Origin of the sequence: Nonomuraea wenchangensis (assembly GCF_900111685.1) — a bacterium.
GTDB lineage: Bacteria > Actinomycetota > Actinomycetes > Streptosporangiales > Streptosporangiaceae > Nonomuraea > Nonomuraea wenchangensis.
This window is the reverse complement of sequence record NZ_FOHX01000021.1, coordinates 1-112,305: the sequence shown is the minus strand read 5'-3', so window position 1 is coordinate 112,305 and position 112,305 is coordinate 1. Positions and strand designations below refer to the sequence as shown.

Below are 112,305 nucleotides of genomic sequence, written 5' to 3'. Positions count from 1 at the left end.
CAGCGTCGCCGCGCTCGCCACCACCGGCAGCAGCACGTCCAGCAGGTTGAGCGGCCGTGACGGGCCGAGCATGGCGGTGACCACCGTGCCCACCGCCACGACGCCCACCGCCGCGAGTGACGCCATCGTGCTGGTGGAGGGCTTTCGCATGTCTTCCATTCTGTACGGGTACCGTCCGTGAATGAGCATCAAGGAAGAGTTGCGCCGGCTCGACGAGGAGCTGGCCCGGCTGCGCGCGGAGAACCAGGACATCCGCGCGCAGATCCGGGACATGGGCGCGACCGACCAGATCGAGAAGGCCGCGGTGATCAGCCAGGCGGACGAGCAGGTCGAGCTGATCGCGGAGCTGGAACGCCGCCGCGACACCCTGGTCGCCCGCCTGGAGGAGGAGGGGTCAGCGTAGCGAGGCGCCCACCTCGTGCAGATGGCCCAGCGCCTGCCGGTAGGAGGCGAACAGGCCGGTCTGCAGATAGCTGACGCCTATCTCCGCGCAGTAGTCCTCCACGATGGGCTGGGCGCGGCGCAGGTTCGGCGCGGGCATGTTCGGGAACAGGTGGTGCTCGATCTGGTAGTTGAGCTGGCCGAGCAGGACGTCACGGACCGGGCCGCCCCGCACGTTGCGCGAGGTGAGCACCTGCTTGCGCAGGAAGTCGAGCTTGTCCTCCTTGGTGAGCACGGGCATGCCCTTGTGGTTCGGCGCGAACGTGCACCCCAGGTAGAGCCCGAACAGCCCCTGGTGCACGGCCAGGAACGCCAGCGCCTTGCCCGGCGGCAGCACCGCGAAGACCGCGCCGAAGTAGGCCGCGAAGTGCGCCGCGAGCAGCCCCAGCTCCTGCCACCGCCGCCGCGCCCCCGGCTTGAGCAGCGCCTTCACGCTGGCCACGTGCAGGTGCCAGGCCTCCAGCGTGAGCAGCGGCAGGAACCAGAACGCCTGGTGGCGGGCGACGAGCCTGGGCAGGCCCCGGCTCCTCGCGACCTGGTCCGCCGAGAAGACGATGACCGCGGGCGAGACGTCCGGATCGTGGTCCTCGTGATTGGGGTTGGCGTGGTGACGGTTGTGCTTGCTGTTCCACCAGCCCCAGCCGAGCCCGACCGCGAGGTTGCCGAACAGCAGGCCCGCGAGGTCGCTGGGCGGGCGGGTACGGAAGACCTGGCGGTGGCCGAGATCGTGGGCGAGGAAGCCGAACTGGCTGAACACCACCGCCAGCAGCGCCGCCACCAGCAGCTGCAGCCACGAGTCGCCCACCAGGGCGAACAGCACCCAGGAGGCCACGTAGACGGCGACGCAGACGCCCATCCGGACCGCGTAGTAGACGGGACGCCGGTCCAGCAGCCCGGCGTCCGCGATGCGATGGGCCAGCCGGGAGAAATCGCTTCCCCTAGCGTCCAGCGTGCCAGGACTGGCCACAGCTCTCCTTCCTCACGGATTCATTGTTGCCACCCTGACGTATCGGACACCAGGAGGGAAGCTTCGCAGGTCGTGGCCTTTCAACGGTACGCCAGCGACCCCAGCGCGTGCCGCTCCGGGTCCGGCCGCGCCGCGCCCCTCTCCATGGCCGCCTCGAAACCGGCCGCGCCCAGCGCTTCCCGGCAGCGCGCGGCGAGGGCGGTCACGTACGGGTCGGCCGACTCGGCGATCCCGCGCAGCGCCCGCGCCGCGCCCAGCAGCTCGGCCGCCGGCGCCGGCTCCAGGTGCCCGGCCACGCCCTCCAGCACCGTCGCCCGTACCGTCCGGTCCGAGCAGCCGGCCATCAGCTCCAGCGCCGCGCGCAGCGGACGGCCAGGCTCGGCCACCCGGGCCAGCTCGACCTGGAGCAGCGCCCTGAACTGCGGGCTCGCCTCGACGTCCAGGGCGAGCGCGGCCTCGAGCAGCCGCCGCGCTTCCGCCGGGTCGCCGCCGCGCCTGGCCAGCTCGGCGCGGGCGTGCAGCACCCGGGCCAGCGGCTCGGGGTCCCGCGAACGTTCCGCGGCCTCCTGCGCCCGCGCCAGCGCGCCGGCCGCGCCCGCGAGGTCGCCCGCCCGGCACTTGAGCTGCCCCAGCCGCAGCAGGTACGACATCGGCCCGAGCGCCACCTCCTCCAGCCCCGGCAGCCCCGGCGACCCCGCCACCCCCGGCGTCTCGGTGAGCGCGACGGCGGCGGCGAAGTCGCCGCGGTTCTCGGCCGCCAGCGACAGCCAGTAGGAGGCCGCCCACTGGCCCCACCGGTCACCGGTCCCGCGGAAGCCCTCCAGCGCGGGCTCCAGCAGGTCCTCCGCGCCTGCCACCGCGCCGTACTCGAACCGCACCAGGCCCGCGACCAGCAGCGCCGCCGACCTGACCCACGGGTCGGGATGGTCGCGCAGCCGCTCGGCGCCCCGCTCCGTGAGCGCCACGACGTCGTCCGGGGTGCCCAGCACGGCCCCCATCGCCCAGAAGTTCAGCGCCGCCGGATGGTCGGAGCCGCGCACCGCCTCCGACGCCCGCTCACCCGCCAGCATCCGGCAGAGCCCGTGCGCCAGCTCCCTGCCCGGCGGCGGCACGTCCCCGACCCGGGCGAGCACCGCGGCTGCCTGCTCGCGGATCTCCCGCAGCCGGGCCCGCATGATCCACGGCCACAACAGCGGCAGGATCAGCCGCAGCGGGTCCTCGGCGTGGCGCAGCGCCGCCTCCAGGTTGCCGTGCTCGGCGTCCAGCACCGCCAGCCAGGCGAACTGCGCGCCGGTACGCAGGTGCGGCTCGGCGCGCTCGGCCAGCTCCGTGTAGTGGAGTGCGTGGGCGCGGCGCAGCTCGGGCAGGTCGGCGGCGGCGTACTGGCGGATCGTCTCCAGCATCGTGTAGCGGTCGCCGGACACCGCGACGAGCGACTTGTCCACCAGCGAGGACAGCAGGTCCAGGCCACCTCCGCAGACCCGGGCGATCGCCTCGTACGTCGCGCCGCCCGAGAAGACGGTCAGCCCGCGCAGCAGCTCGCGCTCGGCGTCGGAGAGCAGGTTCCAGCTCCAGTCGATGACCGCGCGCAGCGTACGGTGGCGCGGCTCGGCGGTGCGCCCGCCGCGCAGGGCCAGCCGGTCGCCGAGCTGCTCGACCAGCAGCGGCACCGGCATCGTGCGCAGGCGGGCGGCGGCCAGCTCGATGGCGAGCGGGATGCCGTCCAGCTCCCGGCAGATCCACGCCGCCCGCTCCGGCTCCACCCGCAGGCCGGGCCTGGCCGCCGCGGCCCGCGCCGCGAACAGCGCGACGGCCTGCGCCTCCGGCAGCGGCGGGACGGGATGGACGCTCTCGCCGGGGATGTCGAGCGGCTCCCGGCTGGTGGCCAGGATCCGCAGGTCCGCGACCTCCGCCAGCAGCCGCCCCGCCACCCTGGCGGCCTCCTCGACCACGTGCTCGCAGTTGTCGAGCACGATCAGCGCCCCGGCCCCGCGCAGCGCCGCCGCCGGATCGCTGGTCCGCAGCACGCTCTCCACCGCGGCACGGACCCCGTCGGCGGACGCCAGCTCCACCAGCCACACCCCGCCGGGCGCGACCACCCCGCCGGCCACCTCCAGCGCCAGCCTCGTCTTGCCCGCGCCGCCCGCGCCGGTCAGGGTGACCAGCCGGGCCCCGCCGCCGAGCAGGGCGCGCAGGCGGGCCACGTCGCCGTCCCGGCCCACGAAGCTCGTCACCTGGGCGGGCAGGTTGCCGCGCGGCGCGGCCGGCGGCTCCCGCAGCGCCTCCAGGTGGGCCTCGCGCAGCTCCGGCCCGGGGTCCGCGCCCAGCTCGTCGTCCAGTGCGGCCCTGATCCGCTCGAAGACGGCCAGCGCCTCACCCCGCCGCCCGACCGCCGACAGCGCCCGCATCAGCAGCGCGTGGAACGGCTCCCGCAGCGGGCAGGCCGCCGCCAGCCCCTCCAGCTCCGCCACCAGCCCCTCCATTGCCGGACCGGCGGTGGACAGGTCGTGGGCGATCCTGGCGGCGAGCGCGGTCAGCCGCAGCTCCTCCAGCCGCACCGCCGGCCCCGCCGCGAACGGCAGGTCCGCCGCGTCCGCCAGCGCCGGGCCCCGCCAGAGCGCCAGCGCCCGGTGCGCCTCGCCGTCGCGTACGAGCTGCTCGAACGCCCACGCGTCCACCTCGCCCGGCGGCACGTCGAGCAGGTAGCCGGCGGGATGGGAGCCGATGACGCCAGGGGCCTCGCGCCGGGCCCGCGACACCAGGGACTGCAGCGCCGCCGCCGGATGCGCGGGCGGCTCGTCCGGCCAGAGGTCGTCGATCAGCCGGTCGGCGGGGACGACCCGGCCGGGGTCGAGCGCGAGGCGTACGAGCAGGGCCCGCACCCTGGCCCCGCCCACCCGCGCGCCCGCCACCTGCAGCGGCCCCAGAATCCCGACCCGCATCGGCCCGGGAGCCCTAGGAGTCGGCGGAGAGCCGGTCGAAGAGCTGGAGCGCGGCCTCGCGCACCTCCTGGGGGGAGAGCCCGTCGAGGGTCGCCCTGGCCTGGTCGATGTCGCGGGTGGTGGCGAGCGTGATGGCCACGGACGAGGCGGCGGCGCGGTCGATCGATCCCGTCGGGGCGGCGTCGGCCAGCTCTTGGGCGCTCGCGGCGAGGTCGAGGTTGTCTCTCAACGGATCTCCTCGGATGGACGAAGACCCATTCTTGCAGTGCGCGCCCCCGGTAGGGGGTCAGCCTCGCAGCGGGTCGTGGCCGACGGACATCAGCTCGCGCCGCGACTCGTCGTCCGTCCGGCCGTTCAGGGTCTCGACGAGCTCGACGACCTGCCGCATCACGTCGAGGTCGGTTCTGGTGAGATCGCCCTTGCGCTTGCTCAGGACGTGCAGCACGCCCCGCCCGAGCTCGTCGATGCCGAGGTCGGGGTCGGGCGGGAAGCCCTCCTCGTCCGAGGCTTCCGTCAGCAGATAGGAACGCAGCTCCTCCGAGTTCATGTTGACCGCGCGGTGGAACTCTTCCCAGAGCAGATCGGTGTCAAGGCTCTCAGTCATGGGGGCCGCCTACCCCGCAGACCTGGCGTTACGCGCCCGTCCAGATTCGTGGCGACATAGAGGTATTCGACCGTCAGTGCGCGTGCTCAGTGAGGTCGGACCCGCCGCGAAGGAGGGGGCGGCACGTGTCGCGCGCGGGGCCAAGCGGTCTGCCAGCCGCCGGCCCCGCCCGCGCGACACGTGCCGAGACGCCCGGAATGCGACAGTCGGGCCGGGCGCCCCGGAACGTCACAGTGGGGCCGGGCCGGTGCTGCCGCGCGGCGTGAGCGCCGCCGCCTGGTCCTCGTACGGAGGGACGCTCTCCCCGGCGATCAACGCGAGCAGCCGCTGCGCCGCGTGCGCCCCGTAGGCCGCGATGTCGCGGGTGAGCGCCGTCAGCGGCGGCCGGACGACCCGCGACAGCGGCGAATCGTCCCAGGCCACCACGGACAGGTCGCGCGGCACCTCGACCCGCATCTCCTGGGCCACCGAGAGCCCGGCCACGGCCATGATGTCGTTGTCGTAGATGATCGCCGTCGGCCGGTCGGGCGAGCTGAGCAGGCGGCGGGTGGCGCGCGCGCCCTCCTCGCCGGTGTAGTCGGTGTGGACCGTGACCGGCTCGGCCACCCCCTGGCACGCCTCGGCGAAGGCCCGGTCGCGCAGCGCGGTGTGCACCAGCTCGGGCAGCCCCGCCACCCGGGCGATGCGCCGGTGGCCGAGCGCCACGAGGTAGCCGACGGTCTCGCGGACGGCCTGCCCGTCGTCGGACCAGATCGCCGACAGCGAGCCCGACTCCGACGGGTGCCCGATGACCACGGCCGGCATGCCGAGCCGCTCCAGCTCGCCGACCCGGGTGTCGGAGGTGTGCAGGTCGACGACGAAGACGCCGTCGATGCGGCTCTCGCCCCACCAGCGCCGGTAGACCTCGCTCTCCTGCTGGTGGCTGGTGACGACCTGGAGCAGCAGCGCGTACGACCGGTCGGCCAGCACCCCCTCGATGCCGCTGATCAGCTCCATGAAGAACGGCTCGACGCCGAGGACGCGGGCGGGGCGGCAGAGCGCCAGCCCCACGCAGTCGGCGCGGGCCCCGTTGAGCGCCCGCGCGGCGCTGTTGGGCCGCCAGCCGATCTCCTCGGCGATGGCGACGATCCTGGCCCGTGTCGCCTCCGACACGCCGGGCTGCCCGTTGAGCGCGTAGGACACCGCCACTTTGGAGACGCCCGCCCTGCTGGCGATGTCGGCGATCGTCGGTCGCTTCACGGACTCCCTCTCTTGACCTGGCTCCCGCTCTGAACCGGGTAACCGCCTCTACTGTAGGCCACCCCGAACAGACGCCCGTTAACCGGTCAAGCCATGTGCCAGGGCCGCGCGTCCTGCGTCTCGTGCGCCTCCTCCGCCACCCGCAACGCGAACGTCGGCCGCTCGGCCCCCTCGACCGGCCCCAGATAGGTGTGCCCGGTCAGATGACACCAGGCCGGCAGATCGACGGGCGCGGCCGGGTCGGTGGCGATCAGATGGATCACGGCCCCGGGGCCGGCGCGGCGTACGTGACCGCGCAACTCGATGAGGAGCTGCACGCACAACTTGTCGCCGCCGTCGACAACGAGATCAGCCATGCCTCCAGGAAATCACCCCTCGAGCCCTGCACGCGCCGGCCCCTCCACGAACTGCTTCTGTCGCCGCGACCAGGACAGGGCGGCGCGGCGTCCCTCGCCGTTAGATGTACCTGGTGCGGTCGCGTACGTCCTCGAAGTCGAGCTCGGACAGGAAATGGCAATAGGGCAGATATCGCTTCATCTTGAGTTCATCGGGGAACCAAAGAGGGTTCTTACCGGTCCAAGCCGCGATCTCGATCTTCGGTTTTGTCTCGCGGAACGCCATCTCGATCGCCGGCAACAGGTCCGTATCACTGGTGAAGACCACCGCAACGTCGTACTCGGCACGTAGCGCGGTCTCCACGAGCGAGATCGCCAAAGCGACATCCACGCCCTTCTCGCGAGGCCGTTCCTTGGGCCAGCCTCGATAGTTCAGGGGGCGCCGAATCATGGTCACACGTGGATCCCGGCTCCAAGCCGCGCTCTGCGCGTCGTTCGCGGCGGCCGGCGTCGGCTCGTGCTCGGGATTGGGCCGTCCGCGGAACACCCTCACTCCCTGGAGAAGGCCGCCATGCTTCCTTTTCTCCACAATCCGCTCAGCCACCGCCAGCGGATGTACCAAGGTCTGGTGCACCGGAACCCCGAACCTGGGTGCGAAGCACTCATGTGCTGCCAAATGGACGTTCTGATAGTCGAGAAAGACCTCAACGCGGTCTGTCATTCACGCCTCCCGGCATGAAAAAGCCCCGCCAATCCCAGAGGACGGCGGGGAGCAATGAAGTCAGCATACCTTGCCGTCCAGGGACCCGCCAACCTGAATGGCGAGGTGGGGGCATGGTCGAGCCCTTATTCTACCGCGAAGGAATACGAAGGGTAAGGGAAAGTTATACGGACCGTATGCGCCGTTCCGGGCGAGCCCGCGCCAAGGAGTCAGGAGATGCCGGGTGGGGAGGTGGAGTCGCGGATGACGAGTTGGCAGGGCATCTTGTGGACGCCGGGCGTCGCCTTGCCGTCGATGGCGGCGAACAGGTGCTGGGCCGCGGTCCGGCCCAGTGACTCCAGGTTCATGTCCACGGTCGTCAGTGCCGGGCGGGTCTCCGTGGACAGGACCTCCCAGTTGTCGTAGCCGACGACCGCGATGTCGTCGGGCACCCGGCGGCCGCGTTCGCGGGCCGCCTCGACGAAGCCGGCGGCGATCTGGTCGCTGCCGCAGAAGACGGCGTCGATCTCGGGCTCGGACATCAGCAGCATCTCGGCGGCGTGCCGGCCCCAGCGTTGCGACCACGGGCCGGAGAGGGTCTGGCCGGCCTGGGGGAGGCCGGCCGCCTCCAGGGCGAGGCGGACGCCCTCCTCGCGGTCGCGGGCGGCCTTGTAGTGGGTGGGGCCGGTGACGTGCGCGATGCGGCGGCGGCCGAGGGCGAGCAGGTGGTTGACGGCCATGGCGGCGGCGCCCACGTCGTCGGGCACGAACGAGACGTCCTCCGGGTCCTCGGAGGGGCCGTAGGCGTAGACGACCGGGACCGGCAGGTCCTTGCTCACGGACGGCCGCGGGTCGGTGCTCTCGCCCACGACGATGAGCCCGTCGACGCGGCGTGACAGCAGCGCCCGCAGGTGGTGCTGCTCCCTGATGGCGTCGCCGCGGGCGTCGCAGAGCAGCACGGCCATCTCGCCGGCGCCGAAGGCGTTCTCGGCGCCGAGCAGCACCGGGATGCCGAACCGGCCGACGCTGTCGGAGGTCAGCAGCCCGACCGTGCGTGTCTGGCCGGACAGCAGCCCTCTGGCGAGGGCGTTCGGCTGGAAGGAGAGCTGGGCCGCGGCGGCGAGCACCCGCTCGCGCGTGGCGGCCCGTACGTCCTGCCGCCCGTTCAGCGCCTTGGACGCCGTGGCGATCGACACCCCCGCCAGCGAGGCCACATCGTTGATGGTCGCCCGCTTAGTCGCCATGCTTCGAAACCCTTTTCGGTCGCTGTGAACTGCTTAGCACCCTAGCACCCATTGACAGAGGTCCGTGTTTCTTCTACGTTTCCGAAAACCTTTAAGTCCAGGAGCACAACATGAGACGAAGGCTGGCCGGGATCTCCCTTCTCGGTGTGTTAGCGCTCACAGCGGCGGCCTGCGGAAACAGCGGGAACGGCGGTGACAGCGGGGGCGGCGGCACCCAGGAGGCGGGCCCCGTCACGATCACGATGTGGACCCGCGCCGCCACGCAGACCCAGAGCGAGCGGCTGGTCCAGCAGTACAACAAGACCCACAAGAACCAGGTCAAGCTCACCGTCATCCCGACGGACAACTATCAGCCGCGCATCGCCGCCGCGGCCGGCGCCAAGCAGCTCCCCGACGTGTTCGCGGCCGATGTCATCTTCGTCCCGAACTACACCTCCCAGGGCCTGTTCCTCGACATCACCGACAGGGTGACGGCTTTGCCGTACAAGGACAAGCTCGCCCCCTCGCACATCAAGCTGGGCACGCTCGACGGCCGCATGTACACGCTGCCGCACACCCTCGACCTGTCGGTCTGGTTCTGGAACAAGGACCTGTACGAGAAGGCCGGCCTCGACCCCGAGCAGGGCCCGAAGTCGCTGAAGGAGTTCGCCCAGCAGGCCACCGCCGTCCAGGAGAAGCTGGGCGCCGACGGCAAGGTCCACGGCACGTTCTTCGGCGGCAACTGCGGCGGCTGCTACGTCTTCACCTTCTGGCCCTCCGTCTGGGCCGCCGGCGGCCAGGTCATGAACGCCGAGGGCACCCAGTCGCTCAACGACCAGCCCGCCATGACCGAGGTCTTCAAGATCTGGCGCGAGCTTTACGAGAAGAAGGTCACCGGCCCGACCGCCAAGGAGGAGCAGGGCCCGACCTGGACGGGCTTCTTCCCGAAGGGCGAGATCGGCGTCATGCCGATGCCCTCGACCACGCTCGGCCTGATGCCGAAGGAGATGAAGATCGGCGTCGCCCCGATCGCCGGCCCGGACGGCGGCGAGTCGACGTTCGTCGGCGGCGACTCGATCGGCATCAGCTCCACCACCAAGAACGCGGACGCCGCATGGGAGTTCCTGTCCTGGACGGTCGGCGACGAGGCCCAGGTCGAGGTCATGGCCAAGAACAAGGACGTGCTCGCCCGCACCGACCTGGCCGGCAACAAGTACTCGTCCGAGGACCCGCGCGTGGTGCTGATCAACTCGCTGGTGGCGAAGGGCCAGACCCCGTACGCCCTGCGCTTCGGCCAGACCTTCAACGACCCGCAGGGCCCGTGGCTGCGCTACGCCCGTGAGGCCGTCTTCGGCGACGCCTCCAAGCTCGGGCAGCTCAACGCCGAGATCACGAAGTCGCTGCAGCAATGACCTTGACGATGACCCGTTCCGGGCGGCGGGCGGCCCATGGCGCGCCCTCCGCCCGGTGGCGGAGCAGGAGGATCCAGGGCTGGCTGTACGCGGCCCCGACGGCCGTCATCGTGGGCGTGCTCTTCCTCGCGCCCCTGGTGCTGGTGGTCTGGATGTCGCTCAACCGCTGGCCCCTGCTCGGCGCCCCGGCGTTCAACGCGCCGGACAACTACACCAAGATCGCCGACAACCCGCTCTTCGTCGACGCGGTGCTCTTCACGCTGAAGTACACCGCCCTCACCACCGTCCTGCTGTCGGCGGTGGCGCTCGGGCTGGCCCTGCTGGTGCAGGACCGCAGGCCCGGCATCGGGTTCTTCCGCACCGCGTTCTTCCTGCCGGGCGCGGTCGGCTTCGCCGCGGCGGGCCTGCTGTTCTACGGCATGCTGAACAACGACTTCGGCCCCATCGACCCGATGCTCCAGGCCATCGGCCTCACCAGCGAGCCGGTCAAGTGGATCGGCACCCCGAACATGGCGCTGTTCTCCACGATCACGCTGGTCATCTGGCGCTTCGCCGGGTTCAACATGCTCATCCTGCTCACCGGCCTGCAGGCCATCCCGACCGAGGTGTACGAGGCCGCCCGCAGCGACGGCGCCAACCGCCTGCAGATCTTCACCAGGATCACCCTGCCGCTGCTGCGCCCGACGCTGGCCCTGATGCTCATCCTCAGCGTGACGGGCTCGCTGCTCGCCTTCGACCAGTTCTTCGTCTTCACCAACGGCGGCCCGGACAACAGCACGGTGTCGATGGTCATGGTCGTCTACCGGGACGCCTTCTTCCGCTTCGACCTCGGCGGCGCGGCGGCGCTGTCGGTCGTGCTGCTCGTGGCCCTCGTCGGCCTCAACACCTTCATGATGCGGAGGCTGCGATGAGTCGCTATCTCACGCTGTCGGCGCTGGCGGTGCTGTTCCTGTACCCGCTGGTGTGGAGCGGTTGGGCGTCGCTGGAGGACCCGTCCAACTACCTGGAGATGGCCGCCTTCGGCGAGGGCGTCGGCACGTACGCGACCAACAGCATCCTCGTCTCCACCATGACCGTCGCCGGCACGCTGGTCGTCTCGGCGCTCGGCGGCTACGGCTTCGCCCGCTTCGACTTCCCCGGCAAGAACGTGCTGTTCCTGGCCACGCTGGCGATCCTCATGGTGCCGTACGCGACCATCCTCATCCCGCTCTACGTGCTGCTCGGCTACCTCGGCCTGCAGAACTCGCTCGTCGGGCTGTCGCTGGTGTTCGTGATGTTCCAGCTCCCGTTCGCGCTGTTCATGATGCGCAACGCGTTCGAGGCGCTGCCGCGCGAGCTGGAGGAGGCGGCGCTGGTGGACGGCTGCGGCACGTTCCGCGCCTTCTCCAGCATCCTGCTCAAGGCGGTGCGGCCGGCGCTGATCACGGTCGGGCTGTTCGCCTTCCTCGCCTCGTGGAACGACTTCTTCGCGCCGCTCATCCTGCTCAACGACGGCGCGTCGTTCACGCTGCCGGTGGCCGTGGTCAGCATGACGCAGCGCACGTTCGGCGCCGTCGACTACGGCATGCTCCAGGCCGGCGTCATGGTCATGGCCATCCCCTGTCTCGTCCTGTTCATCGTGCTGCAGCGCCACTACGTGCGCGGATTCATGTCAGGAGCTCTGCGTGGCTAACCCTGTCCTGCCCTCCTCGGGCGTCCTGTCCCCGCTCGGCCTCGACGCGGTACGCCTCTCGCCCGGTTTCTGGGGCGACCGGGTGGCGCTCAACCGCGAGGTCACGATCGCCCACTGCCAGGAATGGGAAGAGCGCGAAGGTTGGATCGGCAACTTCCGCGGCGAACGCCCGAGGCGGGGCCGCGAGTTCAGCGACTCGGAGATCTACAAGCTGCTGGAGGCCATGGCCTGGGCGGACCATCCGGGGCTGCCCGCGCTGGCCGAGACCGTGGCGGGCGCCCAGGAGGGCGACGGCTACCTGAACACCCGCTGGTCCGGCAGCCGCTACACCGACCTGGAGTGGGGCCACGAGCTCTACTGCTACGGCCACCTAATCCAGGCCGGGGTCGCCCGGCTGCGCACGCATGGCGAGGACACGCTGACCCGGGTCGCGGTGCGGGCCGCCGACCACGTGTGCCGCCGCTTCATGGAGGGCACGCAGACCTGCGGGCACCCGGTGATCGAGATGGCGCTGGTCGAGCTGTACCGGGTGACGGGGACCGAGCGCTACCTGGAGATGGCCCGCCGCTTCGTCGAGCGCCGCGGCCTGCCCGCGCTCGCCGACATCCCCTTCGGCCGCGCCTACTACCAGGACGACCTGCCGGTACGGCAGGCCCAGGTCTTCCGCGGCCACGTCGTACGGGCGCTCTACCTGGCCTCCGGCGTCGTGGACGTGGCCGTCGAGACCGGCGACGAGGAGCTGCTGAAGGCGGTCGAGGCGCAGTGGGAGCGCACGGTGGCCCGGCGTACGCACCTGACCGGCGGCATGGGCTCGCGTCACGCGGACGAGTCGTTCGGCGAGGACTACGAGCTGCCGCCCGACCGGGCCTACAACGAGACCTGCGCGAGCATCGCCTCCGTCATGTTGTCCCACCGGCTGCTGCTGGCGACCGGCGACGTGCGCTACGCCGACCTGGCCGAGCGGACGCTCTACAACATGCTGGCCACCGGCGTCGCGCTGGACGGCCGCTCGTTCTTCTACGCCAACCCGCTGCAGGTGCGGGTGCCCGCCGTGCCGCTCGACGGGGTGAACCACGCCCCCGAGGGCGGGCTGCGCTCGCCCTGGTTCGACGTCTCCTGCTGCCCGAACAACATCGCCCGCACGCTGGCCTCGCTGCCCGCGTACGTCGCCACGGCCACGGCCGACGGCATCCAGATCCACCACCCGACGCCGGCCGAGATCCGGCACGGGGAGCTCGCGGTCAAGGTGGAGACCGGCTACCCGTGGGACGGCGTGGTGACCGTACGGGCGCTCACCGGCGGCAGGGGCAGGATCGCGCTGCGCGTCCCCGCCTGGGCGGCCGGCGCGCGGCTCACGCACCGCGGCGAGGTGCGCGAGGTCGTCCCCGGGTACGCGGTCGCCGACGGCCCCTGGCGGACCGGCGACGAGCTGCGGCTGGAGCTGCCGATGGGGCCGCGCTGGACGTTCCCCGACCGGCGCGTGGACGCGCTGCGGGGCAGCGCCGCCGTGGAGCGCGGGCCGCTGGTCTACTGCGCGGAGTCGGTGGCCGACGAGCCGCCGCTCGGCGACCTCGCCGCCCGCGTGGCCCCGCCGGTGGAGCACCACGTGAACGGGGTGGTCGAGCTGGAGGTCGCCGCGTCGCTCGGCGGCAGCAGCGAGCCGTCGGGCTGGCCGTACGGCCACGAGCCGGACGGGCGTCCTTCGGGTGCGGACGCCGGTCTGCGGCTGGTGCCGTACCACCGGTGGGGCAATCGCGGCCCCGCGACCATGCGCGTCTGGCTGCCGGTCGGGGCCGAGGAGTGACCGCGCGGAAGACGGCGCTGCTCGCGGTGCTGGCACTCACGGTCTCGCTCACCGTCGCGCCCGCTGCTCACCCGACGACCCTGTCGGCGAAGGCGACGATCACCGTCCGGTAGCGCCTATATTGTCCTGGCCCTATGGGTTCATGGGGCCAGGGCATAATGCGTTCTGCCGGACCCCCTTTGCCGGATCCGGAGGACGGAGGGCGTATGAGCGGCCAACTCGCCGACGACATCGGGAAGGCCACGCCCGCACGGCTGGTAGCGATGATCATGGCTGCCGTCTCGCCGGTGCTCGGCGTCGCGTCCTGGCTGGTGTGGGCCGGGCTGCCGGCCGAGTGGACGCCGGAGCTCACCGCCTCCCCGCAGTCGGCGGTCGCCCTGACCTTCCCCGCCGTGGGCGCGTTCCTCATCGTGCACCGGCCGCGGCTCAACATGGCCTGGCTCATGTGCGTCGGCGGGCTCGCGGCGGCGGTCAGCGACCTGTCGGACGCGCTGATGTTCCGCGCCGCCGCCGCGGGCGACCTGGCCCTCGCCGGCTGGATGCGCTTACCGTCGGGCCTCGGGTGGGCGGTGTGCGGGCTGACGCTCACCATGCTGCTGCCGTTGTATTCGCCGGACGGGCGGCTGCCGTCGCCGCGCTGGCGGCCGGCGCTGCTGCTCGGCTGCGCGGCGATCACGCTCACGTTCGTACGCAGCACCTTCAGGGAGCCGCCGCCGGCGGCGGGCTACCCGTTCCCCGAGGTCATCCCCAACCCGCTGGCCGTGCCGGCGCTCACGCCGCACCTCGACACGCTGTGGGCGATCGGCTGGACCGGCATCTACGTCGCGATGGCGCTGGCCGCGCTCTCGCTGGCGGTGCGGATGCGGGGGGCCGACCCGGTGCTGCGGCGGCAGATCGGCTGGCCGTTGCTGGCCTTCGTCGGCTACATCGTCTTCCTGGTCGTCGCGGCCGTCACCGAGGAGCTGCTGTGGGCGGCGATCGTGTGGGCGGCGGCCATCCCGTTCGCGGTGGCGTTCTCGGTGATGCGCTACCGGCTCTACGGCATCGACACGGTGATCAGCCGCGCCTTCGTGGCGGCCGGCGTGGTGGCCGTGGTCAGCGCGGTCTACTTCGGCGCGGGCGCGCTGTCCAGCCTGGTGGTCTCCGGCTACGGCCAGGTCGCCGGGGTGGCCGCCGCGCTGTTCGCCGGGGCGTTCTTCCAGCCGCTGCGCCGCCTGCTCCAGCGGGCCGTGGACCGGCTGCTGTACGGCTCCGTCGGCGACCCGGCGCTGCTCGCCGAGCGCCTCACCCAGGCCGTGCGCCGCGGCGACCCGGCCAACGCGCTCACCGCCGTGGTCGGCGTGCTGCGCGACGGGCTCGCGGTCGAGGGCGTGGCCGTCGAGGTGGCCGACGGCGAGCCCCGCTACGTCGAGAGCGGCCGCGTCGGCGACGCCCCGCGCGAGGTGCCGCTCACCTGGCACGGGGAGCGGGTGGGGCGGCTGCTCGTCGGGCCGCCGGGGCCGCGCAGGTTCCCCGCCGCGCACAACGAGCGGGTGCTGGCCACGCTCACCCCGTACGCGGCCGACGTGGCCCACGCCGTGCGCATGGCCGCCGACCTGCAGCGTTCCCGCGAGCGCATCCTCACCACCCGCGAGGAGGAGCGCCGCCGCCTGCGCCGCGACCTGCACGACGGCCTCGGCCAGACCCTGTCGGCCATGGCGATGACCATCAACATGGCCAGGCTCAGCCTCGCCGACTCCCCGGAGACCGCCGACGAGCTGCTGCGCGAGCTGCACACCGGCATGGCCGCCGTCACCGGCGACATCCGCGAGCTGGTCTACGGTCTGCGCCCGCCCGCGCTCGACGACCTCGGCCTGGCCCGCGCCGTACGCGACCTGGCCGAGCGCTCCTCGCCGGGCATCACGGTCGAGACGGAGGTCGAGGGCGACCTGAGCCGGCTGCCCGCCGCCGTCGAGGTGGCCGTCTACCGGATCGTCCAGGAGGCCCTGACCAACGTCCGCAAGCACGCGGCGGCCTCGACCGCCCGGGTCGTGCTCCAGCGGGAGCGGTCGGTGCTGCGGGTGCTCGTCTCCGACGACGGCAAGGGGCTGCCCGAGTCCGTACGGTCGGGCGTCGGGCTCGGGTCGATGCGGGAGCGGGCGGCCGAGCTGGGCGGCATCTGCGTGGTGAGCGGCGAGCCGGGCGTGGGCACCCGGGTCGAGGTGATGTTCCCGCTCCTCACCGCGCCCTCGGAAGCCTTGGCGTGAAGCCCGGTCCTCGCCTGTGTCGGCGAGGACCGGGGCCGCGTTCAGGAGGCGGCGCAGGTGTAGGAGGAGACCGTCGCGGTGTTGCCGCTCGGACGGGCCACCTGGAAGCCGAAGCTGGTCGAGCCGTTCGGGGCCAGGTTGCCGTTGTAGCCCGCGTTCTTGGCCGTGACCGTCTGGCCGCTGACGCTCACCGTGGCGTTCCACGAGCCGGAGAGGGTGTGGCCGGCGGGCAGGGTGAAGGTGACCGTCCAGCCGGTGGTGGCCGAGGTGCCGGTGTTGGTGACCGTGACCGGCTGCACCACGTAGCCGCCGCTCCACTGGCTCTGCACCGTGCCGGCCGCCGTGCAGCCGCCGCTCGGGCCGCCGCCGCCCGACAGGGTGGTGAACGTGGTCAGCGCGGAGGCCGCGGAGGTGTTGCCGGCGACGTCGCGGGCGCGTACGTACACCTGGTACTGCGTGGCGGCCGACAGCCCGGTCAGCGTGATCGAGTTGGTCGCCGAGGTCCCGAGCAGCGGGTCGGTCGCGCCCTGCTCACGGTAGACGTCGTAGCCCGCCACGCCCGAGCCGCCGGTGTCGGTGGAGGCCGTCCAGGACAGGGTGGCGCCGGAGGAGGTGATGTTCGCGGCCGACGGCGTGCCCGGCGTGGTCGGCGGGGTCGTGTCGCTGCTGCCGCCGCTGAAGAACGTGGCCTCGCGCGAGGTGGACACGATGCCGTTCGCGCCGTTGAAGATGCGCTGGCCCCAGGAGGTGAGCTGGGCGGGGTTGAAGTTGGTGACCATGTCGAGGTATTCGACGCCGCCGCCGTTGCCGCTCCACGACCAGCCGATGTAGCCGAGGGCCCGCTGCTGGGCCTGGGCCATGATGGTGTCCTCGTCGGGGTCGCCGTCGGAGTGGTTGAACCCGAACTCGCCGATGATCAGCGGCAGGCCCGCACTCTGGAAGGCGTTGAGGTAGGCGGTGATCTCGGCGGCGGTGTCGAAGACGCCGTACATGTGGATGGAGAAGACGGTGTTGTGCTGCGGGTCGGCGGCGGCCACGGTGGCGGCGTTGTCCCGCATGGTGAACTGCCAGTCCTGGCCCCAGTTGGGCGCGTCCACGATGAGCAGGTGCTGGAAGCCGAGCGTGCGCATGCGGGCGATGGCCGAGGAGGTGGCGCTGGTCCAGCCGGAGACGTTGTTGTTGCCGTACGGCTCGTTGCCGATGTTGATGATGATGAAGTCCTCGGTGCCGGTGAGCGCGCTCTTCACGCTGTTCCAGTAGGTGACTGCCTGGTCCAGCGTGTACGCGCCGCTCTGCTCGCCGTAGCCCGTGGTGTCGTGGTTTTCGAGCACGCAGATTAACCGGTTCTGCCTGCACAGCGAGACGACGTTGGCCACGTCGGAGGCGGCGTTCGGCGTCCACCGGCCGCCGCTCAGCACCACGCGGACGGTGTTGGCCTTCAGCGCCTTGATGTCGGCGAAGGAGCTCGTCTGGCTCGTGTACCACGTGTGCGCGTGGCTGACGCCGCGCATCACGAACGCATTCCCGTTGGCTTCCACGATCTTGGTGCCGCTGACCCGCAGCCCGACCGCGGCGTGCGCGGGGGCAGGGGCGGCGAGCATCGAGACGAGGAGCGACAGGAACGCCGCCGCCACGAGCCCGATGGGTTTCCTCATGGGGGTCCCTTCTCCAGTGTTAACCGGTTAGGCACACCGTGCTGGGAAATCGCCGCCGTGTACAGCAATCGGCCGCCGCGACGGCGAATGCGCTGGCCGCCGCTGAAACTTTCAGCTCTCCCGCAACGTGGGCAGCCCGGCCGCCATGGCGCGCAGCCCGCGCACGAGCGTGGGCACGAACGGCGGGCACGAGGCGGCCAGCTCGGCGTCCTGGGCGTAGACCTGGACCAGGACTGGGGAGGGATTGGCGGCGGGGTAGAGCACCCCGGCCAGGCCCGCGGCGGCGGCGGCGAGTTCGAGCCCTTCGGCCGGGGTGAGGCCGGCCGCGGGCGCGATCCTGGCGCCGAGCTCGGCCACGGTGCCGACCACCGTGCGCTTGAAGGCGTGCGCGGCCGGGACGGAGACGTTGTGCTCCAGGCTGGTGGAGGTGTTGCCGAGCAGGTCGCAGAAGAGCGGGCGGGCGGCGAGCGTCTCGGCCAGCGCCGTCACGACCGCCTCCGGGTCCGTCGCCTCCGGCAGGCGTTCGGCGACCGCTGCTGACCAGGCGAGCCACTCCTCGGCGGCGAGCTGGAGGTAGATTTCCTCACGGGTGCCGAAATAACGCACGATGTTGGACTTCGCCAGGCCGACCGCCTCCGCGACCGCCCCCAGGCTGACCGTACGCACGCCGGAGGCGGCGGCGAGCTCGCGGGCGGCGTCGAGGATCGCCTGCCGCCGCTGCTCCTTGTGCTCAGGCCGCCTGGCCCGGAGAAATGCCGATCGCGTCATGTCGCTGCCAGCATACTGGCGGCACTTAAAAGAACAACGTTCTCTTGTTAGGCGGACACCGTTCTGTTAGCGTCCCCGTCGTGACCGAGATACGGATGCGGGTGAACGGCGCCGAGGAGAAACTCGACGTCGAACCCTGGGTGAGCCTCGCCGACCTGCTGCGCGACCGCCTGGGCCTGACCGGGGTGAAGAAGGGCTGCGACCAGGGCGCGTGCGGCGCGTGCACGGTCCTCGCCGACGGCACGCGGATCAACTCCTGCCTGGCCCTCGCCGTCCAGTACGACGGCAAGGAGATCACCACGATCGAGGGGGTGGCCCCGCACCCCCTCCAGGAGGCGTTCGTCCGCCACGACGGGCTCCAGTGCGGCTACTGCACCCCGGGCCAGATCTGCTCGGCCATCGGCATGCTGGCCGAGCACGCCGCCTCCGGCGCGGACCCGGCCGCCCTCGACGAGGCCGAGATCAGGGAGCGCATGAGCGGCAACCTGTGCCGCTGCGGCGCCTACAACGGCATCGTGGACGCCATCAAGGACGTGACCCGATGAAACCCTTCGCCTACCTCAAACCCGCCGACGTGGACGAGGCCGTGCTGGCGGTGGCCGCCGACCCCGGCGCCCGCTTCCTCGGCGGCGGCACCAACCTGGTTGACCTCATGCGCGAGGGCATCGAACGCCCCGCCACCGTCGTGGACCTCACCGCGCTGCCCCTCGACGAGGTGCACGACCTGCCCGGCGGCGGCCTGCGCGTCGGCGCCCTCGTCCGCAACAGCGCCCTCGCCGCCGACCGCCGCGTGGCCGCCCGCTACCCGATGCTCGCCCAGGCCATCCTGGCGGGCGCGTCCGCGCAGCTCCGCAACATGGCGACCGTGGGCGGCAACCTGCTGCAACGCACCCGGTGCCCGTACTTCTACGACCGCGAGTCCGCCTGCAACAAACGCGAGCCCGGAGCCGGGTGCGACGCGATCGGCGGCTTCAACCGCTCCCACGCCGTGCTCGGCGGCAGCGGGAGCTGCATCGCCACCCACCCGTCGGACATGTGCGTGGCACTCGCCGCGCTCGACGCCGTCGTGGAGGTCCGCAGCGTGCGCGGGGTCCGGCGGATCCCGATCGCCGAGTTCCACCTGCCGCCCGGCGACACCCCGCACGTCGAGACCGCGCTGGCCGCCGACGAGCTGATCACGGCGGTCGAGCTGCCGCCCGTCCCCGTCGCCGTCCGCTCCCGCTACCGCAAGGTGCGCGACCGGGCGTCGTACGCGTTCGCGCTGGTCTCCGTGGCCGCCGCGCTGGAGGTGCGGGACGGCGTCGTCACCGACGTACGCCTGGCGCTGGGCGGCGTGGCCACCACGCCGTGGCGGGCCAGGGAGGCCGAGCGGCTGCTGCTCGGCGGGCCGGCGAACGAGGAGGCGTACCGGCGGGCCGCCGAGGCCGAGCTGGCGCCCGCCGCCGTACGGCCCGGCAACGCGTTCAAGACCGGCCTGGTCCGCGCCACCGTCGCGGCCACGCTGCGCGACCTGGACCTGGGGGAGGAAATCGGATGACCACGACCGAGACCGAGCGCGCGACCGCCCCGGCCACCTACGTCGGCAAGCCCGTCGACCGCGTCGACGGCCGGGCCAAGGTCACCGGCGAGGCCCGCTTCGCCGCCGAGCACCACTACCCCGACCTGGCCCACGCCGCCCTCGTCCACGCCGCCGTCGCGCGCGCCCGGATCACCGCGATCGACACGGCGGCGGCCAGGGCCGTGCCCGGCGTGATCGACGTGCTCACCCACGAGAACGCCCCGGCCATGAAGCCGCCGCCGAAGTTCAGCCCGCTCGACCTCAGCACGTTCGTCTCGGCCACGTCCGTCAACTACCTCGCGACGGACGAGGTGCACTGGAACGGCCAGCCGGTCGCCGTCGTCGTCGCCGAGACCCCGGAGGCCGCCCGGCACGCCGCCACCCTCGTCCGGCCGGTCTACCAGGAGCTGCCCGCCGTCCTCGACTTCGCCGCCGAGGAGCCGAACGCCGTGCCGCAGAAGGGCAACCTGCTGCAGGAGAGCGAGGCCGACAAGGGCGACGCCGAGGCGGCGCTGAAGACCGCGCCGGTCACGGTGGACCTGCGCTTCACCACGCCCCCCTACCACCACAACGCCCTGGAGCCGCACGCCACGACCGCCGTCTGGGACGGCGACCGGCTCACCGTGCACGAGGGCACCCAGAACATCGCCTGGCTGCGCAAACACCTGGCGACGCGGTTCGGCGTGCCGGAGCGGGGCGTCCGGGTGCTGGCGCCGTACGTGGGCGGCGGGTTCGGCGGCAAGGCCATGGTGTGGGCGGGAACGCTGCTCGCCGTGCTGGCCGCGCGGGCCGTCGGCCGCCCCGTACGCCTCGCGCTCAGCCGCGCGGCCGTCTACCACACGGTCGGCGGGCGCACCCCGAGCACGCAGCGGGTCGCGCTCGGCGCGGACGCCGATGGGCGGCTGACCGCGATCGTGCACACCAGCGTCTCCAGGACCGGCCGGATCGGCGGCATGCCCGAGCCGGTCACCGCCGCCACCCGCCACCTCTACGCCGCGCCCAACATCCACCTGCGCCAGCACGTCGTCGAGCTCGACCTGCTGGCCAACACCGCCATGCGCGCCCCCGGCGAGGCCATCGGCACCTTCGCCATCGAGTCCGCCATGGACGAGCTGGCCTGGGAGCTCGGCCTCGACCCCGTCGAGCTGCGGCTGCGCAACGAGCCCGAACGTAATCCGGTGGACGGCAAACGGTTCTCCCGGCGGTTGCTGCGGGAGGCGTACGCGCTCGGAGCCGAACGCTTCGGCTGGCGCGACCGCGACCCGCGCGCCGGAGCGACGCGGGACGGGCGCTGGCTGGTCGGCATGGGCGTCGCGACGGCTTACCACCCGACGCTCATGCTGCCCGCGAACGTGAGCGTCCGCCTCGGCGCGGACGGGCGGGTCGTGGTGCGCTGCGGGCTGCAGGAGATGGGCATGGGCGCCGCCACCGTCCAGGCCCAGATCGCCGCCGACGAGCTGGGGGTGCCCCTGGAGTCGGTGCGCGTCGAGTACGGGGACTCCTCGCTCCCGGACGCGCCCGGCGCGGGCGGCTCGGTCCAGACCGCCAGCATCGCCGGCGGCGTCGTGGCCGCCTGCGACAAGCTGAAGCGGATGGTGCGGCGGCTGGGCCGGGGCGCTCCTGGAACGTACGCGGAGATCCTGGCCCGTGCCGGCCGCGACCATGTCACCGCCGAGGTGAAGGCCAACATGCCCGTGTTCATGATCCGGACGCTGCTGGAGCGGCGGCGCCTGGTGAAGGCGGCCTGCGGGGTGCACTTCTGCGAGGTGCGGGTGGACCGGGACACCGGCGAGATCCGGGTGTCGCGGTGGCTCGGGGTGTTCGACGTGGGCCGGATCGTCAACGCCAAGACCGCGGCCAGCCAGCTCCGGGGCGGGATCGTCATGGGGCTCGGGATGGCGCTGTCGGAGGAGACGCTGGTCGATCCGCGTACCGGCCGGATCATGAACCCGAGCCTCGCCGACTATCACGTGCCCGTGCACGCCGACGTTCCGCACATCGACGTGCATTATCTGGACGAGCCGGACCCGACCATGCCGTTGGGGCTGGTGGGGATCGGGGAGGTCAGCATCGCGGGGGTGGCGGCGGCGGTCGCGAACGCGGTCCGCCACGCGACCGGCGTGCGCGTTCTCGACCTGCCGATCACGCTGGACAAGGTGTTGCCGGGTTAGGCCGGGCGTAGGACGGCGTGTGTCAGGCCGGGCGTAGGACGGCGAACAGGCCGCGTTCCCGTACGCCCTCCGGCAGGGTCCAGGCGCCGGCGACGTGCCCGATCGCCCCCTCGGGGGCGTCGGCCGGCCCCAGCACCCGCTGCAGCCGCAGGACCACGCCCTCTGCCGCCTTCAGCTCGGTGCCCTCGTGGTCGTCCACGGCGGTCGAGAAGCTCGGGAGGACGTCGCCGCTGAAGGCACGGCTGACCTCCTGATCGACGGTGTCGCTGACGCTCTGGTCCTGGGCCTGCACCCGGCCCTCGATCAGGGCCGCGAACTCGGCGAGCAGGACCGGGTCGTGGCAGCCGTCGTACGCCCAGCGCCGCCCCAGCACGCCGTGCTCCATGGTGCCGACCAGGGCGTCCTCCGCCCCGTCCAGCGGCGCGCCGCGGTAGGTGAGCGGCACGAAGTAGGCGACCGGACGCGCGCCCGAGGTGTCGGCGACGACCATGAACTCCATCCCGACCTCGCCCTGCGGGTCGTCCAGCCGGAAGCCGCCGGCCTTGACCAGGCTCGGCCCACCGTCGCCGCCCTGGTACCAGGGGCGGGTGGGCAGCCAGGCGGTGAGCAGTTCGAGTTTGGTGGGTTTGACGCTGGTTTGGTGGATGACGGCCATGAACGGGGATTGTCGCATGATCCCCCCGAGTCCTGTCGCCTCAGGGGGATTCATCCGGTGCCGTGATCGCGGCGGCGGCCAGGCCCGCCGCGCGGGCCGCCGTCGCCGCCGCTTCGCGCGGGCTCACCATGGCGACCGCGGTGGCCCCGTCGATCAGCACGAGAAGCTGCTCGGCCACCAGCCCGGGATCCGTCACCGCCCCGGCAACCAGCCCGTGCAGGTAAGCGCGCAGCCGCTCCTTGTGCCGCCGCACCACCTCCCGTACGGCGTCGGAGTCCGCGCCGAGCTCACCATAGGCGTTGACGAACCCGCACCCACGAAAGCCGTCCTCCCCGAACCACCGCTCCAGCCACTCGAACACCGCCGCGATCGGGTCGGTCCGCCCGTCCACGTAACCGGTGAGCGAGGACATCCAGCGCTCGTCCCGCCGCTCCAGGTACGCCACCACCAGTGCCTCCTTCGACGGATAGCACTGGTAGAGCCGCTTCAGCGACACGCCGGAGGCGGCCCGGACCTCGTCCATGCCGACGGCCCGTACGCCACGCCGGTAGAACAGGTCCGCAGCCGCGGTGAGAACGCGCTCCGCGTGCTCCACAACCCCTCCTTGCCTCGGAGAACGAGCGTTCTCTAGGATACGGGAGAACGCTCGTTCTCCGCTCACCGCCGCCAAGGAGGCCCCATGACCCGCCCGCCCGTCCCGCCGTTCACCGAGGAGACCGCCCGGATCAAGGTCCAGGCCGCCGAGGACGCCTGGAACACCCGCGACCCCGACCGCGTCGCGCTCGCGTACACGGAGGACTCCGTCTGGCGCAACCGCGACGAGTTCCTGCGGGGCCGCGACGAGATCAGGGCGTTCCTGCGCCACAAATGGGACCGCGAGCTGGACTACGCGCTGCGCAAGGAGCTGTGGGCGGTGTCCGGCGACCGCATCGCCGTACGCTTCCAGTACGAGAGCCGCGACCCCTCCGGCCAGTGGTGGCGCAGCTACGGCAACGAGCAGTGGGAGTTCGACGAGGACGGGCTGATGCGGCGGCGCGAGGCCAGCATCAACGACGTACGCATCGAGGAGTCCGAACGCCGCATCCTCGGCCCGCGCCAGGACTCCGAGCCGCCGCTGCCGCTCAGCTGACCGACAGGAGGGACTTGCCGATCGTCGTTCGCGCCGCCAGCGCCCGATGCGCGTCGGCGGCCCGTTCCAGGGGGTGGACGGCCCCGATCGCGGGCCGCCACCGCCCCTCGGCGGCCCGGCGCAGCGCCAGCTCCAGGGGCTCACGCACCTCCGCCGGCGCGGGCGGCCCCTCCATCAGCGGAAAGTGCAGCCGTACGCCCCGCCGTGTCGCCGCCTCCTGGTCGGGCGCGCTGAAACCCTCGCCCGTCCCGTACGTGACCCACCGCCCACCATCGGCCACGGCCGTTGCGGTCGCCGCACCGAGGGATCCGCCGGCTCCGTCGTACACCAGCGAGGCCCCGCCCCCGGTGATCTCCCGTACCCGCTCGACCCACCCCGGCCGCGTGTAATCGACGCCCGCCTCAGCGCCCAGCTCCTTCGCCAGCGCCAGCTTGTCGTCACTGGACGCCGCCGCCACCACCCGCGCCCCCGCCTCCACGGCGAGCTGCACCAGCAGCGACCCCGCCCCGCCGGCCGCCGCCGACACCAGCACCCATTCCCCCTCCTCCGGCATTCCCAGCCGGGCCATGCCGAGCGCGGTCACGCCGTCGTGCACGAGGGCCGCCGCCGGCTCGTACGCCAGCCCATCCGGAATGGCGACAATCTCCTCGACCCCGGCGACGACCCGCTCGGCATACCCCGTGGACGTCCGCGCGACGACCCGCCGCCCGACCCACCCCGGATCCACGCCGTCACCGACCTCCAGCACCTCACCGGAGCCACCGCCGCCGGGCACGTACGGCAGCTCCCGCGGAAAGAACTCCTGCCCCCACCCGGCACGCAGCAGCGTGTCCAGGAAGATCACATCCGCCACCGCCATCCCGACCACCACCTGCCCAGGACCGGGCGCCGGATCGGGCACCTCCACCGGGACCAGCACCTCCGGCCCACCGAACGAGGCCACCTGAACAGCACGCATGAGGACGCCGCCTTTCATCGCGGAAGAAACGTCCTCGCCAGTCTTCAACCTCAACCAAAGTCGAGGTCAACTCTGGCTTCGCGTCAGGGCTTCACGTGCGGCGATCGCCGCCCCCCTCGCCCCCGCCATGTCCAGATCCGGCACCAGCGCGAACACCGCCGCCTCCCGCTGCTCGACCCGGAGCGCGGTGTGCGCCCGCACCCGCCCCAGCAACCATTCCCGGAACCGCGCCCCGGCCGCCACGACACCCCCGCCCAGGAAGTACGCGTGCGGATCGGTGAAGTTCGCCGCGATCGTGAACAACATCCCCAGAGCCTTCGCCTGCTGCTCGAACACGCTCAACGCCAGCGGATCCTCACGCTCGGCGTACCCGCGCAGCGCCCTGGCCGCCACGGGTAACGGCTCAGCCGCGAGCGGATGACCCGGATGCCGCCCGAGCCAGTAGGGCAGCAAATTCTTCTCGATCCCGGTCAGCGAGGCCAAGCTCTCGACATCGCACACATTGCCGCAATTGCACTCCGGCAACCCCTGCCCGTCCTCCAACACCCCACCAGGCGGAAGCGGAATGTGCCCAAGCTCCCCGGCCATGCCCGCCGCCCCCCGCACGACCTGCCCCGACTCGACCACCCCGCCACCGAGCCCCGTACCGACGATCGCCGCCACCGACGACCGCCGCCCCGCCTCCTCCGCCCCGAAATAGGTGTGATGCGCATACAACGCCGCCGCATTGGCGTCATTGCTGTAGATGACCGGCACCTGCAGCAAATCCTCCAGCGCCGTACGAATGTCGAACCCAGCCCACTCCGGATGCAGAAAATTCGTCGACCCACGCGACGAGATGACCCCGTACGCGCTCGCCGGCCCCGGCGTGTCCAGCCCAACCCCCGCCACGGCCGCCCGCCGTACGTTCGCGACCTCCAGCACCTGCTCCATCGCCTCCGCCAGCGCCCGCAGCGCCGCCTTCGGCCCTTCCCTGACCCGGCTCGGCGACTCGACCATCCCAGGAACGAGGAACCGGCCCGCATCATCGAGAACGGTGGCGTTGTTGGCATTCCCGCCGTTGTCGAGCCCAACGACACACCACGACCCGGAGCCCATACCCACCCCTCCCCCCAGCCGACCCTCCCCCAAGCATCGCCGCCCCCCGTCCCACCAACAAGAGCCGTTACCGGGCTCTCATCGCGCCTGGCCCAACAGGATCCGATGAAAGGTGTCCAGGGCGAGCGTGGTGCTCGTCCAGCCCGTCTCGCGCACCTCCCCCTGTATCCGGTCAGTCCGTCGTACGAAGCCCTGCCCGGCGACGTGGCAGAGCTCGTACACGATGCCCCGGCACTCACACGTATGCGCGACCACGCGAACGCGCGACGTACGGTTGCCGGGCACATGCCAGGTCAGAACGATATGACCAGGTTTCGGCCGCTCATCGTGCGGACCGTGGTAGTCGGCGAACTCATCCCACCGAATCACCAGGTCCTCCCCTCGAAGATCGCCGCGAGGTTCTGGAGCGCGCCCTCAACCCGTGCCAGCACCAAAGCCTGTACGTGATCTCCACCCGCTGGCAGCCGGTAGCCGTGCTTTTCGAGCACGGCTTGAACCTCGGCAGCCAGCAGGGGCGTGAACCGTAGGTCTGTGGTTGAGTTGCCCATGGATCGGACCTCCCGTGTCCGATTGACGGGCCCGTCTCGGCGCTGCATCGCCGGACGGGCCCTTGCTTTACTCCAACCCTTCAACAATACGTCCAGCCCGTACAGCCCGTCTAGCACGTACAGCTCGTACCGTATGTAAGACCCTGCAAGTACGTACTTAACGTGCTGGGTATGACAGTTGACCAGCTCGACCCGACCCCGATCTATGAGCAGTTGGCCCGGATCATCAGGGAGCGAATCAAGGCGGGCGACTTGGAGGAACGGCAGACGGTGCCCTCCGAGACTTCGTTGCAGCAGGAGCACGGGATCGCTCGCGGCTCAGTACGCCGTGCGATGGAACTCCTGCGCGAGGAGGGTTGGGTAGTCACCATCCAGGGCCGGGGGACTTTCGTGGCACCGCGGGAGCGCTGGCCCAAGGAGGAGTAGTAGCCGCCCGCTCGTGCACCGTCCGTTCTATCGGCAATAAATCTGGAAGAGAGACGATGGCGCACTGGGACGCGGTCGCTTCACGAGACCTCGCCAGGCGCCAGAGTGCCCACGAGTGACCTCTTAAGGTAGCGAAGCCACTCCGACGGGCGTTATCTCGCTGTTATCAAGTCGGCATGCGGGTCATTGGTCATCCTGGGGCGGAGGTGTCGTGCGGCGACTGTCAGCCGAGCAGCCGAGCCCTTGGGTATCGACACCACCTCTGATGGGTATATTTATGCCTCATTAGAACGCTTTGTCCGGTTGTCGTGTGGAATGAGGCTCTGAGGTCGAGTCATGCGTACGTCACGAAGCCAAGAGGTATTCCAAAGGCAGGCGAAGCTGTGACCTGGGAAAATGCCGGACTACCAATGCTTGTTGGGCACTTGTGATGCTAGTTCCTATAGGTTCTGGTTGTGCCGATTGAGGATCTCAATTACGCTCTCGTCAGGCCTGAGTGGGGTGTCGTGCATGTGACCAGGACGGCCCACCTCGTTGAGAGTCCGTCCTGAGAGGTTCTCGGATATGAGCCGCAAATCCTGGGCGCTTTGGGGCGCTGTGATGTCGGCTGGCTTGGGCATTGCCGTCAACCTTGCTACCGAGATGAAGTACAACGCGTGGGCCTGGGCTGCGGTGGTTGTGTTCGTAGCTCTCACCGCATTGGGTGGCTTAATCGCTGATCAGAGTGGACAGCGCCGAGCTGTGGCTCGTCGAGCTCAACAGGCTCCGCCCGTCCTGCATTGGGACAAGCGAAGCGGAAGTGAGCGCTGGACGGTGTCAACGACGGATGTGAAGGTGGCTACCGAATTCCTCAAGAGCGTCGGTACCCACCAGGGGCCGCCGCAAGAGCCTTAGAAAGCCGAAGCCCAGCTAGCATCCAGAACGGAGTTCATCGAGTGGCCAAGTCTCGCTTCCAGTACGTACTGCCGGATCACCGTGTCGACTACGGTGTCGAAGTTGAGATCGACACGCTGAAAATTGACGAGGATGCACAGCGTAAGCTCAATCCGAAGCGCGCGAAGAGCATCGCGGATGGGCTTATCGTGGATGCTCTCGGCTCGATCGTGGTTTCTGAGCGCGCCGACGGCATTCGGTATGTGGTTGACGGCATGCATCGAACCGAGGCCTGCAAGCTGAGGGGGCTTCGCACTCTGAAAGCGGAGATCCATTATGGCCTTGACCAGCAGCAAGAGGCGACTCTCTTCCTCATCAAGAATCGAGAGTCAGCAAAAGTCAGCACTCTGGATGAGTACAGGGTCGGGCTGACCGCAGGGGATGAGCTCTGTGTGAGTATCGACAGAGTGCTGAAGGATCACCGGCTCGGCTTGGGATCAAGCTCGACGAACAGCGTCGGCGCAGTGTCGGCCGTGCTGAGGATTACGAAGCAGTATGGACCCGATGTTCTGGATCGAACGTTGCGGGTTGTTGAGCTGGCTTGGGGGAGGGACAAGGAGTCCTGGGACGGCGTGATCCTGGGAGGTGTGGCCATGTTCCTGGGGCGTCACGGCGCAAATGTTGACGACGATGACCTGGCCAAGAAGATGCTCAAGCGAGGGTTGGCCGCGCGCTGGAGGTCCGAAGCGTTGACCCGCGCATCGAACGGCGGCTACAACAACAGCGGCACCGGATCACGAGAGAGCCAGTGCTACCAGATGGTCATCGAGAGTTGGAACAAGGGCCGAACCGCCGCCAACCGTATTGGATGACTGTATCCGCTACTGCGCCGGCGGAAGATCGTGATTGAGCTCCCTCTCAAATAGGCTGAATAAGAGGTGCGCTTGCCGTATACCTCTACGAGATAGTGCAGTCATTCATCTGCGAGGAGGATGCTTTGGCGGTCGTGCGTTCGTTCTCTAGGACGACTCAAAACACTGGGCTTCACCCGACCGAGGTCGAGTGTGGTTATCAAATGGTGCATGCGGCTGAAGGGCGCCTACTCCAGCTGAGCACCTATGGGTCTGATGGCAGGCAGTCCCCGAAGAAAGTTAGTCAGACCCTACAGTTCGATCAGGCTGGAGCAGCCATGCTTCTTAGCATCATCCGGGAAGCTTTTCCGGATCTAGAGTGACTCTCAGGGCTTGAATGAAGCCCAACCGTGATGGTGGTAGGCCAGGCAGAGCCGGTTGCCCTAGAGCGGCAAGCACACGCTGCGTCACTTAGTAGAAGGCGCTAGCAGGATGGGCCTAAGTTGGCGGACGAACTCGATGGCGTCCGCTCGGTGGTCTCGGCCTGGGGCGCCCGGGGTGATCCAGATGGAGAGTCGGCGGCGAGTGTCAGGCGTCCAGGCGTAGGCATACGTGCGGAGTCCATCTTTGCCTTCGAACTGGGCGGTGAAGCCGGGGCCGAGATCGGCGGGCAGGTCCACTCCACGATCGTGCTGCTTCGTGCCCTCCAACTCGTCCAACGACAAGCTCGACGGATTGTCGAAGGTGATCGAGAGCTCTGCTCCGATCTCGTCGCTCTGCAGCTTCCGTACGATGCACCGGTCGAAGCGCTCTCCAGGCCGGCTTCCTGTGGCGAGGAAATCATCCAGGCCGATGGCTCGAGCGATGGCGTCCCTGGAGATCAGGCCGCACTCCTGCGGCTTCGCCGTCACGTCTCCCAGCGGTCGGTTGTCAGGCGGTGGCGAGGAGGAGCAGGCCGACGTCGCGAGCAGCACCGCCGTCAGCAGTACGGGGAGGAGGGGCGTTCTCATCCGCCTTGTCCTTCGATGCGGGTCGCTTGATCGAAGCCTTCTCCTACGGCGTTCGAGGGGTCTCGGAACACGGCTCCTGTGTCTGGGTTGTTGAGCCATTCCGTATACGCTTCACGCTGATCCGCGGTCATCTGGCTCCACGGAATGATCTTCTTGCCGTTCATGAAATCACCGGCCGAGCCGCGAGGGAAGTTCAGGGAAGCGTACGGGTGTGTCCTCGTGGGCACTTCTCCATCGCCGAAGAGGCCGTGCTGCATCATCGCGTCCGCCGTGATGTCAGTGAACATGTCGATGGTCTGGCCGATCGTTGTATTGGCCTGGCTGCGTGCCGCAGCTCCCTGCTCGCCAGTGAACTTGCCGTACACCTCCGACTTGGCCTTGTCGAACAACAATCCGGCGATCTTCCCCTGAGGGCCGGGGACCAGGTCGGCGACGCTGGTGATGGCCTCCTTGAAAGCAGCGAACACCTTGTCGTGCTGGTCGGCTTTCGTGATGTTGGCGATGTTCCCTGCGTCAGTGATAACATAAAGGGTGCGACTGAGTCTTTCGATGGCCTGACCAAAAGTTGCTCCATCTGAGCTGGTCATTCGACCTTCCAAAATTTTCTGGCGCTGAGCGTTGATCTCGGCGGTCGTCGCCTGCGGATGAGCCCTGTGCCACTTCTCAAAGTCGGCCCGATTCAACTTCGCAATCTCGGCGGCCCGCTCGTTCAGTACGTCGATGCTGTATTTCCCTTGTGCCGTCACCACTGTCTTGAGCACTGCCGGATCCGCGAAGGTCCAACGCATCACGCCTTTGATGCCGTCGCGGTCGAGTATGGCGCCGTAGGGTTGCGTGCCTTTGAGGTTCGTGTCGGGGTCGCGAGAGATAACGCCGGGGTTGTGGGCTACTCGATCTTCGGCTGCGCGGTTCAGGTCACTCATGTACGAGCTCAGTATGTTGCCCACGCTCTGACGGGTGTTGGGGAGGTTGGACTGGGCGGATGGGTTGGTCCAGAAGTGCAACGCCCAGGAGGCGATCAGGGCTGATTTGTAGCCGCGGGAGCCGCCTGGTGGGAGGTCGTGGTCGCGGAAGGTGGTGGTGGCGGCTTCGAGGGCGTGGCCGAGGTCGCTGTCGGTGGCCTCGTACCAGGTGCGCTCGCGCATCAGGTAGTCGAGGGGCTTGCGCTGGGGGTCGGTGAGGAAGTCCTGGGCGGCTCGGGGGTTGTGGGCGAGGGCGGCGGCTACGGCGGCCAGCGGGTCCTTGTAGGCGGCCGGGAGGTCGTTGGCGGGCTGCGTGGTGGGGGTCATGTTGCGCCAGTACAGGGAGCCCGGAGGTTGTTTGCGTTCGTAGTCGTAGACCTTGGTGGCCAGCTCGCGGAGGAAGGTGTCGTCGAAGTGGCCGGTGCGCAGGAGTTTGTTGAGTGCGAAGGCGGTCTCGGGGGTGTCTAGGTGTTCCAGGAGCTGGTCGACGTAGCCCTTCGGGAGCTTGAGGGGGCCGGCGCCGCGTGAGGCGGTGCCGAGGGTGGTGCTCAGGGCGGCGGACAGTTTGTCGAGCTCGGCGATCGCTTCCGGGTCGGCGCCCAGCACGGTGGTGTTGCGGCGGTAGAGGGATGTGAGCAGTTGCTTGAGCTCCCTGGGGGATAGCTGGGTGGCGAAGGCGATGGCGAAGTACGGGTCGTTCTGGTGTTTCTGCAGGTCGGCGAGGGTTTTGGCGTCGATGGTTCCCTTCTTCATGGCGGTGCGGAGGGCGGCGGCCAGGCGGGCGGCCGTCGCGGCGCCCGCCGCGGGCGTGTCGGACACCCACTGGGACTCGTCGGCCCACAGGGCCTGGGATCTGCTGAGCGCGACCTTCTGGGCGGCGAGCATCAGGTCGAGTCGCCGTTGTAGTTCGGGGACCTTTGTGCCGATCTGGTGGGCGATGTCGCGGGCGGTGCCGGGGCCGGACATGCTGAGTTGGACCGTGCTCAGGGCCTTGTCCACCTGGGCGCCGGTCTCGGGGACGGTTTGGCTGAGGCGCTTCATCAGCGAGATGAGCTGGGTCATCAGCGTCGGGTCGATGGCGAGGGGTGTCGTCGGGCCGGGGGTCATGAGGGCGCGCCGTCGGGGTGGAGGGTGTCCAGCAGGTTGAGTGCGCGGTCGAACAGGCCGCGGTACGCCTGGTCCCAGCCGTTGATGTCGCGTACCAGTCTGTCGGCGGCAGGGCCTTTGATCGCGCCGGCGTCAATGAGGTGGATCAGGCCGCGGATATCGCCGCTGTGCTGATCGCGCAACTGCTCGATCTGCCGCCGGGCGGCATGGATCTGCTCCTGTGTCGCCATGCTGGGTCCCCTGTGGCCGGTCGACGGGCGAATGACCATGCGCAGCGTATCCGGGTTATGTGAGGTACAGAGCGCAATTTCCGGCTGCACAGTCAATCGGTATAAGACGGGGCGGGAATATGCATAATGGGGCCGGGTGAAAGAGTGATTTTGTGCGCGCCTAAAAGGGGTCTCGTTCTGGCTTTTCTCGGGTGGTTGCGGGTTGTGCGCTCGGTGGCACGGATAGGGCGTAGCGGGGTGATTCTCGCGATTCTGCGGACTGTTGTCTACTGGGCGCGACGCGGAGGTCGTTCCACATCTGGCCGTGGTGGGCGTCGGGTGGGCCGACGATCAGGTGGGGGACGGGGCGAGCAAAACCGCTGGGAAACTGTCGGAGGCCGGTGGTAGAAAGCGAGTTCGAGTCTGTCAGCTATCCGTGGTCGGGGGCGGCGCCTGTGATGAGCAGCAGTTCTGAGTTCTCCGTGGCCGGCCCACGTCACGACCGGCGGGGGCCCGTGCGTTGGCTCTGGTCGCACCTGCGGCGGCACCCGTTCCACCTGGTCGGGTTCCTCGGCGGGTCCGTGGTCATGACCACGCTCAACGCCATGGTGCCGCAGTACATCGGCGACGCCTTTGACTCCGTGCTCGGCCACCGGGGCGGGCCGCTGGACGCGCTCGGGCTCATCGCGCTCGCGATGCTGGCGGTGGTGCTCGCGCGCGGGGTGTTCGACATGGTCGCGCGGCTGTCGAGCGAGGTGCTGGCCAAGCGGCTGGAGCGCGACGCGCGTGACGAGCTGTACGTCAGCCTGCTCGGCAAGAGCCAGACCTTCCACAACCGCCAGCGCGTGGGCGACCTGATGGCCCGGGCCGCCAACGACATCCGGCAGCTCTCCATCATGATCACGCCGGGCGCCGACCTCATCGTCGACTCCGGGCTCACCGGCATCGTCCCGCTGTTCTTCATGGCGGCCATCGATCCGCGGCTGCTGCTGGTGCCGGGGGTGTTCGCGGTGGTGTTCGTGATCGCGCTCCGGCACTACATGCGCAGGCTCAACCCGGTGGCGACGCGGATGCGGGAGGAGTTCGGCGAGCTCAACGCCGGGCTCAGCCAGGCCGTGCGCGGCATCGAGGTGATCAAGGTGACCGCGCAGGAGGGGCAGGAGCGGCTGCGGTTCCGGGCCAGCGCGCGGCGCTACCGCGACTCGTTCGTACGTAATGGGCTGGTGCAGGCGCGCTATCTGCCGACGCTGCTGTTCTCGTTCGCGATGGCGGGGGCACTTTGGCACGGGCTTTATCTGCAGGGCATCGGGGCGATCAGTGTCGGTGAGCTGGTCGCGTTCATGGGGCTCATGGGCATGCTCGGGTTCCCCACGCAGATGTCGATCTTCACGTTCTCGCTCATCCAGATCGGCATCGTCTCCTCCCGCCGCATCCTCGACATCATGACCGCCGAGAGCGAGATCGAGCAGCGGCCCGACGGGCACGCCGCGCCGATCCGTGGCGAGATCGTCTTCGAGGACGTCACCTTCGGCTACGCGGCCGACGGCGAGCCGGCGCTGCGCGGGGTGTCGTTCACCGTGAAGCCGGGCGAGACGGTCGCGATCGTGGGGGAGACCGGGTCGGGCAAGAGCACGCTCACCAAGCTGGTGCCGCGCATCTACGACGTCACCGGCGGGCGCGTACTGGTCGACGGGGTCGACGTACGCGACTGGGACCTCGACTCGCTGCGGTCGCAGATCTCGACGATCGAGCAGGACATCGTGCTGTTCTCGCGGTCGGTGAGCGAGAACATCGCCTTCGGCCTCGGCCAGCGGGCCGACCACGAGGCGGTGGTGCGGGCGGCCGAGGACGCGCAGGCCGCCGAGTTCATCGGGGAGCTGGAGGACGGGTACGAGACGGTCATCGGGGAGCGCGGCGTCACGCTCTCCGGAGGACAGCGGCAGCGGCTGGCCATCGCGCGGGCGTTGCTCACCGACCCGGCGATCCTGGTGCTCGACGACTCCACCAGCGCCATCGACTCGGCGACCGAGGACAAGATCCAGCAGGCCGTCGGGCGCATCCTGGAGGGGCGCAGCACGTTGCTGATCACCCATCGGCTCTCGCAGATTCGGTGGGCCGACAAGGTGTTGTTGTTGCGGCGTGGAGAGGTCGTCGACTTCGGTACGCATGACGAGCTGATCGCGCGGAGTCGGCTCTATCGGCGGGTGTTCGCCCACTATGACGAGATCGACGTCCAGGACGGTGACGGCCTTCAGGACGCTGGTGTTCAGGGTGAGGGTGGTCGGGTGTTGGCGGGGGAGCAGGGAGGGGTGCGCTGATGGGGTTCATCATGGATGGCCTCGACGCCGAGGACTACGACCGCACCTACAACGACCGCGACCTGCTGCGGCGCATTCTGTCCTACTTCCGGCCCAAGCTAGGCCCGATGCTGCTGGTCGCCGGCATGATCGTGCTGCTGTCGGCGAGCCAGGCGGCGGTTCCCGCGATCGGCAGCCTCGCCGTGGACGCCATCGCCGACGGCACGATCGGCGCGGCCGGCCCGGCGCTCGTGGCGGCGATCCTGGGCACCGGCGTGCTGTCGTGGGTGTTCAACTACCTCCGGCAGAAGCACAGCGCGCAGGTCACCGGCGACGTCGTGCTGCAACTGCGCGAGGACGCCTTCGACGCGGTGCTGGCCCGCGACCTGTCGTTCTACGACGAGACGCCGTCCGGCCGGATCGTCAGCCGGGTCACCTCCGACACCGACGACTTCGCCACCGTATCCACCCTGACGATGGACCTCATCAGCCAGGTGCTGATGGTCGGCTTCGTCACGGTGCTGCTGTTCGTGCGCAGCGCGCAGCTCGCGCTGATGACGCTGCTGGTGGTGCCGGTCGTGGTCGGGCTGGCGCTGCTGTTCCGGCGGATGGCGAGGATCAGCACCCGACGGGCGCAGCGCTCGCTGAGCCGGGTCAACGCCAACCTGCAGGAGACCATGGGCGGCATCGCCGTCGCCAAGAACTTCCGGCAGGAGCGGCAGGTCTACGACGAGTTCCGGCCGATCAACCAGCAGAGCTACCAGGTGACGCTGCGGCAGGGGTTCGTCTTCTCCACCATCTTCCCCGTGCTGTTCACGGTGGCGGGGCTGGCCACGGTCGCGCTGGTGCAGCTCGGCGGGGCGCGGGTGCTGGCGGGAGGGCTCACGGCGGGAGAGTGGTACCTGTTCCTGCAGAGCGTGGCGCTCTTCTGGTTCCCGCTGACGTCGATCGCGGCGTTCTGGTCGCAGTTCCAGCAGGGGCTGTCGGCGTCCGAACGGGTCTTCGCGCTGATCGACGCGCCGCCCCGCGTGGTGCAGACCGACGCGCGGCCGGTCGGGAAGCCGGCGGGCCGCATCGAGTTCCGCGGCGTCACCTTCGGCTACGACCCGGCCAGCCCCGTGCTGCGCGACTTCGACCTCACCATCGCGGCGGGGGAGACGGTCGCGCTGGTGGGGCACACGGGTGCGGGGAAGTCGACGCTCAGCAAACTGATCACCCGCTTCTACGAGTTCCAGGAAGGCAGCCTGCTCATCGACGGGCAGGACATCCGCAGCCTGGAGCTGGGCGCCTACCGGCGGCAGATCGGCGCGGTGCCGCAGGCGCCGTTCCTGTTCAGCGGCACGGTGACCGACAACATCCGCTATCCGCGGCCCGAGGCGAGCGACGAGGAAGTCCAGCGCGCGGCGGCGGCCGTGGGTGGCGGTGACTGGATCGACGCCCTGCCCAACGGGCTGCTCACGGACGTCGGCGAGCACGGCCGGGCGCTGTCCATGGGGCAGCGGCAGCTTGTCGCGTTGGCCCGGCTGCTCATCCAGGACCCGGCGATCGTGGTGCTCGACGAGGCCACCGCGAGCGTCGATCCGCTGACCGAGGCGCAGATCCAGGAAGGGCTCGATGCGGTGCTGGCGGGGCGTACGTCGATCGTGATCGCGCACCGGCTGTCCACTATCGAGCACGTCGATCGGATCATTGTGCTTGATCACGGGCGGATTGTGGAGGAGGGGGATCACGCGACCCTGCTGGCGAAGGGCGGGCGTTACTGCGAGGTCTACAACACCTACTTCCGGCATCAGTCGCCCAACTATCGGGCCGGTGCGGGGTTCGTCGCGGTTGGTCAGGGGTGAGCGGGTTGCTGGGGCGCGGGGGTTTTTGGAGGGGAGGAGGATCGGGGTGAGGGGGTAGCGCGTACGGTCCGGGGGCGGGCGGGGCGGGGCGAGGGTCCGGCTCGAGTGTGGTCAGGGGGCGGGAGTGGTTGGGCTGATTGTCCAGCGGTGGGCTAGTAGCAGCCTGCGGATGCCGTACGCGCCGAGCGGGGTGAGCTGGACGGGTGGGCTTTTCATGATCATGTCGAGGGTTTGACGGGGGATTTGGCGCAGGAAGTGGGCGGCGGCTGTGGCGCGGTCGGGTGAGGCGTCGTCGTGGCGCCAGAAGAGTGTCACCAGTTCGCCGATCCCGATCCCGGCCCCGGCCCCGGCCCTGGTCTCAGTCCCGGTCCCGATCCCGATCCCGGCCCCGGTTTCGGTCCCGGCCCTGATCTCGGTTTCGGGCTCTGGGAAGGCGGGGGTGGTGACTCCCGCTGTGGCCCAGGTGTTCATTGCGGCGCGTACGCCCCTGAGCAGAGCCCCGTCCGGGTCGTGGGGGCCCGTGAGGTCGTGGGTGGCGGCGGCGATGGGCAGGGCGGGGAGCAGCATGGGGAATGGGTGCTCGCCCAGGTGGACCCCCATGAGGTGGGCGGTCAGCGGGAAGATCGCTTCCAGGGGCGACTGGAGGAGGTAGTAACTGCGGTCCTTTTGCTCGGACTCCACTCGGTTGCGGAGTGCGTCGGCGAGGAGGCGGGCCCACACCTCCAGTTGGTCCTGCTCGGCGGTCGTGCCGGCTGCGAGCCGTGTCCGGGCGGCGGACTTGAGTTCGGGGGAGGCGTGGCGTACCAGCAGGGAGTCTGCGGCCTGGGCGGCGAGGTCGGGGAGGGGGGCGAGCGGGTGCGGCGGTAGCGCCGGGCGTTCGTCGTCGAGTGGCGTGAGCCAGGGGAACAGGCCCGCGAAGACCAGGTCGAATCGCCGCGCTGTCCGTGGCAGGCCCGGTCCCGCCGCCACCTCGTAGACGGCTGCCGCTTCGTACGCTGCCGCCAGCTCGGACACTGCCGCCATTTCCGACACCGCCGCCGCGTCGGAGGCCGCTGCCGCCTCGTGCACCGATGCCGCCTCGGACACGGCTGCCGCCTCGTACGCCATGGAGGGATCATGCACCTCGGCGGTCCGGATGCGCGCGGCCCGCGTACGAAGGTGAGCAGATCCGCTATGGCGTGAGGAATTCTCACGTCCAGCGGGTGATGACGACCGTCGTGCCGCGGCCCGGCGCGCTCTCCAGGTGGAACTCGTCCACCAGCCGCTTCGCCCCGCCCAGCCCGTGGCCGAGCCCGCGGCCCGTGGTGTAGCCGTCGGTCAGCGCGACGTCCGGGTTGGGGATGCCGGGGCCCTCGTCGGAGATCGTCAGCCGGAGCCCGGCCCGGGGCGGCGGTATCAGGTGCTCGATCAGCAGGCTGCCTCCGCCGCCGTGTACATAACAGTTGCGTACGAGTTCGCTGGCCGCCGTGATGAGCTTGGTCTGGGCGATGAGCCCGAAACCGGCCTCCAGGGAAGCAGCGCGGACCGCGTGCCGGGCGGTGAGCAGGTCGCGTTCGGCGCGGATGGGCAACGAGCGGGTCGCCGCGGGCTCTGCGGGCTCACTGTCACCCAACCCGGATCCTCTCCCATGGCCGTCCGGTTAGTTGTCGTGTGGCAAATATATAGGATCATCACTCCGGTCGGAGGTTCGGGTCGGGATGAACGTGACCTCAGAGTTATTTGCTATCGTGCAAATTTGTCGGTGGCGCGCGCAATCGCGCCTGGAGAAGAGGACATGCGTTGGGCAGCATTTCCGAGGGCGTTCACGCGGTGCGACAGGCGATGCAGGCCGCTCCGCCCTATGCCGTGGCCGAGGCGCTGCGTGACACGGTGACTCTGCATTTCGCCGTCGAGCGCGTCGAGGTGCTGCTCGCCGACCCGGCGTTGGTCACGCTCCGTCCCGTTCTCGAAGAGTACGCGCCGGGCGTACGTGGTCTGGCCATCGACGGCACGCCCGCCGGCCGCGCGTTCGCCTCGCAGACGCCGCAGCGCGAAGGCTGCCTGCTGCACCTGCCCGTCAGCGCGTGCGGCGAGCGGGTCGGCGTCCTCAGCCTGAGCTTCGGCACGTCGCCCGGCACTGAGGTCGTCGAGGACCTCCAGGAGATCGCCACCGCGCTCGGCCACATGATGTGCGACGCCTACCGCACCACTGACCGCTACCACCGCGTACGCCGCGCCGCCCGCCTCACCCTCGCCGCCGAGATGCAGTGGGCGCTGCTGCCCGGCGTCGGCCACCAGGGCGACGGCTACCACCTGGCCGGCCAGCTCGAACCCGCCTACGCCGTCTACGGCGACAACTTCGACTGGTCCTGCGGCCCGCGCGGCCTCATCCTGTCGGTCACCGACGGCATGGGCGCCGGGGTCGAGGCCGCGATGCTCACCACGCTCACCATCACCGCGCTGCGCAACGCCCGCCGCTCCGGCGCGGGCCTGGAGGAGCAGGCGGGCCTCGCCGACGAGGCCATCTACAGCCAGTACGGCGGCCACCTCCACGTCTCCACCCTGCTGATGAGCTTCGACGCCGAGACCGGCGAGGTCGCGCTGGTGGACGCCGGTTCGCCACGGCTGCTGCTCATGCGCGGCAGCCAGGTCCGCCACATCGAGCTGGAGCAGCAGCTGCCGCTCGGCATGTTCGGCAACACCGCCTACACCGAGCAGCACCTGCGGCTGGAGCCCGGCGACCGGCTGATCGTGGCCAGCGACGGCGTCTACTCCTCGCGCTCCCAGGGCGGTACGGAGTTCGGCGGCTCCTCCCTGGAGTCCCTGATCAAGTCCACGCGGATGCAGCCGGCCGACGAGGCGGTCCGGACCATGATCCGGGGACTGCTGGACTTCCGGAGGGGCATGGAAGTGCTGGATGATGCGGTCGTGGTATGTCTCGACTGGACACCGGACCCCAAGCCGGGGCCGAAGCCATCCGGGCCGCATCCCGGGCGAGAACGACCATGACCGGCATCACCTCACTGAGTGGATAGCGTGTGATTGACGAGCCTGTTCCACCCGTTGAAGCGTTCGACCCCTTCGTCGGCCAACTGCCGCCGGCGGAATGGGGCCTCATCGAGAGGGAGGCGGCGGCCCTGGTCGCGGTCTGGGGCCGCTCACGTCAGGCGTTCGTCACGAAGGTGTCCTCCATCCAGCTCCAGGCGATGCTGACCATCGAGAAGCACGAGACGATCAACCTGGGCCGCCTGGCCGCCGCGCTCGGGGCGGTGCCCTCGTCCGCGAGCCGCCTCTGTGACCGGCTGGAGGCGGCCGGGCTGGTCCGGCGCTCCCACTGCGAGGAGGATCGGCGCGAGCTGACGCTCTCCCTCACCCCCTCCGGCCGCGCCCTCATCGAGGAGTTGCAGCAACTGCGGCGGGACGACCTCGCCCGGGTGCTCAGCGAGATGCCGCCGGCCGGGCGGATCGCGCTGCTGCGCGGGCTGCAGGCGTTCGCGGAGGCGGCCGACCGGGTCACGGCGCACGAGACGCCCGAGGAGGACGACGACTGGATCCAGATCGCCGCCCGCCTCCTCGCCTGATGAGGGCCTTGGCGTCGCTGCTGGTCGCGTCGAGCCTGCTGGTGGCGGCGGGATGCGCGGCGGGGGGCACGGTGAGGGGCGCAGATGGGCCGGGGGCGAGTGGCTCGCCGTCGCCGTCGCCCATGTCCACGCGTACGGCGCAGTCAGAAGAGGCCCCGACGCCGGGCCCGGTGGCCACCCCGGCCGCCTCCGACGGCGGCTGGCGTTACGCGTACGTCAGCGACCAGCCCGGCTCCCGCCTCACCGGCGTCACCGCCGCCGGCCCCCGGGAGGCGTGGGCCGCCGGCTCCGAGGGTGACCGGCTCCTGCTGCTCCACCACGACGGCACCGCCTGGCGCCGGGCCGACCCGCCGCCCGGGGCGCCCGCGGTGCCGGAGGGCGCGGACGTCAGGATCGCCGCCTCCGGCCCGGACGACGTCTGGCTGCTGCTTCCCGAGCTCGGGGCCGACGACCAGGTCCAGGCGCTGACGGCCGTACGCTGGGACGGCTCCGCCTGGCATCGGGTCCCCGGGCGCATCGACTCCCCGTACGTCACCGGCTTCGCGGTGCTCGGGCCCGCCGACGCCTGGGCCGTCTACGGCTCCGGCCGCAGGGACGCCGCCCACTGGGACGGCCGGTCCTGGACGAAGGTGCCGCTGCCCGCGTACGCGTCGGCCCTGGGCGGCTCCGGTTCCGGCGGGCTGTGGGCCGTCGGCTTCCGCTCCTCCGGGCCGGGCGTCACCGAGAGCGAGCTGGACCAGCCGGCGGCCATGCGCTGGGACGGGCGTTCCTGGCGGCTGGTGCCCACCCCGACGTACGCCTTCGCCCAGCCCAAACCGCCCGAGGGCAGCGCCATGCTGGACGGTTTGGTCGTGCTGGGCGAGGACGACGTGTGGGCGATCGGCGTACACACCTTCAACCACGGCGAGGTGGACGACGAGCCGGCCGATCCGCCGCCGATCCTCCTGCACTGGGACGGCAGGAGCTGGAGCAGGCAGAACGCTCCCGGCGACAGCGGCTACTGCTGCCCCCGTCTGGCCGCCGGCCCAGCGGGCGGCGTCCTCGTCGTGACCGGCAGCCCGCGCCTGCGCGACACCTGGCGGGTGGCGGCGCCTGGCGAGTCCGCGGTCCCGCTGCCGCGCCTGCCGGCGATCCCCGGGCTGAAGCGTTCGCAGTTCTTCAAGGTCGAGGGGTCGGCCCGCTCGGGCACGACCTGGGCGGCCGGCACGCTGTCGGCCGACGGCGGCTTCTGGAGCCGCGCCGCCATCGCCGAGCTGCCCTGAATCGCCGAGCCGCCCTGATCGCCGAGCTGCCCTGAGTATGATCAAATTCCGGGAATGGACCGAGCTCGGCAACTCGTGGGGGAGACGCTCCTCTACTGCTTCGCCTTCCTCCTGCTGACCGGCGCCTACCTCGCGTACTTCTACACGCCGAGCGGGCGCATGGTGCCGTACGCGGGCGCGTACGAGCCGCTGCGCGGAACGATGATGACGGCCGCGTACGACTCGATCCTGACCATGAGCTTCGACGAGCCCGCCGGGCTGCTCGCGCGGCAGTCCCACACCAAGGTGATGATGGTGTTCGCGGTGGGCGCCGTGGTCTGGGCGCTGCTCGGCCGCGTCAGGTACGCCCTGGCGGTGCTCGGCCTGATCGCCGTCGCCGGAGTGGCCGGACGCGGCGCCGCCGACGAGCTCGTCCTGGTGCGGCTGCCCATCCCCGTCTGGTACGGCCTGCACCTGGCGGCGGCCCTGGCGGTGCTCGTCACGCTGGTGGTGTCCGCGCGCCGCGAGGCCGCCCGGCAGCCGCGTACGCTCGCCTTCACGGCGCTCGCCGCGGGCCTCGCCCTGCTGACGGTCTACGGGCTCTGAAGTGGGGGTCAGCCCTGCTTGAGCACGGGCTTCCACTTGGAGCACTCGCCGGTGGGCCGGGAGGCGGTGCCGCGGCAGACCTGCATGCGGATCTGCAGCACGTTGCGGTAGTCCTTCTTGAACGAGCCCACGCCCGGCCGGCAGTTGTAGAAGCCGTACGACTTCCAGCGGCCGTTGCGCGAGTCCTGCGCCTTCAGCACGGCCCACGCGCAGCCCTTGCCGCGCGTGTCCTCCAGCTTGCCCTCCACGAGGTAGCCGAACTGGTGGAGGTAGACCTTCCCCCACGAGCCGGCCATGCCGTCGGCGGAGTAGACGGGCCCCCACTTCCAGACGGCCGGTGTGGCCGAGGCGGGCGCGGCGGCCCCGGCCAGGGGGAGGACGACGGCGGCGGCGAACAGGGCGAGCAGACGCATGAGGGGTCTCCGTGATCGGGCAAAGAACCTGACCCCACTACAGATAGGTCCCGATACTTGCGATCGGCTTGGAGCCCAATGGTCCGCGCGACTCCCTATTGGGCGAGGCGGGCGGGGAAACCGCCGGTGGCGATCGGTCCCCAGCGGTCGATGTGGATGCGGATCAACGACTTGTCCTGGCGGCGCATCGCCTCGCGGTACTCGTCCCAGTCGGGGTGCTCGCCGGCGATGCACCGGTAGTACTCGACCAGCCCGTCCAGCGCCTCGGGCATGTCGAGCACCTCGGCGTGGCCGTCCACCTGCACCCAGGGGCCGTTCCAGTCGTCGGACAGCACGCAGATGGACACGCGCTCGTCCCGCTTGGCGTTGCGGGTCTTGGCGCGTTCGGGATAGGTGGACACCACGATCCGCCCGTCGGCGTCCACGCCGCAGGTGACCGGCGAGAGCTGCGGGCGGCCGTCGGCGCGGGTGGTCGACAGCAGGCCGTGATGCCGGGGGCGCAGGAAGTCGAGGAGCTCGGGCCGGTCGACCCGGCGCGCGGTGGCGATGTTCGGAGCCATGTGCAGGTGCCTTTCGGATCGTACGTGATCCGATCCTTTCACTGGGCGAGCGCCGCCTCGTCGACCAGGGCGACGCGGACGGCGCGCGGGTCGTCGCCGGACAGGGGCACCGCGAAGACCGCCGTGCTCGGGCCCGCGCCGTAGACCACGAACCGGGTCCCGTCCTCGTCCCAGGTCTCGCGTACGTCGGAGGTGAGCCGCGCGGACGCCGAGCAGTACGCGGGGCTGCGGCGCAGCAGGTGCAGCGAGGTCTCAAGGGGCACGTCCCCGGAGGGGGCCGGGGCGGCGAGCGGCGGGCGGAGGCGGACCCGGAGGCGGCGCAGCGGGACGAGCCAGTGCCGGTCCAGCTCGGAGGAGAGGGCGAGCAGCGCCACGACCTCCAGCACGGCCAGGGGCACGAACGGCGGCTGCGCGGCCGGCGCGGTCATCGCCAGGAGCGCTGCGGCGAGCAGCAGCCCGGCGCGGGCGAAGGACCGTACGTCCACGGGCTTGGCGTGGTCGCCCAGGCAGCCGCAGGACGAGGTCGGCGCGGCCACGTAGGCGTAGCCGAGGTAGCCGAGGAAGCCCGTCGCCAGCAGCCCGGCGGCCGCGCCGTCCAGGGGGTGGAGCGGCGGGACGAGCAGCGCGGCGGCCACGGCGAGCTCGGCCAGCCCGACGAGGCGGAGCGCCGGGACCGCGCGCGCCGCGCCGACGAGCCTGGCGAGGGCGCTCCGCCCGGCCTGGGCCCGCATCCGCCTGCCGAACAGCTTCATCAGTCCGGCCCAGAGGAGGAAGAGGGCGATCACGTACGGCTGCGACGCGGCGATCCCGTTCATCAGGCTGCTCCTCCTAGTGGGGGGAGAACACGGTGGCGATGTCGACCTCGTTGGTGTCCGGCCGCCAGGCGCCCAGGATCTGTACGTGCTGGGCGACCTTCAGCAGGGACAGGTCCGCGGTGGGCGGCGACTCGGAGTGGATGGCGACCGACCTGCCGGGTACGACGTGGCACAGCACCTCGTGCCCGTTGTGGTCCAGACGCAGGGTCTGGTCCTTGATGTCGGTGATGTGGCCCTTGATGTTGACGATGTTGAGCCACACCGCCTCGGCGGCCAGCATCCCGTCGGGCATGCGGACGCCGCGGGCGTACAGGCCGTCGCCCGGCCTGGCCTGGTCGAAGCCGACCGGGCCGAGCTTCCACAGACTGGTGCCGTCCACGACGCGGATGGTGTGGAAGACCATGTTCGAGCCGAGGACGAGCAGCGTGTTGTCCTTGATCGAGCGGATCCGGCCCTCGGCGAAGTTCGGGTCGGGGGCGCCGGGCTCCACGCCGGGGGCGGCGGAAGTGGCGGTGGCGAAGGCGGCCTCGGGGCCGAGCGAGCCGAGCGCGGTCGCGGCCATGACGCCGGCGCCGCCGCCGAGCACGGCGGACTTGAGCACATCCCGTCTGCTGCGCATGCCCGTCCCCCTCACGCCGTCGAGATCTCGGCCGGGCGCAGGCCCGAGGACAGACTGGCGATCGCGCTGAAGGCGGCCGGGGTGAGGTCGATCAGCCGGTTGCTCGCGCAGGTCGCGCCGCAGCAGCTCCGCTCGCCGCAGAACAGGTCGGTCTGGGGGCCGCAGTCGGCGATGGAGGTGACGACGCTCGTACCGGTGCACAGGGCGGTGGTGCGGTGCCGGTAGCCGCAGGTGCGGCGGGACAGGCCGACTCCGCAGGAGTCGGGGCGGGTGATGGCCCAGCAGGCGTCGGAGGTGTTGGGCCAGGCGTGCTGGAGGCTGCCGGAGTTGCAGGTTCCGCAGGCTCCCTTGCCGGTGCTGCTGCACGGTCCCCAGGAATTGCCGCAGCAGAACCAGGAGACCTCTCCTTGGACGGGGCCGAGTAAGTCGGCGGGCGGGCCGGACGTGGTACGCGCCATGCGCGTCTCCCTTCGGGTGAGCTCCGGGGGGTTCTCGACGGATCGAGGGATTGAAGCTTTCCGACTCGATCTATGAGTACCATGTAAGGATTTTTCGTCAATGCCTGACTTGTGCCCGGAGTTGCCCGAAGAGGGCGGGGAGAGGGAGGAGGGGGGTGACGTCCCGGGCGGTGACCAGGGACGTGGAGGTGCTGCTCGGAAATGGACGCGCGGTGGGTCAGGAAGTGGGCGTCGGCGTTTCCGTGGGGGTCTCGGTCGGGGTTTCTGTGGGCGTGTCGGTGGGGGTGTCGGTGGGCGTCTCCGTCGGGGTTGTCGTCGGGGTCTCGGTCGGATTCTCGGGCAGAGTGACCGTCGGGGTTGCGGACGGCGTGGGGCACTCGGCGGGCGTACGCCACGACGGCGGGGGAGCCCACCACTGCCGGAGCTGGCCCCAGCCCTTCCACGAGCGCTTGACCGGCCGCGACAGGTCGTAGACGTAGAGCGCGGTGCCGCCGTCCGTGCCGTCCTGGACGGTGCCGTCCTGCGCGCTGCCGTCCTGGGGCGCGGTGCCGTCCTGCGGCGGGGTGCCGTCCTGGGGAGCGGCGCTCGGGGTGCTCGGCGTGGTCGGGGCCCTCGGGACGGTCGGCGTGGCCGGGATGGTCGGCGTGGCCGGGGCGGTCGGCGTGGTCGCGGTGGTCGGGGTGGTCGCGGTGACCGACACCCAGTCGTCCTGCTTGACCGCGCTGTTGCCGCGCCGGCCCGCGATCGTCTTGGTGTCCTCGCCGATCGTGTACGTCCGCTCGAAGCCGTCCTGGCTGCGTACCGTGATGGAGTCCTCGGTGACGGCGGTCGCCCGCCCGGTCTGGGTGGAGAGCGTCACCGAGCCGCAGCCGTCCTTCGTGGCCACCGCGAACTCGCCGTGCATGGCTCCGACGAAGCCCCAGGGGCTGAGCGGCGCGAGCTCAGGAACAGGGGTCTCGGTGGGGGTCTCCGTCGGGGTGTCGGTGGGGAGGTCGGTGACGGTGACCGTGTCCGTGGGGGTCGGGCTGAGGGTGTCGGTCGGGGTCGCGGGAGGCGGTTCGGTGGGCGTGGCGCCCGCCGCCGCCGTGGCCACGCCGGCCCCGCCCGCCGCCATTAACACGGCGGTGGCGGCGACGAACACCGGCCGCCGGATCCGGCTGTCGCGATGATGATCGGCCTGCATAGGCGTTACCTTTCGTCTCATTCGCTGACATTCAACTCATGAGAACCCCGCCGGACTAAGGCATCCGTAAGCTGCCGCCCCTCGTGCCGAGCCGTGGGGTCCTGCCCGGAAAGCGCTGCCCACTTCCGTATTGCTTATGCCGGGATGCGACGATCGGAACGTTCGACCCATTCGGCGATAGGCGAAAGCATGGCAAGTGACCAGGGCCGCAGGGCTCTCGTGGTCCGGGGCGGCTGGGAAGGGCACGCCCCGGTGGAGGCCACGGAGCTCTTCATCCCCTTCCTGGAGAAGAACGGGTTCGAGGTGCGAAGGGCGGATTCGCCCGCACCGTACGCGGACGCTTCGTACATGTCCGGCGTCGATCTCGTCGTGCAGTGCTACACCATGGGAACCATCCAGCCCGACGAGCTGAAGGGCCTGGAGGCCGCCATCCGCGCCGGCACCGGCATGGCGGGATGGCACGGCGGCATCGCCGACTCCTACCGCAACTCCTCCGACTACCTGCACCTCATCGGCGGCCAGTTCGCCTGCCACCCAGGCAAGCACCCCGACGAGCAAGAGGGCACGCAGGCCGACAACTTCGTCCCCTACACGGTGAACCTGCTGCCCGAGGCCGCCGGGCACCCCATCACCGCCGGCCTCACCGACTTCGACCTCGTCACCGAGCAGTACTGGGTGCTCACCGATGCCTACATCGACGTGCTCGCCACGACCACCCAGAAGGTCCGCCCTTGGGACCCGTGGCACCGCGAGGTGACCTCGCCCGCGCTCTGGACCCGCCGCTGGGGCGAGGGCCGCATCTTCGTCACCACCCCCGGCCACAGCCTCGACGTCCTCCAGCACGACAGCGTACGCACGATCATCGAGAGGGGCATGTTGTGGGCCAGCCGCTGAACGTCGGCGTCGTGGGATGCGGCGCGATCTCGGCCCAGTACCTCGCCACCATCGACCGCCTGCCGGGGCTGCGCCTCGCGGCCGTCGCCGACCTCGACCCCGGCCGGGCCGCCGCGGCGGTCGCCGCCTGGCCGGGCACCCCCGTCCTGCCCGCCGCGGACCTGATGGCCGACCCCGGCGTGGACGTCGTGCTCAACCTCACCGTCCCGGCCGCCCACGCCGAGGTCGCGCTCCAGGCGATCGCGGCCGGCAAGGACGTCTACGGCGAGAAGCCGCTGGCCGCGAACTCCGCCGACGCGGCGCGGGTGCTGAGGGCCGCCGAGGCGGCCGGCGTACGGGTCGGCTGCGCGCCCGACACCGTGCTCGGCACCGGCACGCAGACCGCCCGCAAGGCCGTGGACGACGGCCTCATCGGCCGCCCGGTCGCCGCCACCGCCACGATGGTGACGGCCGGCCACGAGCGCTGGCACCCCAATCCCGACTTCTACTACGTCCCCGGCGGTGGCCCGCTCCTCGACATGGGGCCGTACTACGTCACCAGCCTGGTGACGCTCCTCGGCCCGGTCACCTCCGTGATCGGGGCGGCCTCCCGCCTGCGCGGCAAGCGCACGATCGGCTCAGGCCCGCGGCGCGGCGAGGAGATCCCGGTGTCCGTGGACACGCACGTCACCGGCGTGCTGGTGCACGACTCGGGCGCGCTGTCCACGCTGGTGATGAGCTTCGACGCGGCGGCCACCAGGGCGCCGAACATCGAGGTGCACGGCGAGCGCGGCTCGCTGGTCGTCCCGGACCCGAACCACTTCGACGGCGTCGTCCAGCTCTCCGCGGTGGGCGACGCGGGCTGGCGCGACCTGCCGGACTCGGCCGGTTACGTGGCCGCGGGCCGCGGCGTCGGCCTGGCCGACCTCGCCGCCACCCCGGCGGGCGAGGAGCCGCGGGCGAGCGGGACGCTGGCCTTCCACGTCCTCGACGTCATGGAGTCGCTGCTGGCCTCGGCCGCTTCGGGGGCCGCGGTCACGGTGGCTAGCACCTGCGAGCGGCCGTCGCCGGTGCCCCTGCTGGCCCTCTGAGCGCACGGGTCATGGGCGTGGGTGCGGTCCGCGTCCATGACCCGGCATGTCACCTCGAATCGGTGAAGCCGGCGTAGTAGCCGCCGACCTCGTCGTGGTAGCGGGTGTCCCGGTAGGTCTTCTCGTCGAACTCCGGCGCCTTCTTGATCTCTTCCTTCGTCCTGCCGATATGGATCTTGCGGGCGGCCTCGTCGATGTGCTCCACCGCCCCCGCGGGGATGAGCACCTTCTTGCCGAAGATCCACGGGCCGGTGTGCACGACCACGTAGCTCTCTCCGACCGCGTTGTTCGCCTCGTCCACCGTGCCGATCTTGCCGTCGGTCGCGTCCACCTCGAAGCCGACGAGGTCGAGCGACTCGCGTAGCTGCAGCTCAGGACGGTACTGCCACAGATTTTCGAGCATGTCCGCCCCCTACCCCGTCACAGCGCGCCAATCGCCACCCCGACCAGCGCCAGGCTCACCGTGGAGGCGACCGCCCGCAGCGTGTTCCACGCCGTCCACCTGCGCGAATAGTCCTTCCATCCCATCGTGCCCGCGTCCAGCGCGTTGTTCATCGGGACGTTGACCGCCGCGGTGACGAGGAACGAGCCGGCGAAACCGACCCCGGCCGCGGCGAGGAACCACCCCGCCGCCGCGCCGCCCGCGAGCAGCCCGGCCACGAGGGCCGCCACCGGCGAGCCCAGGAACACGAGGAACAGCCACGGGTTGAGGATCTTGCGGTTGACGCTCCGCATCGCCGCCTCGGCCTGCGCGGGCTCGATCGCGTTCAGGCCGGGCATGACGGACATCGAGAAGGCGTAGAAGAGGCCGGCGAGCAGTCCGTGCAGGACGAGCGTGAGCAGGGCGAGAATCAGCATGCCCCCATCGTGGTGCCGGGCGGGTGAGCCGGTCCATGCACAGGACGCTCACCCGCATAAGCGACGCTCCACTCGGTCCTGTGCGGGCTGAAAGAGATCATGTAAGGTGAGCGCGGCCCGTCCCCCAACGGCCTGGAGCCCCCGTGCCGCAGCCTTCCCGCCGCCAGGTTCTCTCCCTCCTCCCCGCCGCCGGCCTGCTGGCCGTGGCCGGTCCGCTGCGCGCCGCCGCCGCGGCGGGCGGGTTCGACCACGCGCGGCTGATCGCCAACACCGTCGCCATGCTCGCCGGCACCCCCGAGGTCAACGCCAGGCCGGAGGTCGCCGCCAAGCTCGCCGCCGTGCTCGCCACGGCCAGGCAGCGGCTCGCAGCGATGGACCGGGCGGGCGCGGGCGAGCTGTTCGCCGGCCTCGCGCTCGGCTCCGACGACGTCAACCTGCGGCTCGCCTTCCAGTACCTGTACGAGATCGCGCTCGCCACCCGTGTCCCCGGCGGGGAGCTCGCGGACGACGCCGCGGCCCAGCGCCGGGTCGCCGACGGTCTGCTGTGGCTGCACGAGCGCTACTACGGCGACCAGGCGAAGGGCTACTACGGCAACTGGCACACGTGGGAGATCGGCATCCCCACGCACGTCACCAGGACGCTCGCGCTGCTCGCCGACCGGCTGCGCGCGGAGCGGCCCGAGCTCACCGCCACCTACGTGGCCTCCATGGACGCCTACCTCCGCAACGGAAAGAACGGCGACGTCGACCTCGACTCGCGCTTCCACACCGGCGCGAACCTGGCCGACATCACCGCCAACCGCATCCTCCAGGGCGCGGTGTCCGGCGACGACGCCCGCGTCGCCAAGGCCGTCGCCGACCAGTCCACGGTCTTCGCCACCGTCGACCCGTACGCGCTCCAGCACGGCGTCACCGACGGCTACTACCGCGACGGCTCCTTCATCCAGCACGGCTCGGTGGCCTACACCGGCTCCTACGGCCGCGCCCTGCTGACGCGCGTCGTCCAGACGCTCAAGACGCTGGACGGCGCGACGGCGGCGGCCGGCGCCGAGGACCTTCCCGGCGTGGTCTACCGCTGGGTCGCCGACGGCTTCGCCCCGCTCATCTTCGAGGGCTGGATGATGGAGATCGTCAAGGGGCGGGCGGTCTCGCGCACCAACACCGGCTACACCGACGTCGGAGTGGTCGTGGAGGCCGTCGCCGACCTGGCCGACCACGTGCCGGCCGAGCAGGCTCTCGCGCTGAAGAAGTACGTCAAGCACCTGCCGGCCGCCGACACCGCCGCCTTCGTCTCGCCGGTCAGCATCGCCCGCTACGCCGCCATCCGCGCCGACGCCTCGATCCAGGCCGCCGACCTCAACCCGCCCGAGCGCAGCGTCGCCTTCAACGCGATGGACCGCACGGTCCACCGCCGCCCCGGCTACGCCTTCGCCCTCGCGCGCAGCTCCGAGCGGGTCAGCAAGTACGAGTACATGAGCGGCGAGAACCTCATGCCCTGGTTCCAGGGCGACGGCGCCTACTACCTCTACCTGGCGGGGGAGGACCAGCGGGCGGTGTTCGGCGTGGACTACTTCACGGCGGTCTCGCCGTACCGGCTGGCCGGGGTGACCGCGCCGGTCGAGGAGCGCCGCACGGTCCCCGAGCTGTACGGGGGCCGCCTCTGGTACGACAACCCGGACCACCCGCTGAACTTCACCGCGTCCTCGGAGTCCCAGAACGCCTACGTGTACTTCCCGGTCGCAGGGAACGCCTTCTCGGGCGGCGCGACGCTCGGCGCGTACGGTGTGGCCGGGATGGTCCAGTCGGACGACGCCGCCTGGGCCGCCAAGCAGGCGGGCCTGCTGCCCGACGACTTCGTCGCTTATCGGAACGCCCGCGCCACCAAGTCGTGGTTCCTGCTCGACGACGAGATCGTGGTGCTGGTCTCGGACGTCTCCGGCCAGTCGGGGCGGGCCGCGGTGACCACGGTGGACAGCCGCCTCGCCGCCCCCGCCGACGCGGTGGCGCTCACCGGCGAGACCTGGACCGGCTCGCCGTGGCGGCCGGGTACGACGGGCGAGCCGCGCTGGCTGCGCTACGCCAACGCCACCCGTGGCACCGCCGTCGGCTACGCCTTCCTCAGCCGCCAGCCGGTCAGCGCCGTCCTGGAGACGGTGACGCGCAGCCGCCGCGTCGTCCGCACGTCCAACCCGGACACCGCGGTCACGAAGAACGTCTTCACCGCCTCCGTCACCCACCCGGCCTCCGGCGCGCTGCCGGCCCTCGCCTACGCCCTGGTCCCGAACGCCACCGAGGCGGGCCTGCGCGCCTACGCCAAGGGGCCGCTGAGCGTGCTCGCCAACGACCGGCACGTGCAGGCGATCGAGCACAAGGGGCTGGGCCTGATCGCCGCGAACGTCTTCACCGCGGGTCCGCGCCACGTCGGCCGCCTGCTGGTGGACGGTCCGGCGGCGGTCGTCGTCCGCTCGTCGGGCTCGTCGGGCTCGTCGGGCTCGTCGGGCTCGTCGGGCTCGCGGGTGAGCGTCGCCGTCGCGGACCCGACGACCCGGCGCGACCGCGTCACCGTTCTGCTGCACGGCCGTTCGCTCCGGCTCGACCGGGCCGACGAGGGGGTGACGGTCCGCCGCGTGCCCGGCGGCACGCTCGTCGAGGCCGTGACCCGCCGCACCTACGGCCGCACGCTCGCCGCCACCCTGCGCTGACCAGGCAGAGAGAGGGTCAGGAGTAGAGGAAGTAGTAGGAGTACGCGGCCTTCCACTCGCAGCGCCAGTCGTCCCACCAGCCCTGGCTCTCGCCGTAGGCGCCGACCCGTTGGCATTCCGCGTACGTGCGGTAGACACCGGCGAGCCTTTCCGCGTTCGCCGGCGCGGCGCCGAGCGTTAACGACAATCCCGCGGCCATAAGGACCGGGACGAGAACCGCACGAACCTTTCGCATGAATCCTCCTGCGATGGGGCGGATCAACCGAGCGGATCATTAGATTGGCAGGCATCGGGTCAGAGATCAACAGCAGCGGGACCGAAACTTTCCACGCGGCTTTTCGTGAGGGCGGCGCATGTTTCGCCGGTGATTCTCGGGCGTTTCCGGGACGGCTTTGACCACCGTCACATCCCTGGCATATCGTCGCCTCGCCCTGATCGATTGCGAGCCCGATCGATTGCGAGGGCGAATCCGCACGGGGGCGTGTGTTCTCACCTGCGCGACGGCTGACGCGCCGATCGCGGCTGCCCCGGCACGGGTGAGAGCCGGACAGCCACCTGGCAAGCGGCGATCATCCGAAACACCGGAGGCGCACCATGCAAGTTCGTTCCCGCCCGGCCGCGATCGTCGGCATGGTCATGACCATGCTGGCCGGCCTCGCAGTGTCGCTCGTCCTTCCGCCCCCGGCCCAGGCCGACCAGGTGATCAGCAATCTCGCGTACGCGCCCGCGCAACCGGCCGGCTCCAAAGGACACCTGCTCGACCTCTACCTGCCGGCCGGCGGCACCACGCCGCGCCCGCTGATCATCTGGCACAGCGGCTCGGCGTGGTCCAGCGACGACGGCAAGACCGGCGCGGCGGCCATCGCCGCCGTGTTCAACCCCAGAGGGTTCGCGGTGGCCGGCGTCAGCGTCCGCTCCAGCACCCAGGCGGTCTTCCCCGCCCAGGTGCACGACGTCAAGGCCGCCATCCGCTGGCTGCGCGCCAACGCCGCCACCTACCAGCTCGACCCCAACCGCTTCGCCATGATGGGCGACTCCTCGGGCGGCTGGCTGACGGAGATGGCCACGCTGACCGGCGGCGTCGCCTCGCTGGAGGGCACCGTCGGCACGACCGGCGTCTCCAGCTCGGTGCAGACGGGGCTCGCCTTCTTCAGCCCGACCGACTTCCTGCAGATGAACTCCCAGAACCTGCCCACCGGCGGGCTGGACCACGACTCCCCGGCCTCGCCGGAGTCGATGCTGATCGGCTGCCCCATCCAGACCTGCCCCGCCAAGGTGGCCGTGGCCAACCCCGTCAACTACGTGGACGCCAACGACCCGCCGCTGCTGTTCCTGCACGGCCAGGCGGACTTCCTGGTGCCGCACGGGCAGAGCGTCCTGCTCTACAACAAGATCAAGGCGAGCTGCGGCCAGGGCCAGTTCATCTCCATCCCGGGCGCTGACCACGGCATCGACTTCGTCATGGACCCCGCCCGCTACGGCACCCAGACCACCTACACCACCGCCAACTGCTCAAGCACCACCACGGCCGGGTCCCCCAACCCCACCTGGGACACCTTCGCCAACCACATCCGGGGCGGGCTCAAGATGGGCACCGCCTGCAAGGTCGCCTACGCGCCCACGACCTGGGACGGCGCCTTCTCCGCCACCGTCACCGTCACCAACACCGGCACGACGCCCGTCGACCGCTGGGCCGTGACCTGGACGTGGCCGGGCAACCAGCAGGTCACGGACTCCTGGAACGCCACCGTGACGCAGTCGGGCACCCAGGCGACCGCGCGCGACGCCGGCCACAACTCCTATATCGGGCCGGGCTCCGCCCAGAGTTTCGGTCTTAACGGCACCTACAGCGGGACGAACGCCAAACCGTCCGAGTTCAGGCTGAACGGCGTGGTCTGCACCCCGGCGGCCTGAGCGCCGATAATTTCGGAAAGGCGTTCTGGAACCGTCCAAAAGGATGAACCGCAGCTCGCCGGGAAAAAGGGCATTTCCCAAATCCACCACGTTCCGGTGGGTTCCGATCACGGAAGGAAATCGTCCAGATCGCGGACAGTTATATTGATTTTCCCGGCGAGCTGCGCCTATCCTTTCGCTCTCGTGAGGGCCGATCAAAGAGCGGGCCGAAATATTTCGGCAGCCGGCCCATCCCGCGTTATCGCCTGACCCGTTTACGGAAAGCTTCGCCGGCGTCCCGACGCGACGCCGTCCTTCGTGGTGCCCGTCGATCAGTTAGGGGATGTGTGCGTACATCTGACATGTTCGTCCGGAGCCTCGGCGTCTTCGTGCCGGACATCGTGAGCGTCGAGCAGGCGGTGGAGGAGGGACTGTACCCATCCGAGGAGGCCGAGCGTTTCGGACAGCTCGGCGCGGCGGTCGCCGGTGACCTGCCCGCCCCCGAGATGGCGCGCCGCGCGGTCCTCGACGCCTACGGGCGCTGGGACGAGTCGTCACCGAAGGAGCTCGACCTGCTGCTCTACCCGTCGGTCTGGCACCAGGGCCCGAACGGCTGGCAGCCCCAGCACTACCTGCAGATGCACCTCCTCGGCGGCGCCGTGCCCGCGTACGAGATCCGCAGCGGCTGCGTCGGCATGATCAGCTCGCTGGAGCTGGCGGCGAGCTACCTGCGGGCCGACCCCGGCAGGGAGACGGCGCTGGTCGTCTCCGCCGACAACCACGGCACCCCGCTCGTGGACCGCTGGCGGATGACGCCCGGCGCGCTGATCGGCGACGCCGCGTGCGCGCTCGTCCTCGGCAAGGACTACGGGATGGCCGAACTCATCGCGGTGAACGCGACCACGATCCCCGAGGCCGACGCGGTCAACGACGGCGCCTACCCGCTGTTCCCGCCGGACGCCACCGTCGGGCGGGGGCTGAGCTTCGGCGACCGGCACGAGGAGTTCCGTCAGCGGCTGCTCAAGGACCGGGGCACCGGGATCCACCTCACCATCCAGAAGACGATGATGCAGCAGGTCGAGCAGACCCTCGACGAGGCCGGCATCGAGCTGTCCGACATCACGAAGGTGGCCTTCCCGCACGGCCGCCGTGAGGACCTGGACGGGCAGATGTCCTGGCTCGGCATCGAGCTCGACCAGACGACCTGGGACTACGGCCGGCGCGTCGGCCACTGCGGCGCGGTCGACCAGTTCATCGCCTTCGAGCACCTGCTGGCGACCGGCGGGCTCGTGCCCGGTGACCACCTGCTCATGGTCGGGTTCGGCTCGGGGACGTCCGTGGCCGCGGCCGTGTTCCGGGTGCTCGCCCCCACCCCCGTGACGCGACCGGAAGGGGTGCGCGCGTGACCGCCGACCAGATCAGCGACCGGCTGGTGGCCTTCATCCAGGAGAGCCTGGTCCCCGACGACGTCGAGCTGGAGGTCGACGAGACGACCCCGCTCCTGGTGTCGGGGCTGCTCGACTCCCTGCGTACGGCGCGGCTGCTGAACTTCATCAGGCGCGAGCTCGGCGTCCCCGTCCCCGCCGCCAAGCTCGACCCCGACAACTTCAAGGACGTCGCGACCATCGTCGCGCTGATCAGGGAACTCGAGTCGGCGAAGATCGGCTAGCCGTCCGGAGCGAACGAGGACAGAGTCATGCAGTGGACGGACACCTACATCAGCGGAGTGGGCGCCTTCGTCCCCCGCACGATCGTCAGCGTCGAGAAGGCCGTGCAGAAGGGCTGGTACCCGGCCGACGAGGCCGAGCTGCACAACCTGGCCGGGGCGGCGGTCGCCGGTGACCTGCCGGCTCCCGAGATGGCCCTGCACGCGGCGCGCAGCGCGCTGAAGCGCAGCGGCCGCGCACCGGCCGACCTCGACCTCCTGCTGTACGCCTCCACCTGGCACCAGGGCCCGGACGGCTGGCCGCCGCACTCCTACCTGCAACGCCACCTGGTCGGCGGCGACGTGCTCGCCACCGAGATCCGGCAGGGCTGCAACGGCATGTTCCTCGCCCTGGACCTGGCCGCGAGCCACCTCGCCGCCGCGCCGGGCCGGCAGGCCGCCCTGCTGGTGGCCGCCGACAACTACGGCACCCCGCTCATGGACCGGTGGCGGATGGGCCCCGGCTACATCGGCGGGGACGCCGCCAGCGCGCTCGTCCTCACCAAGGAGGAGGGGTTCGCCCGCCTCGCGTCGGTCTGCACGGTGACCGTGCCCGAGGCCGAGGAGCTGCACCGGGGCACCGAGCCGCTGTTCCCGCCCGGCGTCACCGTCGGCCGCCGGATGAGCTTCGGCGCGCGCAACGAGCAGTTCCGGCAGCAGGTCATGCCCAAGGGCGAGAGCACGGCGGCGCTGTTCAAGATCCAGCGGGCGCTGATGGAGGTCGTCGAGCGCACGCTGGCCGAGAGCGGCGTCGAGGCCCGCGACCTCGCCAGGGTGGCCTTCATGAACTACTCCGAGGAGATCGTCGAGCAGCGCTGCATGGCCGCGCTGGATCTGCCGATGTCCCGTTCGACCTGGGACTACGGCCGCACCATCGGCCACTGCGGCGCCAGCGACCAGGTCCTCGCGCTCGACCGGCTGCTCCTGACCGGGGAGCTGGGCCCCGGCGACCACCTGCTGATGCTCGGCACCGGACCGGGCGTCACCGTCTCCAGCGCCGTGGTCCAGATCCTCGGCAAGCCCTCATGGTCCTGATCCGCAGTCAGCGAAGGGAAAAGAACGCGATGGCCGACAGTCCGAGCGGAGTCCAGGCCGAACCGGTGGCGGTGATCGGGATCGGCTGCCGCTTCCCCGGCGACGCCGACTCACCGGACGAGTTCTGGGACCTGCTGTGCGCCGCCAGGAACACCACCGGGCCGCTGCCCGACGGACGCTGGCGCCCGTACGAGGAGCGCGGGCCCGAGCACGCCGCCGCGCTGCGGGACGCCGTACGGCACGGCAGTTTCCTGCGCGACGTCGAGGGCTTCGACGCGGAGTTCTTCGGCCTGTCGCCGCGTGAGGCCGAGCTGATGGACCCGCAGCAGCGCATGCTCATGGAGACCGCGTGGGAGGCACTGGAGCACGCGGGACTGCCGCCGCACCGGCTGGCCGGCACCGACGCCGGGGTGTTCGTCGGGGTCTGCACGGCCGACTACGGCAGCATGCTCCTGGAGGACGTGCCGCAGATAGAGGCGTGGACCGGGATCGGCGCCGCGACCTGCGCCGTCGCCAACCGCGTCTCCTACTCGCTCGACCTGCGCGGGCCCAGCATGGCCGTGGACACCGCGTGCTCGGCGTCGCTGGTCGCGCTCCACCTGGCCGCGCAGAGCCTGCGGCTCGGCGAGAGCGACGTCGCCCTCGCCGGCGGCGTCAACCTGCTGGTGACGCCGGGGCAGACCGTGACGCTCGGCGCGGCCGGAGCGCTGGCCCCTGACGGGCGGTCCAAGTCGTTCGACGCGACGGCCGACGGCTACGGGCGCGGCGAGGGCTGCGGCGTGATCGTGCTCAAACGGCTCTCCGACGCGCGGCGCGACGGCGACCGCATCCTCGCGCTGGTCATCGGCAGCGCCGTGAACCAGGACGGGCACACCAACGGCATCATGGCCCCGTGCGGGGAGGCCCAGGAGCACGTCATGCGCCGGGCCTGCCGGCAGGCGGGCGTCGCGCCGGCCACGCTCGACTACATCGAGGCGCACGGCACCGGCACCCGGCTGGGCGACCCGCTGGAGGCGGCGGCGCTGAGCGCCGTCTACGGCGCGGGACGGACCGCGGACGATCCGTGCCTCATCGGCTCGGTCAAGTCCAACATCGGCCACCTCGAAGGGGCCGCCGGCATCGCCGGCGTCATCAAGGCGGTGCTCGCCCTCGACCGCAGGGAGATCCCCCCGAGCGTGCTGGCCACCCCGAACCCGGCCATCCCGTGGGAGACCTCGGGGCTGCGGATCGTGACGAAACGCTCGGCCTGGCCCGATCGCGGTCACCCCAGCCGGGCGGGCGTCTCCAGCTTCGGCTACGGCGGCACGGTCGCGCACATCGTGCTCGAACAGGCGCCGCCGGCCCCCGAGACGCCTCGCGGCGAGGGGACCGGGCTGCGCGTCTTCCCGCTGTCGGCCGCGTCGGGGGCCGCCCTGCGGCAGTACGCGGGCACGCTGGCCGACCGGCTCGACGGCGACGGGCTCAACGGTGGCGGGCTCCACGGTGACGGGCTCGACCTGGCCTCGGCGGGGCACACGCTGGCCCGGCGCCGTACCCACCTGGCCCGCCGGGCCGTGGTGCTCGCGGCCGACCGGCACGAGCTGGCGGACGGGCTGCGCAGGCTCGCCGGCGACCTGCCGGCCGAGGCCGTGCTCACCGGGGACGTGCTGCCCGAGCCGGGCCCGGGCCCGGTGTGGGTGTTCGGCGGGCAGGGCTGCCAGTGGCGCGGCATGGGACGGGAGCTGCTGGCCGGCGAGCCGGAGTTCGCGGCGCTTGTGGACGAGGTCGAGCCGGTCTTCGCCGAGGAGATCGGCTTCTCCCCCCGCCAGGTGCTGGCCGAGGGCGAGCTGGACGGGATCGACCGCGTCCAGACCATGATCTTCGTGATGCAGCTCGGCCTGGCCAGGCTTTGGACCGCCCACGGGGTGACCCCGGCGGCCGTCATCGGCCACTCCGTCGGCGAGATCGCGGCGGCGGTGACCGCCGGCGCGATGAGCGTCGCCGACGGCGCGCGGCTGATCTGCCGCCGCTCGGTGCTGCTGCGCCAGGCCGAGGGCAAGGGCGCCATGGCCATGGTGGGGCTGTCGTTCGAGGAGGCGGCCGAGCGGCTGGCCGGACGGCGCGACCTGGTGGCCGCCATCGCCTCCGCGCCCGGCTCCACCGTGCTGTCCGGCGACGTCGCGGCGGTCGAGGAGGTGCTGCAGGAGTGGCCGGCCGAGGGCATCATGGTCCGCCGGGTCGCCTCGGACGTCGCCTTCCACAGCCCGCAGATGGAGCCGTTGGCCGCCGAGCTGGCCGCGGTCACCGCCGACCTGCCCTTCGGGGCGCCCCGCGTCCCGATGTACACGACGGCGCTGGCCGATCCCCGGTCCACGCCCGTGCTCGACTCGGCGTACTGGGCGGCGAACCTCCGCGACCCGGTGCGCCTGGCCGCCGCGGCCACGGCCGCCGCCGAGGACGGCCACCGCGCGTTCCTGGAGATCTCCCCGCACCCCGTGGTCGCGCACTCCCTGACCGAGACGCTCGCGGAGAGCGGGCACGAGGACGTGTTCGTCGGCATCTCGCTGCGCAGGAACCAGCCGGAACGCGCGGCCTTCCTCACCTCGGTCGGCAGCGCTCACTGCGCCGGCGTCGAGGTGGACTGGAGCCGGCTGCAGCCGGACGGCGGCCTGGCCCCGCTGCCGCCGTACGCCTGGCAGCGCCGCCGCCACTGGCGGGACCCGGCCGCCGGGTCCGCCGAGAACCGCGGCCACGACGTGAACGCCCACACCCTGCTCGGCGCCGGGACAAGCCTCGCGGGCAGCCAGGCCCGCATGTGGCGGACCGTCCTGGAGGACGCCAACCGGCCCTACCCCGGCAGCCACGCCGTCGGCGGGGTCGAGATCGTGCCCGCCGCCGTGCTGGTCAACACGTTCCTGGACGCGGCCGGCGAGCTGCCCGTACTCACCGACGTGGAGATGACGCACCCGCTGATGACCTCGGGACGGCGGCAGGTCCAGGTCGTGCACGAGCCGCCCGCGATCAGGCTCGCCTCCCGCACGCCCGCCGGGCCGGGCGAGCCGGAGCCGAACTGGCTGGTCCACGTGACGGCGTCCGTCGGCGCCCCCGCCACGGAGCTCTCCGGTACGCTGCCGGACCCGGCCGGTCTCGCCCCGATCGACCCCGGGTACGTCCACCGGCGCCTGGCCGCCGTCGGCGTCCCTTCCACGGGCTTCGACTGGACGATCGGGACGCTGCTGAGCGGGGACGGGGTGCTGCGGGCGACCGTACGGACCGAATGGCCGGACGGCGCGGAGCCCACCTGGGCGGCGGCGATGGACGCGGTGATGTCCGTGGCCCCGTGCGTGTTCCCCGGCGACCCGGTGCTGCGCATGGTCGTGCACATCGACGAGGTGGTGCTGACCGGCCCGCCGCCGGAGACCGTGATCATCGAGGCCGCCGTCGATCCGGCGGGCGAGGACACGGTAGGGGCGCTGATCGCCGACGCCGGCGGGCGCGTGGTGGGCCGCCTGTCCGGGCTCCGCTACCCGGTGATCGACGCGCCCACGGCGGCCGAGGAGGAGCTGGGGGAGGCGGCCGGGTCGTACGCCGGCCTGTCCGCCGAGGACCTGCGCGAGCGCGTCCAGAGCGAGGTCCGCGCGGAGATCGCGGCCGTGATGCGGCTCGACCAGGAGGACCTGGCGGTCCGCCGCCCGCTCGTGGAGCAGGGGCTGGACTCGGTGATGACGGTCATGGTCAGGCGGCGCCTGGAGCAGCGCTTCGGCCGCCGGCTGCCGGCGACCCTCCTGTGGCAGCAGCCCACGATCGCGGCCGTCGCCGGCCACTTGGCCGAACTCCTCACGGCCCCGGCCCCCGCGTCGCCGGCCATGTCCGAGAGCGTGCCCGCGGTCGGAGGCTGAGCCCGCTTGTAACATCACGGGGCGTGGAGACGTGGAACGGCATGGGCCCCGGTGCGGCGGCGCCACCTGTCCCCGGGTGGCGCCCGCCCACGGACGTCGAAGCCGGCCTGTACGCGGCCAGGACGCGGGGCGACTGGGCCGCGTACTTCGACGTCCTCGCCACCGCGGACCTCTACCACGCGATGCCGCGCGCCACGGCCGACTCCCGGCCCGGCTGGGTCAGCTACACCCCCACGCCCTGGGCCGCCCGGCCCGGCACCAAGGTCCTGGTGTTCCGCACCGCGGGGATGTTGCCGGCGCCGGCGCCCGACCCGGTCTTCTTCCAGGACGACCTGGGGGAGCTCGCCCGTAACTGGCCCCAGGACGACGAGTGGCTGTGCGTCGACCCGGGCAGCCCCTGCGAGGCGTACTTCCCCGCGACGGCCGAGCACCGGTCGGTGTGGCGCCGACACGCCGAGCGCAACACCTACCCGCGCAGGAACGCGCTGCGCACGCTGTGGACCGGCGGCCCGCTGCACGGCCCGGTCGCGCACGGCCTCGCCTGCGGGGCCCTGCTCTGCGTGGCCAACGCCTCGCTCTGGAACGCGATGGGCTGGCACGGCACCGGCTACGTCCGCGAGCGGAGACGGCTCAAGGAATGGTGGGGGATCACCGGCCGCGAGGAGTGGTCGAGCGCCGTCGAGGCGCTGCTCGACGGCCGGATGAGCAGCCCGTTCTGGGGGACCGTCCTGGGAGTGCGGAGCGCGCTCGCCCGCGACTTCGGCGGCCTGGTGGAGGTCGGCCACTGGCGCGAGGTGACCTCCCGCGTCCTGCGGAGCCTCCGGGCGGGCGACAGCGACGCCGAGACGGAGGCCCAGGTCGCCGGGGCGCAGCGGCTCATCGGGCGGATCACGAGGTACGAGGCCAGGTTCCGCGCGGACGGGCTGCTCCCCGAGAACGGATTCGTCCACACGGTGGAGGCGTGGGACTACGGGCGCGCCTCGAAGATGGCCCGCTGGGGGCTGGGCGCCCGCTACTGCGACCTGGCGGAGGCCGAGCGGGCGGTCCTGCGCGCCGGGCAGCTCAGCCTGATCTCCTACCGTTCGTGGGAGGACTTCTCTGCCGCCTACATCCTCGGGCGCTGCCTGCATTTCGACGAGGAGGAGTTCGGTGACTGGTATGGGGACATGCTCCACGCGCACCGGGTCCTGACGAGCGACCCGAACAGCCCGTGGGTCAACATCCCCTTCCGCTGACCGCGGGTCTCATTCCGGCCGGGGGCGGCGGCCGAGCAGCTTCTCGATGCTGCGGCGCTCGCGCTTGGTGGGGCGGCCCGCGCCCCGGTCGCGTACGGCCACCGGCCCCGCCTGCTCGCGGGGCGGAGGCGGCGGGCTCTTGTCGACGTAGCACTCGGCGGCCACGGGGGCGCCGACCCGCTTGGTGATGATCCTGGAGACGATCACGACGCGTTCGCGTCCGTCGTGCCGCAGCCGGACCTCGTCGCCGACCCGGACGACGTGCGCGGGCTTGACGCGCACCCCGTTGACCCGGACGTGACCGCCCCGGCAGGCGTCGGACGCGACCGACCGGGTTCTGGTCAGGCGTACGGACCAGATCCAGCTGTCCACCCGAGCGCCGGCTTGCTCACCTGCCACCCCGCCACTCTACTGAGGCCGCCGGTGGGGTGGGGGTGTGAGCGGTTCTCATGGAGTTCTCAGGTGAAGTTTGTGGCACTTTGAGCGGACTTTTATGACGATGGAGCGATGGAGCACGTGCCGCAGGAGGCCGGCCCGCCCGAGGCTCGGGAAGCCGGGGCCGGGAGGGCTCGGCGGTACGCCGCCGCCGGCGGCCTGCTCGTCGTCGTGGCGGTGCTGGCGTACTGGCTGGGAGGCGGCGGAGGGAGCGGCGAGGAGGCCGCGCCCCGGCCCACCCCGACGCCGACGCCGAGCGCGTCGCTCACGGTGACCGACGTCTTCGAGCGGGTCGGGCCCTCCGTGGTGGTCATCCGGTCGGGCGACGCGCTCGGCACCGGCGTGATCGCCAACGAGGACGGCACGATCCTGACCGCGTACCACGTCGTCAAGGGCTCCGCCGGTGACGGCGCCGCGGACGTCACCGTGACCTTCGCCGACGGCACCAAGGCGAAGGCCGCCGTCGCGTCCTCCCTCCCGGAAAGGGACGTCGCCACACTCAAGCCCACGAAACTGCCCGAGATCGTCGTCCCCGCCACGCTCGGCGGCGGCGTGGAGGTGGGCGCGCCCGTCGTGGCGATCGGCAACCCGCTCGGTCTCACCTACAGCGTCTCCACCGGCGTCGTGTCCGGACTGAACCGCGCCACCGCCGGCGCCGCCAAGGGCAGCGACCTGAAGGGGCTCATCCAGTTCGACGCCTCCGTCAACCCGGGCAGCTCCGGCGGCCCCCTGCTGGACGCCCGCGGCCTGGTCATCGGCGTCGTCGTGTCGATCGCCGACCCGGGAGGCGACGAGGCGTTCGCCGGGATCGCGTTCGCGGTGCCGATCGGGGCGGCTCTGGGCGGAGGTGACGGCGACGGGCCAGGCGATTCGACGGGCGCCATCTGACCTGACGAGAAGGAAAACCGTATGACACATGTCCACCCGCTCGAACAGGTGCTGTACGAGGTCAAACGCACGATCGTCGGCCAGGACCCGCTCCTGGAGCGCATGGCCGTCGCACTGATCGCCGACGGTCACCTGCTGGTGGAGGGCGTGCCCGGCCTGGCCAAGACGCTCGCCGTACGGTCGCTGGCCGCCGCGATCGCCGGCAAGTTCCAGCGCGTGCAGTTCACCCCCGACCTGGTGCCCGCCGACCTCGTCGGCACCCGGGTCTACCACCAGCACTCGGGGGAGTTCAGGACGGAGCTCGGCCCCGTCTTCGCGAACCTGCTGCTGGCCGACGAGATCAACCGCGCCCCGGCCAAGGTGCAGAGCGCCCTGCTGGAGGTGATGCAGGAGCACCAGGTGACGATCGGGCGGGAGACGTTCCGGGTGCCGGAGCCGTTCCTGGTCATGGCGACGGAGAACCCGATCGAGTCGGAGGGGACGTACCCGCTGCCCGAGGCCCAGGTCGACCGGTTCATGATGAAGGTCGTCGTGGACTACCCGACGCAGTCCGAGGAGCAGGCGATCGTCCAGCGGGCGCTGCGCCCGCCGGAGCCGCCACAGCCGATGGTGACCACCGAGGACCTGATGGCGATGCGCGAACGGGCCAGGCAGGTCTACGTCGATCCGGCCGTCGTCGACTACGCCGTACGGCTGGTCACCGCCACCCGCTCCCCGGCCATGGCCGGGCTCGGCGAGCTGGAGCACTACGTCACCCACGGGGCGAGCCCTCGGGCCTCGATCGCGCTCGTCACGGGCGCGCGGGCGCTGGCGTTCCTGCGCGGGCGCGACTACGTGCTGCCGCACGACCTGTCGGAGCTCGCGCTGGACGTGCTGCGTCACCGCCTCGTGCTGTCGTACGAGGCCCTGGCGGACGACGTGGACGCCGACACGATCATCGCGAGGGTCCTCGGGGCCGTCCGCGCCCCCGACGTCGTCCTGCAGAACCGGTAAGGCCATGGCCACCGCCCCCGAGAGACTCCTGCTCCGCCTGGAGTGGAAGGTCGTCCGCAGGCTGGACGGCCGGCTCCAGGGCGCCCACCGCACCGCCCATCGCGGCTCCGGCATCGACTTCACGGGGCTGCGGGCGTACACGGAGGGCGACGACGCCCGGCACATCGACTGGAACGTCACCGCCCGGCTGGACGAGCCGCACCTGCGGGTGTTCACCGAGGACCGCGAGCTGACGGTGTGGCTCGTGCTCGACCGGTCGGCGTCCATGGCGGCCGGGCGGCCGGGACGCGGCAAGCACGACGTGCTCGCCGAGCTCGCGCTCGTCCTCGCCCGGCTGTTCGGGCGGGGCGGCAACCGGGTCGGCGCGTTGCTGTACGACACCGGGACGGTGCGGGTCGTGCCGCCCGGCACGTCCCGGCGGCATACGCTGCGGATCGCCGCCGAGCTGGAGCGCACCGCCACTTCCGGGGCCGGTGCGACCACCGACCTGGCCGCGATGCTGGACGCGGCCGGGCGGCTCGCCCGCCGCCGCGCGCTCGTCGTCGTGCTGTCGGACTTCATCGGCGACGGCGACTGGGAACGTTCGCTCCAGCGGTTGGCCCGCCGGCACGAGGTGGTCGCCCTGCGGATCACGGACGCCGCCGACGACGTGCTGCCCGAGGCCGGGCTGATCGTGGTCGAGGACGCCGAGACCGGGGAACAGCTCGTCGTGGACTCCGCCGACCCGTTGCTGCGGGTACGCCTGCGCGAGGCGGTCGACGACCGCGAGGCCCGGCTGGCGGCGGGCATGCGCCGGGCCCGGGTGCCCGTCCACCGCGTCGACACCGACCGCGACCTGGGCGAGGCGCTGGTCGAGATCGTCGCGGGCACCGGGGCCAGGAAGCCATGACGGTCTCCTCGCCCCTTCTGCTGGTCGTCGGGCTGCTCGTCACGGCGGCGCTGGTCTGGGCGGCCGTCGTCCTGGGGCGGCGGAGGACGGCGGCGCTCGCCGCGGCCGGTGTCGCCCTGCCGGGCGGGCGGCGGTCGCTCGGGACCGGGCTGACGATCGCCGGCGTCGGCGTGCTCGCCGTCGCCGCCGCAGGACCGGCGGCCATGGTGCCGGTCCCGCGCACCGCCGGCACCGTCATCCTCGCCATGGACGTCTCCAACAGCATGGGGGCCGACGACGTCGCGCCCAACCGGCTGGCCGCGGCGCAGCGGGCGGCCCGCGCGTTCATCGAGGCGCAGCCGGACAGCGTCGACATCGGCGTGGTCGCCTTCGAGCAGGGCGCGCGCACCACCGCCCGCGCCGACGCCGACCACTCCGTCGCGCTCAAGGCCGTGGACCGGCTGAGGATCACCGGCGGCACCTCGCTCGGGGCCGGCATCAGGGCCTCGCTCGTGGCGATCACCGGCAAGCAGGTGCCCCTCGATCCCGGCGGCGACGTACCCGACCTCGGCTACTGGCCGTCGGCGACGATCGTGATGTTCACCGACGGCCAGAACCGGGGCGGCGACATCGAACGCGCCGCCGAGATCGCCCAGAAGGCGGGCGTCCACATCCACACCGTCGGGGTCGGCACCACGGCCGGGGCGACCGTGCGGGTGGACGGCCTGCGCCGGCACACCGCGCTGGAGGAGGACGTCCTGACCGAGATCGCGGAGATGACGGGCGGTGCCTACCACCCCGCCTCCGACGCCGCGCGGCTCGACGGGATCGCCGACACGATCGACCTGCGGGTCACCGTCTCGGACGAGCCGCTGCCGCTCGCCGGCGGGCTGATCGGGCTCGCCCTCGCGCTGCTCACCGGGGGAGCGGCGCTCACCGTGTTCAGGTCGGGGCGGGTGATCTGAGTGACGTTCTCGTGGCCGTGGGCGCTGCTGTCGGTCCTGGTCGTGCCGCTGATCCTGGCGATCCGCTGGTGGGCGCTGCGCCGCCGGCGGCGGGCCGCCGTGCGGGTCACCTCGATCGCGCTCGTACGGGCCGCGCTGCCCGGACGTACGCGCTGGACCCGGCGGATCCCGCCGGCGCTGTTCGTGGCCGGGCTCGTGCTGCTCGCGGTCGGGGCCGCGCGCCCGCAGGCGTCGGTGGCGGTGCCGATGAGGTCGGCGACGATCCTGCTCGCCCTGGACACCTCCGCCTCCATGTGCGCCACGGACGTCGACCCCAACCGTCTCACCGCCGCGCGCAAGGCCGCGGCGGACTTCATCGAGTCGCAGCGCGGCGGGCCGCGGATCGGACTGGTCACCTTCGCCGGCTCGGCGGGCCTGCTCGTGCCCCCCACCGACGACACCGACGAGCTGATCGAGGCGCTGGACGGCCTCACCGTGGGCCGCGGCACCGCGATCGGCCAGGCCATGCTCGCCTCGATCGACGCGATCGCCGAGGTGGACCCGTCGGTCCCGCCCACGGGCGCGAACGCCACCGCCGGCGGCGCGGAGCAGGGCTATGCCGGCGCCGCGATCGTCGTGCTCACCGACGGCGCCAACACCCAGGGCGTCGCCCCGGAGACCGCCGCCGAGGAGGCGGCGCTGCGCCGGCTGCGCGTCTTCACCATCGGCTTCGGCACCACGAACCCGGCCCCGATGGTCTGCGAGAACTCCCAGTTCGACGGCCGCGGCTTCGGCGGCTTCGGCGGCTGGGGCGGCGGCCGGGGCGGCTTCGACCGGGGAGGCCGCAACATCCGCTCGATCGACGAGCCCACACTCAAGGAGATCGCCAGGACCACCGGCGGCTCCTACCACCGCGCCGAGAACGCCGACCAGCTCCAGGACGCCCTCGACTCGCTGCCCGGCTCCTTCAAGGTGATCCGCGAGCGGGTGGACACGGCCGCGTTCTTCGCCGGCGGCGGCGCCCTCCTCGTCGTCACGGCCCTGTCCCTTTCCCTGTGGTGGAACCGCCCTCGTACGCCGATCCGGTGAGTAATCTGGTCATGACGTGGAGGAGGGTCAGGATGTCCATCCGCATGCGATTCGACGGCGACCATTCCGAAGAGGAGTTACAGTCCCTTCGTCAATGGCTGCTGGACGACCCGGAGGTGCGCAGGCACGCCCGCGTCAGGCTGGCCGGGCCTCCGGTCCAGGACGGGGAGATGGGCTCCGCGCTCGACGTGATCGAGCTGATCGTCGACAGCGGCTTCCAGGCGCTCAACTTCGCGCTCGCCTATGTCGCCTGGCGCGCGACGCGACCGGCGAAACCCTCCGTCACCATCGAGCGCGACGGCACGAAGATCGTCCTGTCCGACGGTGATCCGGAGACGGTCGAGAAGATCGTCCGAGCGCTCGAATCCAAGCGGTCATGAGCAGGGTCCCGGATCCCGCCCTCTCCAGGGTCGTGCTGATCGGGACGGCGCACTACGACTTCCTCCCCGCCCTCGCGTCGGTGGAGGACAACCTCCTGTCCCTCGCCGACGTCCTGACCGCCGAGGAGGTCTGGGGGCTTCCCGCGGATCACGTGACGATCGTGGCCGATCCGGTGACCAGCGCGGACATGCTGGATCCCGTGGTGCGGGCGGCGGACGAGGCCACCGACACCATGGTCTTCTACTACGCGGGCCACGGGCTGACCGAGCCCCGGCGGGGAGAGCTGCGCCTGGCGCTGGTGGGGTCCGACTCGCAGCGCCCGTACACCGCGGTCTCCTACGCCCACGTCAGGGACGCGTTGCTGGGCAGCCGCGCGGCCCGCCGGATCGTCGTCCTCGACTGCTGCCACAGCGGGCGGGCATTGGGCACGATGGCCGACCCCGTCACGGCCGCCATCGACGAGGCCGGCGCCGAGGGCACCTACGTGCTCGCCGCGACGGCGGAGAACCAGAAGGCGCTCGCGCCCGTGGGCGAGCCGCACACCGCCTTCACCGCCGAACTGCTGAGCATCTTCCAGAACGGGATCCAGGGACACGGCCCGCTGCTGGACCTGGACGCCATCTACAACCACGTACGCGCGGCCATGCGCGACAAAGGACGTCCGCTGCCGCAGAAGCGCGACCGCAACACCGCCGGGCAACTGACCCTGGTCCGCAACCGGGCCCACTCGTCGCCGGCCGGGACCGTACACGTTCAGGGTCTGGAGGTCGAGGGGGAACGGGCGCGGGCGCGCCTCGCGGAGTACGGCTTCGTCCCCACGGCCGAGCCGATGTCCGGGAGGGTGAGGAAGTCCCGGCTGGTGGAGGTAACCGACTTCGACCCCCGCCACCATGCCGGAGGGCCACGGGCGGTTCAGGGGAAGTGCTCGTGGCACGGAGCCACGTGCGACGAGGAAGTGGTCGCCAGCGTGCTGGTCCGCGACGGAGGCGGCGATGCCTGGCACGCCGTGTGCCGGCGGGCGCTCCGGGCGCTCGGCGCGACGCGCTGACTCAATCCTTCACCCGTCGTAAGAGTCCTGGCGACTACGGTCACATTGCCTCACATGGGTCTTGCCGCGCCTGTGGGCACCCGCCAAGATGGGTAGCTATACGTCTAACGACGCTTGCCCCCAAGCCTCGACGGAGGTGGCCTGTGACGATGATCGGCTCGGCTGTACCGCGCAAGGAGGACGCCGCGCTGCTGACCGGGCGCGGCACGTTCGTGGACGACATCCAACGCCCAGGGCTGCTGCACATGGTCTACGTGCAGAGCACCGAGGCCCACGCGCTCATCACCGGCATCGACACCTCGGCGGCCACCACGCTGCCGGGCGTCGTCGGGGTGTGGACGGCGGAGGACTTCGCGGAGCTGCCGGCGCGACCGTCCGTACCGGGGCTGGAGCGCCACTACCTGGCCGGGGACAAGGTCCACTACGTCGGCGAGCCGGTCGCCGTGGTGGTCGCCGCCGACCGGTACGCCGCCGCGGACGCGGCCCGCGCCGTCGAGGTGACGTACGAGCCGCTGCCCGTGATGGCGACGCTGGAGGCGGCGCTCGCGCCCGACGCCGTGCCGATCTTCGCGCCGCTGCCCGGCAACGTCGCGCTGGAGCAGCCCGTGACGCCGGACGGCGTGGCGGCCGAGCTGGACGCCGCCCCGCGCCGGCTGCGCGCCCGGCTGGTCAACCAGCGTGTCGCCGGAGCCCCGCTGGAGCCGTACGGCGTGCTCGCCGACTGGGTCGGGAACGGCGTCACCGTGTGGGCGACCGTGCAGGCGCCGCACCGGGTGCGGGCGGAGATCGCCCAGGTGTTCGGGCTGGCCAGGCACCTGGTACGGGTCGTCGCCCCCGACGTCGGCGGCGCGTTCGGCGTCAAGTCGTCGTTCATGCCGGAGCTGTTCCTCGCGCCCGAGCTGTCGCGCAGGCTCGGCCGGCCGGTCAAGTTCGTCGAGGCCCGCCGCGAGCACATGACGCACACCTACCACGGCCGCGACCAGGTGCAGGAGGTCGAGGTCGGGTTCGACGAGAACGGCGTCATCCTCGCCCTCGACGTCACGATCACGGTCAACATCGGCGGCGTGCCCGACCCGGTGGGCATCGGGCTGCCCACGCTGACGTCGTACATGCTGGGCGGCTGCTACCGGATCCCGAAGATCGCCGCCCGCTACCGCAGCGTGCTCACCAACACCACGCCCACGGCGTCGTACCGGGGGGCGGGGCGGCCGGAGGCGAGCTTCCTGATCGAGCGGGTCGTCGATCTCGTCGCCCTTGAGCTGGGCAAGGATCCCGCCGAGGTCAGGAAGGTCAACCTGATCGGGCCGGAGCAGATGCCGTACCAGACGCCGTTCGAGGGCATCGTCTACGACGAGGCCGACTATCCGGCGGCGCTGGAGCTGCTGCTGGGCGAGCTGGACTACGACGCGCTGCGCGCGGAGCAGGAGCGGCGGCGCGCGGACCCCGGCGCGCGGCTGCTCGGGGTGGGGCTGTCGACGTTCGTGGAGATGGCCGGGTTCGGGCCGACGCCGCTGTTCGAGCAGTTCGGCTACCTCGGCGGCTGGGAGTCGGCGAACCTGCGGCTCCAGCCGGACGGCTCGGTGATCGTGCTGGTCGGAACCGCCCCGCACGGGCAGGGCCACCAGACCGCGATGGCGCAGATCGTCGCCGACGAGCTCGGCGTGCCGTTCGAGGCCGTCAGCGTGCTCTACGGCGACACGGCGGTCGTGCAGGAGGGGATCGGCACGATGGGCAGCCGCGGCATGCCGGTCGCCGGCAACGCCGTGCGTCAGGCCGCCGTCGAGGTCGCCGACCAGGCCCGCCGCATCGCCGCCCACCTGCTGGAGGCCGACCCCGACGACCTGGTACGGGTCGGCGACGGCTTCCAGGTCAAGGGCGTGCCCGACGCCGCGGTGCCCCTGGCCGCCGTGGTCGAGCGCTCCTTCAAGCCGCACCTGCTGCCCGAGGGCACCCGGCTCGGCCTGGAGTCCACGGCCTACTACGAGCCGAAGAACCTCAGCTACCCGAGCGGCGCGCACGGCTGCGTGGTGGAGGTCGAGCGGGACACCGGGCGGGTGCACGTCGTGCGCTACGTCTGCGTGGACGACTGCGGCACCGTCATCAACCCGATGACCGCCCGCGGCCAGGTGCACGGCGGGGTCGCGCAGGGCATCGCGCAGGCGCTGTACGAGAAGGTGTCCTTCGACGCCGAGGGCCGGCCGCTCGCCGCCTCGCTGGAGGAGTACATGCTGCCCGGCATGCTCGACCTGCCCCGCTACGAGACCCACCACATCGAGACGAGGTCCAGCTTCAACCCCCTCGGCGTGAAGGGCATTGGCGAGGCCGGCGCCACCGCCGCGCCGCAGGCGGTGGTCAACGCGGTGGTGGACGCGCTCGCCCACCTCGGGGTGCGTGACGTCGAGATGCCCTGCACCCCCGAACGAGTCTGGAAGGCCATGCACCATGCGAGTTGAGATCATCGTGAACGGCCGGTCGCACGACAGGGAGATCGAGCCCAGGCTCCTCCTCGTGCACTTCCTGCGCGACCTGCTGTCCCTGACCGGCACCCACGTCGGCTGCGACACCACGAGCTGCGGCGCCTGCACGGTCCTGCTCGACGGCGTCGCGGTGAAGTCGTGCACCGTGCTCGCCGCGCAGGCCGACGGGTGCGAGGTGACCACGGTCGAAGGGCTGGCCGGGCCCGGCGGGCTGTCGCCCGTGCAGGAGGGGTTCCGCCAGTGCCACGGCCTGCAGTGCGGCTACTGCACGCCGGGCATGGTCATGGCCGCCACGGCACTGCTCGCCGAGCGTCCCGACCCGTCGGAGCAGGAGATCCGCGACGGGCTGAAGGGCAACATGTGCCGGTGCACCGGCTACCAGATGATCGTCGAGTCGGTCCAGTGGGCGGCGGCCAACGGAGGTGCGCGATGATCCCGGCGGGCTTCTCGTACGTGCGGGCGGGCTCGGTCGAGCAGGCACTCGCCGAGCTCGCCCGGCACGGCGTCGACGTCCGGCTGCTGGCCGGCGGCCACTCGCTGCTGCCGGCGATGAAGCTGCGCCGGGTCGAGCCCGGCGTCCTGGTCGACATCGGCCGGCTGCGCGAGCTGGCGTACGTCAGGCTGGACGGCGACCGGGTCGTGGTCGGCCCGCTCACCACCCACCGCACGCTGGAGCGGGACCCGCTGGTCGCCGAGCACGTGCCCCTGCTGGCCGCGGCCGCGCGCCGGATCGGCGACCCGCAGGTACGCAACCGGGGCACGATCGGCGGCTCGCTGGCGCACGCCGATCCGGCCGCCGACCTGGCCGCCGCGGTGCTCGCCCTGGACGGCGTCCTGGTGGCGCGCGGCCCGTCGGGCGTCCGCGACATCCCGGCGGCCGAGTTCTTCACCGGGGTGCGGACGAGCGCGCTGGCCGCCGACGAGCTGCTGGTGGAGATCCGGCTGCGGGCCGCCACCGGTCTCGGGTACGCCTTCGAGAAGTTCAGCCGCCGCGCCCTGGACTGGGCGGTCGTCGGGGTGGCCGCCCAGGCGCGGCCCGAGGGGCGTACGGCGGTCGCGCTGATCGGCATGGGCCCGACGCCGTTGCGGGCGGGCGCGGTGGAGGAGGCGCTGGCGGCGGGCGTGCCGGCGGCCGAGGCGAGCGCGCTGGCCGCCCGCGGCTGCGCGCCCGCCGACAACGCGGTCGCGAGCGCCGCCTACCGCGCGCACCTCGCCGAGGTCCTGGTCGGCCGCGCCCTCGCGGCGCTGTGAGCGGGGGCGGCGAGGCCGCCGGCCCCGCCGCCCGCGACGCGGAGGCCCTGGCCCTGGCGCGGGCCCCGCTTTCAGCGCTCGCCGCGCACCTGCTGGAGGAGCGGCAGCACGCCGAGCACCCGGGCGTACTCGCGGTGGCCGGCGCGCGGCTCCTCCAGGAGCAGTCTCAGGAGGGCGAGGTCCAGGTCGTCGAGGTCCACGGGGCGCTCACCCCGGGAGCACGCCGGCGATCTCCGCCCGCCAGGGGGCGAGGTCCACGTAGTCGCGGAACGCGGCGATCAGCTCGCGGTCACGACGTCCCAGCGCACCCGCTCCGAGCGGCGCGGGATCGTCATCCGAACACCACCGGGTAGGCGGCGAAGTGGTCGCGGGAGGAGTGCGGGTCGCGCCGGGGCGGCAGCTCGGGGTCGGGGCGCGCGCCGGCGGCGAGCAGCGCGGAGAGCATGAGCGTGACGGTGCCGAGCACCTGCTCATGAGCCTCGTCGCCGGCCTTCTCGCTCGCGGGTACGCCGCCCGCGAGCTCCGTGCCGATGCAGGCGTGCATGCCGCCGCCGAAGGCGTGCCCCCAGCGGGGCACGTCGGACGGCACCTCGCGCAGCGGGTCGAACACGTCCGGCCGGTCGAACACCCGAGGGTCCCGGTTGGCCGCCGCGATGTCCAGCACGACGAGCGCGCCCTCGGGGATCTCGATGCCGCCGCGCAGCACGACGGGCGCGAGCGCGCGGCGCTGCGCGACCGGGCTCGCCGGATGCAGGCGCAGGGTCTCGTGCACGCACCGCTGGAGCAGGGCCGGGTCGTGGCGGGCGCGTTCGGCCGCCTCGGGGTCGCGGCGGACCCAGGCGAAGAACTCGTCGGCCGAGTGCGTGAAGGCGTCGGCGGTGCTGTGGGAGCCGGCCTGGAGGTAGAAGGCGCACTCGCGGAGCAGGACGTCCTCGTCGATGCCGAGCTCGTCCCAGTGACGCAGCAGGCCGGTGAGCACGTCGCGGGGCAGGTCCGCCTCGCCCAGCTCACCGGCCGCCTGGCGGGCCAGCAGGTCCCTGCGGCGAGCGAGCGACGGCCGCAGGAACCCGGCGTCGAACTCCTCCAGCGCGGCCGCCACCTCGGCCCGGACCACGTCCGGGTCGCGGGTGGTGTGCACCAGCGTCGCGCCTTCCGAGAACGTCTTGGCGTAGCGGTAGAGTGCGTCGGCCTCGGCCGCGTCGCCGGTGGGCCGGTCGATGCCGGCGACCAGCGCGGTCAGGCTCATGATCGTGCGGTAGCCGAGCTCGACCAGGTCGGCGCGACCGGCGGCGGCGAACGGCGCGAGCGTGTCGCGTACGACGTCGTGCAGGAACTCCCGCTCCCAGTGCCGGAACGTGCCGCGCCGGAACAGCCGGTTCTCCACCCTGCGCCGCACCCGGTGGTCGTCGCCGTGCAGCACGAGCAGGCAGTCGGCCATGACCACGCCGCCCTCGTCGTAGAGCGCCTGCTTCAGGTCGCGCTGCCGGAAGGCGTCACGGACGTCGGCATGGCCGTCAAGGGTGATCGTCGCCATCGTCACACTCCTTGGAGGTGCGAGGTGTTAGAACACTAACGACGCTAGCAGCGCGCGCCTTTGCACGGAAGATCCCGCACGGGATCCGCGCGATCCTTGGGTGGCGTCGTTAGGGTATTGACGCCGCTCGGTGCGACACGAGACGCTGAGCCGGAGATCCCGGCAACCCCCCGACCCGGTGCGTCAACGGAGGAGCAAGTCCAGATGACAGCCGTCGCCGCCGAAGAGACAACCATCGTCCTCACCACGTTCGCCGACGCCAAGGACGCCTATCGCAGCAAGGACCTGCGCCAGTCGCTCTACGACGAGGGCGAGGTCGTGATGGCCGACGTCCTGGTGAACCTGCACGGTGAGGAGCACCGCTCCCGGCGTCGCGTGGAGAACCGGATGTTCCGCCGCGAGGTGTTCGAGCGCTACGAACGCGAGCTGTTCCCGCAGGTGATCGAGCGGACGCTGACGCCGTACCGGGCCGAGGGCCGGGTCGATCTGGTGCGGCTCGGGCACGAGCTGATGCTCAACCTCGCCGCGCTCACCGCCGGCGTGGACCGGCCCGAGGGGACGGCCGAGGAGACCGGGCGGCTCTACGCCTACATGATGAAGTTCGTCGAGGGCGCCACGCTCGCGCACTCCACGAAGGACAAGGCCGAGCAGCGGCGGGTGATCGCCCAGGCGCTGGAGGACTGGGACGCGGAGTTCCTCGCCCCGTCGATCGCCCGCCGCCGCGACCTGCTGGCGCGCGAGGCCGCCGGCGAGGACGTCGAGGTGCCCAGCGACGTGCTGGCCACGCTGCTGCGCCACGCCGGCGAGCTGGAGCTGCCGGCCGAGGTGGTGCGCAGGGAGGTCGCGTTCTTCCTGCTGGCCGGCGCCCACACCAGCGCCACGGCGTTCGTCCGCGCGGTCGACCACATCCTCGGCTGGATCGAGGAGCACCCCGAGGACGCCGGGCTCGCCGCCACCGACCCGCTGTTCGTGCAGCGCTGCGTGCACGAGACCGTACGGCTCAACCCGTCGAGCCCGATCGGCCGGCGGCGCGCGCTCGCCCCGGTCACCCTGCGCTCCGGCATCCAGATCCCGCAGGGCGCGATCGTGGTGATCGACCTGCAGTCGGTCAACCGCGACGCCGAGGTCTTCGGCGCCGACGCCGCCGCGTTCGACCCGCACCGTACGCTGCCGCCGAACGTGGCCCCGTTCGGGCTGAGCTTCGCCGCCGGCATGCATGTGTGCATCGGCCAGGACCTCGCCGCCGGCGTGGTGCCGAGGAGCGGGACGAACCTGGACGACCACCTGTTCGGCCTGGTCACCGCCGTGGTCCGGCGGATGTTCGCGGCCCGGGTGCGACGCGACCCCGACGACCCGCCGCGGCGCGACGCCAACACCCAGCGGCCCTACTGGGGCTCCTACCCGGTGCTGTTCGGCGGTGAGGCGTGACCTACCGGATCGAGCTCGACCGGGACGTGTGCATCAGCTCGGGCAGGTGCGTCGCCGAGCGGCCCGACGTGTTCCGGTTCGACCAGGACGAGATCGTCGAGCGGGTGCCCGGCGGGCCCGCGCTCGGCGACGACGAGTTCTTCGACCTGGCCCGCGACTGTCCTTCCGGCGCGATCAGGGTCTTCCAAGGCGACGAGGAGATCGATGTCTTCTGAGCCGACGTCTTCTGAGTCGACGTCTTCTGGGCAGTGTCCGGGACTCGCCGCTCGGCACCCCGAGTAGCCGTGGACCTGGGGATCAAGGGCCGCCGAGCCGACGGGATCACGGTCAACTCCGTGCAACCCGGCCTCCACAGGACCGAGCGCGTCACACAGGTGTACGGCGAGCGCCCGCCGCTGGGCGACGTGCCGGCGGGGCGGCTCGGCGAGCCGGCCGAGCTCGGCGCGGTCGTCGCGTTCCTGTGCTCGGCCCACGCGGGCTACCTCACGGGCGCGGCGCTGCCGGTCGACGGCGGCGCCTACCAGGCGCTGCTGTAGTGAAGACGACGCCTGGAGCCGGGCGATCGAGACCGCCCGGCCAGGCAGAGCAGGGGAGAGACGGAATGACAGAATGGGCCGTGGTCACGGGGGCGGCACAGGGCATCGGGGCCGTGATCGCCGAGTTCGCGGTGAAGGCCGGCTACCGGGTCGCCGCGTGGGACATCGACGGCCCGGCCGTCGAACGCACCGCGGCGGAGATCGGCGACGGGTGCGTGCCCTCGGCCGTGGACGTCGCCGACGAGGAGTCCGTACGCGCCGCGGCGGCGCTGCTGCCTGAGCCGCCACGCCTGGTGGTGAACAACGCCGGGATCGTCCGGTTCGGGCCGCTGCTGGACCTGCCGCTCGCCGAATGGGAGAGCGCGCTGCGGGTCAACCTGACCGGCACGTTCATCGTGGCGCGGACGCTGGCCGGGCCTATGGGGAAGGCCGGAGGGGGCGCGATCGTCAACCTCGCCTCCGTCAACGGGCTCGCCGCCGCGCCCCACGCGGGGGCGTACTCGGCCAGCAAGGCGGGCATCGTCCGGCTGACCGAGCACATGGCGATGGAGTGGGCGAGGCTCGGCATCCGGGTCAACTGCGTCGCCCCCGGCCTGATCCACGCGGGCATGTCGGACGCCATCTACGCCGACGCCGAGGTGCGGCGGGTCCGCGAGGGCGCGGTGCCGCTCGCCCGCCTGGGCTCCGCCGAGGACATCGCGGCGGCGGTGCTCTTCCTCGGCTCCGAGAAGGCCGGGTACGTCACCGGCCAGACCCTCGCGGTGGACGGCGGGCTGATCAAGAGCACCCTGGCCGCCCTGCCGCGCCCTCAGTCGGTGGACTCGGTCGGCCCCGGCGGAAGCTGACGAGGCGGAGGAGGGCGGGCGCGGGCGGCTCCCGCGCCCGGCCCTGGGTCAGCCGGTGGTGGTCCAGCGGATCGCCCGCCGGACGATCTCCCGGTGCTCCGGCACCTCGTACGACGCCGGATGGTGCCCCAGCGCGTCGTAGACCACCCGCCCGCCGCCGTGCTCACGCGCCCACAGCAGGGGGTGCTCGGCGTCCGGCCCGCCCGGCTGCCGCGCGGTCAGCAGGGGGACGAGCCCCGGCACGCGTTCCAGGTCGCCGTAGACCTCGTCCACGACGGTGAACGGCCCGATGCCCGCCACCAGCTCGTGCGCCGCCGGCGTCGGCCGCACCGTGACGGCCGGCCCCAGCGGCGGGTGGTGCGAGCGGCCCCACACCCAGGAGCCGCCGAGCGTACGTCCCCATTCGGGCCAGTCGTCGAAGCAGATGGCCGCCGTGTGCATCCCGAGCACGCCGCCGCCCGCCGCGAGATGGGCGGCCAGCGCGGCCCGCGCGCCCGGCGACGGGCTCGCCCCCTCGGCCCCGGCGAGCCGCCGGTAGCGGTCCGGGGTGCCGGGCCCGGTCATCGTCCAGCGCAGGGCGTTGACCACCAGGAGCGCCGCGCCGGGCAGGGCGCGCAGCGCCGCGTCCACGTCGGTGTGCACCTCGGCGGCGAGCCGCCGCTCGGCGAGCAGCTCCACCAGGCAGGCGGTGGTGGCGGGGAAGTCGTGGGTGAGCCCACCGGACAGGACGACGGCACGCACGGTCGTCCTCACGCCGTCCGCGCGGGCGCGGTCATAGGGAGCCATTCCTTGCGGCGCAGGAGCCGGGCGGCGTTCGCGGCGAGCAGCGCGGGATCGAGGTCCGGGGTCTCGTGCGCGCCGGAGTCCCAGCCGGCGAAGTTGGTGCCGAACACCAGCCGCCCGGTGCCGGCCCGCGCGGCGAGCAGGGCGAGCGCGTCCGCGTCGTGCACGTGGGTGTCGAACCACAGGCGGCGGTAGTAGTGCTCGAACCCGTTCTCCCGCAGCCGGTCTCCCGCCCAGACGCGCTTGCCGACCGCGCGAGCGAAGCGCCCGGCCACGAACGGCGCGGCCCCGCCGCCGTGCGAGACGCACACGTCCAGCCCGGGGTGCCGGTCGAGCACGCCGCCGAAGACCAGCGCGGCCACCGCAAGCGTCTCGTCGCGGGCGAAGCCGAGCAGCAGGTCGAGGTCGAAGCGCCGCAGCCGGGGGTCCTCCGGCGGGCCGTCGGGGCCGAGCGGCGACGGGTGCACGAACAGCGGCACGTCCAGCTCGACCAGCGCCTCGTAGAGCGGGTCGAGGTCCGGGTCGTCGAGGGTGCGGCCGGCGGGGTCGGTGTCGAGGTAGACGGCCGCCATGCCGAGCTCGCGCACGGCGCGGCGGGCCTCGGCGACCGACGCCGCGACGTCCTGCGCGGGGAGCTGGGCGGCGGCGAGCAGCCGGGCCGGGTACCGGGCCGCCAGCGCGGCGAGCGCGTCGTTGTGCGCCCGCGCGTACGCCGCCGCCGCGCCCGGCTCCAGCCGGTTGAAGTAGGTGAGCGGGTTGGGCGAGAGCAGCTGCACGTCGATGCCCGCCTCGTCCATGGCCGCGACGCGCAGGTCCACGTCCATGAACGAGGTGCCCGCGTAGCGCACCCCGTGGAGCACGTAGTCGCCGACGCGGTAGAACGGCGTGCCGTCGGGCGACGTGCCGAGCTCCGCCCCGGGCCCGACCTCCAGGACGGCGTGGGCGTGCACGTCGATCACCGGCGCGCGCCGGAGCGCGGGGCGGTCAGACATGGGCCAGCTTCTCCAGTTGCTCCTCCGTCAGCGCGAGGCCGCGGGTGAGCGGGCAGGAGGCGAGGAAGCGGACCTGGTCGGTGGAGCGCATGCGCCGCTCGGGGATCGGCGTGACGAGGTCCACGCGCCGCCCGCCCTTGATCACCTCGGCCAGGCGGGAACGGTCCTGGAGGATCGTGACGTCCTGGAGCGGGTCGCCGTCCACGACGAGGATGTCGGCCAGCCGGCCCGCCTCCAGGGTGCCGACCTGGCCCTCCATCCGCAGGGCGGACGCGCCGTTGCGGGTGGCGGCGACGATCGCGTCCATGGGGCTCATCCCCATGTACTGCACGAACATCTCCAGCTCGCGCGCGTGCCACTCGCCGACCGGGGTGACCGCGAACCCGGTCTCGGAGCCGGCGAGGAACGGCACCCCGGCCGCGTGCGCCTTCGCCATCTGCGCGGCGGTGATCTCGATCTCGGCGCGGAAGACGTCGAGCAGCTCGGGCGCGCTGCCCACCTTGGCGCCGTAGTCGGCGAGGTTGCCGAGCAGCGTGAACGTCGGGCAGAGCGCGCTGCCCGACTCGACGACCGCCTCCAGGGCCTCGTCGTCCATGTACGAGGCGTGGTAGATCAGGTCGACGCCGGCCCGCGCGGCGTCGCGGGTGCTGTCGGAGTTGCGGCAGTGAGCGACGACCTTGGTGTTCAGCTCGTGGGCGGTGTCGCACACGGCCCGCAGCTCGTCGAGGTTCCAGACCTTGACCTCGGGGCCCTTCATGGTCGGGATCTGGCCGGTGACCATGATCTTGATCCAGTCGACGCCGTGCTTGATCTGGCGGCGTACCTCCCTGACCATCATGTCCCGGTTGTGCACGACGGTCGCGTAGCCGGTGGTGCCGTCGTCGGCGATCATCCGGCCGGCCGTGCCGCCGAGCATCGTCATCAGCGCCTGGCCGCCCGCGCGCATGCGCGGGCCCTCCACGATGCCGGTCTCGATGGCGTCGCGCAGTTCGACGCCGATGGACCAGAGGCAGTCGGCGTCGAGCACGCCGGTGACGCCCGCGCGCAGCACCTTGCGGGCGTGGTACGCCGACAACATGGAGCTGTAGCCCTGGGTCCGGTGGTGGAAGAGCTCGTCGTTGCCGGTCGGCTCGCCGAAGCTGAGGTGGGTGTGGGCGTCGATCAGCCCCGGCATGACCGTGCGGCCGGTGGCGTCCACGCGCTCGTCCACGCCGTCCGTCTCGGCCTGGGCGAGGGCGTCGGCGCCGAGGGCGGCGATGCGGTCGCCCCGCACCAGCACCGCCTCGCCCGCCCGTGGTGGCGCGCCGGTCCCGTCGAGGACGGCGCCTCCGGTGATCAAGATGCTGTCGGCCATGGGGACCCCCTTGAACCTCGTTATGCGTTGGAAGGTTAACGACTATTCGAAGTCTTGACTAGACTGGCCCTGCCGGCCCGGCCGCGGGGAGGCGGTCCTCGCGATTCGTCCTCAGGCCGGGGGAGTGCGACGATGGCGAAGTGTCCCAGCAGAGAGTGATCGAAGAGCTTCAGCGTCTCGGCATGTCCGGCTACGAAGCCAAGGCCTACGTCGCGCTCGTGGCCGCCGGCACGCCGCTCAACGGCTACGAGGTGGCCAAACGCTCCGGCGTGCCGCGCAGCACGGTCTACGAGACGCTGGGCAAGCTGGTCAGCCGGGGCGCCGCCTACGAGGTACGGCTCGGCGAGGCGGGCGTCGGCTACATCTCGCTGCCGCCGGCGTCGCTGCTCGACCGCATGCGCCGCGAGTTCGACCAGTCGATCACCACGTTGAGCGAGACGCTGCCCGAGGTGGCCGCGCCCGCCGAGGTGCGGCTGATCCACAACCTCGCCGACCGGTCCTCCCTGCTCACCAGGGCCGAGGACGTCGTCGCCGCCGCGCGCCGCGACCTGTTCCTGTCCGGCTGGCCGGCGGAGCTGGAGCCGCTCAAGCCGCTCGCCCGCCGCGCGCAGGCCGAGGGCGTCGACGTGTCCACCGTCGTCTTCGGCGAGGACCCCGACCCGGTCGGCCACACCACCCCGCACCGCTTCTCCAGCCCGCAGGTGGCGCTGGAGAACCTCGGCTGCCGGCTGCTCGTCGTCGTCGCCGACCGGCGGCAGGCGGTCATCGGCGGCGTGGTCAACGAGGACGCCTGGGGCGTCTACACCGACGACCCCGCCGTGGTGCTGGTGGCGGTCGAGTACGTCCGCCACGACATCGCGATGCACCTGATTGTGGAGCGGTTCGCGGCCGACGACTTCGAGTCCTTCTGGACGTCGGACCCGGCGCTGGCGCGGCTGCGCGCCGACCACGGCGCGGCGGCCACGCTGCTCAGGAAGGCGGGCGCGCCGGGCGGGCGCGGCCAGGGCTGACGACGGAGGCGGCCAATGGAGACGGCGGCGGCCGGAGCTGACCGCGGCGGACGGCGGGCATCCCCCTGCGGGGTGCCCGCCGTCCGTGTGTCCGGGGCCGCGCCGCGCCCTCCCTCATCGTCGCCAAATAGGGTCTGTTACCTCTCCACCTTAGGCGTTAGCATCCTCACGACCAACGCTGGAGGCGCAACCGTGTGGCAACAGATCATCAGCGGGCTGCAGGCGGGCAGTTGATACTCCCTCATGGCGCTCGCCATCGTCCTCGTGCTGAAGGCGACCGACGTGCCCAACTTCGCGATGGCGGAGCTGGGGCTGTTACCCGCGTTCTGCACCTGGGCGCTCATCGACGGGGCCGGCCTGTCCTGGTGGGCGGCGGTGCCCGCCGGGCTGCTCGTCGGCGTCGTGCTCTCCGTCGTCGTGGAGCGCACGGCCATCCGCCCGATCCTGGCGGAGAACCACTTCGCCACGGTCCTGATGACGATCGCGGTGTTCGTGGTGATCAACGCGGTCGTCCAGCTCGTGTGGGGCTCCGAGCCCCGCAAGATCGACTCGCCGTTCGCGGGCTCGTTCACCGTGGCCGGCCAGATCATCGTGGCCTACGAGCAGCTGCTCAGCATCGGCGCCGGGCTGGCGGTGACGGTCGCGCTCGTGCTGTTCTTCCGCACCCCGCTCGGCGTGCGCATGCAGGCCATCGCCGAGGACCGGGTGACGCCGCGGCTGCTCGGCGTCTCGGTCACCACGGTGTTCCGCACCTCGTGGGCGCTCGCGGGCGCGATCGCCACGATCGCGCTGCTGCTCCAGGGCCAGGCGTCGCTGCTCACCGACCAGAACGGCTCCGGCCTGCTCATCAAGGGCTTCGTCGCCGCGACGCTCGGCGGGTTCTCCAGCGTGATCGGCGCGTTCGTCGGCGGGCTTGCGCTCGGCGTCGCCGAGAACCTGGCCGGCGCGTACGTCTCGACGTCCAGCAAGACGGCGATCGCGCTGCTCGCCATCGTCGTGGTGCTCGCGCTGCCCGGCCTGGTGAACCCGTACCTGCTCTTCCAGGCGTGCCTGGTCATGGTGACGGCGACCGCCGGGCTGGGACTCGTCCTCATCATGGGCGGGTCCGGGCAGATCGCCCTCGCCCAGGCCGGGTTCCTCGGCGTCGGGGCGTACGCGACGACGTACCTGGTCGCGCAGGGCTGGCCCTGGCCGCTCGCCGCGGTCACCGCGGGCCTGGTCGCCGCGCTCGCCGGGGTGCTGATCGGCCAGCCAGCACGACCAGGCCAGGGTGATCGTGGACTTCCTCGCCGGCAAGGGCGTCAAGAAGCTCGCCGTCATCGACCAGGACAACGAGCTCGGGCACGCCATCCGCGACGGCGTCAAGGCGGAGGCGGCGGCCACCGGGCTGGAGGTCGTCGCGAACGAGACCACCGAGCCCAACTCCACCGAGGTCAGCTCCGCGGTGCTCAAGGTACGCGACGCGGGCCCCGAGGCCATCGTGCTCGGCACCGACAACACGCAGTCGGCGCTGGTCATGAAGGCGGTCCGCGAGCTGGGCTGGGAGCCGCGGATCATGGGCACGTCCTCGACGGTGACCACCGGCAGCGCCGGCACGTTCGGCCCCGCGGGCGAGGCGGCGAAGGGCATCCACGGCACGCTCATCTCCGAGCTGCCGGTCTCCGACGCGCCCGAGGCCGCCGCCTGGCGCGCCGCCCAGCAGGCCGCCGCGCCGTCCGAGGCGGGGAGCGCGTACGCGCTGCAGGCGTACGCGAACACCAGGATCTTCTTCGAGATCGTCTCCCGCATGGGCGACGACCTGAGCTGGCCGAACTTCACGAAGACCGCGGAGTCCCTCAAGGACCACAAGTCCGGGATCTACCCGCCGATCACGTTCGGTCCGGCGGCCGGCGGCGGGCACGTCGGCACCACCGGCGCGAAGGTGGCCGAGTGGGACGGCTCGGCCTGGAAGCTCGTCACCGACGACTGGGTGCTTCCCGGCCGGCCCGTCTCCTGACCGCCTGCGGGCGTCACGCGTGCGTGACGCCCAGCCCGAGGCCGCCGTCGATGGTGAGGACGCTGCCGGTCGCCCACTCGGCGGCCAGCAGGTATTCGACCGCCTCGGCGACCTCGTCGGCGGTACCCGACCGGCCCAGGGCGTGGGCGGGGCCGAGCGAGCGCATGCGCGCGGCGGCGGTCGCGTCGTCCATCAGCCCGGCCCGCTGGTTGATCTCGGTGAGCACCCCGCCCGGCCGCACGCAGCTCACCCGTACGCCCTGCGGGCCGAGCTCGGCGGCCAGCACCCCGGTCAGCGTCTCCAGCGCGCCCTTGGTGGCGGCGTACGGGGACGCGCCGGGAAAGGCCCGCTGCGTGTGCACCGAGCCGAAGAACACCACGGCCCCGGACCGCTCCCGCAGGTGCGGCACGGCGAGCGCGGTCAGCATCAGCGGGCCGATCGTGTTGGAGGCGAACACGTCGTGCAGCGCCTGCTCGTCGAGGTCCGTGACCGCGCTGCGGTACATGTTGCCCGCGGCGTGCACGACCGCCTCCAGCCCGCCGCCGTGCTCCACGGCGGCGGCCACCATGCGCTCGCGGTCCTCGGCGCGGGTGACGTCGCCGACGACGGCGCGCGCGCCGGGGCCGGCCTTCTCGGCGACCGCCTCGACGCGGTCCGCCCGCCGGCCGGAGAGCGTCACCTTCGCGCCCGCCTCGACCAGCCGGTGGACCACCGCCTCGCCGATGCCCGACCCCCCTCCGGTGACCAGCACCGGCATCCCTTCGATCGCACGTCCCATCGCCGCCTCCTGACCTTGACGCTGTCGGAACGCGATCGTAGAGCGAAGCGTCGTGAAAGAGCTAGCCACTAGTCATCCGGCCAGCCGTCGCGGCGGCTACGCGGCCTCCGCTGGACCACCGGCCGCTCCACCGGCAGCGCCGGCTCCTCGAAGCGAGCGACGTCGTCTTCCTCCCCGGGCTGAACGAGGAGAGCGCCGCCACCGCCGTCGAGGGCAGCCAGCTCGCGGGCACCTTCGACGACGCCCGCTACGACGGCGTCCTCGGCATCTGGTACGGCAAGGCCCCCGGCCTGCGCGACGCATCCCCTGACAGGCGCGAACCGCTCTACACTGGCCGACCGTGGACTGGATCGAGCGGATCGCCGAGATCCGGCGCTGGACCAGGGGAGGCGAGCGCGCCCCGCACAAGCCGCTCCTCCTGCTGTACGCCCTGGGCCGCTTCCAGCGTGACGGCAACCGGCCCATTCCGTTCAGCGCCGCCGAGGCCGAGCTCAAACAACTGCTCAAGGAGTACGGCCCGCCCCGGGAGACCAGCCCCGGCTACCCGTTCCACCACCTGACGACCGACGGCCTCTGGCTGGTCGACACCCGCCACGGCCCGGGCAGTCCGGGCCCCGGGCTGCGGCGGCTCCGCGACAGCGGAGCCGCCGGCCGCCTCCATCCCGACCTGGCGCGTGCCCTGGCGGAGGAGCCGGGCCTGCTGGCGCGGATCGCCCGCCACCTCCTGGACGCGCACTTCGCCCCGTCCCTGCACCCGGACCTGTGCCTGCTGGCCGGCCTGGACCTCGAAACCTCCGCGCAGGCCCCGAAACCCGCCGTACGCCGCGACCCGGCCTTCCGCGCCCGGGTGCTCATGGCGTACGAGTACTGCTGCGCCTTCTGCTCCTACGAGGGCTGGCTGGACGGCACGGTGGTCGGCCTGGACGCGGCGCACGTACGCTGGTGGGCCTTCGACGGCCCCGACGACGTCGCGAACGGCCTGTGCCTGTGCGCGATCCACCACAAACTGTTCGACAAGGGCGTCCTGGGCCTGACCGCCGAGCGCACGATCACCGTCTCAGCCAGGTACGCCGGCCGCTCGCAGTCCTCCCGTGACCTGGTCCTCTCCCTGGCGGGCCGCCCCGCCAGGGAACCCCAGGCCAGCCTGTCCAGGGTCGAACAGGACCACATCGCCTGGCACAGCCACCAGGTCTTCCGCCCACCCGCCCGCACCTGACCACGGCGCACCCGCGAATTGTCGGTGGGGCCTGGCATCCTCGGGTGCATGGAGACCGTCTACACGGCCGCGGGCGGCAGCGAGGGCCTGCTCCGCCTCGCCGAGGCGTGGCATGCCCGCGTGATGGTGGACGAGGTGGTCGGCCACGCCTTCAGCCATGGCTTCCACCCTCGGCACAGCGAACGGCTGGCCGCCTACTGGGCCGAGGCGCTCGGCGGGCCGGCCGGCTACTCGAAGGAGTGCGGCGACGAGACGTTCGTCGTGCGCCTGCACAGCGGCAACGGCAAGCACGAGGAGATGGACCGCCGCGCGATCGCCTGCTTCGACCAGGCTCTCGATGACGTGGGGCTGGCCGAGGGGGAGCCGCTCCGCCAGGTGCTCCACGACTACTTCGCCTGGGCCACCACCACGACCATGGCCCGCTATCCGGAGTCAGCGGCCGACGTGCCGGAGGGTTTGAGCATCCCCCGCTGGTCCTGGGACGGCCTGCAACGCTGACTCGCCCTACGACGGGCGCTCGACGCGGACGGGGTCGCCGCGTACGAGCTCGTCGTGGACGCGGCGGCGGGCGGCGGTGACGGCGCGCTCCGCCGCCTCGTCGCCCTGCTCGATCCGCTCGCGCAGGAGCCGCAGCGCGATGCCCCGGTTGAGACTGAACTGCCGCTCGGTGTCGACCACGACGACGATCCCGGTGGGCCGGTGGGTGGCCCGCACCGCCGTGCTGGCCTTGTTGCGATGCTGGCCGCCGGGACCGCCGGTGCGGCAGGCGACGATGTCGACGTCCGCCTCCCTGAACGCCGTGCGCGGGGCGTCGACCTGGCACGGCTGGGCGGTGACGTACCAGTTCTTGCGGCCGGCGCCGGCACGGTACGGGCTGGGGGCCTGCCAGCACAAAGTCCCGGTCCACGAGGCGGCGAACGCCTCGGCGCCCGCCCCGGAGATCCGGACGAGGACGGATCGGTAGGTGCCGGGCCGTTCGCCGGGAACGGTGTCGGCCCGATGGGTCTCCAGGCCGTGCCGGGCGGCGTCCACCTCCAGGCGGCGCAGCAGCCGGGCCAGCGCCCACGCGCACTCCTGAGGGCCGCGCCCGGCCGACAGGAGCAGATGCACGCTCACGAACGCCCCCGCCCGCGCCGGCTCTTGTCCGCCGCTCCGAGTTCGGCCGTCTTGTACGTGACCAGCGGGACCGTGGTGGCCACGGGCGTGGCCAGGCCATGGGCGACGAGGTCGGCGATCACCTGCTCGATGCGCTTGTACGCCGTCGGCGCCTCCTCGAACAGCAGCTGCCGGTCCCCGCACACCACCAGCGACCCCACCGGCGTACGACGCAGCTCCTCGACCGTGTGCTTGGCCCGCCCCCGGCGCAGGGCGTCCGCCCGCGACATCTTGCGGCCCGCGCCGTGGGCCACGGAATGGCCGGCGTCCGCCCCGGCGTGCCCGGCCACGAGGTAGGAGGGGGTGCCGCGCGTACCGGCGATGAGCACGTCGCGCCCGTCACCCGGCGCCGCGCCCTTGCGGTGCAGGTAGAGCCCGTCGCGGACCTCGACCAGGTTGTGGCACTGGTCCACGATCGGCTCGGTGGGCTCGGCCCCCAGGGCGTGGGCCACGCGGGCGGCCAGCAGCCGCCGGTTGAGCGACCCCCACCGTACGGCGTCGTCGTGCAGCGCCAGATAGGCGGCGGGATCAGGCGCGGGACCCGCGCCGTGGACCTCGGTGTGGGCCCGCAGGATCCGCTCGCCCAACCCCCGCGAACCGCTGTGGACGACGAGCACCAGGTCACCGGCATCGAGCCCGAGCCGGCTCGCGTGCTCAGGCTCGAAGACCGTCCCGATCCGGGCCAGCTCCACGAAGTGGTTGCCCCGGCCGACCGTCCCGAGCCCTTCGACGTGACCGGCCGGAATGCCACCCTTCACCACATCCCAGGCGGGATCATCGGCATCCGGCGCCCGATCGAGATCGGGGAACCGCGCGGCCAGCTTCTCGGGCACGACCCGCCTGAGCTTGATGGGGAACACGGCGATCCCGCAGCCGATGTCGGAGCCCACCAGGAACGGATAGAGGACGGCCGACGTCATGGCCGCCCCGATGGGCGCGCCCTTGCCGGGGTGCAGGTCGGGCATGGCGGCGACGTGCATCATCCCGTCGAGGGCGGCCACCTGATGGCACTGTGCGACGGCATCGGACTCGATCCAGCTCGTGGGGGAGGCGAACACGGTGACCGTGGCCGTGGGGGAAGGGTGCTGAGACAAAGACGCTCTCTTCGCTGAACAAGCGGAACAAGGGTGTGGGCATGCGACATCACGGCGGGAAGTGCGCGCCGTGGCATCTCGGAAGAGCGGGGGAGTGGTGTCGTCAGAGCCTCATGCACACCACTTTTCCCCGAGCCCACCCCCCAGGCAAACCCTTTTTCCGGCGTCCGGGAACAGGGCTCGTGGCCGCCTATGGCTTGAACGAGGGCTCGGGTACGAGCGCGGCCGACTCCTCCGGGAAGAACAACCCCGGCACGGGCAGTGGCACAGTCTGGGCCAATGGCAGCGTCTGGGTTCCTTCTCTCAACGCCTCACTCCGCATGGTGGGCACGGATCACAATCAGGCTGCCGGCCGCGACCTGGGCGCTTTCTACGCCCGCTATCGTGTCCTTCCCAACGCAACCCTCGAAGGGGGCCTGCAGAACCGGCCGGGCAACGCCTTCTTCGTAAGGATCAAGGAAGGCGCCCCGCCGACCCCTTCTTCATGACAATCAGTCAAGGCAACCCGTAACCCACCTGTGAGGAGGCGGCCATGCAATCACCGACCTACCTGCACGACCTTCTGGCCTCGACCCTCTTCACCGAAGGGCTCGACGGCGACATGGATCTGTGGGCGCTGGGATTCAGCGCCGTCTGGATCAAAGGTGCGGACCTCGACGCCCTCGCTCCGATCTACCAGTTGGACCTCTCCACCCGCACCCCGTGCCACCTCAGTGAGATCCTCGAGCAGAACATCGACGACGAATCGGTCTGGGTCGCCGAGGCCGGAGACTGGATCAGCATCGTGCCGGCGAACGCCGACCGTGAGCATCTGCTGTCCGCGACCGCAGGCGGTCGCGAGGCCTTCGGCCTCAGCGTGGACATCAGCAACAGGGACTACCTCCATTACGCCCGCGACGGACGTCTGGTGACCTCATTCAGCCCTTCCCAGCCGGAGTTACGCTTCGGCGATGACCCGTACGCACTCGATCACCTGATGGATGGGCTGCGCTTCCAGATCAGCGCGGACGACGTCTTCGACGATCGCGTCGACCGGGAGGAGAGCATCAGCTCCGCCTTGACCCTGATCGGGCGCTTCACGGGAACCGACATGGCCACCGACTGGTTCGAGGCGCAGCACTCCTGCATCCGACCCACCTCCTGACCTCAAGCCCGTGCGGCGCGTCGCCAGGCTGCCGCCAACGGGCAGCACCTTGCCCGGCCTGCTGCCGGCACGCAGGCGATGTCCCCATATGCCAACCGCGTCATGCGGACAGGGGAGTCGTACGTTCGTGGGTCCAGAAGAACGCCGGCGGCTGTGGGAGCTTGTCGGCCGTTCAGAGCTGGTGACCAGAGGCAGGGCCGGCCATGGACGCGATGTGCCCTTGGCCACTCGTCCGTTCGTCCAGCGTGTACGGCGGGCGGCGGTCGATGCGGCGGCGGACCTCGTCCGTGCCGAAGTGGTAGTCGAGGCGCCGGGTCGCCTCGGCCCAGTCCTGCATCGAGCGGACCGCCGACAGGGTCTCCACGACGAACGGGTCGCTCCATCTTTCCTGGACGCGCTCCCACAGCGTGCCGGCGTCCTCGGTGAGGAGGCTGCCGACGGTGCCCTCGTAGATCGGCATCGCGCGGACCTCGCCGTCCGGCTCCACCTGCAGCATGGGGAAGCCGTGCCGCTTCACGAGTTCCGGGTGCATCATCAAGATCATGTTGTTCGACGTCATGAGCTGCACCGAGCGCGGGGCGAGGGAACGCAGCCGTTCGACGTGCTCGCGGCTCACCAGCGTGCGCAGTCGGTCGAAGTCCAGCAGCTCATGTTCGGCGAAGTCCTTCCTGCTCGCGAGGCCGGACGGCACCGCGGCGGCGAAGGTGAGGAAGCGCAGGTTCGGGAACCGGGGCGCGACCGCGCGGCTGAACTCCTCCAGCTCATGGAGGTTGGACCGCACGACCGCGTAGTCGACCCCGAACTCGACCGGGTCGGCGCCGCGCGCCACGCGCTCCCCTGAGACGTCGTCCAGGATGGCCAGCGTGCGCATCGCCCGCTCGTACGAACCGGCCCGTCCGCGGATCCGGTCGTGCACCCCGGCGCTCGCCCCATCCACGCTCACGGTGATCCGGGAGAAGATTTCGGACGCCTCTTCGGCCCACCGGCGGTCGAAGGTCCATCCGCCCGTGTAGAGGTTGACCGCCACCCCCGCTCCGCTGATCCGCCCGGCGACCTCCAGGAGGTCTCTGACCAGCAGCGGCTCGCCACCGGCGAACTCCACAGCCTGCGGGCGCAGCGAGACGATCGCGTCGGCGGCCCTGAGCATCTCGTCCCGGTTCAGCTGCCGGGCCGGGCGTCTGCCGGACTCGGAGTAGCAGTGCACGCAGCGCAGCGGGCAGGCGTACGTGATGTCCCAGATGACGTCGCTGGGCCCCTGTGGGGTGCTCATGGCATGGTCCTTTCCTCGTCGCCTGACGCGGCGTCTCTCTTCGCGAGGGTTCGATGAACGGTGGTCCCGTTCCGGGACGACGAACGTCCAGGAACGGGACCACCTCCGGTGCTCAGCCCCGATCAGGGCCGAGCACGCTGGTCACGACCGCCGCCTCGTCAGGAGGTGAAGGTGGCGTAGCAGGTCCAGTCGCACAGCCAGGTCATGACACAGGGGTACAGGTCCGACTCCTGGCCGGCGGGCAGCATGTCGAGGGCGTCGATGTTGAGCTCCATGGTGATTTCCTTTCGTCAACCGTTGTGCCGCTCGTTTCGAGACGGCCTTTCCACCGGCCCCGTCACGACGACGAGGCCGGAGCTTGTGGGGGCTCCTGCTAAGCGGGTACGGACGTGCCGTCGCGCAGGAGTGCGAGTGGGCCGGCGGTCGGTGCGGCCCTTTCGTTCAGGAAGTCGATGAGCCGGTCGGCGACCAGGTGTCCCTCGCTGGAGACCAGCGGGTCGTGGTCGGAGCCGGGGATCTCCAGGTAGACCGGCGCCACCGGGTGGGCGGCCGCGAGCAGCCGGCTGTGCAGCCGCCGGGAGTGGGTGACCGGGATGATCGGGTCCTGCTCACCGTGCACGATCATGATCGGTGGCCGCATGCGATCGGCCAGCCGGGCCAGGTCGCGCGGGCCGAGATCGTCGTCGAGCTCCACCTGGCCGCCGAGGCGGTCGAGCAGCGCGCGTACGCTGGGCGGCCCGTCCCGGTACAGCTCCCGGCCGGACAGGAAGGGTGCGATGACGGCGGCTCTGGCCCACAGGTCCGGCTCCGCGGCGACGGCCAGCAGGGCCAGGTAGGCGCCGTAGCTGATGCCGTACAGCATGGGCCGTCGCCGGCCGGGGCCGCGGGCGTCGGCCAGCGTGCGCCCCAGGTGAAGGATGTCCGCGAGGTCCGGGCCGCCCCACGCGCCACGGATGGCGTCGCGGTGCGCGGCGCCGTAGCTGGTGCTCCCTCGCTGATTGGGCGCGACCACCGCCATGCCGGCCGCGGCCATCCGCTGGAACAACGGCTCGAAACCGAAGTGCCAGGCGGCTTCCGGGCCACCGTGCAACGCCAGGACCACCCGCTCGCTCGCCACCGGATCGCCGTACACGACGGCCTCGACGGGCCCGGCCGGGCCTGGGTAGTCGACCGTTCGCGCGGATGTCCAGCGTCCAGGGTGCTCCTCGGCGGTGGCGCGGGCGCGGGACCGGAGCGGGTCGGGCAGGGTGACCACGCCGAGCGGGCGGTCTGGCGTGGTGTGCAGCAGGTGCAGTCCGCCGGTGGTCCAGCGGGCCGTGGGCTGCAGGGTCCCGGCCGGCAGCTCCGCCTCGACGGTGGTGTCCGCCACGAGGTCGTGCAGCAGCAGGTGGGAGCGGCTGCGGCGGGTGACCGAGAGGGCCAGGTGCCGTCCGCCGGGATCCAGGGTCAAGGGGGTGACGCTGCCCTCGATGCGGTTCAGCCGCTCGGGGAACGCCGTCGGCGCCGGGTCGTCGCGGTGCCGTACGCCGAGACGGAACGCGCCGTCCCGCCGTGCCGCGGTGAGGAGCACCCCGGTACGCGGCGCGGCCATGAGCAGGTGCTCGCCGTCCGCCAGTCCTTCGAGCGGCGCCGAGAGACCGGTGACGAGGTCGAGGACGAACGTGCCACCTGCCCCCGGCTCGGGACGGGCCAGCGCGAGACGCCGGCCGTCCGCGTCGAGCCAGACCCCGCCGCCGGCCGCGCCGGTCAGCTCGGCGACCGGCTCAAGAGGCTCGGCGTGCCCTGACACCCGCCACACCTTGGTACGGCGGCCTTCGCCGTTCTCGAACAGCAGGGCGGCGGTGCCCGGCGCGATGCCGCCGATGAGCCCGAGCCCGGGGCGGCGCGAGGCGAACAGTTCGTGCTCCTCGGCCGGCGCGCCCTCCGTTCCGGGGACGGCGAGCAGCAGCCGCGCGGACTGCTTGCCGTGGCGGCAGAGCAGCACACCGACGTCATCGGCCGGAAGCGGGAACGGGAGCGGGAAGGTCCAGGAGTCCTCGCCGTCCTTGGTGGGCACCAGGCGTGGCCGTGGTGCGGGGCCGGTGAGGTCCCACAGCTCCGGCATGAGCCGGGCGCGGCCATGGGCGGTCAGGCACGCGGCATGATCCCCTGTGGCGGAGAACCGGAAGTTGATCCGTCTGAGCTCTATGGGCAGGCCCGTGGGGGTCGTCGGCAGGGGGCTCATGACGCCCTCCAGGCGGCGTCGGCCATCCACGGGCGGGGCCCGCCGTGGCGCAGCCGCCACAGGAAGGCGAGCACGCCGGCCAGCCCGGTGTTCCAGCCGAACGTCACCGCAAGGCCGTTCTCGTCGGGCACCACGAGCAGCCCGTCGCGCATCGTGGCGCGCGCCCACAACAGGCTCGCCAGTTCCCCGGCCTGCTCGCGGTAGACTGGCTCGCCGGTCAGATCCGCCATGTCCAGCAGGAACTGCCCGTCCCCGGCCAGTCCGTGACAGGCCGCGGTGCCGGAGCGCAGCCGGTGGCCGTGTACGGCGACGGCGGCGGCCCGCGCCACCTCCAGCGCGCGCCGGTCGCCGGTGGCCGCGTGCAGGCGTACCAGGAACGTTCCTACGCCCGAGGATCCGTTGCACCAGTGGGACAGCTTCGCCCCGCCGCGTGGGCCCTCCGCCCACAGCGCGGCCGCGCCTTGGTGGTCGGCCGCGTCCATCAGGGTACGACCGGCCGCGGCGGCCGTCTCCAGGCAGTCCTCGCGTCCGAGCGCGACGCCGGCCGCCAGCAGGTACGCGCCGATCCCGGCGACGCCGTGGGCGAACCCGTAGTGCACCACCCCCGCCAGCGCGGAGTCGAAATCCCGCGGGATGGCCCACAACACCGTGTCGGGGGTATGTTGGGCGACCTTGAGCAGTTCGTCGGCGCATTCGCCCGCCCGGTCGCGGAGCCTCGTGTCACCGGTGGCGTTCCACAGGTGCAACAGCGCCATCCCCGTCCCGGCCAGGCCATGGCAGATGTCGGGGTTCGGCCAGCTGACCGGCAGGTCGAGGGCGAGGCCGAGCGCCGCCGAGCGTACGTCGTGGTCGTCGAGCGCCCTGCCCGCCTCATGCAGGGACCAGGCCATGCCGGCCCGGCCGAAATACAGCCCCGGTGACGGGCGATGCTCATCCGCGAGCCGGCGGATCATCCAGCCGGCGCCGTCACGCAGACCCGTCGTCAGCGGGGCGCGCAGTTCCTGCGGCAGGGGTACGGCATCGGGCCCCACCACGGAGGCCATCAGGTGGAGCACGCCGGCCGCACCGTACTGGACGCCGCACGGATCGGCGTTGACGCCGTACCCGGCCCCGGCGGCGCTGGGCCACAGCCGCGCCTCCGGCCCCCTCCCGCTGTCGGGGGAGTCCGAGGACATGCTGCGCCAGGTGTACGCCAGTCCGTCGTGCAGCAACCGGTCCTGCTCGGCGGTGCCGAGCCGGTGACGGCCTCCCGCCACGGCTGGCGAATGCGGACCAGTGACCAGACCGGACAGGAACGTGCGGACCCTGGCGAGATCCCACCGCCGGGCAGGATCCTCCGCCATCAGACCCACGATCATGGGAGCCAGCTCAGTGGCCAGGGGATCGCCTGAGACGGCCACCTCGACCAGCGTACGGACCCGGGAGTCCCACGGTTTGACCTGCTCGCCCTCGTCGGGCGCCAACATCGGCTGGCACGCGGTCACCAGGTAGAACACGGTCGCGCCCAGCGCGTACAGGTCCACATCGACGCCGGGGCAGGGCCCATGGGCGGGGGCCCGCTCCTGCTCCGGGGGCGCGTACCCGCGGGTGCGGGCCCGCCCGACCGGAGTGCCGGGCATCGCCGCGGTCTCCAGGTCGATCAGCCGAACGTCGCCGTCGTCGGTGACGATGACGTTGTTCGGGGTCAGGTCGCGCACGATGTAGCCCTGATCGTGGACCGTCGCGACCAGGTCGACGAGCCGCCCCACCAGGTGCAGCACTGTCTCGCGTGGGCGCTCGCCCGCCCAGGCGGTGAGCACGGCCCCCTCGACACGCTCCTGCACCAGGAACAGGCTGTCGTCCTTGTCGAAGAGCGCCACCCTGCGCGCGGTGATGCCGAGCGGCCCGAACAGGCCGAGCATCTGCCACTCGTGACGTAAGTTGTCACGCTCGTCGCGTCCGCTCAGCTTGGCGCCCATGTGCGGCCGGGCCTGCTTGACGATCACGGTCCCGCCGGTTTCGCGGTCCTCGGCCAGGAACACCCCGCCCTTGGCGCTGTGCCGGACGGCCTGACGCACCACGAACCGGTCGGCGAGCAGCACGGCCTCCGGCGCGGCCGACCGGACCGGAGCCTCGCCCGACTCGAAGGGGCAGGACGCCCACGGCGGCGGTGAGTACCAGGGGTTGCGCTTGTCGGTCACCAGCGTGCCGTCGGGGGCCGTCAGCCGGGAGGCGTAGGAGCCGTCGTTGTCCAGCACGAGAGGCGCCGAGAACACCCCGTAGCGGTAGTGGACCAGGCTGCCCGGCTTGTAGGCGCGATCGGACAGGATGCGCGGCCCGGGCAGGCCCATGGTCGCCTCGTGCAGCTCCTCGGCGATCGCGGTCGCCGCCCGGTCGTCGGGCGGATAGACGGTGACGAACTTGCCCACCGCTCCGCGGTCCTGCTCCCTGGACACCAGGTTGGACAGCTCGGCCAGCGTCGCCGCGAACTTGAAGGGGCAGCGGTGCCGCGCCAGCACCTCCACCACGCGGGCGAGCACCACGGGGGCCGACAGCGGCGTCGCCGAGACGTGCAGCTTCCAGCCCTGCGCCTGGCGCGCCACGCCGTCCGGCGTCACGTACATCCACGGCCGGCGGCTTCGGAACTCCCAAGAGGCGGCGTTCTCCTCGCCGTCCACCGCCACCAGGTCCGCTCGCGCCAAGGCCGCTCTGGCGATGTCCTCCAGTACGTGGCGATCGACGTCGATCTCGTCTTCACGCGCCTTGCGCTCGTCCATAACCGCACCCCCACATGCGTCATCCCTTGGCGCAGCCGCCGGACGATAAATGGGCCGGGCATCGGCGTTGATCCGTTGCCCCGCCGCAGATATCGACAGGCACGCCCCCGTTGTCTGACTGGGTTCAGGTATAGGTACGGCGACTTGAAACTGTCTTGGAACTGAATGGCATCCGCGGCAATTCTTTCGCAGTCAATTGCAAGTGTCCTTCAACCAGTGAACGCCGACGAATCCGCGAACTCCCAGGTCGGACACATTCGACATCAACAACCTGCTACAGGGGGTCGGCGGTGAGTGATCAAGCTTGTTCGCAGGTCGTTCCAAGTGAAATTCCAGTAGGTTCCTACCGTCATTGACGTATCACATGGAGTGAGTGCGACCGGGGTGTTCACCAAAAGGCGGATGCTGTGCCCGCATTTCAGGAGAAGAGCATCGGGATTCGCCCTGGACCACAATTGTCTGCAGGCGCCTTCGCGCACATGGGTCGCGGAGTATCAGCGGGCGGCTCACTCCGGCGGAAGCATGAGGTATTGATCGACCTCGACACCGGCCCGCGCCGCCGCCAGCCAGCGGATGAGGTCGGCGCCCATCGAGATGCCCTTCTCCCGGGGCTCCTCGGCGTCGCGGAACTCCTGCACCACGATCAACGTCGCCTCCCAGCCCTGATCGCCGGCGAGATCGCGCAGCGTACGGGCGCCCCGGTCGCCCCAGGCCGTCAGCCTGTCGAACACCTCGTCCAGCTGGTCCGACCCCACCTGCCGGCCGAGTGCGAGGGTCCATGAACTGAACCCGTACGGCCTGCCCGTCTTGGAGGACGGGCGGCCGTGCCGGGTGGACTCGTCGGGTGCGACACCGAGCGCCTGGGTCACCGTCTCCGGGTCACCGTCATCGGCGACCAGACGCAGGTACACGTTGAACATGCGCTGCTTCCACTCGTCCACTGGTCTTGGCCTTGTCGCGCTTGAACCGCTGCACGAGGCCAGGCTCACGCGGGGCGCGACCGAGTACGGCCGCGCCCGCCCGCGACTACTTCCTCAGCCAGAGCATGTAGTACGGGCTGTCCCAGCGGCACTCGTACTCTTTGTAGTTCTCCATGACGAGCTTGGCCGTCCCCGCTTTGACGCAGTTCGTCAGCGTCCGGTACGCCTGGTACGGGACCCAGCCCGCGGCCGTGGTCGTGGCGCCGGCCGGGGCGGCGGCCAGGGCGCCGGCGGCGAGGGTGCCGGCCACGGCCAGTGTCACGCCGAAACGTGCGGCTTTCTGTCGCATGACATCGTCCTTCCTTCATGGGCGGCGCACGCGCTACCCGTACGGATCGCCCCAAGCTACAGCTTGTTGATCTAGAAAAATCGGTAATTGTGGATCTTGTCCGGTAAGGGAGCCGGAAGCCTCGGGCGCGCCAAGAGCCCCCCGGGGCTGTCGGTGCTTGAACGGCTCGGCCGCACGCAGTGGAACGCCGATTAGAAACCCCAGGTCAGGGGGACGGGGTCAACAGTGCCTCCGCTCCGGTGGCGAAGTGTCGCGCGATGATCCATGGTGAGCGAGGGTTGCAGTCATGCGGGGGTTGGCGGCGATGGTGCGCGACCTGGCGGCGCGTACGCCGGAGAGTCGTGAGCGCAGCGTCGACATGTGGCGCGCGCTGGCCATCTGCCTGGTGGTGTTCGGGCACTGGTTCGTCGTCGCGGTGACCTACCGGGACGGCAGGCTGTCCGGGTACAACGCGCTGGACGTCCTGAGCTGGCTGGACCCGGTCACCTGGCTGTTCCAGGTGATGCCGATCTTCTTCCTGGTCGGTGGCTACGCCGGCAGCGCCTCGATGGCGTCGCACCGCGCCTCCGGAGGCGACGGCATCGGCTGGGTGCTGAGGCGGACCGACCGGCTGCTGCGGCCGACGACCGCGCTGTTCGTGGTGCTGCCGCTGGTGTCGGTGGCCGCAACGGTGGCCGGGGTGGGCAGCGAGCTGCTCGGCCACGCGGCGTGGCTTGCCTCCATCCCGCTGTGGTTCCTGTTGGCCTACTTCGTCCTGGTGGTGCTCACGCCGTGGCTGCACGCGCTGCACCGCCGCGCGGGGATTGCCGCCCCGCTGGCGATGGTGGTCGTCGTCGCCGTCGCCGACCTGCTGCGGAGGGGCCTGCACGTGCCGGTCGTCGGTCAGAGCACGTACCTGTTCGCCTGGATGGCGGTCTACCAGCTCGGCTTCTGCTGGCGGGACGGGCTCCTGCGGCTGAGCCGCGGCAAGGCGCTCGCGCTCGCGGCCGGCGGCCTGGTCGCCCTGATCGGACTGACCGTGGTGGGCCCGTACCCGGTCGGCATGGTCGGGTACAACACGGCCCCGCCGACTCTGGCGCTGATGGCGCTCGCCGCCACGCAGACCGGACTGGTCCTGGCCCTTGCGCCCGCGGCCAACCGATGGCTGCGCCGGACGGGCCCGTGGAGCGTGGTGATCGCGGTCAACGCGGTCATCCTGACTGTGTTCCTCTGGCACATGACGGCGGCGGCGGTCGCGGCCGCTCTGCTGTTCCCGACCGGTGTGCTGCAGCAGCCTCCGCCGCACTCCACGGCGTGGCTGCTGTGGCGGGTGCCGTGGATCGCGGCTTGTGCCGTCGTCCTCGCCGTCCTGGTCGCCCTCTTCGGGCGGATCGAACTGCGGCGGTCGGCGCTGCGTCCCGCCGAGGGACGCGGTCCGTGGCGCGATGGCGCGACTGTGGTCGGCTTGGCCGCCGTGCTGGCCGGGCTGATCTTCGTCGCCTTCTCCGGCCCCGGCTACCACGGGCCGACCGGGCTCTCATGGGCCGGGGTGCTCTCGTACTTGTGCGGCGCCGCTGTGTTGCGCGTCGTACGAACCCGGCCCGTCCTGCCGGGCTCCGGCCGCTTATCGCCGCGGAGCACGCCGGGCGGTCACGTGTGCGCTCGGTGACCTGGGGAAACAGGCTGTAGGGCTGCTTCTCGCCGCCGTACGTACGGCGCCCGGTGCCGCCTGGTCGACCTTTTCTGCAGAGGGAGATGGACGATGCCCGTCTATACGATCCCCGCTCCGACAACCGTTGCCCCGGACACCCAGCTCGCCGACGTGGTGTTCGCCGACGACCGGGTCAACGGCGACCTGGTCCTGTTCAGGCGCCGGTCGGAGGGCGGTTGGCGTCCGGTGACGGCCGGGCGGTTCGCGGCCGACGTCCGCGCTCTGGCGGCCGGCTTCCTCGCCGCCGGGATACAGCCCGGTGACCGGGTCGCGCTGCTGGCCGCCACCAGCTACGAGTGGACGGTGGCGGACTACGCCCTGTGGACGGTGGCGGCGGTGCCGGTCCCGATCTACGAGACCTCCTCGGTCGAGCAGATCCGCTGGGTGCTGGAGGACGCCGGCCCGGTCGCGGTGGTGGTCGAGCACGAAACGCATCGCCGCCTGGTCGAGGAGGCGTCCGAGGGCCTGCCCAGGCCGCCGCGGATGTGGGAGATCGACGGCGGCGGCCTGGACCGACTCCGCGAGGAAGGGCGGGGTGTGGACGACGTCCTGCTGCGTGAGCGCCGCCGGACGGTGACGGCCGACGACCTGGCGACGATCGTCTACACCTCGGGCACCACCGGCCGCCCGAAGGGGTGCATGCTGAGTCACGGCAATCTGCTGTACGAGGCGCGCGCCGCGATCGACAGCCTGGAGCACATCTTCGGCCGGGACGCCTCGACCCTGCTGTTCCTCCCGCTGGCGCACGTGCTCGCGCGGGTGATCCAGGTGGCCTGCCTGGAGCGGGGCGTGTGCCTGGCGCACAGCGCCGACCGGGCCAGGCTGGCCGAGGACCTGGCCGCCCTGCGACCGTCGTTCCTGCTGGCGTCGCCCAGGGTGTTCGAGCGGGTCTACAACGACGCCCAGCAGCGGGCCCACGCCCAGGGCAAGGGGAAGATCTTCGACTGGGCCGACCGGACCGCCGTGGCCTACAGCCAGGCGCTGGACGACGGGCGGCCCGGCCGGGGCCTGCGCCTGGCACACCGCCTGTGCGACCGGCTGGTGTACCGGCGGCTGCGGGCCGCGCTCGGCGGCCGGGTCGGCTACGCCATCTCCGGCGGGGCGCCGCTGGGCGTACGGCTGGGCCACTTCTTCCGCGGGATCGGCATCACCGTGCTGGAAGGCTACGGTCTGACCGAGACCAGCGCCGCCGCGACCGTGAACCTGCCCCACGCGCAGAAGATCGGCACGGTGGGGCCGCCCCTGCCCGGCGTCGAGATCCGGATCGCCGACGACGGCGAGATCCTGATCAAGGGCCCGATCCTGTTCCAGGGCTACTGGCGCAACGAGCAGAAGACCAGGGAGACCCTGACCGCGGACGGTTGGCTGCTCACCGGCGACCTCGGCGCCCTTGACGAGGACGGGTTCCTGACGATCTCGGGCCGCAAGAAGGAGATCATCGTGACCGCCGGCGGCAAGAACCTCGCCCCGGAGCCGCTGGAGGACCGCCTGCGCAACCATCCGCTCATCAGCCAGGCGGTGGTCGTCGGCGATCGGCGGCCGTACACCGCCGCGCTGATCATCCTGGATATCGAGGCGCTGGCGTCGTGGAAGCGGGCCGCCGGCAGGCCCGAGCAGGCCGGCCCGGCCGAGCTCCGTGACGATCCGGAGCTGCTGGCCAGCCTGCAGACGGCCGTGGACGAGGCCAACACGATGGTGAGCCGGGCCGAGTCGATCCGCAGGTTCCGGATCCTTTCCGCCGACCTGACCGAGCAGAACGGCTATCTGACCCCGACCCTGAAGGTCAAGCGTGCCTTGGTGCACAAGGACTTCGCGGCCGACATCGAGGAGCTGTACAGCTGAGCGGAGGACGTGAAGACCGGCAGCCCCGGAGCGCCACGGACCGACGATCGACGCTGGACCGGCTGGTCGAGGCCACGCCGGCGTCCCGCGACCGGGTGGTCGACGCCGCCCGCGCATTGTGCATCGTGGTCGTCACCCTCTGGCACTGGACGTTGTCGGTCACCCACCGCACCGCCCACGGCAACCTGACCATGCCGAACCCGATCCATGCCGTGCCCGGTGGCTGGCTCGCCACCTGGGTGCTGCAGATCATGCCGGTGTTCTTCCTGGTCGGTGGGTACGCCAACCTGGTCGGCTGGCAACGGGCCCGGGCACGTGGGACGATCGCCGTCGGGTTCGTCCGGAGCCGGCTGCGGCGGCTGCTCTGGCCGACCGCCGCCTGGGCCCTGATCTGGCTCGCCGGCGAGCTGATCGCGGCTGCCCTGCCCGGCTCGCACCGATGGATGTGGGAGTGGTTCCCCGGTTACCTGACGCCGCTGTGGTTCCTGGCCGTGTACGGCCTGCTGATCGCCACGGTGCCGATCACCGCGAGCCTGAACGCCCGCTACGGAGCCGGGGTCCTGGCGGCGCTCGTCCTGCTGATCGCCCTCGGCAGCGTGGCGCACCGCGGCGCCGGCCTGACCTGGGCGGGCTGGGTGACCGCCGCCCTGGTGTGGCTGTTCTGCCACCAGCTCGGCTACGCCTGGCGCAGCTGGGAGCTGGGGCGGCGGCCGCTGGCGCAGCGGCTCGCGGTCGCCGGGACCGGGCTGGCCGGGCTGGTTGTGCTGACAGCGGTAGCGGGCTACCCCGCCTCGATGGTGTCCACCGCCGGCGTCGAATCCAACATCTTCCCGACCAACGCCGCCATCGCCGCCCTGGCCGTCTTCCAGCTCGGGCTGCTGGTCCTGATCACGCCGGCCGCCGAACGCCTGCTGCGCCGCCCGGCCGTCTGGAAGCCGGTGGTGGCGCTCAACGTGGGCGCGCTGACCATCTTTCTCTGGCACATGACCGCGTACCTGGTGGTGCTGTGGGTCTATGAAGGGCTGGGCGGCACCCTGCCGGCGCAGCCGACTCCCGGCTGGTGGGCCCAGCGCTGGCTGTGGCTCGTGGCCCCGTCGGTCGTGATGGTCGTGCTGGTGGTGCTGTTCGTCCGGATCGAACTGGCCGCCCGCCGACCCCGGGGAAAGACGTGAGCAGGACCGGTACGACTACGGAGTGGTGCTTCCCGGCTTGGTGTCGTCGTCATCGCCGGCTGGGGGCGGGATGTAGGGCTTGAAGGGCGGGGTCCAGGCGGCGGTCGCCTCAGGGTCCGTGCCGGAGTCGTGCGGCGCGCTTGGTTTGGCTCTGTCCTGCTCGTCGAGGGCGGTGACGTTCTCGATGGCTTCGAGGAGTTGCCGCGTCCATGGGTAGTCCTCGATGGGCTTGGCGAAGCCGTGCTGGGGGACCGGAGCCGCGGGTACGGGCTCGACGTGTCCGGCGGTGGCCGGGCGGGTCCGGCGGGACCTGACCACGAGCACCGCGAGCACGGCCAGCAGGGCGACCACGAGCACCACGGCCGAGGTGACCATCGTCGCGGTGGAGGAGCCCGCCTGCTCGGTGGACACCGAGGCGTTGAGGTGTGCGGGGACGGCCGTAGAAGGTGTGGCGCTGGGGGTCGGCGGTGCGGGGTTGGAGACCTCGTCGGCTACGGCTGCCTCCGGCGCGGAGGTCGGCGCGGTCGAAGTTGCCGTCGCCGGCGCTGAAGTGGAGGTGGCGGCCGGTTCGGCTTCGCCGGTGGCCGAGGGCGAGTCGGATGCCGAGGGGGTGGCTGAAGGTGACTCGGAGGTGGCCGTGGGGGTGGCCGACGGGGACTCGGAGGTGGAGGGCGTGGGGGAGGACGAATCCGACGTCGTAGGGGTGGGGGACGATGAGTCCGACGTCGTGGGAGTCGGGGTCGCGGAGGGGGTCGCGGTAGGCGTTGCCGTTGGAGTGCCGGACGGCGGTGTGCTCTCGTGCGGCGGCGTGTCGTCGGAGGCGTGTGTCGGCTCTGGCGCGGGACGGGTTGCCACGGATGACGAGCCGGCGCCCTCATGGTGGGAGCCGCCCTGGTGGGATCCGTTCTGGTCCATGTCGGTGCGCGGCCCATCATGAGGTGTCTGGGCCGCGTCGATCAACTTCTGGATATCTGACGTCATGGAAGTTGGGGACCTTCCGGACGAGACCGGATTTACCCATACAAATCACTGACAAAAGTGATGACAAGTGACTGATGAGTACAAACCGGAAGCCTGTGGGTAGCGCGAGCGTACCGGATGTTCCCGCAGGTCAGGCGCTCCAGAAGGAGTGATCGACGGCTCTGACGGAACGGGAAGCCCAGGCCGAAGAGGCGCCGGCGACATTTCGTCCGACAGGAGAGCGTAAAAGATCTACCAAACCCAGTGGGCCGATGAAGGGGCTCCTCGTCGGGCAAACGGCCGCTCAGTGACCGGTGGATGCCCTGGTTCGCCGTGATCGCGGCTCCCACAATCGTGCCGTGAACCTCCAGCGAATGATCCGGTTATTACACATCACGACCCTCTCGTTCCTGATGGCCGTCTCCTCGGCCGTGCTCTGGGCGGGGGCGACGCCGGCGCAGGCGGTGCGGGGCGGGGGCCCGGTCGTCAACGGCAAGTGGGGTTTCGTGGCGAAGGTGAGCGTCGGTGAGGCGCACGGATGCACCGGAGCCCTGGTCAGCCCGCAGTGGGTGATCACCACCACCACGTGTTTCGCCTCCCCGGGACAGCCGGTCAAGAGCGGGGCGCCGACGGTGGCGACGACGGTGACGGTCGGCAGGACGGACCTGTCCGATACGGGCGGGCGGGTGCTGCCCGTGGAGTGGATCCACCCGCACCGCGACCGGGATGTCGTGCTGGTCCGGCTGGCGTTGCGGGTGCTCGACGTCGCACCTGTAGCGATCAGCTCCACCGTTCCCGCCGCGGGGGACGCGCTGCAGGTCGCCGGCTTCGGCCGTACCGATGAGGAGTGGGCGCCCAGCCGGCTGCATGGCGCGCCGGTCACGGCCGGAACCGTGGACACCGCCTCGTTCGGCTGGACCGGAGCGGACGGCGGCGACGTGAGCGCCTGCCAGGGCGACTCGGGCGCGCCGGTCTTCCGTCCGGACGAGACCCGCCCGGAGCTCGTGGGGCTCAGCTCGGGCGCGGGGCAGGGGGGCTGCCTCGGCGCGGCCGCCGACGGGCCGCGCGGGGCCGACGCGGTGCGGGTGGACGACCTGGCGAGCTGGATCGGCCTGGTCGCGGCCGAGCCCACCACGTCCTTCCGCACGTCCGGATCCAGCTCGACCGGGCTGGGTGGCTATGACCTGAAGGACGCCCGGGACCAGGTGGTGGCCTTCGACTACGAGCATTCGGGAAAGCTCGATCATCTGCTGTTCTACCGGCCGGGGACCGGGATGGTCTCCATCGTCAAGCGGAACGCCGCGGAAGGCACCTACGTCCCGGTCTTCTCCACGGCCGGCGGCGGGCTCGGCGGTCATGACCTGAAGAGCCCGGCGGACCGGATCACCGCCTTCGACTATGACCATTCGGGCAAGCTTGATCATCTGGTGCTGTACCGGCCGGCGACCGGAATGGTCCACATCCTCAAGCACGGCAGCGGTACCACGTTCACGCCGGTCTACTCCTCGACCGGCACGGGGATCGGCGGCTACGACCTGAAGAGCGGGGCGGACCAGATCATCGCCATCGATCACGGGAGCACGGGGAAGCTGGATCACCTGCTGCTCTATCGCCCGGGCGGGCACACGGCCTGGATCCTCGAACACGGGGCGGGCAACTCGTTCAAGGCGGTGTTCCGCAGCTCGATCGGCATCGGTGACTTCGACCTGATGAACGCGGCGGACCGGATCATCGCCTTCGACTATGGCCATTCGGGAAAGTCCGACCATCTGGTGGCGTACCGGCCGGGGGCCGGGATGGTCTCCATCCTCAAGCGGGGTACGGACGGCAGCCACGTTCCGGTCTACTCCACGGCCGACGGCGGGCTCGGTGGCTACAACCTGAAGAGCACGGCGGACCAGATCATCGCCTTCGACTACGAGGACACGGGGAAGCTCGATCATCTGCTGCTCTACCGTCCCGGCGGGCAGACGGCCTGGGTGCTCAAGCACGGCGCCGGCAACACGTTCGGAGCCGTGTTCCACAGCTCGACCGGCATCGGCGGCTACGACCTGAAGAGCACGAGGGACCGGATCATCGCCTTCGACCTCCGAAGCTCTGGCGGGCAGGGCCACCTGCTGCTCTATCGGCCGCTGGACGGGATCGCGTGGTTCGTGGGTCGGGCCTATCCGAACGCGGTGCCCGCCTGGGAGACCGTGTGGCCCGTCATCGCCCCGGACTCCATCGTCGAGAACTTCACCTATCCCGCGCATTTCCGGCACGAGTTCGCGGGCACCTCGGGCCAGGACGATTGGGGCACGGAACAGGCCGAGGCGAAGCACTTCCAGCTGCTCTCCGGGAACGGCGGGCTCATCTGGGTCTCGTGCACGGCCTCCCCCGAGAACGGGGTCGGCGTGATCAAGGTGTTCCCGGGCCTGCTGAACGGTCAGACCGAGGTCGGCGAGCCGCATCTCGGCGTGACGGCGGTGTGCTTCAAGGTCGTCGCGACCGGGGGATACGTCAAGCTCAGGATCCCGAACGTCTACGAGGTCCAGGGGGACAGCCGCTCGCCGGGCGCCGGCCACGACGTGGACGCGACGGTGGTGAACGTGGCCTCGGGCGTGGAGCGCACCAAGCGCGTCGAGCGCGACGAGAGCGAGCAGTTCGGACGTACGGATGTCACGTGCGACGAGAATCACCCGGATTATCCCGACAACTGCCGCGAGACCCTCCTGGAACTGCGGGTCGTGAACTGAGCACGGGACGGCCGGTCGGCGGACGCAGCCGGCCGGCCTCTTCATTCGGTGACCCGGCCTCTTCATTCGGTGACAACGGGCGGAAGTGACTGCGATGCGCGACAGGTCCTTATGGAAGACGACAAGTACGATCGGCGCCGTTCTCTCGCTGCTCGTCATGGGCAGCCCCGTCGGTGAAGCACGGGCGGCGTCAGCGCCCCTGGCCGCGCCGGCCTGCGAACGCCAGGTGGTGCTGGACGCCTGGGTCACGGGCGGCGTGAATGTCCGTCCGGCCGCGGAGGAGGCCCTGCTCGGGAACGAAGCGGCGATCTGCGCGTTCGTCGCCCAGCTTCCCCGGCTCGCGGCACAGGACGACCGTGAACAGCTCGGCCGCATCAAGACTCACGGAGGGCCCGAGGTGGCCGCCGCCGCCGACGCCGCCCTGCTCTCGGACGACGCCGGTGCCGTGACGGCGTTCCTCGACGGCGGCTGGGAGACCGCACGGGAGATCGACCTGCGCGCCGGCGTGAACGAGATGAAGGCGGCCGGCGGCCCGGAGGTCAAGGCCGCCGCGAACGCGGTGTTGCGCAACGGGACGCGTGCCGCCTTGGGGCAGTTCATCGAGTCGGGGTGGCGGCTGCCGTACCGGCTGGACCTGCGGGCGGTCGTCAACCGCGCGATGGCGGAAGGCGGCCCGGAAGTGCGGGCCGCGGCGAACCGGGCGCTCGCGGACGGCAGCCTGGAGACGCAGGAGCGATTCATCCAGATCGACTGGGGGGTGGCCCAGGCCAGGGACAACGAGAACCAGACCTTGGGCGATCTGCGGGCGAGCGCCACGGAGGCGACGCGCCGCGCGGCCTTCGAGTCGATCTCGGCGGTCGCGCAGGCCGAACGCGCGAAGGCGGAGTCACTGGCGGCCAAGAACGAGGCGGCGGAGGCCGAACGCCTCGCCTCGCTGGCCGGGCAGGAGTCGGCGGAAGCCAAGCGCCAGGCCCGGCGCGCGGCCGAGGCGGCCGATCGCGCCGCGGCGGCGGCCCGCGTCGCCACACAGGCGGCGCGGGCGGCGGCGGACGCGGCGCGCGCGGCCGCCGGGGCAGCCGGACGCGCCGCGACCGCGGCGGCGCGGGCGCACGCGAAGTCCGACGAGGCGTGGGCGGCCGCGTCGGCGGCGGAGACGGACGCGACGGCCGCCGCCGCGGCGGCGGCGCACAACCAGGTCATGCAGGCGATCGGGCCGGCGATCTCCGCCTGGATCTCGCCCATCGACCAGATCACCGCCGTGACCCAGCAGGCGTACGCCGCGGTCGCCGCGGCCGACTCGGCGAGGGCGAACACCGAGGCGGCCGGCCGCGCGGCCGAGGCCGCCGGCCGTTACGCGGGGCAGTCCAGCGCCGAGGCGAAGGCCGCCTTCGCCGCCGCCTCGCGGGCGAGGGCGAGCGCGGACCGGGCCAAGCGCGCCACCGTGGAGACGGTGCGCCAGGCGGACATCGCCAAGGACGCGGCCGGCAAGGCGCGCGATGCCGCGACGCGCGCGGTGTCCTACGCGGAGGCGGCGGCGAGCGCCGCGGCGAGCGCGGCGCAGCACGCGGGCGGCGCCGTCAACGCGACCGAACTGGCGACCCAGCACGCGAACAACGCCTACCACGCCGCGGAGGACGCGTTGCGGGCGGCGGAGACGGCCCAGGTCGTGTACAAGGCGGCGCGTGAGGCGGACGCCGAACGGCTCCAGGACGAGCTCGAGCTCAAGCTGTCCTTCGCCCGGCACGTCAGCCAGGAGGCGGCCGAGGCCAAGCTGGGGGACGCTCGCGGCTTCGGGGCGCCGATGAGCGAATATCACACCCCGCAGATCGACGCGCTGATCGCCGAGATCGCCGAGGTCGCCGAGGTCGCCGAGGTCGCGGGCGAGCAGGCCGATCCGGCCCTGGCGGTCGGCAAGGCACGGCAGGTGGCCCGGTACTTCGCGACCGTGCCCGGCACGTGGACCAGCTCGGCGGCCGTGGCCGCGCTCGGTGAGGACGATCCCGTCCGGGTCCTCGCCTTCGTCAGGAGCGGGCTCGCGGCCGCCGAAGAGCAGGACGACCGCACCACCCTGACCGGTCTCATGGTCACCGGGACCCCGGCCATGAGGGCCGCCGCCCAGCACGCCCTCGACGGCGGGTGGGCCGGCGTCGTCGCGTTCCTCAAGGACCCGGACTACCCCGAGCTCGCCGCCGAGGAACGCGAGCAGGTCGGGCGGATCCTCGCCGAGGCCCGCGGCGCCGGCGACACGCAGACCGAGGAAGCGGCGAACCTCGCCCTGCGATCGGACGACCCCGACGCACTCAAGAAGTTCCTGGACGTGACGCACAGCACCACGTACCCGATCGACATCCGGTCGAGGGTCGGCGCGATCGCCGGGGACGACTCCAACGGCACCGAGGTGCGCAACGCCGCCCAGGTCGCCCTCGCCGGCACGACGGCGATGCAGGTCGAGTTCCTGGAGGTGGACCGGCACCGCGCGGCCGAGCGCGACCACGCGACCGCGACGCACAACTACATCGCCTCCTCCTTGATGATCGAGACAGCGCAGATCGCGCAGCGCGCCGTCGACTTCGCGCGCACCGCGCAGGCCGCGGCGGCGCAGGCCCGCGGCGCGGCGCAGGAGGCCATCGGTTACGCGACCGAGGCGGGGAAGGCGGCCGAGCAGGCGCGTACGTTCGCGACCCAGGCCGTCGCCCACGCCCGCGACGCCGCCGCGTCCGCGGAGCGGGCCGCCGAGTCCGTCCGCACCGCCGCGAACGCGACCAAGCAGGCCCAGCTGTCGGCGGGGAGGGCGTCCCTTTCCGCTCGTTGGGCCCGTGCCTCGGCCGTTTCGGCGGCACAGGACGCGGCCGGCGCCTACGCCGCCTACGACGCCGCGTACGGGGCGCAGATCCTGGCGGGCAAGAGCGCGTCGGAAGCGGCGCGCATCGCCGCCGAGGTGTTCGACCACTACCGGGCGGAGGCCAAGGAACGTCTGGGCGACCTCAAGGCCGAGTGGTACGGGCACTGCAAGTGGGGGCCCGAGGACGGCCTGCCCGGATACAACGACTGCAACGCCTACGTCGAAAAGCTCCTCAACGACCCCAAGGGCCCGCTCCACGACCCGGACGGCTACGCCCAGGAACGCATCAAGCACTGCAGGGAGCAGTTCGTCGGCAAGGCCCAGGACGCCTGCATGTCCGTCGTCATGAGCCCGCTCTTCTACTTCGCGGCAAGGGGGATCTCCGACCGGGAGACGGAGACCCACCGCCTCGCCGAGGAGTACATGGCCCTGACCGGGCTGGACCTGCTCAACGCCGCCTCCCAGTGGAACGTCGTCAAGAAGTGCAAGTCCCTCGGCGTGGGCGGCTCGGCAAGCGCGAAGAAGAACTTCTCGGACTGCGTCACCGGGCTCCTGGACCAGACCGACCCCGACTGGGACAAGTACGCGAGCCAGTGGAAGGGCACCTTCGTGGAGTCGCTCGTCCCGGAGGAGCTCCGGTTCGCGGAGTACAACTCGATCTGGGGGACCATGTACCTGCGCGAGCACTTGTCCGACCGGACGATCCTCTCGGCGATCCACGAGTCCGACCTGGCGACCTCGCTCCTCCGCATCCTTCCCATCGGATGCGTCCAGGACGGTGGGCAGTGCCCGTACGCGGATGCCGCGCGACAGCTCAGGAACGTGAGCGAATCGATCAAGCCGCTGAACAACCAGGGCTACATCGTCGACGAGTCCGGACGGGTGCTCGACGCGAACGGCCTGCCGATCGCAAGCCTGCCACCGGCCGACGATCTGTCGAAATGGGCGAACTACACGGTCGAAAGCGGGCTGCACGACGACCTGGCGGCCCTCGAACAGCGTCTCAGCCTGCTGTACGGGCAGCAGTTCGGCCTGCCCGTCGCGCCCCCGGCGACGCAGCTCGAAACGCAGCTCGCCTATCGCGTCGCCACGAAGGAGGTGGCGCTCCGGGACGGCACGCTGCGGCTGGTCATGAACAATCCCGGCGGCGTCTGTGACGCGGCGCCGATCGACGGCACCGCGCCCGATCGGCAGCGGCAGGTGGTGGCGGGGTGCGTCCAGGCCGTCAAGATGCTGCTCCCGGCCGGCACGACCATGATCATCTATTATCCCGACCCGGCGAATCCGGCGGAGCTGCTCGAGGTCACCGTACGTGGCGCCGGCCGCTGGCTGGACTGATCCCGCCGCCGCGTATCGACCCCGCCGCGGGGCCGGTGCGCGGCCGCCGCAGGGTGTCGTCAAGCGGCGTCGAGGGCTTCGGTGATCTTGCGGGCCATCTCGGTCATGGTGGGGCTGGGGGTGCCGTGCTGGGGGCGGGTGGCTGCCTCGACGGCGACGTGGACCGTACGGTGGAAGTTGTCGGCCTCGGCCGGGTCGTGCTGCTCGAGCAGGGTCATGGACGCCGTCAGGGCGGGGAGCACCTGGTCGGCGAGGGCGGCCACGGTCCTGCCGTACTTCACGCCCTTGGGGGCCTTGGCGAGTACGTGTCCGATGGAGCCGGTCGCGCTGGTCAGGGCGATGGAGCCTTCGGTGGCGGCCTTGTGGGCCGAGCCGGCGGCGGACATCAGGAAGACGGCGCCCCAGGCGGCGGTACGGAGGGTGAGCTGGTCCTGCTCGGTGAAGGTGATCGACATGATGGTGTGCTCCTCTGGTCTGCCGGAGGTTCAGCTGACGCGCCCGCCCCACCTGGAGCCCATAGGATTGCCCACCCAAAGTGCAGCGCCGGAGCCAGAGCCAGAGCCGTTCGGAGGACCACCCTGTTTCCCGACCCGCCTCACGATGATCCTCGCCTGGAGGAACGTCTCGGCACTCTCCTGGGGCTGCACGCGATCGGCGTCGGCCGGGCACTGAACATGGGAATCATCGAATTCGACCCCGCACCGTCGGACGCATTGACAGACGACAGGTGGAGCGCCTTCGCGCTCCACCTCCAATGCCCCTTCCGAATCACCTACCGGAGCCGAGCGATCCTCGGCTCCGCAGACCTCGCCTGGCGCGAAAGCGAAGTCCGCGACACCGGCCGGCCCGACAGCGAACGGACCATGTACGACTTCATGGCGGACCGCGTCGACGCCACCTTCGCAGAACTACAACCCACCGTAACCACCGTGCGCATATCCCCCCTCGGCGACCTCCACGTCGAACTGGACCAGGAATTCACCGTGGAGGCATTCCCCGTCAGCTCCGGCCGCGCCGAGGCATGGCGTTTCCTGCAAAGAAACGCCGAACACGTAGTGTTCCCACCCGAAGAGCCGGCCCACGACCACTGAACTTCCCCAGGGTCCGACATACCACCGCAAAACGCAGGACATCGACCCGACTCAACCAGAACAAACCATCCTGTCACCCCACCCTCCACAACGACCAACACCGGGTTGCGTCCACGGGATTGGTGTACGAGCTGGCTGGCCCTGCTGACGGCAAACCCCGGTCGACTGAGCCCGGCCCTCCGGGCCATCCGGCGGGGAAGGAGCGGCGGGTTGGTGGCCGCCCGCTAGGGACGTCCGCGGCCAGGGCGTAGCCCGCGCCGGCGCTGCCCGCAGATCAAGAACATCTGCAGGAGTCATCCTGGACTCATCCTGGACCGAGTTCGGCGGCTCGGCCACCATCAGAACATGACCGGAAGCGGATCAGCGCGGGCGGGCGGCGGGGGAGCAGGACCTGGAGGTCAGGGTTCGAGCATGGGCACGAGGAAGCGCCTGGCCACCGTGACCAGTTGCTCGTCGTCGTCGTCGAGGTCGATGACGGCGCTGGGGATCGCCAGGAACGAGGTGGAGACGCGCACCATCATCTCGGCCACGAGGTCGGCGTCGAGGGCGGCCGACACGTTGCCCGTGCGTTGCTCGCGGCGGAGCCGGCCGGCGACGAACTCCCGTACGGTGGCGAGGGTCTGACCCCCATCGGTCATCATGGACGGGACGAGCAGGTCGGGCTCGGAGACGAGGAGGCCGCCGATCAGCGGGTTGCCGCGAATGGCGCGCAACGAGCTGACGAAGCCGAGGACCACCCTGTCGGCGGCGGTGCCGGCCTGCTCGATGTCGATGAGGAACCGGTCGAAGTAGCGGCGGAACTCCCGGCGCACCACGTGCTCGACCAGCGTGTGCTTGCTCTCGAAGCGCCGGTAGACGGTGATGCGCGACACCTTGGCCCGCCGGGCGACGTCCTCCATGGTGGAGCGCCTGATGCCCATCCTGCAGAACTGCTCGTACGCCGCGTCGAGATGCGAGCCCGTAGCTCGTCGTTGTCGTCGACGCGTTCGACGGCGTCCACGTAGGCGCGCTCCAGCAACGACCCTGTTCCACGCTCACCTTCTGCATCGAGTCTGTCTCAAGAGCGGGTCTTGTGGTGTCCGTAACAACGTGTTCTCATGATGATACACAGACTCAAATTCTGTTGCTTAGTATCACCCACTTCTCGCCATCGTACGAGAAGGAGGAAGCGGCGTGGGAGAACCCGGCAGGCGCGGCGACGGCGCGTTGCCTGCTGAATGGATCTCCGGCGAGCCGATCAAGACTGCCCTGAGCGAGACCCCCCACCTCGAAGGAGTGCAGGCCATGGCAGAGTTGAGCAGGCGCGACATACTGATCTCAGGTACCGCGCTGGGAGCGCTCGGCGCATTGGGCATCGCCTCACCGGCCCAGGCGAACACCCTGGCGGACGGCTGGACCTGGCCGGCCAGCGGCTCGGTCGCGGGCTCCGGCAGCGGCGCCGACCCCCGGTGGGTGTGGGACGACGTCGCCGATCCACTTCTCGCCTCGCTGTTCGACCGTGGCGTCATCCCCGAGGTCAACCGGCTCCTGTACGACTGGAACCGCAATGACCAGCCCCTGCCCGCCGGGCTTCCTGAAGACCTCCGGGCCTTCATCGAGCAGGCACGCCAGCTCCCGCCGTGGGCCGACCAGGCCAAGCTCGAGGCCGCGGCCCGCTTCCACGTCCTCAAGGGGAACTACATCGTCGTCCTCACCATCGTCGGCGCCGGCATGCTGGCCACCGCCATTCCCAAGGAGGCCCGCGCGGTCTACTACTCGGCCGGTGGCGCCGACCTGAAGGACCGGGTCGCGAAGACGAACGTCCTGGCGTACGCGGTCCGGCCGCAGAACGCCTGGGGTCCCGGCGGCACGGCCGTCGTCGAGGCCGTCAAGACCCGGCTGGTGCACGCGGCCGTACGGCATCTGCTCAAGTCGTCGCCCCACTGGTCCGGCCCCATCCCGATCAGCCAGGAGGACATGCTCGTCACCTGGCACACCCTGGCGACCTTCTCCATGCGCGGCATGCGCGCGTGGAAGGTGCGCATCTCCTCCGGGGAGTCCACGGCGTACCTGCACTCGTTGCAACTGCTCGCGCACATGCTCGGCATCAGGGACGAGTTCATCCCCGCCACCTGGGATACCTCCTACGCTCAGTCGGACATCGTCCTGCCCAGGAACATGGGGCCGACGGCGGAGGGCGTGGAGCTCAACAACATCCTGCGGAACATGCTCGCGGAGCTGACCAGCCCGGGCGGCATCGACAAGCCGCTCGTCAACGCGTTCTCCCGCTACCTCACCGGCGACCAGGTGGCCGAGTGGAACGGCATCCCACGCGAGCCGCTGTGGGACCCGGTCATCAAGACCGCCTGGCCGCTGCTGGTCCAGTTCAGGGAGGGGGCGATCGGGCTGCCGCTGGTGCCGTCCGCCGCCTGGCTCCTCGACGAGATGATCAAGAAGTGGACCACGTACTACCTCACCAAGGGGGCGCAGACCAAGATCGTGATCCCGACCGGCAACCGGCCCGGCTGATCGCGTCCACGCACTGTCGGTGCGGTCGTATTGGTTGCCGGCGGCCAGGATCGCCGTAATCGGGGCCTGAGCTGGGGAAACGCTATCAAGATCAATCCCGCGTATATCCCCTGATCATGGTCTCTCGGCTGCACGCGGGCACTGTCGGCTGCCTATCAAAGGTACAAAACAATAGACCTGCGGCTGTGAAGCCGCAGGTCAGGGGTCTGAAATGCCGATCCAGGTGAGTGCCCCCGGCAGGATTCGAACCTAATGACTCCGTACGACCCCGAGTTTCGCCGACTCGGGCGCTCGCTCCAGATGCCTGGATTCGAATCGGAGTTTGACTCCTGACCGCAGGCCGTGCGGACTGGGGCGAGGGGCCGGCGGGTGGCGGTTGACGGGGACCGAGCCCATGCCCTGAGTCGATACCGGACCTCGGAGTCCTCTGCTCAGGCCGTGCACCTCGTTCCCTCTCGGCCGCCACCCGCCAGGCCGCTTCTTCGGTCACGATCGTGGCGTGAGCCAGCCGCAGGAGACACCGCTCGTATCTACCCGGGCGCTCGAGCCCTTGCGCAGAACGCGGACCTGCGGCGGGCTGGGGCCACGAACTGCTGATCGGATGTCGAGCCGTCGAGCTCTCTCATTAGGGCGTGGCGTGCCCCTGCGCGGCTCACCTGAGCCAAGGATCGAACGAAGGAGGCGCCGGTGACGGTGACATGCGGAATCGACTGGAGTGAACGGCACCACGACGTCGCCCTCGTCGATGAAGGCGGCAAGCTGGTGGCCAAACGGCGCATCAGCGACGATGCCCGCGGCTGGCGGGTCCTGGTCGAGCTGCTGGCCGAGCACGGTGACCGTCCTGACAGCCCCATCCCCGTCGCGATCGAAACCGGACGTGGTCTGCTGGTGTCCTGCCTGCGGGCCACTGGGCGCAAGGTATATGCAATCAACCCGCTGGCCGTGGCCCGTTACCGCGAACGCCATACCGTCGCCCGCGCCAAGTCCGACCACGCCGACGCCATGACCTTGGCCAACATCCTGCGCGTGGACGCGGCCTGCCACCGGCCGCTGCCCCAGGACTCCGAGCTGGTTCAGGCGATCGCCGTGCTGGCCCGGGCACAACAAGACGCGATCTGGAGCCGGCAGCAGCTGTCCAACCAGCTGCGATCCCTGCTGCGCGAATACTTCCCCGCGGCGCTGACGGCCTTCCACGTCAAGAACATCGGCCTGACCTCCCGCGAAGCCCGCACCATCCTGCAGGCGGCGCCCACGCCCACCGCGGCCGCCAAGCTCACCACCCGCAGATTGCACGCCTTGCTGCGCGCCTCGGGCCGGCAGCGCAACATCGCCACCTGGGCCGACCGGCTGCAGGCACTATTCAGTGAAGAACACCTTCGCCAGCTCCCACTGGTCGAAGAAGCGCTCGGACGTCAGGCCCAAGCATTGCTGTTACAGCTGGATGCAGCATGCCGAGCCGCCGACGATCTTGCCGACGCCACCAACGAAGCCTTCCACCAGCACCCGGACGCTGCCGTCATCACCAGCTTCCCGGGTCTGGCCGACGTCACCGGCGCCCGCGTGCTCGCCGAACTCGGCGACGACCGCACCCGCTTCGCAGACGCACGCGCGCTGAAGGCCTACGCCGGCGCAGCTCCAATCACCCGCGCCTCGGGCAAAAGCCTGGTCGTCCACCACCGCAAAGTGAAGAATCAGCGCCTGGCCGCCGCCGGGTACGTCTGGGCCTTCGCATCCCTACGAGCGCCGGGCCCCAGAGCCCACTACGACCGGCGACGCGCCGAAGGCGAGCGACACTCCAGCGCGCTACGCAACACCTTCAACCGCCTGCTCGGCTGCCTCCACCACTGCCTGCAAAAGGGCGTGACCTACAACGAAGATGTCGCCTTCCAGCCACCATCGAAGGCCATGGCTTGACAACTTACGCAGATCGGATGTCTGCG

General features: G+C 71.4%; 104 protein-coding genes and 2 pseudogenes (1 of these 106 only partly in view). 57 read left to right on the top strand and 49 right to left on the bottom strand.

What is annotated here, in order from left to right:
* Window positions 1-150, bottom strand: partial view of a sensor histidine kinase gene (locus BMW85_RS41535; protein ID WP_245775370.1) — the 5' portion only. The gene continues 975 nt to the left of window position 1, outside the view; only the first 150 of its 1,125 coding nucleotides appear in the window; the start codon lies at window positions 148-150; the stop codon falls past the left edge of the window.
* A 31-nt stretch (window positions 151-181) separates the two neighbouring features.
* On the opposite strand from BMW85_RS41535, the gene BMW85_RS41530 reads away from it, so the two are divergent.
* The gene (locus BMW85_RS41530; RefSeq protein WP_143082585.1) at window positions 182-403 is read left to right on the top strand and encodes a hypothetical protein; all 222 of its coding nucleotides are present in this window, start codon (window positions 182-184) and stop codon (window positions 401-403) included.
* On the opposite strand, the gene BMW85_RS41525 is transcribed toward BMW85_RS41530, so the two are convergent.
* The 8 genes from BMW85_RS41525 to BMW85_RS41490 all read right to left on the bottom strand — a co-directional run bounded on the left by BMW85_RS41525 (window position 395) and on the right by BMW85_RS41490 (window position 8,472).
* Window positions 395-1,297 (bottom strand): fatty acid desaturase family protein, encoded by a 903-nt coding sequence (locus tag BMW85_RS41525; protein ID WP_218156171.1) that lies wholly within the window; start codon window positions 1,295-1,297, stop codon window positions 395-397. The genes BMW85_RS41530 and BMW85_RS41525 overlap by 9 nt on opposite strands.
* A 191-nt stretch (window positions 1,298-1,488) precedes the next feature.
* A complete protein-coding gene (locus BMW85_RS52175) occupies window positions 1,489-4,350 on the bottom strand; it encodes an AfsR/SARP family transcriptional regulator (protein ID WP_091092744.1) in 2,862 nt (953 codons plus the stop codon).
* Window positions 4,351-4,363: 13 nt separating this feature from the next.
* On the bottom strand, window positions 4,364-4,579 hold the full coding sequence (locus tag BMW85_RS41515) for a hypothetical protein (RefSeq protein WP_091092743.1): 216 nt from the start codon (window positions 4,577-4,579) through the stop codon (window positions 4,364-4,366).
* Window positions 4,580-4,636: 57 nt separating this feature from the next.
* Window positions 4,637-4,954 carry a DUF3140 domain-containing protein gene (locus tag BMW85_RS41510; RefSeq protein WP_091092742.1) on the bottom strand — a complete coding sequence of 106 codons (318 nt, stop codon included), beginning with the start codon at window positions 4,952-4,954 and terminating at the stop codon, window positions 4,637-4,639.
* A gap of 228 nt (window positions 4,955-5,182) precedes the next feature.
* Window positions 5,183-6,193: a LacI family DNA-binding transcriptional regulator gene (locus BMW85_RS41505; protein WP_091092740.1), complete on the bottom strand. Its 1,011-nt coding sequence runs from the start codon at window positions 6,191-6,193 to the stop codon at window positions 5,183-5,185.
* An 86-nt stretch (window positions 6,194-6,279) separates the two neighbouring features.
* Window positions 6,280-6,549, bottom strand: a complete 270-nt coding sequence (locus tag BMW85_RS41500) for a sulfurtransferase TusA family protein (RefSeq protein WP_091092738.1) — start codon at window positions 6,547-6,549, stop codon at window positions 6,280-6,282.
* A 100-nt stretch (window positions 6,550-6,649) separates the two neighbouring features.
* Entirely contained in the window at window positions 6,650-7,249 is a 600-nt protein-coding gene (locus BMW85_RS41495) for an NYN domain-containing protein (RefSeq protein WP_091092737.1), read from the bottom strand.
* A 209-nt stretch (window positions 7,250-7,458) separates the two neighbouring features.
* Window positions 7,459-8,472 (bottom strand): LacI family DNA-binding transcriptional regulator, encoded by a 1,014-nt coding sequence (locus tag BMW85_RS41490; protein ID WP_091092735.1) that lies wholly within the window; start codon window positions 8,470-8,472, stop codon window positions 7,459-7,461.
* A 110-nt stretch (window positions 8,473-8,582) separates the two neighbouring features.
* On the opposite strand from BMW85_RS41490, the gene BMW85_RS41485 reads away from it, so the two are divergent.
* The 5 genes from BMW85_RS41485 (at window position 8,583) to BMW85_RS41465 (ending at window position 15,585) form a co-directional block, all read left to right on the top strand.
* Window positions 8,583-9,863 carry an ABC transporter substrate-binding protein gene (locus BMW85_RS41485; protein WP_091092734.1) on the top strand — a complete coding sequence of 427 codons (1,281 nt, stop codon included), beginning with the start codon at window positions 8,583-8,585 and terminating at the stop codon, window positions 9,861-9,863.
* Between the two features lie 8 nt (window positions 9,864-9,871).
* Entirely contained in the window at window positions 9,872-10,774 is a 903-nt protein-coding gene (locus BMW85_RS41480; RefSeq protein WP_245775369.1) for a carbohydrate ABC transporter permease, read from the top strand.
* A complete protein-coding gene (locus BMW85_RS41475; protein WP_091092730.1) occupies window positions 10,771-11,535 on the top strand; it encodes a carbohydrate ABC transporter permease in 765 nt (254 codons plus the stop codon). Before BMW85_RS41480 ends, BMW85_RS41475 begins: the two co-directional genes overlap by 4 nt.
* Window positions 11,528-13,339, top strand: a complete 1,812-nt coding sequence (locus tag BMW85_RS41470) for a glycoside hydrolase family 127 protein (RefSeq protein WP_091092729.1) — start codon at window positions 11,528-11,530, stop codon at window positions 13,337-13,339. Before BMW85_RS41475 ends, BMW85_RS41470 begins: the two co-directional genes overlap by 8 nt.
* A 206-nt stretch (window positions 13,340-13,545) precedes the next feature.
* On the top strand, window positions 13,546-15,585 hold the full coding sequence (locus BMW85_RS41465; RefSeq protein ID WP_091092727.1) for a sensor histidine kinase: 2,040 nt from the start codon (window positions 13,546-13,548) through the stop codon (window positions 15,583-15,585).
* A gap of 41 nt (window positions 15,586-15,626) precedes the next feature.
* Here BMW85_RS41465 and BMW85_RS41460 read toward each other — a convergent pair whose 3' ends face one another.
* Both BMW85_RS41460 and BMW85_RS41455 read right to left on the bottom strand, forming a co-directional pair.
* A complete protein-coding gene (locus tag BMW85_RS41460) occupies window positions 15,627-17,240 on the bottom strand; it encodes a cellulase family glycosylhydrolase (protein ID WP_091092725.1) in 1,614 nt (537 codons plus the stop codon).
* A 111-nt stretch (window positions 17,241-17,351) separates the two neighbouring features.
* On the bottom strand, window positions 17,352-18,008 hold the full coding sequence (locus tag BMW85_RS41455; protein ID WP_091092724.1) for a TetR/AcrR family transcriptional regulator: 657 nt from the start codon (window positions 18,006-18,008) through the stop codon (window positions 17,352-17,354).
* A 95-nt stretch (window positions 18,009-18,103) separates the two neighbouring features.
* On the opposite strand from BMW85_RS41455, the gene BMW85_RS41450 reads away from it, so the two are divergent.
* The 3 genes from BMW85_RS41450 to BMW85_RS41440 are packed head-to-tail and all read left to right on the top strand — an operon-like array spanning window position 18,104 to window position 21,737.
* Window positions 18,104-18,553, top strand: coding sequence for a (2Fe-2S)-binding protein (locus tag BMW85_RS41450; RefSeq protein WP_218156169.1), 450 nt, complete (start codon window positions 18,104-18,106; stop codon window positions 18,551-18,553).
* Window positions 18,550-19,545, top strand: coding sequence for an FAD binding domain-containing protein (locus tag BMW85_RS41445; RefSeq protein ID WP_091092720.1), 996 nt, complete (start codon window positions 18,550-18,552; stop codon window positions 19,543-19,545). Before BMW85_RS41450 ends, BMW85_RS41445 begins: the two co-directional genes overlap by 4 nt.
* Complete coding sequence (locus BMW85_RS41440) at window positions 19,542-21,737, top strand: xanthine dehydrogenase family protein molybdopterin-binding subunit (protein WP_091092719.1); 2,196 nt, start codon at window positions 19,542-19,544, stop codon at window positions 21,735-21,737. The genes BMW85_RS41445 and BMW85_RS41440 overlap by 4 nt, the downstream gene beginning before the upstream one ends.
* A 22-nt stretch (window positions 21,738-21,759) precedes the next feature.
* Here the strand turns inward: BMW85_RS41440 and BMW85_RS41435 are convergent, their stop codons facing one another.
* Window positions 21,760-22,392 carry a maltokinase N-terminal cap-like domain-containing protein gene (locus tag BMW85_RS41435; RefSeq protein WP_091092717.1) on the bottom strand — a complete coding sequence of 211 codons (633 nt, stop codon included), beginning with the start codon at window positions 22,390-22,392 and terminating at the stop codon, window positions 21,760-21,762.
* Window positions 22,393-22,432: 40 nt separating this feature from the next.
* Window positions 22,433-22,987, bottom strand: a complete 555-nt coding sequence (locus BMW85_RS41430; RefSeq protein ID WP_091092715.1) for a TetR/AcrR family transcriptional regulator — start codon at window positions 22,985-22,987, stop codon at window positions 22,433-22,435.
* Window positions 22,988-23,071: 84 nt separating this feature from the next.
* Here BMW85_RS41430 and BMW85_RS41425 point away from each other — a divergent pair, with 84 nt between their 5' ends.
* Window positions 23,072-23,521, top strand: a complete 450-nt coding sequence (locus tag BMW85_RS41425) for a nuclear transport factor 2 family protein (RefSeq protein WP_091092714.1) — start codon at window positions 23,072-23,074, stop codon at window positions 23,519-23,521.
* On the opposite strand, the gene BMW85_RS41420 is transcribed toward BMW85_RS41425, so the two are convergent.
* The 4 genes from BMW85_RS41420 to BMW85_RS41405 form a co-directional block, all read right to left on the bottom strand.
* Window positions 23,514-24,479 (bottom strand): zinc-binding dehydrogenase, encoded by a 966-nt coding sequence (locus tag BMW85_RS41420; protein ID WP_091092862.1) that lies wholly within the window; start codon window positions 24,477-24,479, stop codon window positions 23,514-23,516. The two genes, BMW85_RS41425 and BMW85_RS41420, sit on opposite strands and share 8 nt — an antisense overlap.
* Window positions 24,480-24,545: 66 nt before the next feature.
* On the bottom strand, window positions 24,546-25,577 hold the full coding sequence (locus tag BMW85_RS41415) for an ROK family protein (protein WP_091092712.1): 1,032 nt from the start codon (window positions 25,575-25,577) through the stop codon (window positions 24,546-24,548).
* A gap of 78 nt (window positions 25,578-25,655) precedes the next feature.
* Window positions 25,656-25,946: a hypothetical protein gene (locus tag BMW85_RS41410; protein ID WP_091092711.1), complete on the bottom strand. Its 291-nt coding sequence runs from the start codon at window positions 25,944-25,946 to the stop codon at window positions 25,656-25,658.
* Window positions 25,943-26,125 carry a hypothetical protein gene (locus BMW85_RS41405; protein ID WP_091092709.1) on the bottom strand — a complete coding sequence of 61 codons (183 nt, stop codon included), beginning with the start codon at window positions 26,123-26,125 and terminating at the stop codon, window positions 25,943-25,945. The genes BMW85_RS41410 and BMW85_RS41405 overlap by 4 nt, the downstream gene beginning before the upstream one ends.
* A 171-nt stretch (window positions 26,126-26,296) precedes the next feature.
* Between BMW85_RS41405 and BMW85_RS41400 the strand changes: the two genes are divergently transcribed.
* Window positions 26,297-26,551, top strand: a complete 255-nt coding sequence (locus BMW85_RS41400) for a GntR family transcriptional regulator (protein ID WP_091092707.1) — start codon at window positions 26,297-26,299, stop codon at window positions 26,549-26,551.
* 935 nt (window positions 26,552-27,486) lie between these two features.
* On the top strand, window positions 27,487-28,296 hold the full coding sequence (locus BMW85_RS41395; protein ID WP_091092706.1) for a ParB/RepB/Spo0J family partition protein: 810 nt from the start codon (window positions 27,487-27,489) through the stop codon (window positions 28,294-28,296).
* Window positions 28,297-28,742: 446 nt separating this feature from the next.
* Here BMW85_RS41395 and BMW85_RS41385 read toward each other — a convergent pair whose 3' ends face one another.
* From BMW85_RS41385 to BMW85_RS41375, 3 genes are read right to left on the bottom strand one after another with little or no spacing between them, the layout of a single operon-like run.
* The gene (locus BMW85_RS41385) at window positions 28,743-29,285 is read right to left on the bottom strand and encodes a hypothetical protein (protein ID WP_091092704.1); all 543 of its coding nucleotides are present in this window, start codon (window positions 29,283-29,285) and stop codon (window positions 28,743-28,745) included.
* On the bottom strand, window positions 29,282-31,354 hold the full coding sequence (locus BMW85_RS41380) for a DUF6571 family protein (protein ID WP_091092702.1): 2,073 nt from the start codon (window positions 31,352-31,354) through the stop codon (window positions 29,282-29,284). The genes BMW85_RS41385 and BMW85_RS41380 overlap by 4 nt, the downstream gene beginning before the upstream one ends.
* Window positions 31,351-31,584: a hypothetical protein gene (locus BMW85_RS41375; protein WP_020546980.1), complete on the bottom strand. Its 234-nt coding sequence runs from the start codon at window positions 31,582-31,584 to the stop codon at window positions 31,351-31,353. Before BMW85_RS41375 ends, BMW85_RS41380 begins: the two co-directional genes overlap by 4 nt.
* Before the next feature lie 494 nt (window positions 31,585-32,078).
* On the opposite strand from BMW85_RS41375, the gene BMW85_RS41370 reads away from it, so the two are divergent.
* Entirely contained in the window at window positions 32,079-33,881 is a 1,803-nt protein-coding gene (locus BMW85_RS41370) for an ABC transporter ATP-binding protein (protein ID WP_091092859.1), read from the top strand.
* On the top strand, window positions 33,881-35,704 hold the full coding sequence (locus BMW85_RS41365; protein WP_091092698.1) for an ABC transporter ATP-binding protein: 1,824 nt from the start codon (window positions 33,881-33,883) through the stop codon (window positions 35,702-35,704). The genes BMW85_RS41370 and BMW85_RS41365 overlap by 1 nt, the downstream gene beginning before the upstream one ends.
* 111 nt (window positions 35,705-35,815) lie before the next feature.
* On the opposite strand, the gene BMW85_RS50045 is transcribed toward BMW85_RS41365, so the two are convergent.
* Both BMW85_RS50045 and BMW85_RS41355 read right to left on the bottom strand, forming a co-directional pair.
* Entirely contained in the window at window positions 35,816-36,811 is a 996-nt protein-coding gene (locus tag BMW85_RS50045) for a hypothetical protein (RefSeq protein ID WP_091092696.1), read from the bottom strand.
* 82 nt (window positions 36,812-36,893) lie between these two features.
* Window positions 36,894-37,316, bottom strand: coding sequence for an anti-sigma regulatory factor (locus BMW85_RS41355; protein ID WP_091092694.1), 423 nt, complete (start codon window positions 37,314-37,316; stop codon window positions 36,894-36,896).
* 197 nt (window positions 37,317-37,513) lie between these two features.
* Between BMW85_RS41355 and BMW85_RS41350 the strand changes: the two genes are divergently transcribed.
* From BMW85_RS41350 to BMW85_RS41335, 4 genes are read left to right on the top strand one after another with little or no spacing between them, the layout of a single operon-like run.
* Entirely contained in the window at window positions 37,514-38,692 is a 1,179-nt protein-coding gene (locus BMW85_RS41350; RefSeq protein WP_218156162.1) for a PP2C family protein-serine/threonine phosphatase, read from the top strand.
* Between the two features lie 29 nt (window positions 38,693-38,721).
* Window positions 38,722-39,264 carry a MarR family winged helix-turn-helix transcriptional regulator gene (locus BMW85_RS41345; protein ID WP_218156161.1) on the top strand — a complete coding sequence of 181 codons (543 nt, stop codon included), beginning with the start codon at window positions 38,722-38,724 and terminating at the stop codon, window positions 39,262-39,264.
* Entirely contained in the window at window positions 39,264-40,526 is a 1,263-nt protein-coding gene (locus tag BMW85_RS41340; protein WP_143082584.1) for a hypothetical protein, read from the top strand. Before BMW85_RS41345 ends, BMW85_RS41340 begins: the two co-directional genes overlap by 1 nt.
* Before the next feature lie 54 nt (window positions 40,527-40,580).
* Window positions 40,581-41,111 (top strand): hypothetical protein, encoded by a 531-nt coding sequence (locus tag BMW85_RS41335; RefSeq protein ID WP_143082583.1) that lies wholly within the window; start codon window positions 40,581-40,583, stop codon window positions 41,109-41,111.
* Window positions 41,112-41,119: 8 nt separating this feature from the next.
* On the opposite strand, the gene BMW85_RS41330 is transcribed toward BMW85_RS41335, so the two are convergent.
* From BMW85_RS41330 to BMW85_RS51635, 6 genes are all read right to left on the bottom strand, one after another.
* A complete protein-coding gene (locus tag BMW85_RS41330; protein WP_091092688.1) occupies window positions 41,120-41,524 on the bottom strand; it encodes a hypothetical protein in 405 nt (134 codons plus the stop codon).
* A gap of 95 nt (window positions 41,525-41,619) precedes the next feature.
* Entirely contained in the window at window positions 41,620-42,084 is a 465-nt protein-coding gene (locus BMW85_RS41325; RefSeq protein WP_091092685.1) for a PPOX class F420-dependent oxidoreductase, read from the bottom strand.
* 38 nt (window positions 42,085-42,122) lie between these two features.
* The gene (locus BMW85_RS41320) at window positions 42,123-42,899 is read right to left on the bottom strand and encodes a MauE/DoxX family redox-associated membrane protein (protein ID WP_091092684.1); all 777 of its coding nucleotides are present in this window, start codon (window positions 42,897-42,899) and stop codon (window positions 42,123-42,125) included.
* A gap of 13 nt (window positions 42,900-42,912) precedes the next feature.
* The gene (locus BMW85_RS41315) at window positions 42,913-43,518 is read right to left on the bottom strand and encodes a cell wall protein (protein ID WP_177241146.1); all 606 of its coding nucleotides are present in this window, start codon (window positions 43,516-43,518) and stop codon (window positions 42,913-42,915) included.
* A gap of 11 nt (window positions 43,519-43,529) precedes the next feature.
* Window positions 43,530-43,976 (bottom strand): RlpA-like double-psi beta-barrel domain-containing protein, encoded by a 447-nt coding sequence (locus tag BMW85_RS41310; protein WP_091092681.1) that lies wholly within the window; start codon window positions 43,974-43,976, stop codon window positions 43,530-43,532.
* Window positions 43,977-44,193: 217 nt separating this feature from the next.
* Window positions 44,194-45,159 (bottom strand): hypothetical protein, encoded by a 966-nt coding sequence (locus BMW85_RS51635; protein ID WP_177241145.1) that lies wholly within the window; start codon window positions 45,157-45,159, stop codon window positions 44,194-44,196.
* Window positions 45,160-45,348: 189 nt separating this feature from the next.
* On the opposite strand from BMW85_RS51635, the gene BMW85_RS41295 reads away from it, so the two are divergent.
* Entirely contained in the window at window positions 45,349-46,053 is a 705-nt protein-coding gene (locus tag BMW85_RS41295; protein ID WP_091092676.1) for a ThuA domain-containing protein, read from the top strand.
* Window positions 46,038-47,123, top strand: coding sequence for a Gfo/Idh/MocA family protein (locus BMW85_RS41290; protein ID WP_091092674.1), 1,086 nt, complete (start codon window positions 46,038-46,040; stop codon window positions 47,121-47,123). The genes BMW85_RS41295 and BMW85_RS41290 overlap by 16 nt, the downstream gene beginning before the upstream one ends.
* A gap of 49 nt (window positions 47,124-47,172) precedes the next feature.
* On the opposite strand, the gene BMW85_RS41285 is transcribed toward BMW85_RS41290, so the two are convergent.
* Window positions 47,173-47,526, bottom strand: coding sequence for a PRC-barrel domain-containing protein (locus BMW85_RS41285; protein WP_091092672.1), 354 nt, complete (start codon window positions 47,524-47,526; stop codon window positions 47,173-47,175).
* A gap of 17 nt (window positions 47,527-47,543) precedes the next feature.
* Complete coding sequence (locus tag BMW85_RS41280) at window positions 47,544-47,981, bottom strand: anthrone oxygenase family protein (protein ID WP_091092670.1); 438 nt, start codon at window positions 47,979-47,981, stop codon at window positions 47,544-47,546.
* A 143-nt stretch (window positions 47,982-48,124) separates the two neighbouring features.
* Here BMW85_RS41280 and BMW85_RS41275 point away from each other — a divergent pair, with 143 nt between their 5' ends.
* Window positions 48,125-50,683 (top strand): polysaccharide lyase family 8 super-sandwich domain-containing protein, encoded by a 2,559-nt coding sequence (locus BMW85_RS41275; protein WP_091092669.1) that lies wholly within the window; start codon window positions 48,125-48,127, stop codon window positions 50,681-50,683.
* A 16-nt stretch (window positions 50,684-50,699) separates the two neighbouring features.
* Here the strand turns inward: BMW85_RS41275 and BMW85_RS41270 are convergent, their stop codons facing one another.
* Window positions 50,700-50,918 (bottom strand): hypothetical protein, encoded by a 219-nt coding sequence (locus BMW85_RS41270; RefSeq protein WP_091092667.1) that lies wholly within the window; start codon window positions 50,916-50,918, stop codon window positions 50,700-50,702.
* A gap of 359 nt (window positions 50,919-51,277) precedes the next feature.
* Between BMW85_RS41270 and BMW85_RS52170 the strand changes: the two genes are divergently transcribed.
* From BMW85_RS52170 to BMW85_RS41240, 6 genes are all read left to right on the top strand, one after another.
* Window positions 51,278-52,597: a cellulose binding domain-containing protein gene (locus tag BMW85_RS52170; protein ID WP_091092665.1), complete on the top strand. Its 1,320-nt coding sequence runs from the start codon at window positions 51,278-51,280 to the stop codon at window positions 52,595-52,597.
* A 326-nt stretch (window positions 52,598-52,923) separates the two neighbouring features.
* The gene (locus tag BMW85_RS41260; RefSeq protein ID WP_245775368.1) at window positions 52,924-53,982 is read left to right on the top strand and encodes a ketoacyl-ACP synthase III family protein; all 1,059 of its coding nucleotides are present in this window, start codon (window positions 52,924-52,926) and stop codon (window positions 53,980-53,982) included.
* The gene (locus BMW85_RS41255) at window positions 53,979-54,245 is read left to right on the top strand and encodes an acyl carrier protein (RefSeq protein WP_091092662.1); all 267 of its coding nucleotides are present in this window, start codon (window positions 53,979-53,981) and stop codon (window positions 54,243-54,245) included. The genes BMW85_RS41260 and BMW85_RS41255 overlap by 4 nt, the downstream gene beginning before the upstream one ends.
* Window positions 54,246-54,272: 27 nt before the next feature.
* Window positions 54,273-55,316, top strand: a complete 1,044-nt coding sequence (locus BMW85_RS41250; RefSeq protein ID WP_091092661.1) for a ketoacyl-ACP synthase III family protein — start codon at window positions 54,273-54,275, stop codon at window positions 55,314-55,316.
* Window positions 55,317-55,345: 29 nt separating this feature from the next.
* Window positions 55,346-59,194, top strand: coding sequence for a type I polyketide synthase (locus BMW85_RS41245; RefSeq protein WP_091092659.1), 3,849 nt, complete (start codon window positions 55,346-55,348; stop codon window positions 59,192-59,194).
* A 23-nt stretch (window positions 59,195-59,217) separates the two neighbouring features.
* Window positions 59,218-60,429: a DUF1266 domain-containing protein gene (locus BMW85_RS41240; protein WP_218156160.1), complete on the top strand. Its 1,212-nt coding sequence runs from the start codon at window positions 59,218-59,220 to the stop codon at window positions 60,427-60,429.
* Between the two features lie 9 nt (window positions 60,430-60,438).
* Here the strand turns inward: BMW85_RS41240 and BMW85_RS41235 are convergent, their stop codons facing one another.
* On the bottom strand, window positions 60,439-60,828 hold the full coding sequence (locus BMW85_RS41235; protein WP_177241144.1) for an RNA-binding S4 domain-containing protein: 390 nt from the start codon (window positions 60,826-60,828) through the stop codon (window positions 60,439-60,441).
* 108 nt (window positions 60,829-60,936) lie between these two features.
* Here BMW85_RS41235 and BMW85_RS41230 point away from each other — a divergent pair, with 108 nt between their 5' ends.
* From BMW85_RS41230 to BMW85_RS41185, 10 genes are all read left to right on the top strand, one after another.
* A complete protein-coding gene (locus BMW85_RS41230) occupies window positions 60,937-61,752 on the top strand; it encodes a S1C family serine protease (protein WP_091092656.1) in 816 nt (271 codons plus the stop codon).
* 21 nt (window positions 61,753-61,773) lie between these two features.
* Complete coding sequence (locus BMW85_RS41225; protein WP_091092655.1) at window positions 61,774-62,745, top strand: AAA family ATPase; 972 nt, start codon at window positions 61,774-61,776, stop codon at window positions 62,743-62,745.
* A gap of 4 nt (window positions 62,746-62,749) precedes the next feature.
* On the top strand, window positions 62,750-63,634 hold the full coding sequence (locus BMW85_RS41220) for a DUF58 domain-containing protein (RefSeq protein WP_091092653.1): 885 nt from the start codon (window positions 62,750-62,752) through the stop codon (window positions 63,632-63,634).
* Window positions 63,631-64,578 (top strand): vWA domain-containing protein, encoded by a 948-nt coding sequence (locus BMW85_RS41215; protein WP_091092652.1) that lies wholly within the window; start codon window positions 63,631-63,633, stop codon window positions 64,576-64,578. The genes BMW85_RS41220 and BMW85_RS41215 overlap by 4 nt, the downstream gene beginning before the upstream one ends.
* Window positions 64,579-65,646, top strand: a complete 1,068-nt coding sequence (locus BMW85_RS41210) for a VWA domain-containing protein (protein ID WP_091092649.1) — start codon at window positions 64,579-64,581, stop codon at window positions 65,644-65,646. It abuts the gene before it with no gap.
* Between the two features lie 32 nt (window positions 65,647-65,678).
* The gene (locus BMW85_RS41205) at window positions 65,679-66,026 is read left to right on the top strand and encodes an effector-associated constant component EACC1 (RefSeq protein WP_218156159.1); all 348 of its coding nucleotides are present in this window, start codon (window positions 65,679-65,681) and stop codon (window positions 66,024-66,026) included.
* Window positions 66,023-67,075 carry a caspase family protein gene (locus BMW85_RS41200; protein ID WP_091092648.1) on the top strand — a complete coding sequence of 351 codons (1,053 nt, stop codon included), beginning with the start codon at window positions 66,023-66,025 and terminating at the stop codon, window positions 67,073-67,075. The genes BMW85_RS41205 and BMW85_RS41200 overlap by 4 nt, the downstream gene beginning before the upstream one ends.
* Window positions 67,076-67,224: 149 nt before the next feature.
* On the top strand, window positions 67,225-69,528 hold the full coding sequence (locus BMW85_RS41195; RefSeq protein ID WP_245775367.1) for a xanthine dehydrogenase family protein molybdopterin-binding subunit: 2,304 nt from the start codon (window positions 67,225-67,227) through the stop codon (window positions 69,526-69,528).
* Window positions 69,518-69,985, top strand: coding sequence for a (2Fe-2S)-binding protein (locus BMW85_RS41190; RefSeq protein WP_091092644.1), 468 nt, complete (start codon window positions 69,518-69,520; stop codon window positions 69,983-69,985). Before BMW85_RS41195 ends, BMW85_RS41190 begins: the two co-directional genes overlap by 11 nt.
* Entirely contained in the window at window positions 69,982-70,803 is an 822-nt protein-coding gene (locus BMW85_RS41185) for an FAD binding domain-containing protein (protein WP_091092643.1), read from the top strand. Before BMW85_RS41190 ends, BMW85_RS41185 begins: the two co-directional genes overlap by 4 nt.
* Window positions 70,804-70,874: 71 nt before the next feature.
* On the opposite strand, the gene BMW85_RS52165 is transcribed toward BMW85_RS41185, so the two are convergent.
* The gene (locus BMW85_RS52165; RefSeq protein WP_281249679.1) at window positions 70,875-71,003 is read right to left on the bottom strand and encodes an AsnC family transcriptional regulator; all 129 of its coding nucleotides are present in this window, start codon (window positions 71,001-71,003) and stop codon (window positions 70,875-70,877) included.
* Window positions 71,004-71,134: 131 nt separating this feature from the next.
* A complete protein-coding gene (locus BMW85_RS41175) occupies window positions 71,135-72,337 on the bottom strand; it encodes a cytochrome P450 (RefSeq protein ID WP_091092641.1) in 1,203 nt (400 codons plus the stop codon).
* A gap of 204 nt (window positions 72,338-72,541) precedes the next feature.
* Here BMW85_RS41175 and BMW85_RS41170 point away from each other — a divergent pair, with 204 nt between their 5' ends.
* From BMW85_RS41170 to BMW85_RS41155, 4 genes are all read left to right on the top strand, one after another.
* Complete coding sequence (locus BMW85_RS41170; protein ID WP_091092639.1) at window positions 72,542-73,765, top strand: cytochrome P450; 1,224 nt, start codon at window positions 72,542-72,544, stop codon at window positions 73,763-73,765.
* On the top strand, window positions 73,762-73,980 hold the full coding sequence (locus BMW85_RS41165) for a ferredoxin (RefSeq protein WP_091092638.1): 219 nt from the start codon (window positions 73,762-73,764) through the stop codon (window positions 73,978-73,980). Before BMW85_RS41170 ends, BMW85_RS41165 begins: the two co-directional genes overlap by 4 nt.
* A gap of 69 nt (window positions 73,981-74,049) precedes the next feature.
* Window positions 74,050-74,301, top strand: coding sequence for an SDR family oxidoreductase (locus BMW85_RS41160; protein ID WP_245775366.1), 252 nt, complete (start codon window positions 74,050-74,052; stop codon window positions 74,299-74,301).
* A 65-nt stretch (window positions 74,302-74,366) separates the two neighbouring features.
* On the top strand, window positions 74,367-75,146 hold the full coding sequence (locus BMW85_RS41155; RefSeq protein WP_177241143.1) for an SDR family NAD(P)-dependent oxidoreductase: 780 nt from the start codon (window positions 74,367-74,369) through the stop codon (window positions 75,144-75,146).
* Window positions 75,147-75,194: 48 nt separating this feature from the next.
* On the opposite strand, the gene BMW85_RS41150 is transcribed toward BMW85_RS41155, so the two are convergent.
* From BMW85_RS41150 to BMW85_RS41140, 3 genes are read right to left on the bottom strand one after another with little or no spacing between them, the layout of a single operon-like run.
* Window positions 75,195-75,887, bottom strand: coding sequence for a ThuA domain-containing protein (locus BMW85_RS41150; protein ID WP_091092855.1), 693 nt, complete (start codon window positions 75,885-75,887; stop codon window positions 75,195-75,197).
* Window positions 75,888-75,895: 8 nt separating this feature from the next.
* Window positions 75,896-76,921, bottom strand: a complete 1,026-nt coding sequence (locus BMW85_RS41145; protein WP_091092634.1) for an amidohydrolase family protein — start codon at window positions 76,919-76,921, stop codon at window positions 75,896-75,898.
* Window positions 76,914-78,275, bottom strand: coding sequence for a metal-dependent hydrolase family protein (locus BMW85_RS41140; RefSeq protein WP_091092633.1), 1,362 nt, complete (start codon window positions 78,273-78,275; stop codon window positions 76,914-76,916). The genes BMW85_RS41145 and BMW85_RS41140 overlap by 8 nt, the downstream gene beginning before the upstream one ends.
* 140 nt (window positions 78,276-78,415) lie before the next feature.
* Here BMW85_RS41140 and BMW85_RS41135 point away from each other — a divergent pair, with 140 nt between their 5' ends.
* The 3 genes and pseudogenes from BMW85_RS41135 (at window position 78,416) to BMW85_RS41120 (ending at window position 81,281) form a co-directional block, all read left to right on the top strand.
* The gene (locus BMW85_RS41135; RefSeq protein ID WP_281249678.1) at window positions 78,416-79,285 is read left to right on the top strand and encodes a TrmB family transcriptional regulator; all 870 of its coding nucleotides are present in this window, start codon (window positions 78,416-78,418) and stop codon (window positions 79,283-79,285) included.
* Between the two features lie 243 nt (window positions 79,286-79,528).
* Window positions 79,529-80,473: pseudogene (locus BMW85_RS52400) on the top strand (branched-chain amino acid ABC transporter permease); the annotation flags it as partial.
* A gap of 82 nt (window positions 80,474-80,555) precedes the next feature.
* Window positions 80,556-81,281, top strand: coding sequence for an ABC transporter substrate-binding protein (locus BMW85_RS41120; RefSeq protein ID WP_245775365.1), 726 nt, complete (start codon window positions 80,556-80,558; stop codon window positions 81,279-81,281).
* 13 nt (window positions 81,282-81,294) lie between these two features.
* On the opposite strand, the gene BMW85_RS41115 is transcribed toward BMW85_RS41120, so the two are convergent.
* Window positions 81,295-82,059, bottom strand: coding sequence for an SDR family NAD(P)-dependent oxidoreductase (locus BMW85_RS41115; protein ID WP_245775364.1), 765 nt, complete (start codon window positions 82,057-82,059; stop codon window positions 81,295-81,297).
* Window positions 82,060-82,399: 340 nt separating this feature from the next.
* On the opposite strand from BMW85_RS41115, the gene BMW85_RS41110 reads away from it, so the two are divergent.
* On the top strand, window positions 82,400-83,275 hold the full coding sequence (locus tag BMW85_RS41110) for a phosphorothioated DNA-binding restriction endonuclease (RefSeq protein ID WP_091092630.1): 876 nt from the start codon (window positions 82,400-82,402) through the stop codon (window positions 83,273-83,275).
* Between the two features lie 48 nt (window positions 83,276-83,323).
* Window positions 83,324-83,773, top strand: a complete 450-nt coding sequence (locus tag BMW85_RS41105) for a group II truncated hemoglobin (protein ID WP_091092628.1) — start codon at window positions 83,324-83,326, stop codon at window positions 83,771-83,773.
* Between the two features lie 6 nt (window positions 83,774-83,779).
* Here the strand turns inward: BMW85_RS41105 and prfH are convergent, their stop codons facing one another.
* Both prfH and BMW85_RS41095 read right to left on the bottom strand, forming a co-directional pair.
* Complete coding sequence (gene prfH, locus BMW85_RS41100) at window positions 83,780-84,391, bottom strand: peptide chain release factor H (protein ID WP_091092626.1); 612 nt, start codon at window positions 84,389-84,391, stop codon at window positions 83,780-83,782.
* Window positions 84,388-85,524 (bottom strand): RNA ligase RtcB family protein, encoded by a 1,137-nt coding sequence (locus BMW85_RS41095; protein WP_091092625.1) that lies wholly within the window; start codon window positions 85,522-85,524, stop codon window positions 84,388-84,390. Before BMW85_RS41095 ends, prfH begins: the two co-directional genes overlap by 4 nt.
* 182 nt (window positions 85,525-85,706) lie before the next feature.
* Between BMW85_RS41095 and BMW85_RS48935 the strand changes: the two genes are divergently transcribed.
* Window positions 85,707-86,012, top strand: a complete 306-nt coding sequence (locus tag BMW85_RS48935) for a hypothetical protein (protein WP_143082581.1) — start codon at window positions 85,707-85,709, stop codon at window positions 86,010-86,012.
* A 44-nt stretch (window positions 86,013-86,056) separates the two neighbouring features.
* Complete coding sequence (locus BMW85_RS41090; RefSeq protein ID WP_091092623.1) at window positions 86,057-86,668, top strand: DUF6461 domain-containing protein; 612 nt, start codon at window positions 86,057-86,059, stop codon at window positions 86,666-86,668.
* A gap of 172 nt (window positions 86,669-86,840) precedes the next feature.
* Here BMW85_RS41090 and BMW85_RS41085 read toward each other — a convergent pair whose 3' ends face one another.
* The 6 genes from BMW85_RS41085 to BMW85_RS50030 form a co-directional block, all read right to left on the bottom strand.
* Window positions 86,841-87,938, bottom strand: coding sequence for a radical SAM protein (locus BMW85_RS41085; RefSeq protein ID WP_091092622.1), 1,098 nt, complete (start codon window positions 87,936-87,938; stop codon window positions 86,841-86,843).
* 158 nt (window positions 87,939-88,096) lie between these two features.
* On the bottom strand, window positions 88,097-88,213 hold the full coding sequence (locus BMW85_RS50630) for an ALQxL family class IV lanthipeptide (RefSeq protein WP_218156158.1): 117 nt from the start codon (window positions 88,211-88,213) through the stop codon (window positions 88,097-88,099).
* 98 nt (window positions 88,214-88,311) lie between these two features.
* Window positions 88,312-90,162, bottom strand: a complete 1,851-nt coding sequence (locus BMW85_RS41080) for an alpha/beta hydrolase family protein (RefSeq protein ID WP_143082580.1) — start codon at window positions 90,160-90,162, stop codon at window positions 88,312-88,314.
* On the bottom strand, window positions 90,159-92,918 hold the full coding sequence (gene lanL / locus BMW85_RS41075) for a class IV lanthionine synthetase LanL (protein WP_091092618.1): 2,760 nt from the start codon (window positions 92,916-92,918) through the stop codon (window positions 90,159-90,161). The genes BMW85_RS41080 and lanL overlap by 4 nt, the downstream gene beginning before the upstream one ends.
* Window positions 92,919-93,424: 506 nt before the next feature.
* Window positions 93,425-93,859, bottom strand: coding sequence for a DUF4279 domain-containing protein (locus tag BMW85_RS41070; protein ID WP_177241142.1), 435 nt, complete (start codon window positions 93,857-93,859; stop codon window positions 93,425-93,427).
* Between the two features lie 85 nt (window positions 93,860-93,944).
* Window positions 93,945-94,187: a hypothetical protein gene (locus tag BMW85_RS50030; RefSeq protein WP_091092615.1), complete on the bottom strand. Its 243-nt coding sequence runs from the start codon at window positions 94,185-94,187 to the stop codon at window positions 93,945-93,947.
* A 286-nt stretch (window positions 94,188-94,473) separates the two neighbouring features.
* On the opposite strand from BMW85_RS50030, the gene BMW85_RS41060 reads away from it, so the two are divergent.
* The 3 genes from BMW85_RS41060 (at window position 94,474) to BMW85_RS41050 (ending at window position 98,891) form a co-directional block, all read left to right on the top strand.
* Complete coding sequence (locus tag BMW85_RS41060) at window positions 94,474-95,835, top strand: acyltransferase family protein (RefSeq protein WP_245775363.1); 1,362 nt, start codon at window positions 94,474-94,476, stop codon at window positions 95,833-95,835.
* Window positions 95,836-95,928: 93 nt separating this feature from the next.
* Entirely contained in the window at window positions 95,929-97,719 is a 1,791-nt protein-coding gene (locus tag BMW85_RS41055; protein ID WP_091092613.1) for an AMP-dependent synthetase/ligase, read from the top strand.
* Window positions 97,720-97,814: 95 nt separating this feature from the next.
* On the top strand, window positions 97,815-98,891 hold the full coding sequence (locus BMW85_RS41050) for an acyltransferase family protein (protein WP_091092612.1): 1,077 nt from the start codon (window positions 97,815-97,817) through the stop codon (window positions 98,889-98,891).
* A 15-nt stretch (window positions 98,892-98,906) separates the two neighbouring features.
* Here BMW85_RS41050 and BMW85_RS41045 read toward each other — a convergent pair whose 3' ends face one another.
* Entirely contained in the window at window positions 98,907-99,302 is a 396-nt protein-coding gene (locus BMW85_RS41045; protein WP_143082579.1) for a hypothetical protein, read from the bottom strand.
* On the opposite strand from BMW85_RS41045, the gene BMW85_RS50025 reads away from it, so the two are divergent.
* From BMW85_RS50025 to BMW85_RS41030, 3 genes are all read left to right on the top strand, one after another.
* A complete protein-coding gene (locus tag BMW85_RS50025) occupies window positions 99,295-99,828 on the top strand; it encodes a hypothetical protein (RefSeq protein ID WP_177241141.1) in 534 nt (177 codons plus the stop codon). The genes BMW85_RS41045 and BMW85_RS50025 overlap by 8 nt on opposite strands.
* Window positions 99,829-100,210: 382 nt before the next feature.
* Window positions 100,211-102,586 (top strand): S1 family peptidase, encoded by a 2,376-nt coding sequence (locus tag BMW85_RS41035; RefSeq protein ID WP_143082578.1) that lies wholly within the window; start codon window positions 100,211-100,213, stop codon window positions 102,584-102,586.
* Window positions 102,587-102,680: 94 nt separating this feature from the next.
* Entirely contained in the window at window positions 102,681-106,766 is a 4,086-nt protein-coding gene (locus BMW85_RS41030) for a hypothetical protein (protein WP_091092605.1), read from the top strand.
* A gap of 59 nt (window positions 106,767-106,825) precedes the next feature.
* Here BMW85_RS41030 and BMW85_RS41025 read toward each other — a convergent pair whose 3' ends face one another.
* Window positions 106,826-107,221, bottom strand: coding sequence for a hypothetical protein (locus BMW85_RS41025; RefSeq protein WP_091092604.1), 396 nt, complete (start codon window positions 107,219-107,221; stop codon window positions 106,826-106,828).
* 219 nt (window positions 107,222-107,440) lie between these two features.
* Between BMW85_RS41025 and BMW85_RS41020 the strand changes: the two genes are divergently transcribed.
* Entirely contained in the window at window positions 107,441-107,857 is a 417-nt protein-coding gene (locus BMW85_RS41020) for a hypothetical protein (protein ID WP_091092602.1), read from the top strand.
* Between the two features lie 398 nt (window positions 107,858-108,255).
* On the opposite strand, the pseudogene BMW85_RS41015 reads toward BMW85_RS41020, so the two are convergent.
* Window positions 108,256-108,875 (bottom strand): annotated as a pseudogene (locus BMW85_RS41015) (TetR/AcrR family transcriptional regulator).
* Between the two features lie 155 nt (window positions 108,876-109,030).
* On the opposite strand from BMW85_RS41015, the gene BMW85_RS41010 reads away from it, so the two are divergent.
* Together BMW85_RS41010 and BMW85_RS41005 are read left to right on the top strand one after the other, a co-directional pair.
* Window positions 109,031-110,365, top strand: a complete 1,335-nt coding sequence (locus BMW85_RS41010) for an oxygenase MpaB family protein (RefSeq protein WP_245775361.1) — start codon at window positions 109,031-109,033, stop codon at window positions 110,363-110,365.
* A gap of 687 nt (window positions 110,366-111,052) precedes the next feature.
* Window positions 111,053-112,279, top strand: coding sequence for an IS110 family RNA-guided transposase (locus BMW85_RS41005; protein ID WP_091092601.1), 1,227 nt, complete (start codon window positions 111,053-111,055; stop codon window positions 112,277-112,279).
* The last annotated feature ends 26 nt before the right edge of the window (window positions 112,280-112,305 follow it).

What these genes read in the sequence shown, in the direction of transcription:
- BMW85_RS41315 (WP_177241146.1), bottom strand. Translation starts at nt 43,518, where the DNA reads ATGCGCAGCAGACGGGATGTGCTCAAGTCCGCCGTGCTCGGCGGCGGC.
- BMW85_RS41530 (WP_143082585.1), top strand. Translation starts at nt 182, where the DNA reads ATGAGCATCAAGGAAGAGTTGCGCCGGCTCGACGAGGAGCTGGCCCGG.
- BMW85_RS41205 (WP_218156159.1), top strand. Translation starts at nt 65,679, where the DNA reads ATGTCCATCCGCATGCGATTCGACGGCGACCATTCCGAAGAGGAGTTA.
- BMW85_RS41030 (WP_091092605.1), top strand. Translation starts at nt 102,681, where the DNA reads ATGCGCGACAGGTCCTTATGGAAGACGACAAGTACGATCGGCGCCGTT.
- BMW85_RS41080 (WP_143082580.1), bottom strand. Translation starts at nt 90,162, where the DNA reads ATGAGCCCCCTGCCGACGACCCCCACGGGCCTGCCCATAGAGCTCAGA.
- BMW85_RS41245 (WP_091092659.1), top strand. Translation starts at nt 55,346, where the DNA reads ATGGCCGACAGTCCGAGCGGAGTCCAGGCCGAACCGGTGGCGGTGATC.
- BMW85_RS41200 (WP_091092648.1), top strand. Translation starts at nt 66,023, where the DNA reads ATGAGCAGGGTCCCGGATCCCGCCCTCTCCAGGGTCGTGCTGATCGGG.
- BMW85_RS41380 (WP_091092702.1), bottom strand. Translation starts at nt 31,354, where the DNA reads ATGACCCCCGGCCCGACGACACCCCTCGCCATCGACCCGACGCTGATG.
- BMW85_RS41465 (WP_091092727.1), top strand. Translation starts at nt 13,546, where the DNA reads ATGAGCGGCCAACTCGCCGACGACATCGGGAAGGCCACGCCCGCACGG.
- BMW85_RS41365 (WP_091092698.1), top strand. Translation starts at nt 33,881, where the DNA reads ATGGGGTTCATCATGGATGGCCTCGACGCCGAGGACTACGACCGCACC.
- lanL (WP_091092618.1), bottom strand. Translation starts at nt 92,918, where the DNA reads ATGGACGAGCGCAAGGCGCGTGAAGACGAGATCGACGTCGATCGCCAC.
- BMW85_RS52170 (WP_091092665.1), top strand. Translation starts at nt 51,278, where the DNA reads ATGCAAGTTCGTTCCCGCCCGGCCGCGATCGTCGGCATGGTCATGACC.
- BMW85_RS41500 (WP_091092738.1), bottom strand. Translation starts at nt 6,549, where the DNA reads ATGGCTGATCTCGTTGTCGACGGCGGCGACAAGTTGTGCGTGCAGCTC.
- BMW85_RS41250 (WP_091092661.1), top strand. Translation starts at nt 54,273, where the DNA reads ATGCAGTGGACGGACACCTACATCAGCGGAGTGGGCGCCTTCGTCCCC.
- BMW85_RS41435 (WP_091092717.1), bottom strand. Translation starts at nt 22,392, where the DNA reads ATGGCCGTCATCCACCAAACCAGCGTCAAACCCACCAAACTCGAACTG.
- BMW85_RS41340 (WP_143082584.1), top strand. Translation starts at nt 39,264, where the DNA reads ATGAGGGCCTTGGCGTCGCTGCTGGTCGCGTCGAGCCTGCTGGTGGCG.
- BMW85_RS41455 (WP_091092724.1), bottom strand. Translation starts at nt 18,008, where the DNA reads ATGACGCGATCGGCATTTCTCCGGGCCAGGCGGCCTGAGCACAAGGAG.
- BMW85_RS41375 (WP_020546980.1), bottom strand. Translation starts at nt 31,584, where the DNA reads ATGGCGACACAGGAGCAGATCCATGCCGCCCGGCGGCAGATCGAGCAG.
- BMW85_RS41385 (WP_091092704.1), bottom strand. Translation starts at nt 29,285, where the DNA reads ATGAGAACGCCCCTCCTCCCCGTACTGCTGACGGCGGTGCTGCTCGCG.
- BMW85_RS41425 (WP_091092714.1), top strand. Translation starts at nt 23,072, where the DNA reads ATGACCCGCCCGCCCGTCCCGCCGTTCACCGAGGAGACCGCCCGGATC.
- BMW85_RS50630 (WP_218156158.1), bottom strand. Translation starts at nt 88,213, where the DNA reads ATGGAGCTCAACATCGACGCCCTCGACATGCTGCCCGCCGGCCAGGAG.
- BMW85_RS41320 (WP_091092684.1), bottom strand. Translation starts at nt 42,899, where the DNA reads ATGAACGGGATCGCCGCGTCGCAGCCGTACGTGATCGCCCTCTTCCTC.
- BMW85_RS41140 (WP_091092633.1), bottom strand. Translation starts at nt 78,275, where the DNA reads ATGGCCGACAGCATCTTGATCACCGGAGGCGCCGTCCTCGACGGGACC.
- BMW85_RS41495 (WP_091092737.1), bottom strand. Translation starts at nt 7,249, where the DNA reads ATGACAGACCGCGTTGAGGTCTTTCTCGACTATCAGAACGTCCATTTG.
- BMW85_RS41060 (WP_245775363.1), top strand. Translation starts at nt 94,474, where the DNA reads ATGCGGGGGTTGGCGGCGATGGTGCGCGACCTGGCGGCGCGTACGCCG.
- BMW85_RS41115 (WP_245775364.1), bottom strand. Translation starts at nt 82,059, where the DNA reads ATGGGACGTGCGATCGAAGGGATGCCGGTGCTGGTCACCGGAGGGGGG.
- BMW85_RS41490 (WP_091092735.1), bottom strand. Translation starts at nt 8,472, where the DNA reads ATGGCGACTAAGCGGGCGACCATCAACGATGTGGCCTCGCTGGCGGGG.
- BMW85_RS41055 (WP_091092613.1), top strand. Translation starts at nt 95,929, where the DNA reads ATGCCCGTCTATACGATCCCCGCTCCGACAACCGTTGCCCCGGACACC.
- BMW85_RS50045 (WP_091092696.1), bottom strand. Translation starts at nt 36,811, where the DNA reads ATGGCGTACGAGGCGGCAGCCGTGTCCGAGGCGGCATCGGTGCACGAG.
- BMW85_RS41475 (WP_091092730.1), top strand. Translation starts at nt 10,771, where the DNA reads ATGAGTCGCTATCTCACGCTGTCGGCGCTGGCGGTGCTGTTCCTGTAC.
- BMW85_RS41230 (WP_091092656.1), top strand. Translation starts at nt 60,937, where the DNA reads ATGGAGCACGTGCCGCAGGAGGCCGGCCCGCCCGAGGCTCGGGAAGCC.
- BMW85_RS41285 (WP_091092672.1), bottom strand. Translation starts at nt 47,526, where the DNA reads ATGCTCGAAAATCTGTGGCAGTACCGTCCTGAGCTGCAGCTACGCGAG.
- BMW85_RS41400 (WP_091092707.1), top strand. Translation starts at nt 26,297, where the DNA reads ATGACAGTTGACCAGCTCGACCCGACCCCGATCTATGAGCAGTTGGCC.
- BMW85_RS41145 (WP_091092634.1), bottom strand. Translation starts at nt 76,921, where the DNA reads ATGTCTGACCGCCCCGCGCTCCGGCGCGCGCCGGTGATCGACGTGCAC.
- BMW85_RS41335 (WP_143082583.1), top strand. Translation starts at nt 40,581, where the DNA reads ATGGACCGAGCTCGGCAACTCGTGGGGGAGACGCTCCTCTACTGCTTC.
- BMW85_RS41090 (WP_091092623.1), top strand. Translation starts at nt 86,057, where the DNA reads ATGCAATCACCGACCTACCTGCACGACCTTCTGGCCTCGACCCTCTTC.
- BMW85_RS52175 (WP_091092744.1), bottom strand. Translation starts at nt 4,350, where the DNA reads ATGCGGGTCGGGATTCTGGGGCCGCTGCAGGTGGCGGGCGCGCGGGTG.
- BMW85_RS41105 (WP_091092628.1), top strand. Translation starts at nt 83,324, where the DNA reads ATGGAGACCGTCTACACGGCCGCGGGCGGCAGCGAGGGCCTGCTCCGC.
- BMW85_RS41225 (WP_091092655.1), top strand. Translation starts at nt 61,774, where the DNA reads ATGACACATGTCCACCCGCTCGAACAGGTGCTGTACGAGGTCAAACGC.
- BMW85_RS41170 (WP_091092639.1), top strand. Translation starts at nt 72,542, where the DNA reads ATGACAGCCGTCGCCGCCGAAGAGACAACCATCGTCCTCACCACGTTC.
- BMW85_RS41185 (WP_091092643.1), top strand. Translation starts at nt 69,982, where the DNA reads ATGATCCCGGCGGGCTTCTCGTACGTGCGGGCGGGCTCGGTCGAGCAG.
- BMW85_RS41325 (WP_091092685.1), bottom strand. Translation starts at nt 42,084, where the DNA reads ATGGCTCCGAACATCGCCACCGCGCGCCGGGTCGACCGGCCCGAGCTC.
- BMW85_RS41220 (WP_091092653.1), top strand. Translation starts at nt 62,750, where the DNA reads ATGGCCACCGCCCCCGAGAGACTCCTGCTCCGCCTGGAGTGGAAGGTC.
- BMW85_RS41510 (WP_091092742.1), bottom strand. Translation starts at nt 4,954, where the DNA reads ATGACTGAGAGCCTTGACACCGATCTGCTCTGGGAAGAGTTCCACCGC.
- BMW85_RS41485 (WP_091092734.1), top strand. Translation starts at nt 8,583, where the DNA reads ATGAGACGAAGGCTGGCCGGGATCTCCCTTCTCGGTGTGTTAGCGCTC.
- BMW85_RS41420 (WP_091092862.1), bottom strand. Translation starts at nt 24,479, where the DNA reads ATGCGTGCTGTTCAGGTGGCCTCGTTCGGTGGGCCGGAGGTGCTGGTC.
- BMW85_RS41025 (WP_091092604.1), bottom strand. Translation starts at nt 107,221, where the DNA reads ATGTCGATCACCTTCACCGAGCAGGACCAGCTCACCCTCCGTACCGCC.
- BMW85_RS41155 (WP_177241143.1), top strand. Translation starts at nt 74,367, where the DNA reads ATGACAGAATGGGCCGTGGTCACGGGGGCGGCACAGGGCATCGGGGCC.
- BMW85_RS41525 (WP_218156171.1), bottom strand. Translation starts at nt 1,297, where the DNA reads ATGGGCGTCTGCGTCGCCGTCTACGTGGCCTCCTGGGTGCTGTTCGCC.
- BMW85_RS41330 (WP_091092688.1), bottom strand. Translation starts at nt 41,524, where the DNA reads ATGCGTCTGCTCGCCCTGTTCGCCGCCGCCGTCGTCCTCCCCCTGGCC.
- BMW85_RS41270 (WP_091092667.1), bottom strand. Translation starts at nt 50,918, where the DNA reads ATGCGAAAGGTTCGTGCGGTTCTCGTCCCGGTCCTTATGGCCGCGGGA.
- BMW85_RS41450 (WP_218156169.1), top strand. Translation starts at nt 18,104, where the DNA reads ATGCGGGTGAACGGCGCCGAGGAGAAACTCGACGTCGAACCCTGGGTG.
- BMW85_RS41175 (WP_091092641.1), bottom strand. Translation starts at nt 72,337, where the DNA reads ATGGCGACGATCACCCTTGACGGCCATGCCGACGTCCGTGACGCCTTC.
- BMW85_RS51635 (WP_177241145.1), bottom strand. Translation starts at nt 45,159, where the DNA reads ATGCAGGCCGATCATCATCGCGACAGCCGGATCCGGCGGCCGGTGTTC.
- BMW85_RS41440 (WP_091092719.1), top strand. Translation starts at nt 19,542, where the DNA reads ATGACCACGACCGAGACCGAGCGCGCGACCGCCCCGGCCACCTACGTC.
- BMW85_RS41215 (WP_091092652.1), top strand. Translation starts at nt 63,631, where the DNA reads ATGACGGTCTCCTCGCCCCTTCTGCTGGTCGTCGGGCTGCTCGTCACG.
- BMW85_RS41295 (WP_091092676.1), top strand. Translation starts at nt 45,349, where the DNA reads ATGGCAAGTGACCAGGGCCGCAGGGCTCTCGTGGTCCGGGGCGGCTGG.
- BMW85_RS41480 (WP_245775369.1), top strand. Translation starts at nt 9,872, where the DNA reads ATGACCCGTTCCGGGCGGCGGGCGGCCCATGGCGCGCCCTCCGCCCGG.
- BMW85_RS41415 (WP_091092712.1), bottom strand. Translation starts at nt 25,577, where the DNA reads ATGGGCTCCGGGTCGTGGTGTGTCGTTGGGCTCGACAACGGCGGGAAT.
- BMW85_RS41445 (WP_091092720.1), top strand. Translation starts at nt 18,550, where the DNA reads ATGAAACCCTTCGCCTACCTCAAACCCGCCGACGTGGACGAGGCCGTG.
- BMW85_RS41280 (WP_091092670.1), bottom strand. Translation starts at nt 47,981, where the DNA reads ATGCTGATTCTCGCCCTGCTCACGCTCGTCCTGCACGGACTGCTCGCC.
- BMW85_RS41405 (WP_091092709.1), bottom strand. Translation starts at nt 26,125, where the DNA reads ATGGGCAACTCAACCACAGACCTACGGTTCACGCCCCTGCTGGCTGCC.
- BMW85_RS41085 (WP_091092622.1), bottom strand. Translation starts at nt 87,938, where the DNA reads ATGAGCACCCCACAGGGGCCCAGCGACGTCATCTGGGACATCACGTAC.
- BMW85_RS41020 (WP_091092602.1), top strand. Translation starts at nt 107,441, where the DNA reads ATGGGAATCATCGAATTCGACCCCGCACCGTCGGACGCATTGACAGAC.
- BMW85_RS41195 (WP_245775367.1), top strand. Translation starts at nt 67,225, where the DNA reads ATGATCGGCTCGGCTGTACCGCGCAAGGAGGACGCCGCGCTGCTGACC.
- BMW85_RS41190 (WP_091092644.1), top strand. Translation starts at nt 69,518, where the DNA reads ATGCGAGTTGAGATCATCGTGAACGGCCGGTCGCACGACAGGGAGATC.
- BMW85_RS41310 (WP_091092681.1), bottom strand. Translation starts at nt 43,976, where the DNA reads ATGGCGCGTACCACGTCCGGCCCGCCCGCCGACTTACTCGGCCCCGTC.
- BMW85_RS41460 (WP_091092725.1), bottom strand. Translation starts at nt 17,240, where the DNA reads ATGAGGAAACCCATCGGGCTCGTGGCGGCGGCGTTCCTGTCGCTCCTC.
- BMW85_RS50030 (WP_091092615.1), bottom strand. Translation starts at nt 94,187, where the DNA reads ATGCGACAGAAAGCCGCACGTTTCGGCGTGACACTGGCCGTGGCCGGC.